General features: G+C 55.0%; 83 protein-coding genes and 2 pseudogenes (1 of these 85 running past the window's edge). 46 read left to right on the forward strand and 39 right to left on the reverse strand.

Translation table 11 applies throughout. The features are described 5' to 3' along the window. Both EDC27_RS13110 and EDC27_RS13115 read left to right on the forward strand, forming a co-directional pair. Positions 1–1,014: the 3' portion of an SPL family radical SAM protein gene (locus EDC27_RS13110; RefSeq protein WP_123291082.1), read on the forward strand. It extends 111 nt beyond the left edge of the window; the window shows 1,014 of its 1,125 coding nt (coding positions 112–1,125); its start codon lies beyond the left edge, outside the window; its stop codon occupies positions 1,012–1,014. Continuing rightward, the gene (locus tag EDC27_RS13115; RefSeq protein ID WP_123291083.1) at positions 1,001–2,032 is read left to right on the forward strand and encodes a thioredoxin domain-containing protein; all 1,032 of its coding nucleotides are present in this window, start codon (positions 1,001–1,003) and stop codon (positions 2,030–2,032) included. Before EDC27_RS13110 ends, EDC27_RS13115 begins: the two co-directional genes overlap by 14 nt. A gap of 105 nt (positions 2,033–2,137) precedes the next feature. Here EDC27_RS13115 and EDC27_RS13120 read toward each other — a convergent pair whose 3' ends face one another. The 11 genes from EDC27_RS13120 to EDC27_RS13170 all read right to left on the reverse strand — a co-directional run bounded on the left by EDC27_RS13120 (position 2,138) and on the right by EDC27_RS13170 (position 13,554). Continuing rightward, positions 2,138–2,338, reverse strand: a complete 201-nt coding sequence (locus EDC27_RS13120; RefSeq protein ID WP_123291084.1) for a (Fe-S)-binding protein — start codon at positions 2,336–2,338, stop codon at positions 2,138–2,140. 279 nt (positions 2,339–2,617) lie between these two features. Then, on the reverse strand, positions 2,618–4,069 hold the full coding sequence (locus EDC27_RS13125) for a sigma-54-dependent transcriptional regulator (RefSeq protein WP_245994571.1): 1,452 nt from the start codon (positions 4,067–4,069) through the stop codon (positions 2,618–2,620). Continuing rightward, positions 4,059–5,597 (reverse strand): two-component system sensor histidine kinase NtrB, encoded by a 1,539-nt coding sequence (locus EDC27_RS13130; RefSeq protein WP_123291086.1) that lies wholly within the window; start codon positions 5,595–5,597, stop codon positions 4,059–4,061. The genes EDC27_RS13125 and EDC27_RS13130 overlap by 11 nt, the downstream gene beginning before the upstream one ends. Continuing rightward, the gene (locus tag EDC27_RS13135; RefSeq protein ID WP_148045766.1) at positions 5,594–6,061 is read right to left on the reverse strand and encodes a hypothetical protein; all 468 of its coding nucleotides are present in this window, start codon (positions 6,059–6,061) and stop codon (positions 5,594–5,596) included. Before EDC27_RS13135 ends, EDC27_RS13130 begins: the two co-directional genes overlap by 4 nt. 571 nt (positions 6,062–6,632) lie before the next feature. Continuing rightward, positions 6,633–7,415 (reverse strand): 2Fe-2S iron-sulfur cluster-binding protein, encoded by a 783-nt coding sequence (locus tag EDC27_RS13140; RefSeq protein WP_211334902.1) that lies wholly within the window; start codon positions 7,413–7,415, stop codon positions 6,633–6,635. Beyond that, positions 7,408–7,857 carry a CBS domain-containing protein gene (locus EDC27_RS13145; protein WP_123291088.1) on the reverse strand — a complete coding sequence of 150 codons (450 nt, stop codon included), beginning with the start codon at positions 7,855–7,857 and terminating at the stop codon, positions 7,408–7,410. Before EDC27_RS13145 ends, EDC27_RS13140 begins: the two co-directional genes overlap by 8 nt. A 62-nt stretch (positions 7,858–7,919) precedes the next feature. Next, entirely contained in the window at positions 7,920–8,132 is a 213-nt protein-coding gene (locus EDC27_RS13150; protein WP_123291089.1) for a hypothetical protein, read from the reverse strand. Between the two features lie 49 nt (positions 8,133–8,181). Continuing rightward, positions 8,182–10,353, reverse strand: a complete 2,172-nt coding sequence (locus EDC27_RS13155; protein WP_123291090.1) for an NAD(P)-binding protein — start codon at positions 10,351–10,353, stop codon at positions 8,182–8,184. A gap of 171 nt (positions 10,354–10,524) precedes the next feature. After that, positions 10,525–11,028: a 4Fe-4S dicluster domain-containing protein gene (locus EDC27_RS13160; protein ID WP_123291091.1), complete on the reverse strand. Its 504-nt coding sequence runs from the start codon at positions 11,026–11,028 to the stop codon at positions 10,525–10,527. A 31-nt stretch (positions 11,029–11,059) separates the two neighbouring features. Continuing rightward, positions 11,060–13,153, reverse strand: a complete 2,094-nt coding sequence (locus tag EDC27_RS13165; RefSeq protein WP_123291171.1) for a molybdopterin-dependent oxidoreductase — start codon at positions 13,151–13,153, stop codon at positions 11,060–11,062. A gap of 26 nt (positions 13,154–13,179) precedes the next feature. Continuing rightward, positions 13,180–13,554: a response regulator gene (locus EDC27_RS13170; protein ID WP_123291092.1), complete on the reverse strand. Its 375-nt coding sequence runs from the start codon at positions 13,552–13,554 to the stop codon at positions 13,180–13,182. 716 nt (positions 13,555–14,270) lie between these two features. Between EDC27_RS13170 and EDC27_RS13175 the strand changes: the two genes are divergently transcribed. Next, on the forward strand, positions 14,271–15,521 hold the full coding sequence (locus tag EDC27_RS13175) for a sulfite exporter TauE/SafE family protein (RefSeq protein WP_245994573.1): 1,251 nt from the start codon (positions 14,271–14,273) through the stop codon (positions 15,519–15,521). A 114-nt stretch (positions 15,522–15,635) separates the two neighbouring features. After that, a complete protein-coding gene (locus tag EDC27_RS13180; protein WP_123291093.1) occupies positions 15,636–16,169 on the forward strand; it encodes a hypothetical protein in 534 nt (177 codons plus the stop codon). Here EDC27_RS13180 and EDC27_RS13185 read toward each other — a convergent pair. Continuing rightward, positions 16,136–17,797 carry an acyl-CoA dehydrogenase family protein gene (locus tag EDC27_RS13185; RefSeq protein WP_148045767.1) on the reverse strand — a complete coding sequence of 554 codons (1,662 nt, stop codon included), beginning with the start codon at positions 17,795–17,797 and terminating at the stop codon, positions 16,136–16,138. The genes EDC27_RS13180 and EDC27_RS13185 overlap by 34 nt on opposite strands. 12 nt (positions 17,798–17,809) lie before the next feature. Then, the gene (locus tag EDC27_RS13190) at positions 17,810–19,051 is read right to left on the reverse strand and encodes a J domain-containing protein (RefSeq protein ID WP_123291095.1); all 1,242 of its coding nucleotides are present in this window, start codon (positions 19,049–19,051) and stop codon (positions 17,810–17,812) included. Between the two features lie 151 nt (positions 19,052–19,202). Between EDC27_RS13190 and EDC27_RS13195 the strand changes: the two genes are divergently transcribed. The 4 genes from EDC27_RS13195 (at position 19,203) to fliW (ending at position 22,323) form a co-directional block, all read left to right on the forward strand. Continuing rightward, positions 19,203–20,087, forward strand: a complete 885-nt coding sequence (locus tag EDC27_RS13195; RefSeq protein ID WP_123291096.1) for an HDOD domain-containing protein — start codon at positions 19,203–19,205, stop codon at positions 20,085–20,087. Positions 20,088–20,633: 546 nt separating this feature from the next. Further along, positions 20,634–20,870, forward strand: a complete 237-nt coding sequence (gene csrA, locus EDC27_RS13200; RefSeq protein ID WP_123291173.1) for a carbon storage regulator CsrA — start codon at positions 20,634–20,636, stop codon at positions 20,868–20,870. A 562-nt stretch (positions 20,871–21,432) separates the two neighbouring features. Then, positions 21,433–21,867 (forward strand): HEPN domain-containing protein, encoded by a 435-nt coding sequence (locus EDC27_RS13210; RefSeq protein ID WP_123291098.1) that lies wholly within the window; start codon positions 21,433–21,435, stop codon positions 21,865–21,867. Between the two features lie 18 nt (positions 21,868–21,885). Next, entirely contained in the window at positions 21,886–22,323 is a 438-nt protein-coding gene (fliW, locus tag EDC27_RS13215; protein ID WP_123291099.1) for a flagellar assembly protein FliW, read from the forward strand. Positions 22,324–22,411: 88 nt separating this feature from the next. On the opposite strand, the gene EDC27_RS13220 is transcribed toward fliW, so the two are convergent. From EDC27_RS13220 to EDC27_RS13270, 11 genes and pseudogenes are all read right to left on the reverse strand, one after another. Further along, complete coding sequence (locus tag EDC27_RS13220) at positions 22,412–22,777, reverse strand: hypothetical protein (RefSeq protein WP_123291100.1); 366 nt, start codon at positions 22,775–22,777, stop codon at positions 22,412–22,414. 371 nt (positions 22,778–23,148) lie between these two features. Further along, positions 23,149–23,589: a flagellar export chaperone FliS gene (gene fliS, locus EDC27_RS13225; protein WP_123291101.1), complete on the reverse strand. Its 441-nt coding sequence runs from the start codon at positions 23,587–23,589 to the stop codon at positions 23,149–23,151. A gap of 42 nt (positions 23,590–23,631) precedes the next feature. Beyond that, positions 23,632–24,003 (reverse strand): flagellar export chaperone FliS, encoded by a 372-nt coding sequence (locus tag EDC27_RS13230; RefSeq protein WP_123291102.1) that lies wholly within the window; start codon positions 24,001–24,003, stop codon positions 23,632–23,634. Between the two features lie 29 nt (positions 24,004–24,032). After that, a complete protein-coding gene (gene fliD, locus EDC27_RS13235) occupies positions 24,033–25,346 on the reverse strand; it encodes a flagellar filament capping protein FliD (protein ID WP_123291103.1) in 1,314 nt (437 codons plus the stop codon). Between the two features lie 422 nt (positions 25,347–25,768). Further along, positions 25,769–26,605, reverse strand: coding sequence for a flagellin N-terminal helical domain-containing protein (locus EDC27_RS13240; protein ID WP_123291104.1), 837 nt, complete (start codon positions 26,603–26,605; stop codon positions 25,769–25,771). Positions 26,606–26,711: 106 nt separating this feature from the next. Further along, a complete protein-coding gene (locus EDC27_RS13245; protein ID WP_123291105.1) occupies positions 26,712–27,692 on the reverse strand; it encodes a glycosyltransferase in 981 nt (326 codons plus the stop codon). 347 nt (positions 27,693–28,039) lie between these two features. Next, entirely contained in the window at positions 28,040–28,369 is a 330-nt protein-coding gene (locus EDC27_RS13255) for a hypothetical protein (protein WP_123291107.1), read from the reverse strand. Beyond that, positions 28,369–29,343 (reverse strand): tetratricopeptide repeat protein, encoded by a 975-nt coding sequence (locus tag EDC27_RS16585; RefSeq protein ID WP_245994574.1) that lies wholly within the window; start codon positions 29,341–29,343, stop codon positions 28,369–28,371. Before EDC27_RS16585 ends, EDC27_RS13255 begins: the two co-directional genes overlap by 1 nt. Positions 29,344–29,820: 477 nt before the next feature. Then, a pseudogene (locus EDC27_RS17095) lies at positions 29,821–30,033 on the reverse strand (glycosyltransferase); the annotation flags it as partial. A gap of 78 nt (positions 30,034–30,111) precedes the next feature. Beyond that, positions 30,112–31,749 (reverse strand): tetratricopeptide repeat-containing glycosyltransferase family 2 protein, encoded by a 1,638-nt coding sequence (locus tag EDC27_RS13265; RefSeq protein ID WP_148045768.1) that lies wholly within the window; start codon positions 31,747–31,749, stop codon positions 30,112–30,114. An 18-nt stretch (positions 31,750–31,767) separates the two neighbouring features. Next, complete coding sequence (locus EDC27_RS13270) at positions 31,768–32,856, reverse strand: tetratricopeptide repeat protein (RefSeq protein ID WP_170161813.1); 1,089 nt, start codon at positions 32,854–32,856, stop codon at positions 31,768–31,770. Positions 32,857–34,424: 1,568 nt separating this feature from the next. On the opposite strand from EDC27_RS13270, the gene EDC27_RS13275 reads away from it, so the two are divergent. From EDC27_RS13275 to EDC27_RS13285, 3 genes are read left to right on the forward strand one after another with little or no spacing between them, the layout of a single operon-like run. Next, positions 34,425–36,098, forward strand: a complete 1,674-nt coding sequence (locus tag EDC27_RS13275) for a glycosyltransferase family 2 protein (RefSeq protein ID WP_123291111.1) — start codon at positions 34,425–34,427, stop codon at positions 36,096–36,098. Beyond that, positions 36,064–37,440: a protoporphyrinogen/coproporphyrinogen oxidase gene (locus EDC27_RS13280; RefSeq protein WP_123291112.1), complete on the forward strand. Its 1,377-nt coding sequence runs from the start codon at positions 36,064–36,066 to the stop codon at positions 37,438–37,440. Before EDC27_RS13275 ends, EDC27_RS13280 begins: the two co-directional genes overlap by 35 nt. Further along, positions 37,427–39,121 (forward strand): glycosyltransferase, encoded by a 1,695-nt coding sequence (locus EDC27_RS13285; RefSeq protein ID WP_123291113.1) that lies wholly within the window; start codon positions 37,427–37,429, stop codon positions 39,119–39,121. Before EDC27_RS13280 ends, EDC27_RS13285 begins: the two co-directional genes overlap by 14 nt. Before the next feature lie 10 nt (positions 39,122–39,131). Here the strand turns inward: EDC27_RS13285 and EDC27_RS13290 are convergent, their stop codons facing one another. Beyond that, positions 39,132–41,129, reverse strand: coding sequence for a glycosyltransferase family 2 protein (locus EDC27_RS13290; protein WP_170161814.1), 1,998 nt, complete (start codon positions 41,127–41,129; stop codon positions 39,132–39,134). 618 nt (positions 41,130–41,747) lie between these two features. Then, a complete protein-coding gene (locus EDC27_RS13295; protein WP_148045769.1) occupies positions 41,748–42,383 on the reverse strand; it encodes a transposase family protein in 636 nt (211 codons plus the stop codon). Positions 42,384–42,673: 290 nt separating this feature from the next. Between EDC27_RS13295 and EDC27_RS13300 the strand changes: the two genes are divergently transcribed. From EDC27_RS13300 to EDC27_RS13355, 12 genes and pseudogenes are all read left to right on the forward strand, one after another. Further along, positions 42,674–45,157, forward strand: coding sequence for an ArnT family glycosyltransferase (locus EDC27_RS13300; RefSeq protein ID WP_123291116.1), 2,484 nt, complete (start codon positions 42,674–42,676; stop codon positions 45,155–45,157). Between the two features lie 117 nt (positions 45,158–45,274). Further along, positions 45,275–45,400, forward strand: a pseudogene (locus EDC27_RS16595) (IS3 family transposase); the annotation flags it as partial. A gap of 512 nt (positions 45,401–45,912) precedes the next feature. Then, a complete protein-coding gene (locus tag EDC27_RS13305; protein WP_123291117.1) occupies positions 45,913–47,535 on the forward strand; it encodes a glycosyltransferase in 1,623 nt (540 codons plus the stop codon). 396 nt (positions 47,536–47,931) lie between these two features. Next, positions 47,932–48,831, forward strand: a complete 900-nt coding sequence (locus EDC27_RS13310) for a CDP-glycerol glycerophosphotransferase family protein (RefSeq protein ID WP_170161815.1) — start codon at positions 47,932–47,934, stop codon at positions 48,829–48,831. Positions 48,832–48,844: 13 nt separating this feature from the next. Then, positions 48,845–49,177 (forward strand): transposase, encoded by a 333-nt coding sequence (locus tag EDC27_RS13315; RefSeq protein ID WP_123291119.1) that lies wholly within the window; start codon positions 48,845–48,847, stop codon positions 49,175–49,177. A 56-nt stretch (positions 49,178–49,233) separates the two neighbouring features. After that, the gene (locus EDC27_RS13320) at positions 49,234–50,007 is read left to right on the forward strand and encodes an IS3 family transposase (protein WP_123291120.1); all 774 of its coding nucleotides are present in this window, start codon (positions 49,234–49,236) and stop codon (positions 50,005–50,007) included. A 566-nt stretch (positions 50,008–50,573) separates the two neighbouring features. Beyond that, entirely contained in the window at positions 50,574–51,575 is a 1,002-nt protein-coding gene (locus EDC27_RS13325; RefSeq protein WP_123291121.1) for a hypothetical protein, read from the forward strand. Positions 51,576–51,768: 193 nt separating this feature from the next. Continuing rightward, complete coding sequence (locus EDC27_RS13330; protein ID WP_281273157.1) at positions 51,769–52,071, forward strand: transposase; 303 nt, start codon at positions 51,769–51,771, stop codon at positions 52,069–52,071. A 316-nt stretch (positions 52,072–52,387) separates the two neighbouring features. After that, on the forward strand, positions 52,388–52,900 hold the full coding sequence (locus tag EDC27_RS13340; protein WP_123291124.1) for an IS3 family transposase: 513 nt from the start codon (positions 52,388–52,390) through the stop codon (positions 52,898–52,900). Between the two features lie 399 nt (positions 52,901–53,299). After that, a complete protein-coding gene (locus EDC27_RS13345) occupies positions 53,300–54,601 on the forward strand; it encodes a glycosyltransferase family 4 protein (RefSeq protein ID WP_123291125.1) in 1,302 nt (433 codons plus the stop codon). Between the two features lie 217 nt (positions 54,602–54,818). Further along, entirely contained in the window at positions 54,819–55,580 is a 762-nt protein-coding gene (locus EDC27_RS13350; protein ID WP_123291126.1) for a class I SAM-dependent methyltransferase, read from the forward strand. After that, a complete protein-coding gene (locus EDC27_RS13355) occupies positions 55,577–56,611 on the forward strand; it encodes a glycosyltransferase family 4 protein (protein WP_211334903.1) in 1,035 nt (344 codons plus the stop codon). Before EDC27_RS13350 ends, EDC27_RS13355 begins: the two co-directional genes overlap by 4 nt. Here the strand turns inward: EDC27_RS13355 and EDC27_RS13360 are convergent. The 6 genes from EDC27_RS13360 to EDC27_RS13380 form a co-directional block, all read right to left on the reverse strand. Beyond that, complete coding sequence (locus tag EDC27_RS13360) at positions 56,604–57,632, reverse strand: glycosyltransferase family 2 protein (RefSeq protein WP_170161817.1); 1,029 nt, start codon at positions 57,630–57,632, stop codon at positions 56,604–56,606. The two genes, EDC27_RS13355 and EDC27_RS13360, sit on opposite strands and share 8 nt — an antisense overlap. Continuing rightward, a complete protein-coding gene (locus EDC27_RS13365) occupies positions 57,623–58,753 on the reverse strand; it encodes a glycosyltransferase (RefSeq protein WP_123291129.1) in 1,131 nt (376 codons plus the stop codon). The genes EDC27_RS13360 and EDC27_RS13365 overlap by 10 nt, the downstream gene beginning before the upstream one ends. 109 nt (positions 58,754–58,862) lie before the next feature. Beyond that, a complete protein-coding gene (locus EDC27_RS15820) occupies positions 58,863–59,150 on the reverse strand; it encodes a class I SAM-dependent methyltransferase (RefSeq protein WP_342778661.1) in 288 nt (95 codons plus the stop codon). Beyond that, positions 59,104–59,508, reverse strand: coding sequence for a class I SAM-dependent methyltransferase (locus EDC27_RS13370; RefSeq protein WP_170161818.1), 405 nt, complete (start codon positions 59,506–59,508; stop codon positions 59,104–59,106). Before EDC27_RS13370 ends, EDC27_RS15820 begins: the two co-directional genes overlap by 47 nt. Positions 59,509–59,542: 34 nt before the next feature. Continuing rightward, positions 59,543–60,835 carry an oligosaccharide flippase family protein gene (locus EDC27_RS13375; protein ID WP_170161819.1) on the reverse strand — a complete coding sequence of 431 codons (1,293 nt, stop codon included), beginning with the start codon at positions 60,833–60,835 and terminating at the stop codon, positions 59,543–59,545. 639 nt (positions 60,836–61,474) lie between these two features. Then, positions 61,475–62,347 carry a glycosyltransferase family 2 protein gene (locus tag EDC27_RS13380; protein WP_245994578.1) on the reverse strand — a complete coding sequence of 291 codons (873 nt, stop codon included), beginning with the start codon at positions 62,345–62,347 and terminating at the stop codon, positions 61,475–61,477. 521 nt (positions 62,348–62,868) lie between these two features. Here EDC27_RS13380 and EDC27_RS13385 point away from each other — a divergent pair. The 15 genes from EDC27_RS13385 to EDC27_RS13460 all read left to right on the forward strand — a co-directional run bounded on the left by EDC27_RS13385 (position 62,869) and on the right by EDC27_RS13460 (position 78,456). Then, positions 62,869–63,819 carry a DMT family transporter gene (locus tag EDC27_RS13385; RefSeq protein ID WP_123291132.1) on the forward strand — a complete coding sequence of 317 codons (951 nt, stop codon included), beginning with the start codon at positions 62,869–62,871 and terminating at the stop codon, positions 63,817–63,819. A gap of 274 nt (positions 63,820–64,093) precedes the next feature. After that, entirely contained in the window at positions 64,094–64,882 is a 789-nt protein-coding gene (locus EDC27_RS13390; protein ID WP_123291133.1) for an SAM hydrolase/SAM-dependent halogenase family protein, read from the forward strand. 190 nt (positions 64,883–65,072) lie between these two features. After that, complete coding sequence (locus EDC27_RS13395) at positions 65,073–65,642, forward strand: type 1 glutamine amidotransferase domain-containing protein (RefSeq protein WP_123291134.1); 570 nt, start codon at positions 65,073–65,075, stop codon at positions 65,640–65,642. A gap of 345 nt (positions 65,643–65,987) precedes the next feature. Next, positions 65,988–66,230 (forward strand): hypothetical protein, encoded by a 243-nt coding sequence (locus EDC27_RS13400; protein ID WP_123291135.1) that lies wholly within the window; start codon positions 65,988–65,990, stop codon positions 66,228–66,230. A 235-nt stretch (positions 66,231–66,465) separates the two neighbouring features. After that, positions 66,466–67,296, forward strand: coding sequence for an undecaprenyl-diphosphate phosphatase (locus EDC27_RS13405; protein WP_123291136.1), 831 nt, complete (start codon positions 66,466–66,468; stop codon positions 67,294–67,296). A 3-nt stretch (positions 67,297–67,299) separates the two neighbouring features. Continuing rightward, the gene (locus EDC27_RS13410; RefSeq protein WP_123291137.1) at positions 67,300–67,932 is read left to right on the forward strand and encodes a YqaA family protein; all 633 of its coding nucleotides are present in this window, start codon (positions 67,300–67,302) and stop codon (positions 67,930–67,932) included. 24 nt (positions 67,933–67,956) lie between these two features. Next, a complete protein-coding gene (locus EDC27_RS13415; RefSeq protein ID WP_123291138.1) occupies positions 67,957–69,555 on the forward strand; it encodes a peptide-binding protein in 1,599 nt (532 codons plus the stop codon). Positions 69,556–69,602: 47 nt separating this feature from the next. Beyond that, positions 69,603–70,601 carry an ABC transporter permease gene (locus EDC27_RS13420; protein ID WP_123291139.1) on the forward strand — a complete coding sequence of 333 codons (999 nt, stop codon included), beginning with the start codon at positions 69,603–69,605 and terminating at the stop codon, positions 70,599–70,601. 4 nt (positions 70,602–70,605) lie between these two features. Next, positions 70,606–71,613, forward strand: coding sequence for an ABC transporter permease (locus EDC27_RS13425; protein ID WP_123291140.1), 1,008 nt, complete (start codon positions 70,606–70,608; stop codon positions 71,611–71,613). A gap of 473 nt (positions 71,614–72,086) precedes the next feature. Continuing rightward, positions 72,087–73,490, forward strand: coding sequence for an exodeoxyribonuclease VII large subunit (gene xseA / locus EDC27_RS13435; protein WP_123291142.1), 1,404 nt, complete (start codon positions 72,087–72,089; stop codon positions 73,488–73,490). A 32-nt stretch (positions 73,491–73,522) separates the two neighbouring features. Next, positions 73,523–73,801 carry an exodeoxyribonuclease VII small subunit gene (gene xseB / locus EDC27_RS13440; protein WP_123291143.1) on the forward strand — a complete coding sequence of 93 codons (279 nt, stop codon included), beginning with the start codon at positions 73,523–73,525 and terminating at the stop codon, positions 73,799–73,801. A gap of 402 nt (positions 73,802–74,203) precedes the next feature. Continuing rightward, positions 74,204–75,082 (forward strand): farnesyl diphosphate synthase, encoded by an 879-nt coding sequence (locus EDC27_RS13445; RefSeq protein WP_123291175.1) that lies wholly within the window; start codon positions 74,204–74,206, stop codon positions 75,080–75,082. A 236-nt stretch (positions 75,083–75,318) separates the two neighbouring features. After that, positions 75,319–77,223 (forward strand): 1-deoxy-D-xylulose-5-phosphate synthase, encoded by a 1,905-nt coding sequence (dxs, locus tag EDC27_RS13450; protein WP_170161822.1) that lies wholly within the window; start codon positions 75,319–75,321, stop codon positions 77,221–77,223. After that, a complete protein-coding gene (locus EDC27_RS13455; RefSeq protein ID WP_123291144.1) occupies positions 77,195–77,989 on the forward strand; it encodes a TlyA family RNA methyltransferase in 795 nt (264 codons plus the stop codon). The genes dxs and EDC27_RS13455 overlap by 29 nt, the downstream gene beginning before the upstream one ends. Next, complete coding sequence (locus tag EDC27_RS13460) at positions 77,986–78,456, forward strand: 23S rRNA (pseudouridine(1915)-N(3))-methyltransferase RlmH (protein WP_123291145.1); 471 nt, start codon at positions 77,986–77,988, stop codon at positions 78,454–78,456. The genes EDC27_RS13455 and EDC27_RS13460 overlap by 4 nt, the downstream gene beginning before the upstream one ends. Before the next feature lie 90 nt (positions 78,457–78,546). On the opposite strand, the gene EDC27_RS13465 is transcribed toward EDC27_RS13460, so the two are convergent. Continuing rightward, positions 78,547–78,765 (reverse strand): NifU family protein, encoded by a 219-nt coding sequence (locus tag EDC27_RS13465; RefSeq protein WP_123291146.1) that lies wholly within the window; start codon positions 78,763–78,765, stop codon positions 78,547–78,549. A 217-nt stretch (positions 78,766–78,982) separates the two neighbouring features. On the opposite strand from EDC27_RS13465, the gene hpt reads away from it, so the two are divergent. From hpt to EDC27_RS13485, 4 genes are read left to right on the forward strand one after another with little or no spacing between them, the layout of a single operon-like run. Beyond that, positions 78,983–79,537, forward strand: coding sequence for a hypoxanthine phosphoribosyltransferase (hpt, locus tag EDC27_RS13470; protein ID WP_123291147.1), 555 nt, complete (start codon positions 78,983–78,985; stop codon positions 79,535–79,537). Beyond that, positions 79,527–80,345, forward strand: coding sequence for a zinc-ribbon domain-containing protein (locus EDC27_RS13475; RefSeq protein ID WP_123291177.1), 819 nt, complete (start codon positions 79,527–79,529; stop codon positions 80,343–80,345). The genes hpt and EDC27_RS13475 overlap by 11 nt, the downstream gene beginning before the upstream one ends. A 21-nt stretch (positions 80,346–80,366) precedes the next feature. Continuing rightward, entirely contained in the window at positions 80,367–81,647 is a 1,281-nt protein-coding gene (gene serS, locus EDC27_RS13480; protein WP_123291148.1) for a serine--tRNA ligase, read from the forward strand. Between the two features lie 34 nt (positions 81,648–81,681). Then, positions 81,682–81,960: an HU family DNA-binding protein gene (locus tag EDC27_RS13485; RefSeq protein WP_123291149.1), complete on the forward strand. Its 279-nt coding sequence runs from the start codon at positions 81,682–81,684 to the stop codon at positions 81,958–81,960. 130 nt (positions 81,961–82,090) lie between these two features. Here the strand turns inward: EDC27_RS13485 and EDC27_RS13490 are convergent, their stop codons facing one another. Further along, positions 82,091–83,077: a glycosyltransferase family 9 protein gene (locus EDC27_RS13490; protein WP_170161820.1), complete on the reverse strand. Its 987-nt coding sequence runs from the start codon at positions 83,075–83,077 to the stop codon at positions 82,091–82,093. Positions 83,078–83,214: 137 nt separating this feature from the next. Between EDC27_RS13490 and EDC27_RS13495 the strand changes: the two genes are divergently transcribed. Beyond that, complete coding sequence (locus EDC27_RS13495) at positions 83,215–84,594, forward strand: ThiF family adenylyltransferase (protein ID WP_170161821.1); 1,380 nt, start codon at positions 83,215–83,217, stop codon at positions 84,592–84,594. A gap of 190 nt (positions 84,595–84,784) precedes the next feature. On the opposite strand, the gene EDC27_RS13500 is transcribed toward EDC27_RS13495, so the two are convergent. From EDC27_RS13500 to EDC27_RS13515, 4 genes are all read right to left on the reverse strand, one after another. After that, positions 84,785–86,830, reverse strand: a complete 2,046-nt coding sequence (locus EDC27_RS13500; protein ID WP_123291152.1) for a 3-hydroxyacyl-CoA dehydrogenase NAD-binding domain-containing protein — start codon at positions 86,828–86,830, stop codon at positions 84,785–84,787. 12 nt (positions 86,831–86,842) lie between these two features. After that, positions 86,843–88,039, reverse strand: a complete 1,197-nt coding sequence (locus tag EDC27_RS13505) for a thiolase family protein (RefSeq protein ID WP_123291153.1) — start codon at positions 88,037–88,039, stop codon at positions 86,843–86,845. 18 nt (positions 88,040–88,057) lie between these two features. Beyond that, positions 88,058–89,917 carry an acyl-CoA dehydrogenase gene (locus EDC27_RS13510; RefSeq protein ID WP_123291154.1) on the reverse strand — a complete coding sequence of 620 codons (1,860 nt, stop codon included), beginning with the start codon at positions 89,915–89,917 and terminating at the stop codon, positions 88,058–88,060. Between the two features lie 88 nt (positions 89,918–90,005). Continuing rightward, positions 90,006–90,641 carry a TetR/AcrR family transcriptional regulator gene (locus tag EDC27_RS13515; protein ID WP_123291155.1) on the reverse strand — a complete coding sequence of 212 codons (636 nt, stop codon included), beginning with the start codon at positions 90,639–90,641 and terminating at the stop codon, positions 90,006–90,008. A gap of 375 nt (positions 90,642–91,016) precedes the next feature. Between EDC27_RS13515 and EDC27_RS13520 the strand changes: the two genes are divergently transcribed. The 3 genes from EDC27_RS13520 to EDC27_RS13530 are packed head-to-tail and all read left to right on the forward strand — an operon-like array spanning position 91,017 to position 93,852. Next, the gene (locus tag EDC27_RS13520; RefSeq protein WP_123291156.1) at positions 91,017–91,430 is read left to right on the forward strand and encodes a hypothetical protein; all 414 of its coding nucleotides are present in this window, start codon (positions 91,017–91,019) and stop codon (positions 91,428–91,430) included. After that, complete coding sequence (locus EDC27_RS13525; protein WP_123291157.1) at positions 91,424–92,224, forward strand: histone deacetylase family protein; 801 nt, start codon at positions 91,424–91,426, stop codon at positions 92,222–92,224. The genes EDC27_RS13520 and EDC27_RS13525 overlap by 7 nt, the downstream gene beginning before the upstream one ends. Next, a complete protein-coding gene (locus tag EDC27_RS13530) occupies positions 92,221–93,852 on the forward strand; it encodes a SidJ-related pseudokinase (protein WP_123291158.1) in 1,632 nt (543 codons plus the stop codon). The genes EDC27_RS13525 and EDC27_RS13530 overlap by 4 nt, the downstream gene beginning before the upstream one ends. On the opposite strand, the gene EDC27_RS13535 is transcribed toward EDC27_RS13530, so the two are convergent. Further along, complete coding sequence (locus EDC27_RS13535) at positions 93,849–94,034, reverse strand: hypothetical protein (protein WP_123291159.1); 186 nt, start codon at positions 94,032–94,034, stop codon at positions 93,849–93,851. The genes EDC27_RS13530 and EDC27_RS13535 overlap by 4 nt on opposite strands. Positions 94,035–94,349 lie beyond the last annotated feature (315 nt).

Raw genomic sequence — 94,349 nt, forward strand, 5'->3', positions numbered from 1 at the left:
TACGTGGACAAGATTCCGGAATCCCATGAAAGAACTCCAGGTCTTTTGGAGGTGGTTCATTACAAGGGACGGTTCTGGCGATCGTGCCCGGGAACAAAAATCTATGAGTGCTGCGGCTATCAGATTGTGCACATCGGCACCCAGTGCAACCTGGACTGCACCTATTGCATTTTGCAGGCCTATTTTGAAAGCCCAAACCTTAGAATTTTCGGCAATCTGGATGACCTTCTGGCAGAAGTGCAGGCGGTTCCGACTTTGGCACCGCATCGGTTGTTTCGAGCTGGAACCGGAGAATTCACCGATTCTCTTCTCCTGGACCCATGGACGGGATTGTCGCAACACCTGGTACCCCTTTTTGGTCGCCTGCCCAACGCGGTGTTGGAACTGAAAACCAAGACAGACCACGTGGCCCCGTTGAAGGATCTGGACCATCGAGGCCACACGCTGGTGTCGTGGTCGTTGAATGCCGAAGAAATCATTCGAACCCAAGAACCGCGATCGGCTCCGTTAAAGGCGCGGCTGCGCGCCGCGCAACGATGCGCGCAATGGGGCTATTTCTTGGGCTTTCACTTCGATCCCATGATCGAGTATCCAGGTTGGCGCGAAGGGTACCGCCGCACGCTGCAGGCTCTCTTTCACGCCGTCGATCCTGCCAGAGTGGTGTGGATCAGCGTGGGCGCCTTTCGGTTCATGCCTGAACTCAAAAGAACGATTCACCGAAATCACCCCAGAAGCCGTATCACCACGGGAGAATTCATTCGAGGGTTGGACGGCAAGATGCGGTATTTTCGAGACATTCGCCTTGATTTGTATCGGTGGATGGTCGAAGAACTTGACCGCTGGGACCCCACTTTGTGCGTCTACCTGTGCATGGAAGGGCCTTGGATTTGGAAACGCGTATTCGGCCTGGAACCTGCGCAAAAAGGAGGACTTTCCGCCATGTTGGACAAGGCCGTTAAGGACCGCATGGGCATTGAACCACAAAGGCAAGGAGCCGATGATGCCGCTGAATGAGCACGACCGCAGGGCACTTTTTGCCTGGAATGCCCACGTGACCGGCCGCGTTCCCTTGGTGCTTCAAACGACGCGGGACTCTCGCACGGCAACGCTTCAAATCTTTGCGGAAGAACTCACCGCCCTCTCGCCACAGATCACGCTGCACACGGCCTTTGAGGATAGGGACGAGCTTCCGGGCTTTTTCATCGGGGACGGCTGGATATGGCACGCCGCACCGTCCGGAGCCGAACTAAGGCCGTTCCTGGAGACTCTGGCCCTCTTTCACGAAACGTCGGCGTCACCTCAACGCCTATGGGAACATGAGCCGACGGCGGCTCTGCGTCGCCGTCGGCCCGATCTTTGGCAAAGGCTCGTTGACCGGCGAAACCGGCGGGAACTCTTGGTCTTTACGGCCGTTCAATGTCCCCATTGCGCGCACCTGCTTTTTGAACTGGCTCCTCTGCCTTTCGTGGCGCCGTCTTTGACGGTGCGCGTGATGGATGCCTCGCTTTGTCAGGAAAAGGCGCAGGCAGCCGGGATTCGATCTGTGCCCACAATTCTTTTGGGCGCGGATTTTCGGTGGACAGGGCGCGTGGATGTGATCCATGTGCTAGAAGTGCTCTACCGTGATCAAAACACCGAACTTTCCGCCGCCGCGGCCATTCGATTGCTCAAAGAGGGAAAAGCCCACGAATTGAGCCACCTCATGCTCTCGTCGGCCACCTCGTGGGCGGATTTTCCGTCCATCCTCACCCATGCCGAATGGTCCGTGCGTCTGGGCGCGCTGGTGGTCCTTGAAGAACTGGCAGATAAGGACCCCGCCAAGGCCCAAGCCTATCTTCCCATGCTTTGGAAAAACATGGCCGATCTTCCGGCTGCCGTGCAGGGGGACGTGGTCTACGCCACAGGAATCGTGGGCGACTCGACGTGGACCGAACAGGTTCTTCGGTGGACCGAAAAACAGGCCGAGGATTCGGAACTTCGAGAAGTGGGCGAAGAAACTCTGAAGACGTTGGCCTTGGCGAAGACAACTTGACGGCGGGCTGTTTTGAGGACGGCCGGGGTCGGACCTCCCATCGAGACAACCCCGGCACCCAACGATGGACTCGGTCTTGGAAGCGGGCGCCTCCTAGTGGCGGGACTAGGCCGCCTTGCCCATGAGCACGTTTTCCAGAATTTCTCTCTTGGCCGCAAATTCCTCCGTGAACATGGGCGGACAGTCTTTCAGCTCCACTTCCTTTTTGGCCAGCTTGGCGGCAAACGCCATGCACGTAGCCTCTCCACATTCCTTGCAATTGGTCTTCGGCAAATGCTTTAAGATTTCCACGACGTTGAGCTTCATGCTTCCACCTCCTTCCCCTTGGCATTCAGGGAGTTGCTTTTCGGGCAGCGCCTTCGTGGCGCCGCTTGCACCCAGTCAAAAGCGGAGGTCTTGGTCATGGAACACGCGAGAAGACCGCATGGAGGAATCCGATACAGAAAACCGAAAAGCGACTCAACGTGCGGTGCGGTTATGAATTATTTAACCTAAGACGCTTAGGGTCGTCAACCAGGGGCCAATGGGGTCAAATCTTGCGTTATGCTATTGGCCTTGGCATTGCATGCTCTCGAGCACGCTCTTCTAGGGCGCCGTCTCGCTGGGCTTTCGGAACTTTTCAGCACTGATGCCAAAGCGACGCATCACCTGCTGCAACGCCTGCCGCTCCAGACCGCATTGCCTGGCCGCATGGGTTACGTTCCCACCGCACCGAGCCAAAAGGTTCTCCAGGTACTGGCGGTGAAAGCGCCGAAGGACTTCCTCTTTGGCTTGTTTATAAGGTAGCTGCTGAAAGGAGGCGTCATCAAAAATATGGTCCGACCGGCGTTTCGACATGAGTCCCACATGTTCCGGTCGAATTTCATCGCCTGGGGCAAACAGGATGCCGCGCATAATCGTGTTTTCCAATTCTCGCACATTACCGTCCCATTCTCGAGCCAGAAAAATTTCCATGAGCTCAGGGGAGATCGTCTTGTGGGGCCGGCGAAGCTCTGCACCGTGTTTCTTCAAAAAGTGGTCACACAGCAACGGGATATCTTCCCGGCGTTGGCGAAGAGGTGGCATTTCGATGGGCACCACGTTCAAGCGGTAGTAGAGGTCTTCACGAAATGTGCCGGAACGAATCTTTTCCTGCAGGTTGCGGTTAGTAGAAGCCACCACGCGCACGTCCACCTTGATCATTTTGGTGTCTCCAAGAGGCTTGATGGCCTTGTCCTGAAGCACTCTAAGAAGTTTCGTTTGAATGGCGGGGGAAATGTCCCCGATTTCATCCAGAAAAAGGGTTCCTCGATGGGCTTCCTGAAAGAGGCCAATCTTATTGTGGGTGGCGTGGGTAAAGGCCCCTTTCTTGTACCCGAAAAGTTCGCTTTCCAGAATGTTTTCCGGCACCGTAGGGCAATTGACGGCCACAAAGGGTCCCCGGCTTCGCTCGCTAAGATCGTGAATCGCTCGGGCCACCAGGTCTTTGCCCGTCCCGGATTCCCCCGTGATCAAAACCGTCAGATCCGATGCAGCCACCATTTGCACGGTCTCGAAAACACGGCGCATGGCCGGGCTTCGTCCCACAATGTTCTGAAAGGCGCTCTGCCCCTGGTACCACCTCTGCAACCGCATGTTTTCGCGAAGCAGCCGATGGCGTTCCAAAGCCTTTTGCAGCGTAAACACCAAGGTTTCGTGATCAAAAGGCTTAGTGATAAAATCATAGGCCCCCTGGCGCATGGCCTGAACGGCCAGTTCCACGCAACCATAGGCCGTCATCATGACGGCCGTCACCCAAGGATGCCTCGTGCGCATCTCTTCCAGGACTTCCAGACCGTCCATGCCGGGCATTTTCATATCCACCAGGGCCACGTCCACAGGCTCTTCATCGAGCATTTGTAACGCGGCTTCACCCGAAGACGCCGTCAAGACCTCGCAATCCAAGTCTTTAACCAAACTGCGTTTTAAAAGGCGCAGAAAATCCAGCTCGTCATCCACCACAAGGATGCGGTCTTTAGGAACTTTTGGCGCCCCGGACATATTCACCTCAGACTTCACAAGCCATCCACTCCAACTTTTCCGAAGGGACTGGAAGCCGAACCGTAAAGACGGATCCTTTGCCCAGTTCACTGGCCACGAGGATTTCTCCGCCGTGATCCTTGACAATGCCATAGCTCACGGAGAGCCCCAGACCCGTGCCCTCGCCGGTGCTCTTGGTCGTAAAGAACGGATCAAAGATGCGTGGCAAGTGCTTAGGATCGATGCCCGTTCCCGTATCCGAAACCGCGATCTCCGCCATGTGGCCGTTTTCCGCAAGGGAGGTGCAAATCTCGATGCGGCCATCGCTGCCGATGGCCTGCTGCGCGTTCATGATGAGGTTCATGAAAACCTGACGCATCTTGTTCCGGTCCACGACCACCTCCGGCACGGACGCCTCAAAGTGGGTGATCACCTGAATGTGTTTCAACTCCAGGTTATGCCGCACGACACCCAAGACTTCCTGGACCAAATCTTGCACCAATACCGGTTCCTTTCGTGTGTGGGCACTGCGCGCAAAACTTAACAAATCTTCAACGATGGCCTTGCAGGTGCGCGCATGCTTTTCAATAGTCTTTAAGTCCTCATAGCGTTCCGTGCCCTGGTGTTCTTCTCGCATCAAAAGTTGCGTGTACCCTAAAATGATGCCCAAGGGATTGTTGATTTCATGGGCCACACCGGCCGCGAGTTGTCCGATAGAAGCCAATTTGTCCGCCTGAAGCAGTTGCTGTTGGATCACCTTGCGCTGGGTAATGTCCTTGGCCACCAAATAGATCAGTTCGGCCCTTTCCTGAAGGTCACATTGGGAAGCGGCACTGAGCAGCGCACTGATTTCTCGGCCGTCTCGACTGATCAACTCCACTTCCGCATCTGTCACGTAAGATTCTCGGCTGACTCGTTCCTTAAGGGTATTCCAATCCTGGGGTCGCAAGAAAAATGTTCTAAAAGACAAACTGGGAGTTTCCATTTCGGGGGCGCCACCGATATCGTCGATACCCAGCATTTGACGGCCTGCAGGATTCATGTCCAACACGGTGCCGTTCTCCGCCACCACGGCAATCATGTCCCGAGAGGCCTCAAAGATGCGTCGAAACTTTTGCTCGGAACGCCCCAATTCCGCAGTCCGCTCGGACACCAGCTGCTGGAGGCGCTGGTTGAGCCACACCAGCCTCTCGTGAGCCTTCTGCAAAGCCTGTCGGTCCCGAAGGATCTGCTGATGCACCTTCCAGATTCTTTCAAAAAAGAGCGTCACCGCTCCCACGACACAGAAACTGATTGTGTTCAATGACCCACTGTACGGCCTGAGAGCCTCCCAGATGGGCCGGTGTCCTCCTAGAAGAAGCAATTGCTTGGCGATATGGCCTATGCTTCGAGAAAAGGCAAAAACGGCCAAAGCGTGCGACACCATGAGTAGATAGAGATAGAGAACGTTTTCCCGGTCCTGAACATAGAGCCTATAAGACAGGCGCACACAGGCCACGGCGAAAAACACCATGCACGCCGATCCCACCAGATCCACAAAAAGGATGGGAAAAAACGGAATGGTCATGACCCTGTATCATCCTGCGGCGAAAACCGAAAGGGAGATCGCTGCACTTCCCTTAAAGCCAAATAAAGAAAGATGATGGCGGGAACACAGAGCAGGTGATCCAGCTTGACCAAAAAGAAAATCCATGTGAGCCACTCACGGCCGGCATAGGGCTGAAGGTAGGCATGAAGCGTCCCTTCGGAAAATTTCTGGAAGATATCATTCTGATTTTCCAGGTGATGCACCAAAGCGGCATCCGCATTCCACAGAATGAAGAGAAGGGCAGAATATTGCAAATAACGCCATCCTTTATGCCGTATGAGGCGGCGGCCTCGAAGCCAGTAGATGAAAACGCCCATAGAGATAATAAAAAAAAGGTGCCCCAATTGATGGGCGTAGAGACCTTCAGGTTCCGAGTGCACCTGAGTGGCGTATAGCTTCTGGGGAAAGAAGCCGACGGCCAGCGCCGCCAGAAGAGCGGTCATACCAAAGCCCAATAAGGGCCTTACTCTAGAAAGGGAAAGGGGGACGAAAAAAAAATTTTGCAAAGCCATGGAAGCCAACCTTTCCTGCCCCATGGGGATCTGGGCATCGCCGCAAAGGGAAAGTCAATGTCCGTTTGTGCTTGCGTTTCTTTGCGGCAGCCTTATTTCGTTTACCCCACGACGTCCAAATGGTCAACAGGCGCATGAAAACGCCATGGACGGCCATACGCACTCCCATTGACCATACCTTGAACGTAAAAGTGGCACGGCTCGCAAAGCCTATTCCCAGAACATGGCTGTTTTTTGAGACAACGCTCTAGATATTTTTTAAAACCCTCTGTCGATCAGGGTACTCGCGGCGCCGATGGGCACGGGTCTGTGGATCCATCAAAAAATAAGGACCGGCAGAAGCCGGTCCTTGCAAGGCTCTTAAGCGGGGCTTTATTCCACGGAACGCCCTTACCCATCTTATGGGGAAGCCTCAGCAGGCGGTCCCTTCAAGGGAATCGGCACCATAACTTGAAAAAATTGATGCTTAGCTGGCACCAAGGAAGAGCGCTTTTCATGGAGATTATCGCTGCTTTTGTCGCAGCGCCAGTTTCACGCGATCGGCCAGCATCTTAGCACAGGTGGGACAATACCGGTGGTGTTCCTTCAACTCCGGGTGTGGCTGAGCATGCTGCTCTGCGTATTCTACGAATTTACGAGTGGCAAAGGGGCGCCCGCACGCCTGACACCGTTCCATGGCATGAATACCGATGACTTCGTCACGAATACAGACGGTGCGAGTGTTTTCACTGTCGCGCACCGTAATGGCGCCTGTGGGACAAATATTGGCGCACGTGCCACAGCCGATGCACGCCCCTTCCACAGGAACCACAAAGGAGATACCCTCTCGCTTTTCCATCCGTAAGGCCCCCGAGCCGATAATTTCCTTGCACACGCGGATGCACAGGCGGCAGCGTACACAGCCATCCGGTGGAGGTCCCAAATCCACACCGTACTGCCGGGCTAAGTCCCGAATTCTTTGACTTTGAGGAGCCATTTGCACAAGGTTACGAAAGGCTTTGGTGCGCGCCGCATCCACCACCTCGCCATTCGTTTTGATACGCAAACCCTCCTTGACCGGCATAACGCACGACAACATCGCCAAGGACCGCGCCGACTTACCGACCACTTCCACGGCACACAGTCGACAACTGCCCGAAGGTTTCAAAGCGGGATGAAAGCATAGGGTCGGCACCACGATGCCATGACGGCGCATAACCTGTAAGACCGTCTGACCCTCTTCCGCCTGGTAGTCCTGTCCATCGATGGTGATCGTGACCATGGAAGGCACCTTCCTTTCAGTCATGCTGCGCCTCTTCCAGCCGGCCGATATAATCCTGGAGGTAGTTGAGCTCCGCCTTCAGAGATCCCACATAATGACGGATGATATCGCGCATGGACAAAACGCCAACGATGCGACCTTCAAGCATTACCGGCATGTGTCGAATATCCGCCTGGATCATGGCTGACATAACCCCATGAAGATCATCGTCCGGGCGGGCCACGATAAGTTTTTCCGTCATGCTATCCCGAACCCTGACGGCCGTGAAGGGTTTGTCACGAAACTTCAGGTGCGTTTTGACAACATCCCTTTCTGTGAAAATACCCACGGGGCGGCCTCCTTCCATGACAATCAAAGCACTGATGTGGAATGCCGCCATCTCGTCAATGGCCTCTGCCACGGTCTTCTCGGGTTCGATGCTGTGGATTTCGTGCTCTTTGCATTCCATTAATTCCTGAACTTTCATGAACACTCCCTCTTCGGCAGCGCCAAGAATACCTTTGGCTTCCGCCTAAAGGCCATGTTCCCTCAATCATCAATAACCCGAAGACAATCCTGAGGGAAACGGTGCGTGCCCTTGTCGTCTAAGGAGACTTCCACGAGGGCAGTGGGGTCGTTCTTGCTGGTGTCTGGATCCGTGATCACGCCGCGAGCGCCCACGTACTCATCCATGTATGGCTCCCAGCACTCGTCCGTGGACCTTCTGTAAACTTCCACTCTTTGTCCTCGACGAAACGCCATTGGGCCCTCCTTTGTCGTGCCGCCTACCGGGAAAGGGTATTGCCACCTTTCACGTTTCCTTTATGGAGGGAAGTGTTACCTCCGCATGGCTATTTGCAGCTTTTTTGCGGGCGCATTCTAGACACAGGCGATGCCCTCCAATCACCAATGCCAAATGCTTCATGCGCTTCATGATGAAGTCATGATACCTTTCCGGACCCAGCACCCTCCCGCATTCTTCACAATATTCCAATTTGAGCCGGTTGAGAACCGTCCCGCAAATGGAAAGAACCCGTGAACCGTCCTGATCCTCGATTTGCATGGCATCGTTTGGACAATTCGTGGCGCAGGCTCCGCAAGCGATGCACTTTTCCGCCGTCACGCGAAAATCCGTCTCTGCCCTGTGTTCCTGGTCCAGATACCCGAACTTCAAAGCGTCAATCTGCATCTTATCCCGGCAGATTTCCACGCACAGGCCACAGCGTCGGCACACGTCGCAGCGCAGGCATCGCAGCGCTTCCTCCCTGGCTTCCTGTTCCGAGAGCCCCAGTTCTACCTGCTGAAAAGTAATTCGACGCCGGTCCACGTTGAGCTCAGCCATTCGCGGCCTTTCCAGCCGCATCTTCATGGATGCAGAGACGTTGAGGAACGGCAAGCGGCGGCGGCGCACGGGTACCGGAGGCATCTTGGGTTGAGGGAGCCCCTGAAGGTATCGATCAATGGCGTCGGCAGCCACCTTGCCCATGCCGATGGCTTCAATGACCGTCGCCGGGCCCGTCACCACGTCTCCGGCCGCAAAGACCCCCTCTTGGGTGGTCTCCATGGTCACCGTGTTCGTTTTCAAGGTTCCCCGCTTGGACCAAGACAAGCCGTCCAACTGCTCCAACCCTTTGGGATCGATAACCTGGCCAATAGCTGCAATAACGCAATCCACACCAAACTCATGATCGCTGCCTTCCACGGGAATCGGCCGCCGTCGCCCGCTCGAGTCAGGTTCCCCTAGTGCGGCTCGAAGGCATCGCAGAGCCGTCACTTTTCCGTTCGATCCCTTAATTTCCACAGGAACCGTAAGAAACTGAAACTGCACCCCCTCTTCTTCCGCTTGTCGCACCTCCACTTCATAGGCCGGCATTTCCGAGCGCGTTCGCCGATACAGAAGCGTAACCGATTCGCAGCCCAGTCGAATACAGGTTCGCGCGGCATCAATAGCCACATTGCCGCCTCCGATGACGGCCACTCTTTTCCCCGGAGCATGTCGTTCACCTAAGGCGACCTGGCGCAGAAAATCGACGGCGCTAAGCACCTGAGGATATGTATCTTCCCCGGGTATCATGAGTTTGTAAGAACCGTGGGCTCCGATGGCAATCAGGAACGCTTCATAGCCTTCCTTGCGCAACTGGTCGATGGTGACGTCTTGACCAAACCGCGTGTTGAGCCGAATCTCCACCCCTAGGTCCTCGATCAAGGCCACTTCCCGATCGATCACTTCCCGTGGCAGGCGATACCGTGGAATCCCCACCATCATCATGCCTCCCGCCACCGGCAAGGCCTCAATGACGGTTACCTGGTATCCTTTGAGCCGCAGGAAATAGGCGGCAGTCAAACCGGCCGGGCCGGCACCCACAATGCACACTTTGCGGCCGTTGAGGGGCGGCGGCGGCGGGTTAACATATTCCATCCGGGAAATGGCGCGTTCGGCCGCATAGCCTTTCAGGTCCCTGATGCTGATGGGTTTGTCCACACGTCCTCGCACGCACATGAGTTCGCACGGATGCGTGCACACCAGGCCGCAGACCCACGGAAATGGATTATCCTCACGAATAATCCTGATGGCTTCTGCCTCACGGCCCATACCAATCAACGTCACATAGCTGGGAACGTCCAATCCCGCAGGACACGCCATCTGGCACGGAGAAGGCGCCAGCTTGACGCAATCGCCCGTGGCACAATTGTGGGTTTCAATGTGGCTGACGAACACTTCCTGGTATTCATTCAAGGTGTCTAGAAGAAAGCGGCCCGCCTCCACCGTAGGGAGATCTGGACCACGAGCCCTCAGGGTTTCCCCAAGCTCTTGCAGGGCATTGAGATGATCTCGGCCGCCCCGGCCCCAGGCAATATCCTCCAGGAGCAGGAGAATTTCCTCCACCACGTGGCGAAAGCGCGGCGTGGTGATCGCCGACGCGGCAACAAGTTCTTGAAAATGCCGAAGGCTACCATTGACCGGACATGAGGAAAGCATCATGGGTGATGACCTCAAAGATTTGTGCAGTGAAATGAATTCCCCGCCGATGCCCGCACGCTAGAATCTTGTCCGAATTTCCTGGCGTTGCTGCAATGTGCTGAAATCCTGCGAAGCGCGATACGGTTCCGCGCCTCGCACGGCTTCCACAAGTTGGCGTCTCTATCGAGTGACCTAGTCCAGTGGCGAGAGGGCCCTGGCGTGGCGTTCCCGCCGCTTGTCGCGCACCTCTTCGGGTTTTCCGAAGTGAAGGCAGTGGGTGGTACACACGGTCACACACGCGGGTTTCAATCCCTGATCCACACGATCCATGCAATAATCGCACTTCACCACCTTGCCCGCCTCCACATTCCATTGGGGAGCCCCCCACGGGCATGCGGACATGCAGGTCTTGCACCCCACACAGAGCTCCTCGTCGACGAAGACGATGCCGTCCTTGGCCCGTTTTTGCATGGCGCCCGTCGGGCACGCCGCCACGCACCACGGATTTTCACAGTGAAAACACGGCATGAAAATGTAAGAGGCCCGCGGCAGGGACCCCACAAACTTGGGCCCCACCTCCACCACCTGGCACACTTTCGGGCCCAGGGGTAATCCCTTGTTGGCCTTGCACTGGACTTCGCAGGTATGACACCCGATGCACTTCTTCGCATCCTGAAACAGATAATATTGACTCATGAGCCACTCCTTCGCCGTCGTTTCATCGTCTTCACTGAACTCGCTTAACCGTCACCGTCGTATGGTCCAGGGCTGGACTTCCACCGATGCAATCTGAAATGTTTTCCTGGAGAACCGCGTCGGCGAGCCCTCGATTGAAACTACGGGCCGCCAATCGCGCTTCATGCCCAAAGCCATGCAGCATGAAGACCGCTTCCGGGTGAATCATGCTGGTGACGTAAGCGCGAATTTGCCCGGATCCAACCTTGGATGACACCTCCACCCAATCGCCGTCCTTGATGCCCAGACGCTGCGCTTCCTTGGTGTGAATCCAAAGACGGTTTTCGGGCACCAGTTCGTTGAGGTACGGGTTATTCTGCGTGGAAACGTGGGTGTGTTGCGCACAGCGGCCGACCATTAGGCGATAGTGACCTTCGGGAGGCGCTTGAACCGGCTCATAGGCCGGAAAGGATGGGTATCCCGCGTTTTCTAGCAAAGAAGACACCAGTTCAATCTTGCCCGACGGCGTCTTGAACTTGAGGCCGTCGTCCCGATCCCAAAAGATCTGCTTGTCCGTGTAGGCCACAAAACCTTTCTTGTCGAAATCTTCCAAGTAAAACCCCGTTCCTTCCAGCTGCCAGCGGACGAGATCTTCCATGGTCTCGTACGGGAAGTACTGCCCCAGACCAAGGCGGTCCGCCAATTGCTTTAAAATAATGGCGCCGGGGCGCGTGTCGTAACGAGGACTCACCGCCTGCTGGCGAAGAAACATTTGCGGCTTTAACCCGTTGGCCTGTTGAGGGCAATCAAGCCGCTCCAAATACATGGACTCGGGCAAAATCACATCCGAATACCACGCGATATCGCTATAGTTGATATCGATGCTAACGACCAGGTCCAGTTTCTCCAGAGCCCGCTTGTTCTGATTAAGGTCGGGGATGGACAGAAGCGGTTCAAAGCGGTAGGCAATAAGGGCTTTCAACGGGTACGGGTCTTCGTTCAGGATGGCCAACGGCAACATCTGGCCTACGCCATGGTTCTTGTCCGGCAAAGGAAAGTCAGGGGTTCCCACCTTGTCAAAGCGCACCACGTTGACCGATGGAAGACCTTCCTGTTCCGTCAGTTTTCGAGCCGGTTTGCCTCCCACCTCGCCAGGACCCTTTTTGAAAAAGAGCCCCCCCTTGGCTTCCACGCTGCCCATCAGAACATTGAGGATCATGATGGAACGACGGAGATAGATTTCGTTGGGATGACTGGCTCCGCGATAACCAAAGTGGAAAATAACCGATGGCTTCTTCTTGGCCATCTCCCTGGCCAAAGTCACGATGCGGTGGGCTTCAATGCCCGTTTCCCGTTCCGCCCATTCGGGGCTGTAGGGCTGCACAAAGTCCTGTAGCACCGCAAGCCCATCCACCCAGCGCTGCACGTAGCGGGCGTCGTAGAGCTTTTCGTTGATGATCACGTGCATCAAAGCATAGTTGAGGGCCAAGTCGGTGCCCGGACGAATCATGAAGTAGTCATGAGCCTTCGTGGCGGTCACCGTGACTCGAGGGTCAATGTAAGTGATCTTAGCACCGTTTTCGACGGCCTCCATCAAACTGTTGACAGCCTTGACCTCAACGGCCTCAAAAAAGTTGCGGCCGTATAAAACAATGTGCTTGGTGTTCTTGTAGTCAAAGCTCATTTGGGCGTCCGTATAGCCGAATAGGGATCGAGCGGCGGTGTTGACGGAGCCCTTGCAAATGGCATCGTGGGTGAAATGATTGGGAGACCCGATGGCTCGCATGAAGGTTTTGCTCACATGGGTGGCCAGTTGGGTTCTTTCACCTAAGACTACGCTTTGGGGTCCATGCTGGGCGATGATTTCCTTGAGCTTTTCGGCCACGTAATTCAAGGCCTCGTCCCAGGAAACCTTTTTCCATTTGCCGCTGCCTCGTGGGCCGCTGCGAATGAGCGGAGATTGCACGCGCTGAGTGTCGTTCAAAAGAGCGATGCCCGCCGCACCTCGAGGGCACAGGCTCCCTTCCATGCCCGGTACGTGCGGGTTCCCCTCGATCCACTTGACCTGGCCGTTTTCCACAGTCACCTTGATGGGACAGCGAACGGAACACATAAAGCACAAACTGTACACTTCTTTTTTCTTCATGCGATGTTCCTTTCCTTTTTTGACCTTCATGCAACCAACATACGCTTTTCCAAAACCATCTTCACTCGATGTTCCAACTCCTCGAGCTCCACAGGCTTGACTAAATAGTCATCAATGCCCATTTGGCTCGCCTCCTTCGCCGTTTCCGCGGAGGGAAATCCCGTGATGATAATCACCCCCACCTCAGGCCGTTGTGCCCGGAGAAGCCGAAGGATGGACAAGCCATCGTCGTCCTTTAGCTTCATGTCCAGCAAAACCAGGTCCGGCTCATGGTCCTCCAGCCATCGGCGGGCGGAGTTCGCCTGGGAAAAAGCCTCCACTTCATGCCCCAGCCTGGCCAAAACCCTCTGCATTAAACGACACGCATCCATTTCATCATCTAAAACCATGATGAGCGCCATGAAAAGACCCCTTGAGCCTTCGATCCAGCGCCCGCAAAGCGGCTGGAGGGCAGCCCCTTTTTGGAAAAACAAGAGCCTCAAGCTTCACCACGAGCCCCCGTGAGCTTAGATTTCACCGGGCTTGTGGCAATGTTCATGCCACGGTGGACTTGAATTTAGCCTCACGGAACCGTGCCAAGTGGCCACCAGCAGCTGTCCCATTCCCATGCCGGCCGGAGTCATGTCCGAACACCTGAAGCCGCAGCACAGGTTATCTAGATGGCCGCATGATGGCGCTCGTCTCGCTTGGCCATCGAGCGGGCCCATCACCTCTTCGCTTTCGAACACCTCGCACAATTGACGAAGCCGCCGCGTCAGGCTCCGTGCCGAACATGTTGTAGCGGTGGCACGAAAGTGGGAAGAGGTGCATCATTTTATTTGCACCGCAAGTTTTTTATGGCGCCTTTCCCGGGTTTTTGGATGACGATGTGGCAAAGAAAATCCTCTATACGGCTACGTCGGCTGAACCCTAACGCCTGATGCGGCACGTTCCATAGGCTTCACAAGCCATTTTCCGGCCCTTAGTCCCTCGGCTTAAATGTTCATCGCACTTGGCACAGAAGCTGCCTAAAGAGCAAGGGTCCGCGTGACACGCGGAAGGTGTGAACGCCGAGGTTCGGCGGAAATTTTTGACGGCGTTTTTTAATGACCATTTGCTTTAGAAGGAGGGTGTGGACATGAGAAAGAGTTTTCGGTGGTCTCTGGTATGGTTGGTTTTCGTCACTGCACTCTTGATGTGCGGAATGATGGCGGGACCGGCTCTGAGCCAACAACAGGACACGCAGCATCAAGAAACGGCTTCCACCCAAGCGATGCAGCCGACTTCCGCCCCCGAAGTGAAACGGGTTGGTGATACGTTGGGAGTGCCGGGAAAGATCGGTGAGGCAGTGGCCAAGGCCCCGATCGGCAAGGAAAAGGGCTTCATCGATCCGGAGGCTCCACGGGGAGCTTTTGGCATTCCGGGGGCACCCCGCATGAACTATGTGGTGGCCATCCTCTGGGCCGTGTGGGTGGGCTGGATTTTTTCGACAGTCGGTGCTTTCGGCGGCATCATGGCCGGTGTGGGCCACATGACGGTGTTGGGCCTCGGCCCCTACGCCAAAACTTTTACCCAAACGGTACCATCACTCAACAAGGCGATAACCGACAGCGTGCGCACTTCCAACCAATTCCTCGTTGGCTTGTCAGCTCTCATCAGCACCATCAACTATCTGAAAGCCCGCACCTTGGCATGGCCCGTCGGTGTCGCTCTAGCGTTGGGATCCATCGCCGGTGCCATCTTCATCCCGTGGCTTACGGGGGGCAAGATCACCTTTAAGCAGTATCAAGGCTGGTTCGGCCTCTTTGTGTTTGTCGTCGGGGCTTTTCTCTTCTACGACACCACACCGGCAGGCCAACAAAAGAAAAAGGCGGCCAAGGAAGCAGCCCAAGCCTTCAAAAAGGCCATGGCGGAAAAGAAAGGTGCGGAAACGGAAGGCATCCAATTCAAATCTTTTTCATTAGCCAGAAGTACCTTTACATTCTTCGGTACAGAATTTCATTTCAATCCGCTTGTCATTTTCTGCGGCGGCCTGCTGATCGCAGCCATCTCGTCTTTTCTTGGTGTCGGAGGTGGTTTCCTTTACGTGCCGTTTCTGACCACGTTCGTCAAAGCTCCCATGTACGTGGTGGCCGGGACGTCGGCCATGGCCGTGCTCTTGAGCATGATCACCAGCATCACCAGCTACATCACGGTGGCCAAGGCCGGTATGGACTGGACCCTCATCGGTTTGGAACTCATCGGAATTTTCGTGGGATCCATGATCGGACCGCGAACGCAAAAGTACATTCCAGATATTTGGCTTAAGAGGCTTTTCGTGGTGCTTGCCATTTACGTGGGACTTCGCTACTTCAGTTTGGGATTTTTTGGTAAGAGCTGGCTACCGTAAGAACGGCCTTTTTTCGGCTCTTGTGTGGGGTGACTCCATCGTGCCCCGGCGCAACAAAGACTCGTCGGCGCCGCTTTTCGGGCGCCGACGTCCTTCTGTTTCAAAGGACACGCCATGTCATTGTTCTCTTGGACGGGTTTTACCGACTTTGGTCCCATCGGCACCTATCTGTTAGACCAGGCCTTCATGGCGATCTTGGCCACCATCGTGGGGGAGCTTACCCTTGCCTTGGGGTATCGCATCAACCATAGGCACCTCAAGAAACTCACCCAAGACCTCGCTCAGTATCAGAAGCTTTCCGACAATGCCGAAAAGATGGGTGATCATGCCGCCTTTGAGGCCATTAATAGGGAAGGTAACGACGTATGGGGCCGACTTTTCTTTTTTAAGATCGCTCTGTCGGCCGCGGCCTTGTGGCCTATTTTCTTTGCTTTGTCATGGCTGCAAAGCCGATACACCGACCTGGATCTTCGTGTGCCCGGCACCGCCTTCGGCCTCAATTACGTGGTGGTCTTTCTGGTCTTTTACGTGGTCTCGCGCCTCGTGTTTTCTCGGGTTTCACGAAAACTGCCCTTTTTTCGAACGGTGCTCGGCATGGTCGAAGCCGATGCAGCTCATTCGGATGCCGCCCCACGCACCCAACGGTAAATTTCCCCGGTCAGACGTTCTTTTCGAGTATTCCATAACCTTAGGCATTGCCTTCGGCAGGCTTTCATCTCCTCCACCATATAGGCAAGCAGCAGTCGACTCTCATCCGTCAAAAGCCCCCGGTCCAAATCCTTTTGCATGCGGGCTACCATGGCCAAGATGGCATAGGTATAAAGGCTCAGCGTGGTCAAGCGGCGCAACACGTATTCCTTGGTGCTAACCTTCTTGCCGTAGCGCACCAGAAGCCACCACAGGGCGTAGCGCAGGTAGCGGGCGTTTTTTTGAGCTTGCCGAGCGGCACGGCGCAGGTCTTTGTCCGTCACCGGAAGGGTCCAGGCCATGGGGCGGCTGAGTTCCCTCCACAGGGCTCGAACTTTTGCCCACCATCCTCCGGAAAGTTCGGCCATTCCCTTGGCCATGCGTCGCATGGCAAAAAGGGGTGGATAAATGGAGTGGATTTCCGTGGTGCCTTCAAAAATGGTCGTTACACGAAAGTCCCGCAGGCGTTTTTCGTAGGGTTGCGTGGTGAGGTAGCCAGATCCGCCGGCGGTCTGAAGCGCTTCGTACAGCACGTGCCAGGCGCGAGTGGTTCCGAAAAGCTTCACATGGCTCGTTTCCATGGCCGTGTTGCGGTACGGGTCCGCTTCCAGAAAGGAGGCCGTGAGCGTCGTCATGGCATCACACGCAAAGGCATCGGCGCGGCCTTTGACGATCTTTTCCTGAATGAGCTCAAACTGCTCAATGGGCATCCCGAATTGCACCCGCGTGCGGGCACGATGGACCATGTCTTCCACGGACTGCTCCATGAGGCCCGTGGAGGCGGCGCCGAGCCCCAAGCGGCCGTAGTTCAGAATGGTCATGGCGATCTTGAATCCGTCTCCGGGTTTTCCTAGAAGATTTTCCCGGGGAACTCTGACGTCCTTGAAATGAATGGCCGCCGTGGAACTGGCCTTGAGGCCCATCTTGGGCATGTCGGCGCCGATTTTCACGCCGTCCCAGTGGGTTTCCACAATAAAGGCGCCCATGTGCCCGGGATGCTCTGGGTCGAGCTGCGCAAAGACGGTGAGGCCTCCCGCATAGTTGGCGTTGGTGATGTACGTTTTGTGGCCGTTCAAAACATAGCACCCATCCGTTTCCGAAAAAACGGCGGTGGTCTGAATATGCTTGGCGTCGGATCCCACAAGGGGTTCGGTGAGGGCGTAGGAAAAGATCATGTCTCCGGATGCCGCGGCCGGAAGATATTTTTCCTTTTGTTCTTCGGTGCCGAAAAGCTGGATGCCCTTGATGCCGATGGACAGGTGCGCGATGGACACCAAGGCGACGGAAAGATCTCGCCGGGCCATTTCTCGAATCACTTCCAGATACTCCCAAAGATTCAAGCCCAGCCCTCCGTATTGTTTGGCCACCGAGAAGCCGAAAAGGCCCGCTTGAGCCATGCGCCGCAGCATTTCGTCGGGCACTCGCCCGAGGCTTTCAATATCTTGGACGGGAAAGTCCTTAAGAATCGCCTCATAGGCCCCCACCAAAGCCTCCACCTTGGTGCGGTCCACATGAATGGGAAACCTTTCGAAAATGGAAGCATCCAAGACACCCCGGTACGCCGACTCCAAGAATCCCCTTTGTTCCATGATCACTCTCCCTCATTGGCGTTCTGGCATGGCCCTTTGGGCAAGGGCCTCCTTTTCCACAAAACGCAGCCTGTTCTGGGGATCGCTCACCCATCCCACGCGTCCGTTTCGAAACAACACATTGGCAAAATCGTAAAACCACATGTTGCCGCGCACGCTTGTGGGCGTCCCCTGGACCGCCAAAACCTCATCGGTCGAAGAGCCGATGGTGAAAAAGGACGGAGGCACGCCCTGCATTTTATCCAGGTATTGGTGAGACGGCAGCAGGCGCACTTTGAGGTTGCCAAAGGCATTGTCGTAGGCCGCCACGCGATCTTCCACGAACCGAACCGAGCTGAATCCGTAATGCCAAACGGATCCGCGAACCGCCGTGGGCGTTCCTTGAACGCGCAGGACCTCATCCCGGCTGGAACCCAGCGTGAAAAACCCGGTGGCTTCCACCTGCTCGGGTGCTCTGGTGGGCTTAACAAGCACGCGAAGCCTGCCGTCGAAATTGTCATAGCCCACGACACGTCCATCCTGAAAACGCACTTCGGAAAGCCCGTAGGTCCAGCGGCCGGCACTGCGCCGGTCCGGAGGACCCTGGGCGCGAAGGACGTCGCGTTCCGTACTGCCCAGGCCAAAGGTGGCTTCGGTTTGGAGTGGGACTTTGGCATGAGGGGGCCATGGTTCGTCAAGATTCACATCCGGTACGGGCGCCTTAGACGGTGACGAAAGCAGGTGCTGAGGCCTCGAGGGGAACTGGAGCGGCATAGGTTTCGCGGCTTCCTGGTTCTGAATCATGGGGGCTTTAGGCTTTTTCGCGCTGCGCCTCTCCCAAGGGATAGGGCCTTCCAGCCGCAAGGCCCATACGGCCCACAGGGCAATCATGGCCACCACGGCGCCAAAGCCGGCCCATCTCCCAAGGGTATTGAGCGAAGACCTTGAAAAAGCGCCTATAGGCTTCGATGAACGCGTCCCAGGACCAGGACTTGAGGCCTGTTTGAATCCCCCAGACTGCCTTGCACTGGTCGCCTCGCTGGATCCGGGCCCAGAGGGTAAGGGCCCTCTAACGATTCGTTGGTAGGCTTCTTGAAGATCTTTGAACTTTTCTTCGGCGCGAAGCCGAGCCCACGGGGGCGCGTCGCTGTAGCGGTCGGGATGCCATTTTTTGGCCATTTCCCGGTAAGCGCGCTTCACGTCGTCAATGGACGCTCCAGGCTGTAATCCCAGGAGTTGATAATCCTTGGATGTGGCCTGTTCCGGTACCGCCATGAGCGTTGATCCTTTAACCCACGGGTTTTTTCAAAGTGCAACGAGCATAGCTTTTTGACTTTTTGGGTTCAAGACTTTGTGCGAGTTCTCCGATAAGGTAAGAGAGAAACCAGGGAGAACGGGTAGGCCTTTACGGTGAGGAGAAGGTTACATGGAACGTGCCACAACACTTCAAGACAAGCCGTTGGACGAAATCCTTCGTGTTGCGGAAAACCTGCCGCCTTTCCCCGATGTGGTCCAAAAGGTCATGCCGTTGCTGCAGCGCATGGCGCCGGTGGAAGACATCGAAACTGTTATTCAATACGATCAGGCCATCGCCGCCAAGGTTCTCGCCTTGGCCCGCTCACCCCATTTCAGGCGCACACAACAGGTGCGCTCCCTAAAAGAGGCCATCATTTCCCTTGGCCAAAAAGCTCTGGTGGAAGTCATCTTGGCGGCCTGTTCGGCCCGCTTTCAAGACGACGCCGTCAAGGGCTACGACCTTCGAGAGGGTGAATTGTGGGAGCACGCCGTGGGCACGGCCATCATGGCAGACCGAATCGCTGAAAGAGTGGGCAGCGCGGAGCGCTTGACCGCCTACACCGCCGGGCTTTTGCACGACATCGGCAAAACGGTCCTTAACCAGTACGTCGAGCATTACCTCGGAGGTGACGGACCCCGCAATCCCATCGTTGATATCATCAAAACCCGAAGGCAATCGTTTCTGGAAGCGGAACGAAATATCTTGGGCATTGATCATCAGGAACTGGGTGGACTTATCGCGCGACGTTGGAATTTCCCGCCCGCCGTGGTGGCTGGCATCACGTACCACCATAACCCTCAAGATGCCGAAGAAAGCCACCAGGTCGCTGCCATCGTCTATGCCGCCAACCGAATGGTGGGGGCCATGGGCATTGGAACCGGCGTCGATGGGTTCCTCAACCCCAACCAAGACCATGTGTTTGAAGCCCTGAAACTGGACGCCCGCACCATCGAACGACTTATGGCGGACGTCTTTGTCGCCCTGGACGAAACAAAAAAATTCTTAACCGCATGATCCACACGGCCTATCGAGGAGACAAAGGGGCAAGGCTTTCGGAAGCCTCTGCCAGAAGCCGTCTAACAAGGGCAGCGTTTCCCTTAAACGCACGGGCCTTCGACCCGCTCGCCAAGCGGGTGGGGCGCCCAGGTTTCCTGAAAAAGACATTATCCGCTAGATTCCTTAAATGCGTGCCAGAAAATTGCTCTTTTGGGAGCGGCTCAAGATGCCCTGGCCTAACCGGTGCCGTGAAGCGGGTGTTGCGCATCACGGGCTACGCCGTCCTTTTGGCTGTGCATTCAGGCTGGCTGCGGGCACATAGACAACGAATACCAGAGCGTTTTCACTGGAAAACGCAAGTCCGGAACGGTTGCTGTGGGAGCCGAAGGTTTCAAGGTAGCTTGCAACGAGTTTTTCTGATAGGGTGTCTAGGAAAGGCGGGTGTTTGGGCCGGGGCCACACTTTAGCACTCGGCGCGAAGCTCATGGGAAAACCATAACGTTTTTGCGGTGAATGTTTCCTTGCACCATACGGGCACGCACGACCGCCGTAACGGGGGACACCATGCTCATTCTGACCCGCAAGGTGGGAGAAGCCATCCGCATCGGGGATGACATTCAAGTGGTCATCACCGCCGTGGACCAAAACAAGGTCAAGGTAGGAATTCAAAGCCCGCGGCACGTGCCCATCTTCCGTGAGGAACTTTACCAAAAGATTCGGGAAGAAAACCTGCGGGCCGCCTCACTGCAAGCCGACGACGTGGAGGCCCTTTTCAAGACGTTTTCGTCAAAAACTTCGTGAACGATATCGAACAGTCGTGAAACTCTGCAGAAAGCCGTCATGAACATAAAAGCCACCGCCGAGCAACTCCGGACCTTTTCGCCACGGCATCGGGCCTACATTCAAGCTGTTTTGCAGGAAACCATCTCCCACTATGGCCCAAGGCTCTTGGCTTGCATCCTCTTCGGGTCCTTTGCTCGCCGGGAAAGCAGACGAAACCCCGAATTGGATCTTCTCATCATTTTCGACGACACAAAGGGATTCAGAGCGCATCGACGAGTCTGTGCGAGAAATCGAAATGAAGCTCAAAGCTTTTGGCTCAAAGTTTTACGAAAAACACCGTATTTACTGAGAGTTGTTGCCGTACATTCTCATGAAAGACGAAGCTTCCATCATGCGCCCAATCTATGACGATCTTGCGGAGACTTATCAAATCATCTATGAGCCCTTTGGCCTTGCGGCACGCTTGTTTGCGAGGCTTAGAATATCTTGTCAAGGCACATGTCAAAAAGGAATCCATGGTGGAGGGTTGGCTTTGGACAACCCCCAATCCCAACCTTTCCCAAAAGTGAGAAATTTTTGGATGAAAGCCGACACACTCGCTCACGGTAATTTAGATAAGGCCAGAGTGGGCTTGGAGGCGCTCCAATTTTACCAGGACAGACAGGCCTTTTTTGAGGTGGTTCGTGAGGTCCAAGAACTCGTAGAACCTTTGCTTAAGGCCATCTTGCGAGCCCTGGGCGAGGAGGTGCCCACGATTCACGGCGTAGGGCGAGTTCTGGTAAAATTCAAAGGACATTTGCCTCGACATTTTGCCAACAATCTTCATGAAATTCGAAAAATTTCCAAGAGTCTTCAAAAAGAGCGTGAACTCAGTTTATACGGAGCGGAAGGTTTTATTCCCACTGAAGAATACGGAGCCGAAGAAGTCACTGAAGCCATTCGAGAGGCTTCGTTTGTTTATGATCTCGTTTCCGGGTCATTTCAGACCCCTGACATTCCGGTATCATTCCCCTGACGAGAAAGAGTACGCGGCATGAAGATTTCAACTACACGATTTGGCACCCTTGAGCTGGACGAAGCTACCTTCATTCATTTTCCATGGGGCATTCCTGGCTTTGAAAACCTCAAGCGCTACGTGCTCGTGGAACTCCGGCAAGGTCCCTTTAAGTGGCTTCAAGCCGTGGATCACCCCGATGTGGCCTTTGTGGTCAGCCCCCCAGATGTCTTTGGGCTTCAGTACACAGTTCCCGCCATGCGCGCTTCCCTTATCGACCTCCAGGACTCCAAGGATCTCGCCATTCTCGTATTGATTTCCTTTGATAGAACAACGCGCACCGTGCGCCCCCACGTGCGCACGCCCCTGCTCTTGAACGCTTCCAACCGCCAAGCCTACCAATGGGTCATTGAAGCGGGCGAAGAACAAAGCGTTGTGCACATTGTGAAAGATACCAAGAAGGAAGAAACCCCGTGAGCCCCCGCACGCTAGGAAAGGGAGCCGGGAAATTCCTTGGGGGATAGCCCGGGGAAAGACGAGGAGTCGTGAAAGACTCGCAAGGGATTCAGACCAGATGAGCGATTTTTTGGTACTGGCGAGATGCGGATTCGATCTTTTGCATGCCGGCGAGTTCTTGGGCGGTGCGCGCTGAGGCGGTAGCGAGCGTCTTCATGCAGGTCTGGTAGTCTTTCCACAGTTCTGTAAAAAGAGCGTGGGCATGTTTTTTTTGTTCCTCATCATTTTCCCACACAGTAGAGAAAGAATTTCCCACATTTTGCAACAGTGCCACCGTCTCGGAACACCGTGACACAACCTCATCGATGACGTCGGCCTCCGCGTCTTGAGCAACCGCCTTCAATAGCGCCCGAAGATGGCCTCGAAGCTCTTTCACCAAGTGGATCAGCAAATCCATGGAGGGAGGTACATCCACGCGATTCCTCCTGGTCTTCATAGCCATGTAGGTAGCGGCATTGGGGCGCCCGACCGGCCCCGCAGTGTCCTTCTCCTTAACGGCGTGTGCAAAAACTGGCGTGATTGGGCCTTCCGAATGAATCGCAAAACGTTGGCCTCCATGCTCTCAAAGGAACGGCTCCAGAGCGTTTCGAAAACATGGCCTCTGGCAAGTGCGACTGCGCGGATCGCGGGGACGCGCTCCCCCCATGGAACACACCAACCTGGACTTTTCCTCATGAAAAACTGAGATCGAACAGGTCACTGAGAGCTTACATAGGCGAAGAGAAACCCTCACGCCCGCGCAAACGGGAGTCCATATCATCCAGCAACATTTAGACGTTCGCGCGCTTATGCCGTGATGGATCGAGCCCAGTTTTCCGCGCCTTCCAAGCCACCCAGGTCCAACTCTCCGCGATCGTATTTTCTCTTGACCTCCTGCCACGCCTCGCGAAGTTCTTCCAAGATGGTTATCAGGCCGTTGTAAATTTCAGGCGACTTCATGGAATTGATACCGATGAGCTCTCGAAGCAAGTAGTTGTAAACGCGCGAAAGGTTGATGGCAATTTCCCCGCCGCGTTCGAAATCCAGGCTCACCAGCAGTTCCGTGATAACGTCCTGGCTATGGCGAATGCGATTATAGGCCTCATCCATCCGACGGGACGCATGGTATTCCTTAGCTTGCTGTAAATTTCGAATCGTGGCGTCATAACACATCAGGACAAGACTGGCTGTGTCCGCAGTTTCCACGTTGGTTTTTCGGTAAGCATTCTGCGCTCTGTTCATGACCATCGATCGAACCTCCACATCCTTCGTCTTCCGAGGCCGAAAAGTTTAGGCGGCTTCGGCCACGCGCACCCACGCTTCTCGAAGCTGCCCCGTCATGGCGATCATACGGTCCAGGGTCTGCTGGGCTTGGGCTCCATGCCAAGCGATGAGTTCCCGAAGCATGTAATTGTAAATGCGGCCAAGGTTGACGGCGATCTCACCACCGCGTTCGTAGTCCAAACCGACAAGCAGTTCGGTAAGGAGCTCTTGAGCATGGCGAAGAGTATCCATCACGAGATCCTCGCGACCGTCGGCGCAGGCCTGCTTCGCATTGTGAAAGTCCCGAAGCAGCGCATCGTAGCACTTAACGATAAGAGGCAATAGATCGCTTTGAGATGTGTCACATGGCTGGGCTGCCGGCATGGTACAAGCGGTCATTTTTTCCTCCTGAGTGCAGATTCTTCCTCCTAGGAAGTGCTGGTAAACAAATTGGAAAAGAGCTGGGAAAGGCCTGACATCTGGTTGTTCATCGTGTTCATGGCGTTTTCCATGGCGATAAATTGCGCTTTCAGCCGTTCCATTCGCGCGTCAATACGCTCGTCGAGAGTTTCCATGCGATTGCCCAATTTCTCGATCTTTTCCTGAACGCTTCTCTTTTGCGTCGTCACGGTCCCTTCTACGGAATCCGTGAGCGTCTCCAGAACCGATTGCAAGCTCTGGGCCATGTCGTTGAACTGGGAAACCGTACCGGAAAAATCCTGAGACAAAGCTTCCTGCAGCTTGTCGGTATCCAGTTCCAGCGTGCCGTCACGGGAAAAGGTGATGCCAACACTGAAAAGTCCCTGGTCCATGAGAGAGGTCTGCAGACGGTTCTTAATTGATCGAAGCGCGGCATCGCCAGAGAGCATGCCGTTCGCTTTTTTGGAGACGGCATCGTAACTGAATTGCGAGTTGATGTATTTCGCAAGGCCGTTGTAGGCATCCACTAACGACTGGATCTTGTCGGCGACAGCTTCGTTATCCCGGTCGATGTTTAGCGTTACAGTGGTGCTGGCATCTTCGCCACGCAACCGGAGGGTGACCCCAGCAATGGCATCGGTGATCGTGTTGGAAGAACGGGTCATGGAGATGCCGTCGATGCTAAAGGACGCGTCCTCTCCCGCCTGCAATGTGGAAAAATAGTCCCCCGCCGCATCGGTGAATTGAAACCCGGCGGCTCCCTCCTCTTCGCTCGTCAGAATAAGCCGATAGTCGCCATCGGCAACCTTGAGCACGCCGGCCATGACGCCTGTGGCATCGGAACCCGTGTTGAGGGCATTGATCTCATCGCGAAGCTCGTTGAGGCTCTTGCCATCGAGGGTCACCTCCCGGCCTTCGATGGTGATCGTTCCCGTCCACCCCGCCGGATCGGCCGCTGATGCCACGGAGATGGACTGAAGCTTTTCGGCCTTAGCCAGGTTGGTCACCTGAATGTCAAACCGGCTTTTGGGTGCACCCGAGCCCACGGTCACCGACAGAAGGCTTTCCGGATCCACAGTACTCGATGAGGTGAGCGAGGAGGTAAACACATCGAAGTCTCCCGAACTCTTTATCCCTTGCACGGCGGAGAGAAGATCGGACAGCTTTTGGGAGACTGTGTTCCACGCAGAAAGGATCTCTTCCTGCTTCTTTTTTTGCTGTTCTAAAGGATTGATGAATTGGTTCTGCTCTACCTTGCGCAGCTGTTCCAACATGCTCTGCCAGTCAAAACCGCTTCCGACTCCACTAAGGCTAAATCCCATGGTTCACCTCCTGTATCTCGGCTTTCCCTTGCTGGAGTGCTCCCAAAAGGAAAAAGCCTTCCGCACTGTGTTTGAAAAACCGGCACGCAAGACCCAGCTCATCTATTGTGAAGCCACTGCGCCAGGTCCCATGATGTCCCGCCTGCACCGTTTCCCCAGAGCGTGTTGACGGGCATGCTGACGAAACCTTATCGAGGCCTTCTCGCTCCGGATCTTTTCGAACAAGTCTATCCTTTCTATTGTTATTTCGGCACACAGACATAAAACCTTGAACTTTTTTCGAGGCAGTCTGTTGGCACGGATTCCATGAGTTCTATTTCATCCGATGCATATCCTTGTGACTTATACAGAAAAAAGGGGCGGTTTCTAAGGAAACCACCCCCTTTTTCGGACTGGTAGAGTGTTATCGTGGAACGACGAAATCAGCCTAGAAGCTGGAGAATTTGCTGCGGCGCAGCGTTGGCTTGGGCCAACATAGCCATGCCTGATTGCTGCAGAATCTGATTCTTGGTAAACTGGGTCACTTCAAAGGCCATGTCGGCATCGCGAATGGCCGATTCACTGGCTGAATAGTTTTCGATCATGATGTTCAGGTTGTCCATGGTGTGTTGCAGCCGATTTTGGTACGCGCCCAGCTTTGACATGTAAGTATTGATGCTCTTCAGAGCGCCGTCAATGGCGGTCATGGCCTCTTGAGCACTGGCCAAGGTCCCAATGTGGGAAGTGTCGACACCCAAAGCGGCCGTGGAAACCGCGTTGATACTTACCTCCAATTGGTCATGAGCAACGTTTTCTGCACCGATTTGGAATGTAAAGTTGGTTGTGTCGGTTGTATTCTCGCCGTAAATAAGGGTTACACCGTTGTACTTAGACGTCTTAGCAATGCGATCCAGTTCCCCTTGCAGCTCAGCAAATTCCGTCTGGAGCAAATTCCGCTCGTCATTCGTGATCTGATCGCCTGCGGCCTGCGTTGCCAATTCTTTCATACGCACGAGAATGTTTTCAATCTCATGGAAAGCGCCATCGGCCACCTGCAGCATGGAATTGGATTCTGTGGCGTTTTGATAGGCCACCCTCAAGGAAGCAATTTTTGCCTTGAAAGTGTTGGCCACGGCAAAACCCGCCGCATCGTCGGCAGACCTATTGATCCGATAGCCCGTGGACAATCGTTCCAGCGATCTGGAGAGATTTCGGTTAGTAATGGTGAGGTTCCTTTGCACATTGATCGACGTGACGTTGGTGTTAATTCGAAGAGCCATGGTTCTTCCTCCTTGAATGTGGTGTCTTTGACATCCCTGCCGTGATTTTTTTCTACCAGTCCTTTTCTGCCTTCACCTTTCTTATCGGCACGACGATGGAAGGGCATTAACATTTTTTATGTTCCAGGATCCCATGCTTCATGAGCCAGTCGAGATGAAGCATCACGACGTGGCGATCCATCCCAAAAATCTTGCTCACCCAAAGAGTTAGCTCCTTGACCGATACCTCCCTGCGCGACACATGGCGCGTCATGGCCCAAAGACACTTTTCCTTTACGAGCATTTTCATCTCGGCATCGCTAACGGGGCGGTACTCTTGGGCCAGGAAAGCGCTTCCCATGGGGCCCATGACGAGCACGGAGTCGTCTGCCAAAACACGGGTGGGATAATGAGAAAATAATTTGCTGACGGACGGGGTGATGAGGGGGCGATAGTCCCTCACATAGTCTTTGCCAACATCGCGGCGAGCCATTGACACCAGCTCCTTCCACAGTTCACCATAGGCGCCGATTACTTTAGCCCAGTGGAATGCCTGAGCCCGACGCTTCGCCTGCTGGGAAAATTTTCGGCGTACGTCCATCTGGCAAATCAAGGTGTGAAGCGCGTGAATCATTGCCGACATGTCCACGGCCACCTTTTGGGCCCGAAAGAATCGAAGCACGGAGGGGTCCAGCAAACCTGCCACGGCATCCCATGGCTCTTGGACGTTGCTGGCGCAGGTGGGGATGAGAAAACCTGTCTGTCCGTGAGACACCAAGTCCCGGTACCCGCTAAAATCCGATGCCACCACGGGAAGCCCAGCCACCATCGCCTTCATAACTGTCAGACCAAAGGTTTCTTGGTAGTTGTCCACAAGGGAACAAAAAACATCGGCGGAGGCATACAAGGTGGCCTTCAGCTCTTCCGCCACATTCGGCATCACTCGCACCACGTCCTGAAGCCCCAACGCCTGGACCATTTCCCAGATCAACCGCACATCGTCCTTTCTTCCGGCCCCCACCAAAACCACGATAACTTGAGGACCTCCACCGTGAACCAGGGCCTGGCGGAGCCATGAAAAACCTTCCAAAAAGGGGCTTAAGTCCATTTTCGTTCTGGGAGAAAAACACCCAAGGCTCAATTAGAATGACATGGTCCTGGGGAAGCCCGAGCGCCTGGCGGGCGGCCTCGCGAGATGGCCGAGGACTGGTCTGGTGCTGAATGCCGAGCGGTATTTGAACCAGTCGAGGAGGCTCAGGAAGCGTTGCGCCGAAATGCTCCCGAAAACCCTCACGAATTTCCTGAAACGCCCGACGCAACATGTCCACAGCGCAACGACTCGTGCACACAATGGCATCGTAAGGTTTGTGGCAGCAGCAGGGAAATGAACTTGCCATAAAGGGCCACAGTGTCCAGGGAATGGGTAACACCGGTAATGGGAAAGCGCATGGGCGTCTACAGACGATTTCTCCATTCCATCAAGTAGGGGGTAGAATAGGTAAAATCGCCGTTGTGAAAAATATCCGCGGTCCGCTTCCGCAACGCCAAAGGCAAAACGCTCTGAAGCTCTACGCGGATGCGCTGGGCAACGACGGCCGAGCAACCCTGAAAGAAACGGGACAACCGCTCCACGGGGTCCAAGTCTCCGACAAAGAACCGATAGGACGAACAGTCGCCATACTGAAGGAGCGCCTCAAGAAACTGCTTGTTGGCTGCGGGCATGCCCATCCTGTGCTGCCAGAAAGGGTCGTTGAGGATAAAAGGGTCGAGCGTGGCCCAATGCATCAGGAAGCCCTCGATGGCGCCGCCGTTTGACGGGAGATTGGCTTTGACGTTTCCCGCAGGGCCAGTCGTTGAGCTATTTTAGCTAAATGGATTTTCTGTTCTCGTTCCAAGACGTGGGCCAGCTTGCCGAAGATTCCTTCCCGAAGTGTGAGGTCGTGATGGGGCGAAGCCGTGTTATTTTGCAGCCACACTTCTAAAGCCTCTCTGACCCGACCCAAAGCCGACTCATGACCCCTTTCGGCGGCCAGGATCGCGAAAGCCAGTAGCACGGGCACCTTTTGGCAACCATTGTCCACAAGGCTCTTGAACATTTCATAGGCTTCCGCAGTTCTCCCAACATCCCATAGCATGTTGGCAAGATGAATGCGGGCGCTTTCCAGATCAGAATCCAAGAGAAGCGCCTTTCGCCAACACACTTCGGCCTTGTGCCGCTTCCCCGCTCTCTTCCACGCGACGCCCCACTGATCCCAAGCCTTCGCCGTCAATTCACCAAACCTCAGAGCCCGGCCGAAAGCTTCGTGAACCAGCGCATCATGGCCGCGATCCCCCGCCAAAAGCCCTACGGCCTGCCAGACGTCCTTTTGCAAGGTCTGATCGGGTAAGGATTCAATGCAGTGCAGCGCCTCCTCACGAAGGCCAAGAACCAAAAGGCTGAAGGCCGTGCGGGAAACGACGTGCGTTGTGGTTAGCGGCGGGGTGGGGAAAAAACTCGATGCGCGCTTTTGCGGGTCCACACGGGCAAGAAGCCTCAGGGCCTCCCGATGCTCCCCCAAATCCTGATAAAGATCGGCCAACCGAAAAAGGCTTGGGGAATCCTGGAGTTCGGCACATCTGAGCTTGACCACGCATCGCAAAGCCTCTCGCTTTTTACCCTCCGTGATCATGCTCTTGGCCAGATAAAGAAGGGCGTCCACCCAAAAATCACTCAGTTTCTCGCTGCGCGGGGCTCCGGCACTGAATCTCTCCCTTTCCATCCGATTAATCGCTCTGGCCATGTGCTCTGCTGCGGCTCGAGAAATTCCCAGATGATCATAAGAAAGGGCCAAATAGTAATGCAAAGTCGCATCGTCTCGACCCGCCTGTTGTTCCATGTGAAGAAGGCGAAGGTTTCGGGCGGCTTTCTTCGCGACAAGGGCCGGGTCATCATAACCATGGTGTCTGATCGCGATATCCACGTGCACCACCTTGATGGCCTCGCGGATCGCATCCCAATCAATACTCTCATGAACCCGACCTCGAAATCGCACATCTTTTCGGTTCGGGATACAACGGACCTGCAACAACGACCGGAAAAGGGAACCATTTCTAAAGTCCTGCAGTTCAAAAGCGAAGGCCTTCAGACCGTCAAAGTGCTTTTTCAGAGCATTGATTTTGGCGCCGTTCACAGCATCGATCCGATCATCGGCATCGAGCCACAGGCAGTAGGAGCCTCGTGCTTTATCCAGCGAAAAATTGCGGGCCGCCGCAAAGTCATCATGCCACGGATAGGTATAGATACATCGGGTATACCGCCTTGCCAAATCGGCCGTGTTGTCGGTCGAGCCGGTATCCACCACCACGATTTCATCGGCAAAAGTCCGGATCGACTCTAACATGCCACAGAGATTTGACGCCTCGTTTTTGACAATCATGCATACGGACAAAGGGGGGCTAGGAGACGTCATGTCTCGGAACCTCAGGAAAGATGACGGCTAAGAAGAAAGACCAAGAATTCCCACGAAGCAGGCACCAGGGGCCAGGCTTTACCAAGCGGCCCATCGTTCGAAAGGCTTCGACACCGACAGCGAAGGGCCGGGTGCGGTGAACCTCGCAGCGTCCATTGACTTGAGAAGATGCGCTGCCCGAGTTTTCTCACCCAGTCGGGCATAAAGGGCGGCCAGCCGCCTTATAATTTCAGGGCGTCTCGGGTCGCGGTGCCGCATCTTTTCCAGCGCCGACACCGCGTCTTTGTAACGCTGCTGCTTGATCAGGCTCAGGGCCAAAGCGTCCAGGACTTCCACGGGAACGGCATCGAGTTGGGCCAGGCGGGTAAGGGTTTCCGTGAGTTCCGAGAGGCAGCCGCGTTCCCAATGGCGGTCCACAAACAAAGCGAAAATTTTTGCGCTGTCTTTATTTTCGAAAAACGCTAGACCCGCATTTTCCAAAAGAGACCGGGCTTCGTCCAATTGTTCCAGCTGAAGCAAAGCGTACATCCACGGCGCGCCAATCCATGTCCAGCTCGCCCCCACGCTCCGGGCCTTGATAAAACCGGCTGAGGCTTCATGAAAGGCCCCTAATGCCAAAGCGCACAGGGCCTGCAACACCAAAACGGGTCCATCCCCGGTGGCGACCTTCTCTAGCCTTCGAGCAAACTGATAGGCCAAAGGGAAGTTTCCCACTTCGTAGGCGCTTCGAGCCACAGCCCAAAGCAGCTCGTTTTCGCCGTAGGAGTGCTCAATACTGAGGTCGCTTCGCCGTGATTCTAAGGGCAGCCTTTGGAACTGATAGGCCTCGCGAAGGAAAGGAAGCGCCTCACGGAATTTTTGTTGGTTGTAAAGGGCAATCCCCAGAAAAACCTTAGCGGTATGTTGGAGGGGCGTGATGGCCAGGGATTGGCGCGCCAAGTCCTCAGCCTTGATATATTCCTTTCGGTGAAGATGGTAAAAAGCCAGCATGTTGAGCACGAGGCTTTGCATGTTGGGGGTAGTCGGACCCAGTTCATGGGCTTTCACCAAGTGACGGTATGCCCTTTCATGATCCCCCATTCCAATAAGACTCATGCCGATGTAATAGTGGGCATAGGAATCGTTGGGGTTTTTTTCCACCTGGGCCACAAGAAGTTCTAGATTACGTTGAATCTTTTCTTGCAATCTGTCTTCTGGGATGGCATAGCCCCAATGGCGAATGACCACCGGAGCTCTCTCCACGCGCGCTCCGTGGCGCAGCAGCCAATCCCCCACACTTTCGTGCGCTTTGCCTTCAAAGCGTATGCCTTCTAATTTCTTAAAAAACCGAATCGCAAAATGCCCAGTAAAACTTCCATCCATTTTCATGTTTTGGATCGGCACCAAATAGGCATCCACCTTGAGGGAAGCCGCCATCTGGCGTAAAGACACGCCCTGGGGAAACGCCACCAGCTCCTCATCCGCATCCAAATACAACACCCAGTCTCCCGTGGCATGTTCCAGCGACCTATTTCGGGCAGCAGCAAAGTCATTGTTCCACGGATAGGTGAAAACTTTGGCCCCATAGCGCGCGGCCACTCGAGGGGTGGCGTCCGTGGATCCTGTATCGACCAGGATGATTTCATCCACCTGCCCCCGCACACTTTCCAGGCATTGTGGAAGATGCCGCTCCTCGTCCTTGACGATCATACATAACGAAATGACCGGTTTATCCACGAAAGTCGCCCTTCCTGATCACGTCCCAGGAGATTTCACCCCGAATGCGGACGAAGCGTCGATCTGTTGGCGCACCTGCTCCAACGCCTCCGCCACTTCGCCATTCTCATCCGCCAGGGAATTCGCGTGCTCCAGCATCTCCAGAGCCTCCTGGAGCTGCCCCAATTGCATGTGCAGCAGCCCCAGCCGGTGGTAGGGTTCCTGGTTGTTTGGGTCGATACGGGCCGCCCGAGCGAAGGCTTCGGCAGCACCCTGAATGTCTTCCACCTCCGCAAGCCGTCGACCCATGTCTAAATAGATCTGCGCCACGTTCACATCGAGGTTTTCGGGACTCCAAGATTGAGCGCTCTTGCGGACCAGTTCCCTGTAGTCTTTCCATGCCTCCGTCTGCGTTGGATGCGCCGTGAGGTAGATCTCCAGAAGTTGGGCGGCCATTTCGTACTCGCCGGCAGCTTCCAGGACCTTTGTTGCGTTCAGGAGAATCTCTCCGTCGTGAGATGCCAAATCCAAGGCTTTTTCAAAACAACTGAGCGCTTCTTTTAAGTCCCCTTGATGCCATGCCAAAACGCCCATGTTATTGTAAGCCTTGGCGTTGGTCGGGTTCTTTTCCAACGCCATTTCAAAACAGACACGCGCTCGGTCCGTGTTTCCCTTGGCAAACTCTTCTTCCCCCAAGCCCACCAGGACGTCGGCCGTCGCGGTGCCGTTGTCATTCCTTTGACGTGGTGGTGATTTCTCCGGAGTCTGATGCAACATCGCCTCGATGGATTCCTTGATCTCCCAGTCCCAGGGATTGCGCTGAACATAGCTTTCAAGAATCTGCCGCGCATCGTCGACGCGCCCAGCCTCCAGAAAAACGTGCATGCAATCTTTGATAACTTCCCCGTCATCGGGATCTAATTGCAAAGCCTTTTCGATGGTCGCCGCACCCTCCTTCCGTTCTCCTTTCTTCCACAACGCAAAGCCCAGTTTACTGATGGCACGGCAGTCAAACGGCCGTGCGTCCACCATGGCGCGCAATAAAACGATCGCCTGGTCCCACTGACAGGCCTCCATGAGTTGAAGAGCCTGTCCAAGATCTGCGTTGATTTCGCCAAACTCTGTCATAGGAAACTCCTTTTGCGATGGATGTGGCTTATTGGCGCACCTCCTCTTTCTTATTCGGCCTGCAGGTAGCAAGATAAGTACCAGGTGTTTGGATCCCGCTGCCTCGTCGAGCAGGTGGAAACATGATCTTTTCATTGAATGGCCCACGGGCCTATCTTTTCAATGGGCCTGAAACCTGACGCAGGCTTCCGCACCAGGGCCCGTGCCCTCCCTGCAGCCTGCTCGCTCATTGTCTCCCACGGGTCACGCCCATGAAGGCCTCCAACGATTCAACCATGAATGATAGGATTTTTCGCGGCAAGGGGGCACTAACTCAGGAAATGGTGAATCGCCAGGCAGCAACGAGGCGTCGCACAATCGGCCAGATTTGCATTGAAGGGAAGTGAGCGGGCAACTCGCCTTTGGCTCGGAACAGAAATGGTCCCAAAGGGCAGGCCTTTTACAGACGCGCATCGTGCCGTTGCATAGGCTGCCATTGCCCCGTTGTGCCCATGTAAAGCCTGGTTTCGCTGGGGTCTTCGCCATTACATGCCTTGTCTGTGCCCATGACATGATGTGACATATCATTTGACCACCGCGAACCGGCACCTTCCCCTTTGGCCCGTCAAAGACGTGTTTCACCAAATCGTCAAAATACCGACGATGCAAAGAACCATCACTCACATCCGCTGAAGATCTTTTGTTCTCTCAAAGGAAAAAAGAGACGATTTTGCCGCCCGGCTTTGCGCTTTCTTTCTTTAAGGTGACATTCTCATGCCGACACCATGACCTCCAGTTTCTCTTTGCCCATAGGAAACTGAAGCCGAAAGCTGTCGGTCGGGATTCGGCACATGCTTGAAAGGCTTTCGTCGATACCGAGGGATCCCCGTGCTGAGTTTCGGTTTGATCGGCGTTCGGCTCCAACACCCCTAACGAACTTTACACAACTCTTTCACAGCAAAAGTCCGAAGGCAACACAGACGGGCCTGGATCTTGCAACTGATCAACACGACCTGTGTCAAAAGGTATCGTTGATAATCAAGGAAAACCTAGAAACACCACCGGATCAGGTTGACGTGCCTTTTGACGCTCATGGCCCGCCCCTGCCTTCCAGCGGCGGGCACGTGCTTATTCATTTCTCGACGGAGGGTCACCCGTTGCCGTCTTATGGGTTCCACCCGGGATGAGGGGCATTCGCCGGCACGCAACAAGACTCGAAAGGTCACGGGCGCCCATGGCACAGAACGCTTGCCCTGCGTCGTTCAAGCCCCACCCGTCACTGTCGAGAAAGCGGCTATTCACCCGTGACAGGAAGTTGTGAACCCCAGGTTGCCCGGAAGTGGCGATGTGAGGCGTTTGCCGACAAGCTACCAGGGGGCTCCGCAGAAGGCGCTCCCATGGGTCGTGAAAGATGTAGGAAAACTCATACGCAGAGAAACTCACTGGATCTTGCCACCAGGTCCTTGATTGATTCGTTAAGACACGCTGTGTCACGCTCGATAATATGTTTGCTCGTGCGGTTTATATGACTTTAAATTGACCATAATATTTACCATAAATACTTTGCACTCATACATATAGGTGTTGCCATGGTTAGAAGCCTTCTACATTTCTGGAAAAACCTTCCGGCCTCCGTTCGTCATCTTTTGCTTGTCGGGGCTTCGGGTCGTTATCACCTGTCGCGCATTGCTGCAGAGGCTGTCAGAAAGCTTACAGAAGAGGGCGAGCCACAACGGATTCGGATCCTTATTTCTTTGTGTTCCCAGATTTTGTTAGCCGTTTGGGAAGAAGATCCTCTTGATGTGACGGCTGCAAAGCAGCTGTGGCGATGGCATTCTCGATTCCCCTTCCTGACAGAGGATACAGCCGCCTTGGTGGACGCCGTATGCAAAGAATCGGCATCGGCAGTGCGGCATCGAGACAACCACATTTCCAGCACGGAACAGGATGCAATAGCTCAGAGCCACAAGTTTCCACAACCCGGCACACCGTTCTCATGTCGCACCTTTTATTGGAAGGCCATGGTCGAGGGGAAATACGAAGAAGCCAGAACGGTTCTGGAAAGCGCCTGTTGGCCGCAGCCATTGGATCGTCTTCGGCAGCGATACCTCGCTTTCATTGACTTGGCTCAGGGAGGCCAGGATCGTTGGGAAAAGATCCATGCCAGGCCAGGGGCATGGCTTAGCGATGCGGATCGCTGCCTTCAGCTCGGGAATTTGGCGCTCGCCAGAGGGGACCGCCGAAAGGCTCTGGCCTTATGGCGTAACTGTCTAAACCTTCGACCATGGCTTACCCATGTCATCTTGAGAAGTTACGATACGGTAAACAACTTAGACCGCGTTCAGCGTCCCTTGAAGGGGCGGGTCTCCATCTGCCTCTATACGTTCAACAAGGCAAGGGACTTGAACGAGTGCTTGGCGGCTCTAGCCGAAAGCCATCTGGGTGAAGCAAAAATCTTTGTACTGATCAACGGATCCACTGACGCGACGCGCCACATTGTCCAGACGTGGCAAGACCGCCTGGGCACGGATCGATTAAAAAAGATCGACCTTCCCATAAATGTCGGAGCTCCGGCAGCGCGCAATTGGCTCATGCATGACCAGCATGTTCGTGAGGCCGACTGGATTGCTTACCTTGACGACGACGCGCTGGTTCCAGCCGACTGGATGGAAGCTCTGGAAAGCGCCGTGGAACGTTATCCCGGCGGTGGTGTGTGGGGTTGCCGTGTCATGGACGCGTGGGCTGCGAGCACCATACAAGCCGTAGATTACCACTTGTTACCCCCTTTTCAGGCCGTTGCGGCGCAAAATACCGCACCCTTTTTTATTTCCATGCTCCATTACGAAACTTTTGATCAGGAACAGTTCAACTACATGCGCCCCTGTGTTCATGTCACGGGGTGTTGTCATCTTTTTTCCACAAAAACCTTGCTGTCATCCGGTGATTTCGACCTGAGGTTTTCTCCATCCCAATTCGACGATTTGGAGCATGACTTTCGGCTGGCCTTTCACAACAAGCCGGCCATTTATCAAGGTCATTTGGCCGTTCGACACATGAACCGAACCGCCAAGCGCACTCGCATCCACACAGGAGAAAGGGGCAGCGCTGGTGCAAATCTTTACAAACTTCATCATAAATATTCTAAGAACGAATATCGCAAACTCATCGCATGGAACATGGATCTAATCGAACAGGATATCTTCCAAAAGCTGGAGGAGATGGAGCACGATGGAATGGGTCAGACCAGACGTGGAACACTATAAATATGTTATTGTGGGAGCAGGTCCTACAGGCCTTGGGGCAGCTCACCGTTTGGCTGAACTTGGGGAGCGCGATTTCCTGGTTCTTGAGCAAAACCCTTATCCAGGGGGACTCAGTGCAAGTTTTAAGGATTCCAAAGGATTTACATGGGACTTAGGGGGGCATGTCATCTTTTCCCACTATCCCTATTTTGATAGACTTATTGAGGATCTGCTTCAAGGTGAATATCTCACCCATCAACGCAAAGCTTTCATCAGGATTGCCGACACTTGGGTCCCATACCCATTCCAGAACAACATTCGATACCTGCCACCAATCCTACGATGGGAGTGCATTGTTGGGCTACTGCATCTTTCCCGTGCAGACGCCGAGCCTCAAGATTTTCGAGAATGGATTCACGGCACCTTTGGCGACGGCATCGCGCGCCATTTTATGATTCCTTACAACTTCAAGGTATGGGCCTTCCCACCGCAATGCATGGACTGGCGATGGATCGGCGAACGGGTGAGTGTCGTTGATCTTGAAAGGGTCTTGAAAAATGTCGTCCTTGAGCAGGACGATGTCTCATGGGGCCCAAACAACACCTTTCGTTTTCCCTTACGGGGCGGCACGGGCGAAATCTTTCGCCGCCTGGCAGCTCGTGTCTCCGATCATATTGCTTACTCATCTCGGCTTGTGTCGATGGAACCCCATAGCCGGCTGCTTCAAACCGACACGGGGCGACGGATTACGTACCACCGGCTGCTCAACACCAGTCCCCTTGACCGCCTCATTCTCGAAACCATGGAAAATGCCCCTCAGTCTGTGCGTTCGGCTGCCGAAAAGCTCATTCATAACGGCGTCCATGTCGTGGGCATCGGCATCGATCAGCCCGGCAACGACGACAAATGCTGGATGTATTTTCCCGAACCTAACTGCCCTTTTTACCGCGTTACCAACTTCCATAATTACTCGCCCTACAACACACCAAAAAAACGCACCCAAAAAGCACTTATGGGAGAAATCTCCTTTTCAACCCATAAACCTCAGCGAGAAGACACCGTCGTCGACGAAACCATCGCCGGACTGGTCGACACACGAGTTGTGACCAACGGCGAGGCCAAAGCCATCGTATCCCGCTGGCAGGCAAAGCTCGATTACGCCTATCCCGTTCCCAACAAAGAACGGGACACGGCCCTTCGAATCATTCACCCATGGCTGGAAAGTCTTGGCATCTACTCGAGGGGGCGTTTCGGGGGATGGAAATATGAAGTCGGTAACATGGACCATAGTGTGATTCAGGGCGTGGAGTGGGCGGACCGAATGGTCATGGGCAAAGAGGAAAGTGTTTATGTTCCCTGTTGATGGACACCGGTCTTCCGGGGCCGATCCGGTGTACGACGTATGGTACCGCTGGCTGCGGTTGGCCGGCTATATGCTGCCACCTCAGGTCTACACGGCCGCCGAAGCTCTTTTTGCCGCATCGTACTTGAATTCCAAAAGGCCAAGGTCATTAACGGCTCATGAGTTCCTGGCCACATCCCTCCTGCGTCAAGCTTTGGTGTTTTATCCGTTGGACCATAGACTCTTGGGATATGTCCAACGCCTGCATTCCTTGGTACCCGCCAGTTCGGGATTTGACGTTTGGCTTCGAGGCCTTCGGCGTTTACACCGAAGCCGGCCAGACTATTTCATGCATTCCGTGGAGATTTCCGCGCCCATGCGGTGGAAAAAACCTCAAGTGGTCACAGAAGATTATCTGAAAGACGAAAATCCGGGAGCTATGGCCACCGCCTGCTATGAATTCTGGTCCTTGGGGCATTGGGAGACGGTACGGCAAATCTTTCTTCGAATGATGGCGATGCCGGTGGCTCCATATCTGGCTCCGATCGCCGCATGGAGTGCCTGGAACGCGGGAGACAGGGACCTGGCCGCACGTTGGTTGCACGCCTCGATGCCGCCATCTTTTCTTACCTTCAACCTGCTCGCGGAAATGGCCATGGAAGCCGGGGACAAGGAACAGGCGCGCCGCTATTGGAAACAATCCCTGCGATGGGAACCTTACCAACCTCATTTGTTTCACCGCTATTGGGAATCCCAAGATTCCAGGTCGGCAACCACCGCCAGTTCCGTAGGAAAGGTTCATATCGTCCTTTACACATACAACAAATTGGAAACGACCTTAGCGACCCTTCAAAAGCTCCTGGTATCGGGAATCGAAGCATGCCCGGTCACTCTTTTAAACAACGGATCGACCAGCTTTTCAAAACAGGACCTGGAACAGGGGGTCAGGACCGTGGCCCAAGGCAGAGTTGTGGACATCATCCACCTGCCCGTGAATATCGGGGCCCCGGCAGCCAGGAATTGGCTATGGCACCTGCCCCAGGTGAAAAACTGCGATTACGTGGCCTTTCTGGATGATGACGTGCTGGTCCCTCCTAACTGGCTGAGTCATTACCTGGAAAGCCTCGATCTCTTTCCCAGTGCCGTTGTGGTGGGTCCAAGAGGGCTCAACCCCGGCACGTTGCCGACTATTCAGTATGTCCATCGATTTTTCCATCAGATCGATGACCACAAGATCCTTTTCACGCCAGCAGCTCCGATGTTTGAGGATTTCGGCCAGTTTTCCTATCGACATCCGTGCCTGTCGGTCATGGGGTGCTGCCATCTTTTTCATCGACGTCGGTGGGAGAGTTTAGGAATTCCCGATTTTGACATTAGCTTTGCGCCATCTCAGGTTGACGACCTTGAGCACGACCTCCAGATCTGGAAAAAGGGTGGCCAGGTGCTTTTCGACGGGCGAGTTGCCGTGATCCATTTGCAGGATGCGGGACGAGCTGCTCCCAGGTCGCGCGCCGCATGGGGCCACGTCTGGGGAAACCACATGAAGATGGAAAGCAAGTTTACGGGAGCCGAGTTGATGGATATGAAACGGCGGGTCGAAGAAGCCGACGACAGCTTTCATGAACGGATCCGGAACGAAATAGAGGCGGAGGTGTTTGGAGAAACCAAGGCAGTACAGATCCTGGGCAAAACACTTCGGTGAGGGAGTAAGGCTAACGAGTGCCGGCCTCACGGGACAGCAGGGCAGCCAAATTCCGCGAGCCCGATGGAGCTGAAAAAATTCCACTGAGCGATGAGCCGTTCGTTTCAATGGATTTTCTGTAAGCCGCGAGGGCTATGTCCAAAAGAGTTTCTAGAGCCTGCTGACCATTCGAATTCCGCGTCAGCACATCTTCAAACCGCCGCAGAACGCTCAAGGGAATCCCCTGTCGGGACGATGCTTTTTCCAACATCCAGTCTTCCAGAATCGTCTCGAGGGCCATTTTGCCGAATCGACCCGATACAAAATCAGACACTCCCTTGAGAAAGGCTCGAATGCTGCGCTTATCCTTGCGCATAGGGCCCCATATTTGGGTTCGCAGCATTTGAAACGCGTGCGCGTCCACCAACCGGTGTTTGGCTTGGAATAGAAGAAAATTTCTTGTGGCATAATAGATGCTCAATGGAGAGCCAATCCAGTCCCCTATAGAAGCCCCACCCTTATGATAAACGATGGACCTGGGATGAAAGGCCACGCGCCATCCGGCATTATTCAACCTTAGACATAGGTCGTTGTCTTCGAAATAGAGAAAAAACGCCTCGTCGAACGCACCGCACTCTTCCAAAGCCTTTCTGGCCAATAACATGCTCGCGCCAGAAACGTAAGTCTTGAATCCGATCTTCTCAGCTTCCGAGCCTCGCGGCCCCTGGATGCCCTCGTAGCAAACCCTATCGCCATCGAACTGCACTCGCTCCGGATGGTGATAGTCAAGAAGTTTGGATCCCACAGCCCCAACACGCATACCGGACCGACACGCATGGAGGAAAAACGCCACGCTGTTCCACAAGGCAAGAGGATCAACAACGGTGTCATTGTTGAGAATCCAGACATAATCAGCTCCGGAGGACAAGGCGTGCACGGTCCCGGCGTTGCATCCTCCGGAAAAGCCAAGGTTTTCTGAGGACTCTAAGAGAACGATCTCTTGACGAAACGGGGTTGATCCCCTTTTATTCATCCCTAGGCTCGCTATTTGGTGCGGCAAACCGCTTGCCACAAGCCATGCCTTAAGGGCTTCCAACGCCTTTGAATCCGATCCGTTATCGACGACAATGGTCTGAAAAGGCTTATAATAGAGGCCGTTTTCAGGACGAGCACCCGCCGTTTCGTCATATCCATAAAGGGATTGGAGACACTCGATGGTGTCCCGCGTCCCGTTGTAGTTGAGCACGACGATGGACACTCTTGGTAGCCTAAGATGATAGTCAGGCGTAATCTCACCGGCCCACCGGCGGTTAAGCAAAATGAGATTCTCACCTGAATGGTCGAACTTTCCGGCGCTGACCGACTCAAAGTGCACCAAAACACTTTTCGGCGTGTAGACGACGCGCCATCCCATGCGCCTAGCTTTGAAACATAAGTCCACGTCCTCACAGCCGTTCACATACGTCTCGTCGAAGCCTTCGACTTGTTGAAATACACCTTTTCGAACGAGCATGCAGGCTCCGGTCACGGCCTGGAAATCTCTTTGCATATTGGCCGGGGGAAAATCTTTTGGGCGCCCCCGATACACGTGTGCTGGATAAAGCGGCGCCGGGGCGTCCGCGATCACGATACCGGCATGCTGAATGGTCTCGTCAGGATAAAGGAGCATGGGCCCGACCACGCCGACCCGTAAATCCTCTCTCAACACGTCCACCATGGGCTCCAGCCATCCCGGACGGGCAAGCACATCGTTTTTGAGAAAGAGCAGTAACGACCCTTGCGCTACAGCGCCACCCTGATTGCACGCCTTGGCAAAACCCAAATTTCGATCATTTCGAATCACTCGAATGCCATATCGGCTTTGTGCCCAATTGAGAAAGACAGGAGTCTCGTCAGTTGAATGGTTATCAACTACGATGACTTCGAAATGAGAGTAGGAAACATTTGCGAACAAGGACTGAATACACTGTCTTGTAAAGTCGCACTGATTGAAAACGGGAATAATGATGCTGACAAAATCAACGTCCACTTTCTTGCACCTCCTGCCGCCGGCGTCGTCTAAGGTCCTTGGGGGACGAAAATGGAGATACCCGGAGCAAAGCCTTACACTCGTTGGTGCGCCTCCGGCCAGAACCGCCCTTGTGAAAGCCTGGAGGAGCACACCTTCTGCCTGTCGAGCCCCTCATTTTGACATTCACGAGCAATAAAGGTGCCATATAGATGGTTCTTGGTCGCTCGTTCAGCCCACGAGCGCTGAAGAGCTTCCCTCTGGGGCCCTTTCCGCATCAAACCGGTGGTCATTCCATGGGAATGACTTTGTGTCAGATCTTGAAAACTCATGAACCGATTTCAGAAAAAGTTCAGGACCCTTCTGCCAGTTTTTGAGTGTCTGAATCGGGTTCTATGACCGATATTTTTCCACGGATGCGGTGATAATGGAGCCGGCGAGTAAGTCAAGGGTTCTTTGGGTTGAGCTGCCGTATGGAAGCTGCTTTGCGACAGCCCCTCTTTGATTCGGCCGTTGAATTGTTCCACCATTCCGTTGGTTTGAGGGTGGTTGAGTTTCATGAGGCGGTGCCCGATGTTGTCTTGAGCACAAACTTGGTTCAAAAAGATGAATATCCGTGAGCTTGCGCGAGCCGGTAAGTCAAAAGTGGTCGGTGAACTCTTTGCCGTTATCCGTGAGTTCGGTGGCCATCTTGAAAGGCGCTTTTTTCACGAGGTTTTTGAGCAAGGAACTGGCCGAGGCGGCGCATTTATCGGCCTTGATTTCAAAGAAGATCTGGCGGCTGGCTCGATCCATGGCAATGAAGAGGTATTTGTGGGCGGTCTCATCGGGCACATGAGACAGGTATGTGACCTGGTCATGGATATAGCCGGGCTCGTCATCTTTGAACGATTTAATAACGGCCCTGTGAGCACCTTGTTCCTGCAGGGCAAGGTCGTTGAGGTTGGTCTCTCCGTGTCGGCGAAGGCAGCCATGGAGTCCGAAACGCCAGACCTTTAGGTAGATCTTTTCACGGGTAACGGCCGGCAGGTCATCAAGTTGAAGGAACAATGTAGTTCGCAACTCGACCGCCACACGTTCTTCGATCGGCGACAGCGTGGCACGCAAAATCCTGGGCATTGTGGGGCAGTGATCATAACTGTTCCGGTTTTCTATTGACGCATGATGGATCTGGTGATCCCATACCGGATGGCTAAAAACGTGCCGCGATAGGGGGACTTCGCATCTTCTTGCGGATGGCCGGATTGGTTCGAGCTCTTTAGTGAAGTCCTGCAAGCACGATGACCTCCATACTGCGTTTGGAACCACGATGCTCAGCCCCTCGCGGGCTCGAAACAACGGATAGCTTCTTCGTGGAACACGGTAACACGGCACATGACAATGCAGGGGGTTCGTATTTTCGAGGTCACGGTAAGCCATCAACCCCCTTTGAAGGGCAGGGGTAAGTACGCTGTTGAAAACCAATTCGGGTCACAACGTTGGACATCTTCGGGGTGCTCTGGGTGAAAAGTAGGCCGTTCTTTTTGCAATGCGCACCGAGCTAAGTGAAGAAGGTCGAATTCGACATGATGCAAAAGAACTTTCTCTTCGAGACAATACCCCAGGGTTGGACCTGGGATCGACTGCGGGGTCACCTGAAGGATATGAGGTTTGTCCTCATTTTGGCGGGCGTGTTCCTGCTCCTAGCTGGTGCGGTCTATCCCCAGGACCACGAGATCATGGAGTGGCTTCGATCCGGTTCACTCATGGAAAAGCACAAACCTCTCAGTCAATGGGTGAAACTTATCAAGCCCTTTGGGAAAGGAGACGTCCTTGCCTGTCTCGCACTGGTAATGGGGGTGTGCGGCTTGAGAAGACGGGCTGTGGCCATCCTGATGTCGTTGATTGTGGTGTTTGTTCTCGTCTGGCCTTTGAAGATCATTGTGGCGCGGGAGCGCCCACGCGAGGCCAGCCACGTCTCCTTTCCCAGCGGGGATGCAGCCTCGGCAGCCGCGTTTGCGGTGCCCGTGGTGGTTGAGGCTCCCGCACTGCTTCCGGTGGCCGCCGGAGTCGTGGGTGCTGTCGGTGCGGCGCGGGTCCTCGAAGACGCGCATTACACGAGTGATGTCCTTGCCGGAATCTCCCTTGGCCTGGTTGCAGGGATGGCAGGGCTCTTTTTCGTAAAGGGAATGAGGGTGCGGCTTAGGCGGCATCAGTTTGCCGTCGGCGCCTTGATCCTTGTCGTCGAGGGGTTGCTCCCGGTTCTCATGGGAAAAAGGGGCAAGGAATTCATGACCTTTGCCATGTTCTACGGTCCGGCTGTCCTCTTGGCTGCCGCCGCCCACTATCTGAGGATTGAAAGCAGAAGGCAGTTCCTCGTCTCCGCTCTGACTGAACGTCTGGGTGAGCGGAAGTTGGTGGCCCTTACATCGGCTGTTTTCATTATGCTCATCGTGGCTTTGTTCCTTTTTACCACATCTCGATCAACTCTCTGGGACCGCGATGAACCCCGATTCGCCAGGGCGACCATGGAAATGGTGGAAAGCGGGAACTACCTAATCCCTACATTCAACGGTGCTTTGCGTCCCGACAAACCCATTCTCATCTACTGGCTCATGTCCCTGTCCGTCAGACTGTTCGGACCCACATCGGTTGCCTGTCGATTTTTCTCCCCTCTTGGAACCGCCTTGACGTGCCTCATGACACTGCTGATCGGGAGGCGGTTTTTCGACTCCAAGACAGGGCTTCTTGCTGCAATGGTGGTGGCAACGACGCCGCTCGTGCTTATGACCGGAACCGCGGCCACGACCGATGCGGTGCTCGTCGGTTTCATGATGGTTGCTCTCGCCGCCTTTGCCCGAGCACTTGAAACGGAGCCGCGCTGGAGATGGATTCTCGTCATGGCGGCGGCTCTGGCGGCTGCTCAATTGACCAAAGGACCCGTGGGGCTTGCAGTACCCCTTGTTTCCATGATCACAGTGTTGGTGTTGTCCCGGAGGGAAACGGCTCGCCTAAGACAATTTGTCGGGCCCCTGCTCTTGGTCGTCGGCGTCAGCACGGCCGTCTTTTTGCTCTGGGCCTTGCCCGCCAATAAGGCGACAAACGGGGAATTCCTGCGCCTGGGTATCGGTCATCACGTGGTTGAACGCTCGATTAACCCTCTCGAGCACCACGGAGGCCGATTCTTGTTTGCTCTGCCTTTCTACCTGCCCGTGGTGGTGCTTGGCTTTTTTCCATGGACTCTCTTTCTTCCTCAAGCGCTTTCGAAGCTTATGCGAGGCCAACTGGGAGGCACAAAGGTAAGAGCTTTTCTGGTGGGTTGCATTTTCCCTACCTTTGTGCTTATGAGCCTGGTTGCCACCAAGCTCCCCCATTACGTATTACCTATCTGGCCGGCCTTGGCTCTTGTGGTTGCGGCGACACTTGCCAAAGGGAAAAGGGCGCTGCAGGACCCTAATTACAAAGTATACCAACTGTGTGGTCGTCTGGTTTTCTCGATCCTGGGTCTGGCACTGGGAGCGACTCTCATGATTGCTCCCTGGTTTGTGCCTTTGCAGGACGCCCGGGGAAGCATCTTTTCTCTCGGACTGCTTTTCCTCGTGATGACCATTCTCACCGTTCGCGAACATCGCTATCATAGATACGGAACCGCTGCGTCGATCCTGGTTTTAGGCATGCTCCTTTTTCAAACCTCTTTGTCGGTGTACCTGCTTCCTTCCTTGGAATCCATGAAAGTTTCACCGCCCATTGCCCATGCTATCAATGAACACACGCCGCGAGACGTCCAGGTGGCCACCTACAAATACGGGGAGCCCAGTTTGAACTTTTACCTGGATCGGTACATCCTCCCCCTCAAGACTGGAACGGAACTGGTATCCTGGGCGCAGCAGCCCGTCCCCGGTGTGTTGGTTATTCCTCGAAAGGAGCTTGAAAAAATCGAAAATCAATATGGTGGCCTGGGACTGACACCGTTTGCCGTGGCCAAAGGGTACAACTATTCAAAGGGAAAGTGGGTCGAACTCCTTGCCCTGAAAAGGAGTGCGCGCCCCCTTCCACTTTCGGAGATGTGAGCCAATGGAGAAAGGCTTGCACCAATTGGGTTTTTTGTCTGAGGACTCTTTTCCGCGGGTTTCCTGATGCAGTAAGAGTGCAATAAGGGGCCCGTCCAAATGTGGCACCCGTCGCCCATGAACGTCGATTTCTGCGTGGCGGCCCTGGAAGAAGCCCTGAAGCAGCCTGGTCGTCTCGAGATCTTCAACACCGATCGGCGCAGCCAATTCGCCAGTGACGATTTCACCAACGCTCTCAAGGATGCCGGTATGGCGAGAATGGAGAGACCCAGATCAAGGCCTCACACTCCTTCCTTGCGCTTCCGCCCAGCGCCGCACTTTTGCGAACCTGGTGGAGTATGTCGATGGTGGAAGCGGTGCCGGCCTGAAACCCTTATGGCGCCGTGCGTGTCGACTCTCCTCCATCCACGCAAAAGTCAATACATGCGGCCGTTCGCTGGTGGTTCTTGGCAGCTCATCCGGTTTACAAGCACCGAAATGCACACACCATGGGGCAGTCCCCGCGTCAAAGACTTGGCCATTCCAACGTCAATTCTTTGGTGAGATCCTGATCGATGGACTCGCACGTGCGCCGCTTTGGCCATTGGCATCCTTCCGTACCACGATTTTTCAGCCATTGGCTATTTGTGCGCACCCCATCGGAGCAGATATGCCAAGCAAATCAAGAAGCTGGCATTCTTTATGCTTAGGGACTGTTCTTAGACGGGCCAGCTCGACGCATATGGATTCGCGACCCCGCTAGGAGGGAAAAGGTCATGGGTTTTGCATACCGAATTTATTCCGGTGGCCTCTCGGCAGAACTAGCCGTCCTGCAGCTCAGTGAGGTCGTCGATCACTTACGCAATCACCTGGGCAACTTCCTTCTGGATCCCACAATATGCTCTGTGTACTTACAACGCTTGCTTAAGACCAATCAGGAAAAGGCTACCTCAAACGTCCGTTTATGGACACTTTACCTAATCCGACGAATGGTTGAAATGAGCCCTTTTAATCCCTATGCGGCACGCCTTGCCGAACAGGTTGGGCTCTCGATCCCCCATCTAAAAGATCTTCTGAAATGTACTCTTCCACCCAACGCAGCGCCGAAGCTCGCATCCCTTCTGTCAACCCCGAATCTGAACGCGGCCCGCAGCGGGCTTTTGGATCTAATAAGACGCTATCCATACGCTGTCGAACTGATCGAACCTCTGCTGCGTATGGAAGTGGACCTGGAGGTCCCGGTAGGCTCTGAATGGGCGGAAATGATCAGATTGCCCAACGGCCTGAAGCCCCTGCTGCGACAATCCTTGTTTCTTCATGCCTTAATGCAGCGTGACATAAATCGAGCTGATGCATTTTTCCGCACGCTGAACCTCTCTCAATCGGGGCCATATGTGCTCAATCATGTCGCCGAGTTCTTTGCGGCTCAAGGACTCACTCAGGAAGCTCTCAGAACCTATGAGCGCTCCAATCGGCTGGATCCTGTCCAAGTTCCCGTCACATTTCGTATGGAAGCTCTGGCCAACGGCTTGCAAAGCCCCAAGGGAGACATTCGCAGCCCTAACGCCGTCTGCCTTTACAGTTACAACAAGGAAGATTTGCTGGAAAGGACCCTTCAATCTCTCGCCAAAAGCAATCTGGGCAACGCCCGAATCCTCGTCCTTCTCAATGGGTGCACTGATAACTCTCAGAGGAGGGTTGAAGCTCTTAAGGAACGACTTTTCAGATCTCGAATGAGCGTGATTTCTCTGCCCGTCAACATCGGAGCTCCCGCCGCACGCAATTGGCTTTTAGCTCTGCCCGAGGTCAAAAACGCGCAATACGTAGCTTTCCTGGACGACGATGTGGAAGTGCCTCCCAACTGGCTCGAATCGCTGGTGGGTGTCTTGGAAAGACACCCACAGGCCGGGGTTGTGGGCGTTAAAGTGTTGACCCCTGGACACCCGCCGCGTCTCCAGTACCTTTATCGTAATGTGGCGGTGGCCCGATCCGATCTTATTCGAATTAGCTTAGACGTTCCAAATTGGAACTACGATGTCGGCTTTTACGATGTCACACGCTCAACGGTTAACGTCATGGGCTGTTGTCATGTCTTTCGACGGGAAGCTGTGGATGCCGTCCAGCAATTTGACATCCGCTTCTCACCGTCCCAGATGGACGACATCGCTCACGACCTAGAAATGACTCTTGCAGGCTACCAAGTCTTCTACCATGGACTGGTTGGATGTATTCACCACCAGATGTCGGGAATCGGTAAGTCAAGGCAACAGATAGATCCAAAAAAGATCGGGAATGTCCTTGGTAATGATGTTAAATTTTCTTACCTTTTTTCCGATCGGTTAGATCTCTTAAAGAACCTTAACAACACGCATATAGTACCTTATATTCCTTTACACTGAGACATACTTCCAGGTTAATGTAGAAGGAGTTGTCCTAGTGCCTTTGATAGACTCACAATCTATATATCTGGATAAAGTGGCTGAATACGCTCATGGAGCTTTTTGGGGACCATTGGTCCGCGACGTTGCAAGAAAGCAAAAAAGAAAACATATCATCGTCGTCATGGCTGAAAGTGTCAGGTCGTCATTGTCGTCATGGCTGAAAGTGTCAGGTCGTCATTGAGCTGGTTTCGAGGGAACACCAAATACGCTTTCCTCTCGCTCTGGCGCCATCTTAAGGAATATGATTCTAGTGTTGAACTCTTTTATGTTGGAAACGACAATGAAACTCGCCTATTGCGATCGGCCGGCCTCCCGGCACTGTCGTGTGAGAGCGGATGGCAAGAAACCGCACTAGTGATGCTCAATGCCCAGATCGCGCTCTATGGCAGCAACGATTTCGTGGATGCAGATCGCTGGTTTTGGCAATCCTGCCTTGATGGGGCGATTCGAATTCAGATGTGGCACGGCATTCTAGTGAAAGACGCTTGTGCCATGTTTTTACCGAGGACAAGGAACTTTTCTTATTTTACCGGTTTATTGTATGACTGCTATATGATCCACTTCTCCATCGCTGAGAATATCGTCTTTCAGGATGTATATCAATCTAATTTTCCAAACTCACAAGTCTTACCCTTTGGGTCCGTGCGAAATGACATCCTGGTTCGCAAAGATGTGGTATCCTCGTTGTGGCGTTTAGGTCTTGACCGTGGTGTTTTTAATGCTATCGAGGAAGCTAAAGTCAGCGGCAAAAAAATTGTCTTATGTTGCCCAACATTCCGTCAAGAATATGATACCTCGGATTCCTACATCAAATCCTGGGCCCCAGCAATCCTTTCCCTTTCAGCCCAGCCCGATATTCGCATCGCTTTTAAAATGCATCCCATCGTCAAGCACTTTTCCCATCTCAAAAGAATGATGCATATATCCAAGACCGCAGGCGCTTATTGTATTCCCGCATCTCAGGACATTCACCCATATTATAACCTAGCTGACTGTTTGATCACGGATTATTCCTGGGTATGGGCAGATTTCATTCTATGCGAGCGTCCTATTATATTTTACCGACCTGATCTTCATACCTACACCCAAACACGAGATGTCATATCTTATCCATTTTTTGACATCACAGATGTTGGGCCTATGTGTACTAACACGCACGATATCATCAAGCACACCTTATCGCAGCTGGAGCAGCCGTCTATACTGACCCCGCACTGGACTGGACCAGCAATAAGCAGTAGATTTGGTCAGTAGGAGGGGGTGCGAGATGGAAGAAAGAGTAGCTAAGCCGGTTCGAGTGCAGAGATGGACGGCCAATCGTAAGAGGGAGATCGTGCTGGACATTCTCAAGGGCCACAAAACCATCGTGGATGTGGCACGCGAGCACGATGTCAAACAGAGCGAGATCCAGCAGTGGATCGATACCTTCATTGCCGTCGGGACGCAGGCCCTGAAGGTCCATCCGAGATCCGCGGAAGCGGTTGAGCAGAAGGAACTGACGCGGCACCGTGAAAAGATTGGTGAACTGGTGCTTCAGATCGAGGTTTTAAAAAAAGCCGAGGCTATTCTCAGCGAGGAAGAGAGCTCGTTTTACGATTGAAAACGGAGCTAGAAGCCCAGGGGCATAAAGTGAGTTTGCGCAAGGTCGCTGAGTGAATGGGAGTTTGTTGGTCGACGGTTCACTGCAAGCCTCGAAGGCGCAAACGGGCGGGGGTTGATCGGCAGGTGGAACAAGCCATCTATCAGCTTATCCAGCGTTATCCCCGCTATGGCTTTGGAAGGATCACCGTCATGCTTCGTCGGCTTACGGGCTTGAATGTCAACAAGAAAAAGACCCAGCGAATCATGCAGCGCAACGGTTGGACCTTGTCTCAACGTCGTCGAGGCATGCGGCCTCGTGTTCAAAAGAAACCCTCGGTGGCAGAAGGTCCCCATGAGCGGTGGGCAACGGATATGACCCACTTTTTCTGCTCGGATTCCGGGTGGTGTCATGTGGTTGCGGTGATCGACTGTTGGAACCGGGAGATTGTGGGTTATCGCATCAGCCGGCGACAAAACGCCAAGGTGGCGGAAGGGCTTTTGAAAGATGCGCTCATTTGCCGGTTTGGACACAATAAAGCCGCCTCCCAGGGGCTTGCCCTCAGAAGTGACAACGGGCTCGTCTTCACGTCGAAACGTTATCTCAAACTGCTGCGTGCTTGGGGTCTGCGCCCTGAATACATCACTCCCTACAGTCCCCAGAAAAACGGAATGATCGAGCGGTTCATGAGAACGCCCAAAGAGGAGTGTATCTGGCTTAACCTGTTTTCGTCCTTTGATGAGGCCAAGGCGATCATCGAGGGCTGGATCCGAGAAGACAACACCGAGAGGCCGCACCAAGAGTTGGGATACATGAGCCCGGTTGAGTATCGTCACAAACTTGCCGCTTAGCCGGCGAGACGAACGCGGTGCGTCTATCGCTTTTTCCTTAGGGAACCGCCCCAGTGAAGGCATCGGCCGGAGCGCAACCGCCTTGACAACCCGAAGGGCTTGCCGGCTTTGGGCCTGGTATACTGGGAAAAGGACGAAGGCTAAATCCCAACGCCTTTTCCTCAGTGCAACTGCCAAAACCGCCTTCCACGCTTCAGGCCCAAAGCCGGTTGTCAAAGCCTGAAGCGAAGGCTGAAGGGTCACCTCTCATTGCTCTTGATGCGAACCAAACAAGCCGAGAGCACCGCGTTGGCAATAACGCAAATTTTGGTCTTGATTCCTAGGGGTCATTACAAATTTGTTGTTTATGAATGGACAGGGTGGTAACAGCAAGCACATGTTTTTCGGTATCGAGTTGGGCAATGCAGCTTCAGACACACCGGTATATGAGAACGCCGACCTGGATTTTCTACCTAGTATGAAAAACGCGGTGTGCAGAAACGTGATAAAAGGATTTCATTTTGAGGACATCTATGAAGCAGCAACTTGGCGAGGAAAAAACTTGATAAAATAGGGGGCTTCCATCAATGCAAATTCTTATCCATATAGGTACGCATAAAACAGCGACAACATTTATTCAAAATATTCTGTGGTTAGAGCGCGAAGCGCTTTACCATTTTGGTATTTTATATCCTGAAGCTGGGTATTTTAATGGTGCTCACCACAAACTTGGTGATAGCCTAATTAATGATATGGACTGCAACGTGATGAAAAAAGTTGTCAATCCAATATTTAATACAATCGCTGATATCCCTTGGTGGCAGGAATTTGTTCAAGAATTGCATGAAAAGCGCCCAGCTAAGGTTTTGATAAGTAGCGAAGAGTTCGAATGGTATTCGCGTCCCTCCGATCTCGCCAAATTCCTGGCCTCGGCTTTGCCTGGCTATCAAATCAAGATTGCTGTTTGCTTACGGCCCCAAGAGGAGTACGTTGAGTCGTTGTATCAGGAATTCGTTCGATATTTCAAAGTTCGAGAAACTCGCTCATTGCAGGCGGCATTGGGGGATATGCGCTTTGCTGACTACGATATTTTACTTGAACGCTGGGCCGCGGCCTTTGGTTGGAGGTCGCTTAAAGTTACGCGATTTGATGACTTGAAAGCTTCTGGACTTATTGCAGGCTACGTGGATTTTCTGGAACTACCTGTCAGTCTTATACCGCTGTTTGAGAAAAAGCAAAAACAGGCGGTTGATGTCACCAAGAAGTCGCTCCCAGCGGTCTGCATTGAGTTCCTGCGTTTATGCAACATGATTCCTTTGCCGCCCAATCGCCATAATCGCATAGTGAAGGCACTCTATGACGTATCCGAAAGTCTTGTTAAGAAATATGGCCCTAACTGTAAGCGTATTTTGTCCCCGAAGGCTCGCCTGGAGATACGTACTCGTTTTTATGAAAGCAATGAACGCGTGCGAAGCCGCTTTTTTCCTAAGGAAGAAAGCCTATTTCCTAGGCAGGATGAGGCTCCACTCACATCCACCGCGTCTATGCAGGACCTCATCCCGTTGCTTGTGCGGCAAGGCTTGATTTGACTATTTGACGCTTCGGAAACGTCGTTGCTGTATATAACACTGTATAAGTTTGAACGCAACAAGTTAGTCGATTTATGAGTGCACTGCTTGACTATATATTGACCCCGCACTGGACTGGACCAGCAATAAGCAGTAGATTTGGTCAGCAAGAGGGGGGTGCGAGAAGGAAGAAAGTGTGGTTAAGACGGTTCGAGTGCAAAGATGGACGGCCAATCGTAAGAGGGAGATCGTGCTGGACATTCTCAAGGGCCACAAAACCATCGTGGATGTGGCACGCGAGCACGATGTCAAACAGAGCGAGATCCAGCAGTGGATCGATACCTTCATTGCCTTCGGGACGCAGGCCCTGAAGGTCAATCCGAAATCCGCGGAAGCGGTTGAGCAGAAGGAGCTGAAGCGGCACCGTGAAAAGATTGGTGAACTGGTGCTTCAGATCGAGGTTTTAAAAAAAGCCGAGACTATCCTCAACGAGGAAGAGAGCTCGTTTTACGATTGAGAACGGAGCTAGAAGCCCAGAGGCATAAAGTGAGTTTGCGTAAGGTTGCTGAGTGGGTGGGTTTTTTGGGTCAACGGGTAACGACAAACCTCGAAAGCGCAAGCCGGCGGGGGTTGCTCGGGGTGTGGAACAAGCCATCTATCAACTTATCCAGCGTTATCCCCGTTATGGCTTTGGAAAGATCGCCGTCAAGCGTGGTCGGCTTATGGGCTCGATTGTCAACCAGAAAAAGGCCCGTCAAAGCATGCAGCACAAAGCTTGGACCTTGTCTCAACGTCGTCGAGGCATGCGGCCTCGTGTTTAAAAGAAACCCTCGGTGGCAGAAGGTCCCCATGAGCGGTGGGCAACGGATATGACCCACTTTTTCTGCTCGGATTCCGGGTGGTGTCATGTGGTTGCCGTGATCGACTGTTGGAACCGGGAGATTGTGGGTTATCGAATCAGCCGGCGACAAAACGCCAAGGTGGCGGAAGGGGCTTTGGAAGATGCGCTCATTCGCCGATTTGGACACAATAAAGCCGCCTCCCAGGGGCTTGCCCTCAGAAGTGACAACGGGCTCGTCTTCACGTCGAAACGTTATCTCAAACTGCTGCGTGCGTGGGGTCTGCGCCCCGAATACATCACCCCCTACACTCCTCAGCAAAACGGAATGATCGAGCGGTTCATGAGAACGCTCAAAGAGGAGTGTATCTGGCTCAACCTGTTTTCGTCCTTTGATGAGGCCAAGGCGATCATCGAGGGCTGGATCCGAGAATACAACACCGAGAGGCCGCACCAAGAGTTGGGATACATGAGCCCGGTTGAGTATCGTCATAAACTCGCCGCTTAGCCGGCGAAACGAACGCGATGGCTCTATCGCTTTTTCCTTAGGGAACCGCCCCAGTAAAGGCATTGCCGGAGCGCAACGGCCTTGACAACCCGAAGGGCTTGCCGGCTTTGGGCCTGGTATACTGGAAAAAGGACACAGGCTAAATCCCAACGCCTTTTCCTCAGTGCAACCGCCAAAACCGCCTTCCACGCTTCAGGCCCAAAGCCGGTTGTCAAGGCCTGGAGCGAAGGCCAAAGGGTCACCTCTCATTGCTCTTGATGCGAACCAAACAAGCCGAGAGCACCGCGTTGGCAATAACGCAAATTTTGGTCTTGATTCCTAGGGGTCATTACAGGACAAACATCGAGCTCTGAAGGGGCTCCACAGGGTTTCATACCAAAAGAGAGTCAAAGGCATACCATGAACACACCGCGCCTTCTGGTCCTCACCTCCACGTTTCCTCGATGGCAGCAAGACTGGGAGCCTCGCTTCGTCTATGATCTTTGCCGGCGCCTTGCCGAAACCTTCGAGGTGCATGTGGTCGCACCCCACGCCCGTGGGGCCAGGCGGCATGAGCGCATGGACGGCATGGAGGTCCATAGGTTTTGTTACTTTCCGGAGAGACTTCAGGACCTCGCCTACCAGGGTGGGATGCTGGAAAAGATAAAGAAGAAGCCCTGGATACTTATGCAGGTGCCTTTCTTTTTTGCAGCACAGATCTCCCTCGTCCGCCGGCTGACGCGAGACATGCCATTTCACGTCCTGCACGCCCATTGGATTCTCCCGCAAGGGCTCTGTGCCGTGCTTGCCCAGATGGGCCGGCGTCGTCAGGTGCCCATTTTGTGCACGAGTCACGGCGGCGACCTCTTCGGTTTGCGAGGCCGTCTTTTTGATGCTGTTCGTCGCTGGGTTTTGGATCGCTCGGCTGCGGTCACCGTGGTTAGCCGCGCCATGGCGGAAAGGATCCGAGCGTCCGGACTCACAACCCCATGCCACGTGATTCCCATGGGAACGGATCTCACCACGCTTTTTTCCCCGGATCCAAACACACCGCGGCGAAAGGCCGTCATCCTTTTTGTGGGAAGGCTTGTGGAAAAGAAGGGGGTGCGCTACCTTCTCGACGCCTTTGGCCATGTCCGACAGGAAATTCCCGATGCCGAGCTCTGGATTGTGGGTTCCGGTCCCGAGGAAGCGTTCTTGAAAAGCTACGCGGCTTCCATCGCTCCGGTGCGTTCCTCGGATTCCCGCAATCGACCCATGAACCTTTTGGATTTTCCGGCAACCCCTGGCCATATCACCTTTTTCGGACCGGTGCCCCACCGGGATCTTCCGGCATTTTACCGTACGGCCACTCTGACGGTGGTTCCTTCCGTGGTAGCCCGAAGCGGCGACCAGGAGGGCTTGGGGCTCGTCCTGGTGGAAGCCATGGGCTGCGGCTGTCCTGTCATCGCCTCAGATCTTCCCGCCATCCGCGACGTCATCCGCCCCGGCGAAACGGGTCTGCTCGTTTCACCTGGAAACACACTCGCCCTGGCCGAGGCCATCTCTAACTTTCTTAACAACCCCGAATTAATGAAAGCGCTCTCTACCAAGGGGCGTCATCGGGCGTCTGCCCATTTTGACTGGAATCATGTAAAGGAACAGTACACTCGGCTATTCACGGAAGTCATTGGAGAATTTTCTATCATTTCATGGGAAAATTCAGAGAACCGGGGGCGATAAGTCTTTTCTTGGAAAAGCGCCAGCCGCGACATTTGATCGCGCCTCGCGGCTCTGCTCCAGACCCAAATGGAAAGCGCCTTGTCCGAAAGGACCTTTGGCAAAGCTCACTAATGGAGAAGACATCTTTGGTAAGGCTCTAAAGTCAACGAATCGAACCGAAAAACTTCCAGAAAGACCTTCATCGCAAAGAGTTTTAAGTTGTTTGTATGAGGAATCCATGAACGACGAGAGGCAACGAAAACCCCACGCCGTGCTGGACCTTTCAAGCCACCATAAAAAAGCTGAGAAAATAGAGCGTCTTTTAGGGCTCGAACATGGCCACAAGAACCTGCGACTTCTGGAAATCGGCACCGGATCGGGGGGGATCGCGCACTATTTCGCCCATCACCCGAGCCGGTGCTTCCAGGTCGTCGCCGTGGACGTTGTGGATCAGCGTCGAGTGCACGATGGATACATTTTCCAGCGCGTCTCCGGCACGGATCTACCTTATCCAGACAGCAGTTTCGATATTGTTCTCAGCAATCACGTGATTGAGCACGTGGGGGACACTTCTGCACAGCTTGCCCATTTGCAAGAGATGCATCGAGTGATGAAGCCGACTGGTGTTGGGTACCTGGCAACTCCCAACCGTTGGATGATGATAGAGCCACATTACCGTTTGGCCTTCTTGAGCTGGCTCCCAAAACGACTCAGAAGCCCCTACCTGCGCCTCTGGCAGCGAGGAGACAATTATGACTGCGAGCCCCTTTCCGTGTCCGCATTGGAAAATCTTCTGAGACAAGCCCAATTTACGTGGGAACATCTGGAGGTACCCGCTCTTCGCGCGCTGGCAACCCTCGAGCAGCCGTCGCCAATACTGCGCTTTCTATCACGCCTGCCCGATTGGTTGCTATGTTGGTTACAGCCGCTGAGCCCCACATTGATTTGTCGGTTGGCAAAGCCCCAAAAAGGAATCGGAATGATGGAGGTGTTTCCGTGAGTCGGCAACCTGCCGTGTGGTTCCCAACCATCCGCTGCGGTACCGGTACCGACGTTTTCACTGTCCGTCTTGCCGAGGGTTTGAGAAAGCTTGGTCTTCGAGCCGAGATAAGCTGGCTGCCCCATCGGGCCGAATACGCCCCATGGACGGTGCGTATACCCAAACCGCCGTCCTGGGCCAACCTCGTTCATATCAATTCCTGGCTGCATCCACGCTTTGTGCCCAAAAGGCTTCCCCTCATCGTAACGGTCCATCACAGTATCCATGACCCTGCGCAAAGGCCGTATAAAAACTTCCCACGGCACGTGTATCACCGCCACTGGATAAGACCCATTGAAGGTGCGAACATGGCGAGGGCGGAGGCCGTTGTCGCGGTCAGTCACTTTGTGGCCGGGCAGATTCGAGTCCTTTTTGGCCTTCGGAACGTGATGGTCATTCATAACGGCATCGACACCGACCATGTGTTCACCCCATACCTACGCCGCCCAAAACCCCATCGGCCCTTTCGGCTTCTATACGTCGGGAACTGGAAAACGCACAAGGGTGTCGACCTCCTAAAGCCGATCATGGAAACTTTGGGATCAGACTTTGAGCTGCGCTACACCGCAGACCGCGCCGGTGCTCATGTGCGTTATCGGCTGCCCGCAAACACGCGCTGCCTTGGCCGACTCGAGCCGCCGGCGCTGGCCCAAGCCTACCGAGATGCCGACGCCCTGCTTTTCCCCTCCCGCTCGGAAGGACTGGGCCTTGCGGTGATCGAAGCCATGGCCTGCGGCCTACCCGTCATCGCCTCTTCTCTGCCCCCCGTTATGGAAATCATCACCCATGAACGGCATGGTTTGCTCTGCCAGGGACAGGACGTAGCAGCGTTTTGTCAGGCAGCGCGGCGGCTGCGCAAAGATGTCGAGCTTTGGAAGGCCCTACGGTTCGCTGCGCGCCAAACAGCGGAAAAGCATTTTTCGCTGGAAAAACAGGTGGCCGCCTATTGTGCCCTTTATGACCGGGTTCTCGAATCTTCCCCTTTCAGGTGATGGGTGCGAAAGGTTCCAGGAAACGATAAAGCGTGCCGCGGTAGCGGAGTCGCGCGTGACAGAGTGATGTGAGCACGAACCGGTCTTTGGCTGAAACCCCATCGGCAAACGCGGAGCGGGCAAAGCGCCGTGCCACCCAGGGGCCCAGGCCGGCAGCCCGCACGCACGCCAAGAGCCATTGTCGAGCCAAGACCACATAAGCCTCGGGCATCAACTGCTGAGCCAGCGTCCACAGCCATGCCTCGATGGCATCCAGGACGTCTGGACTATGGATTGGTTCCGGATCGCGCAAATGGATGTGGGTAGTTCGCTCTTCTGGTGAGCATACGATCCCCAGTTGACGCAAGTAAGCGTCTCGTACGCGCCTTGCCGACTCCACTTGAACACCCTTGTATTGTCGTGAGACCTGGCGGGCCGAAAGGGTATATTCAAACAAGACTTCGGGTACATTGCCAAAACGCGCCACGGGCGCCAGCTTGACCCACAGCGCATAATCCTCTGCATGCGGAGCATCCGGCGGGTAGCCGCCGACGCGTTCCACCACGTCGCGCCGCATCATGACCGAGGGATGAAGCATGGGCGGCTGAAACAGGAGTTCCATGCGTATTCTTGAATCCTCGCAAGGCGGCCTGGCAACCGATCGGCCCAATGCGCTTCTCCTCCGGTACCACGTTCCGGCCACGTCAACTTTCTGCGCCCTCATCCACGCCAGCTGCCGTGCCAGCCGCTGCGGATGGCTCCAATCATCGTCATCCATTCGCGCGAGCCATCGCCCGCGGCTGCTGGCAATCAGCGTGTTGAGTGCATCCGCCAGTCCCTTGGAAACTTCCCTTCTCTGCCATCGAATCCGTCGATCCTCGCTGCTCAGGCGTTCTAGTAGCCTCGGCGTCTCATCCTGCGACCCGTCGTCCAGGACAAGAATTTCCAGTTCTCGCCAGGTTTGCGCTTGAATGCTGGCCATAGCGCGGCCGAGCATTCGGGCTCGGTTTCGCGTCGGCAACATCACCGAAATCAGCCCCACCGAATACCCTCCTTGATCACCTGCCGCAATAAACTCTCCCATTGTGGCAGTATGCGCTCCTCTGTATAGTAGCTTGCCCGAAGACGTGCTTTAGCGGAAAGATCCCAACGTAGGTTAGCATCGCCAAACAGCCGGGCCAGCGCCGCCTGAAAGGCGCCCTCATCCTCGGCGGGTGTGAGCAGGCCGAACGCCCCGTTCTGCAAAACTTCCCTAAGGCCGCCCGGGCAATCCATGGCCACGCATGGTAAACCGGCTTTCATGGCTTCCATCAAAGCCAGAGGAAGACCCTCGTAGCGTGAACACAAGGCAAAGATCTGTGCATGACAAAGCCATGGCCAAGGGTTGGCGACGTGTCCGGGAAGGAATGCGCTTGATTCAACGCCTAAGTCTAGAATCAATTCCTGCAGCTTGACGCGCTCAGGACCTTCACCCACAATGACCAAATGGTGATCAATGCCCTGCCCACGAAGTGCTGCATGAGCCCGGATCAGGCGGTGGAACGCTTTTTGTCCACACAACCGTCCAACGCCGATGAGCACCGGTTTGCTGTACATCTGCGAGTCAGGTGGACCTTCGGTTGGAGGTGGTGGGGGTTTTTCGAGGAAATTTTCGATCACATGCCAACGCGCGCCCGAAGGCCGGACACCCAAAGCCTGCTGCAGGGAATCCAGCGCACCATAGGACGGGAAGACAACATCACGCGTTCGGCGATAGACCCACCGACTGATGAGACGATCCAACGGACCGGCCGCGTATTGATGGGGTCCAAAAGCGATGTGCGTCCAACTGATGAACGGGCGTCGGGCAAGTCGGGCAGCAAGATAGCCATAATTTGTCGCCGCATATTCCATTCCTGCGATCACCAGATCGGCCCGGCGCGCCAGAGCCGCCAGCCGCAAGGGCAAAAACGCCTTGTCCAAAAGATCCTTAGCGCGGAGAAAACGCCAGGGAACTCCAACGCGATACGACTCCTTGATAAGCGGCACATTCGGCCTTTCAAATAGAACCGCCGCCTCAACAGGCCACCCACGGCGAGCCAGAGCACGCAACACCCGCGGATTCATGAATTGAGCCCCACCGACGCTGAGGTCGGGAAGAACGAACAGGAGATGTGGATTCATTTCTGCGCCACCACGATGAGGTTGGGATCAAAAACCTGCGGCCTGGCAAAGTCGGCAAGCAGATAAATCACTCGATGGAAAAAGTTATTGAGACGCCAGCGAAGGCGATTCAATACTCGAAAAAGTGCGCGATGCCGTGTGCGCATCGACCAAAACAGGCGGGGGCCTGACACTGGAAAACCATGCGCTCGGGGGCAAAGCCGGCGGCTTCGAGCAGCTGCATGAAGGAAAATTCCGTAAACGGGGTGATGTGGGTAAAATCCAAGGCCATATGGTAAGCGCCGATAGCAGCTGCCAAATTGGGAACCCTTAAGCTGACGCGCCCCTCTTGGGCGAGCACGCGATGAATTTCACGTAGCACTTCCAAAACACAGTCGCGGGGCAGGTGTTCCAGCACATCGTGGCAAAAAAATTACGGTATAAGTCTCGTTCGGAACTTCCTTCAGCCAGACGCGAAGATCGGCCTCAATGAGGCGCACGGTTTCGGGTAGCCTTTGCTGCGCCACGGCAAGAAGCTCAGAGGACACGTCCACGCCGGTCAGCTTCGTATAGCCCACCCGGCGCAGCGCTTCCAATAAATGACCTTGAGCGCAGCCCAGATCAAGAATACTAGCTTCTTTGGGAATTTCGGAAAAGCAGGAGGGCAGCCGGTCACGCCTGAGTTTTTCCGGATCATCGGGCAAACGCTCCCGAAAGGCCATGCGATCGTCATGACGGGCATATCGGGCGAATAGCTCAAATGTGAAATCACTCATTCTGGATCCCCAGGCCGTATATTCTTCTTTTTTATCATCTGTCATTTTGGATTGAAGAGTGTCTGCTTATCCCATAAGTTTTACCTAGCAAGAAAGCAGCTAGCATCAAGGTCATGAACAGTTCTGATGCATACGTCGCCGCCGCTGCCCCTCGCCAACTCCACAAGGGTATCCACCAAATGGTCAAAGCCACGTTCACCAGAGCGCCGGCCCCCGCTGTCATCATGCCCAAACGCTGGGCGTCTCCGGCGATCACGGTGTAGTTAAGGAGCTGACGCGGCAACCCTGCCAAGGGCAGCCAGGCAAGCCATTGCGTCGCTGGAACGGCGCCGGCATAGTCCGAGCCCAAGAAATGAGGAATCAAAGGAGCGGCCAAAGAGATCGCGGCTCCAACGGTCAAAGCATAGGCGAAGGACGGCCAAAGCAGCGGCACGATTGCCCGCAAAGCGGAACGCATGCTTTCCGCGCCGGCCTTAAAAAGCCGGGGAGCGGCGGCATCCAGCAAGGCATGGAGGGGCAAGAGAGCCAAGTCCACAAAGCGATAGCCTGCAGAATAGGTTCCTGTGACCTCAAGAGATGCCATCCTGGCCAAGAGGAACTTGTCCGCATCGATGTAAAGCTTGTTCGCTCCGCCCCAAAAGGAAAACGGGAGGCCGTTGGAGATATACGGCAACAGAGCCCGGCGGCCCGGCCATGAAGGCGGGCCCAGATCCCGGGTCACGCGGTACGCGGCATAAACCGCCGCCGACAGCGAACCTGCCGCATAAAGCCATCCCCACAGGATCAGGCGGTCGGTTAAGGGATTCCACAAGACGACGAGTCCCAACACGACCGCCGCCGCCAAACGGGCCACCACCGGCGCCACAAACAGCCGGGCCGAGCGCCCCATTCGCTCAAAGCCTCGATAGGCAAAGGAGGCGGCGTTAGCCAATGGCCAGAAGAGCAGCTCTCCAAGGCCCAGGCTCACCACCAGCACGGAAGGAACCTTTGACAACAGCAACCGTGCGCTCACGCCGTAAAATAGGATGACGGGCACGATGCCCACAGCCAGTGCCGCTAGGGTCAAGCCCCAGCTTGAAGAAAAAATGCTTGAGTCACGGGCCACATCCCGAACGAGGAGGACGTGCCCGCCTAAACCGCAAAAATTAACCCACACCCCCGCCACGGCCAACGCCGCGCTGAAGGCGCCATAGCCTTCGCTGCCCAGAGTGCGGACGACAATCAAGAACACGAATGCCTGAGCGAGCCCGCGCAACGCCATGCCCGTTCCCAGGACCATCGTATTTTTGGCCAGCCGCCCCGGTCGCCAACGCTTCGCAGAAATCATTGCCATCATTCCCAAGGCAAGCCATCTCGGCTTGCCATGGTATCTTTAATGACCTTGTCACATTTCATGGCTTCGTTGCTTTCTACCCCCCACATGAAGCCCGAGCCCGCTCGAACATCACTCAAGCCTAAAAGGCCACGGAATTTTCGAGGCAAAGATCACGCCGACCCTGCACAAAACCCTTTGGAGCTTGTCCGTGAATCCGTCTCATCGGATCAAGAAGTCTGTCCCGAAATTGCTTATGTTGGAGCGGAGCACGGCGTGATGAGGGTGTCCGCCAAGCCACCGAGCCCGATTTCATCCAAAAAGAACCGAGCCTTGCAGCGCACCGACGGAACCGAGCCGAAAACGCATTCCCGAACAAGCTCCTCAGGCCTAAGGACGCCTTTTCCGCTACAACTGGACCTTCCTAATCAACGAATTAGACCCGGGGTCGAAAACCTTCTTTTCCAGTTCACGCAATCCCTGCGGTCCATGCCCCTGCACGAGTATCCATCGCGTGCCCACTCCTTCGACACTCACCCAACATGCCCATGAAGAAGGGACGCGGCTGCACACCCTCATCGTTTCTTCCAGTGCTCTCAAAAAGTGAAACGTAAAAGTCTGTTCTGAGCCATGCTTGCACCCCATGCCGCCAGATCAGCCGCCGTCGCTGATGCGATCGTAGCGGAGTTGGGTGATTTGTTCGCTGATAAGGCCCATCATAAACAGGAGAATGGCGGCGATGAGCAGAAGGGCCGACATGTTGGTGAAGCGATGGCTCGTTATGTAGGTGTAGGCGTAGTTGGCTAGGCCTAGCAGGAAGAAGGAGCCGCTTACGGGAAGAAAGATGCGCAAGGGAGAGAAGAGCGTGGAAATCTTTAGAATGATCAGAAAGAAGCGCACGCCGTCTCGAAGGGGCTTGATTTTGCTTCTCCCTTGTCGTTTTTGGGCCTGGATAGGCACGTAGCACACCGAACGACCGCTTCTTAGATAGGCCATGGTGAGGGTGGTCGGATAGGAAAAGGTGTTGGGCAAAAGGTAGAGGTAGCGGAGGACCGTTTCCCGGTCCACCACGCGGTACCCAGATGTCAGATCCTTGACGGGGAATTTGGTGGTGTAGCGGGCCAGCATATTGTAAGCGGTATTGGCCAGACGGCGAAAGGTATTGGCATGGCTTCTGGGATCGCGGGCCCCCACGACCATATCGTATTTTTGCGCTGCTTCCAGAAGCCGGGGAAGGTCTGCCGGATCGTGCTGTCCGTCGCCGTCCATGAGTACGACTTTGTCGCGAGACGCGATGCGAATGCCGGTTTTGACAGCCGCACCGTTCCCGATGTTGTAGGGATGTGACCACACGTAGGCTCCCGCACGCTTGGCCTCTTCGGCCGTGCGGTCCCGAGACCCATCGTCCACCACGATCACTTCCGCCTCGGGAAGTACCTCCAGAATCCTGGAGATGGTTCGGGCAATGGCCCCTTCTTCGTGATAGGCCGGAATGACCACCGAGACATCCGCCCCTTTTGCCACCACGATGACTCCCTTTTGCTGAATTCTGCGTCACCGGTTCTCAAAGCAACAGATGGGCCAAAATCCACCCAGCCGAGCGCCGTCCCCCTCCGCAGGTTTGCAATACCCTTGGCTCCTTTGTCTTGGGAGTCAAGCACGGAACGACGTCGCCCATCATTTCCGCGAAGCTTGTCTCCAGATCGAATGGGGGCGGGCGGTTATCGCCGGCCGAATATCATAAATCCCCGCGCCCCGCCCACGCAGGGAAAGGCCCTGCGAGAGTGGCGAACGGAAATTGATGGAAAACGAAATAGCCAGGTGAGGTAAAGCTCCCGAAAAGGGAAGTTTTCGAAGGAGCCCCTCTTAAATGCGGCCCTTTTCTCTATCGCACACAATGCGGGAGGACGCCCGCGCTCCCAGGAAAAACACTTTTGGGGAACCCTTCCGGAAGTCATCCTTTCTTTTGACTCTTGTTCAAACCCTGTGCTAGTCACAGGGGCGCTTGAACGGCACAAAAGCTGAAACGGAGAAAACGGAGTCGCTCCATGAACGCCCCACCCGCCTCCACGCCCATACCCCGCAAAGGCTACCTCTTGGTCATTTTGGCGGCCGTGCTGTGGGCCGTTTCCGGATCCGCCGGAAAGTATTTGTTTAACCACGGGGTCACCCCCTACCAGGTGGTGCAGATGCGCGTCACCCTAGCAGCCGTTCTTCTTTTCCTGTGGCTGGCCGCGCGGGACCGCCGAAAGCTTCGCATTGCGCCGCGCGATATCTTCTATTTCATGATTCTTGGCATCACCGGCCTTGCCATGGTGCAGTTTACCTACTTTTACACCATCAGCAAGATCAAGGTGGCCGCGGCCATCCTCCTCGAGTACCTGGCTCCGATTCTCATCGCCATGTATTCCGTAATCGTCGCTCGGGAAAAGCTCACCTGGCCCACGGCGGTGGCCGTAACTGCCGCAACTCTGGGCTGTTACCTGGTGGTGGGCGGCTACAACTTGGATCTTTTCAACATGAACAAGGCAGGCCTTCTGAGCGGCCTGGCGTCCGCGGTCAGCTTCGCCTGGTACTCGGTGCACGGCGAACATGGCATGCGCCGCTACAGCCCTTGGACTGTGCTTTTTTACGCGTTCCTTTTTGCGGCCCTTTTCTGGAACAGCGCCCACCCACCCCTGGAAGCCTTTCGCCACGCTTACGCCCCCATGGAATGGGTCTGGATTCTCTACATCGCCATTCTGGGAACGCTCGTGCCCTTTGGCCTGTATCTATATGGCATCAATCTCATACGATCCACCCGCGCCAGCATCACTGCCACTCTGGAACCCATTACGGCCGGTTTTGTCTCCTACCTCTTCCTGGGGGAAACCCTGGAAGGACTTCAAATAGCCGGCGGATTGTTGGTCATTGGGGCCGTCATTTTGTTGCAAGTGCGTCGGGAGTTTGACGATGCCACGCCGGAGCTTCTGCGGACGCGGCAGCAGCAGGCATCCTGAACCGTGATGCGGCGTCAGCCGGCCAGCGAGGGCCTTGGTCTCGCCACGACGCGAAAACCAGTTTGAATGTTTTAAAAGGCTTTCTGCAGGGAGCACGGGAAGCCCGGTCGTGGCTTTCGCCACTCCTACAGATTCAAAAAGATTCTTTTCCTGCACGCTGAGACATGCTGGCAAGCGGTGGCGCTCTTACAGATGGGGAAAGCCGGAGAGGTGAGAGAGCCCGGAACTTGGCTGGTTACGGGGTCGAACCTGATGAAAAAGGTTACAGACGCATATGGCGCCTCTGATTACTTTCTTGACGGATTTTGGAATTCAGGACGGCTACGTGGCTGCCATGAAGGGCGTGGTGTTGGGGATTGTGCCTGAGGCCCGCCTTGTGGACGTCACGCATCTCATTCCTCCTCAGGACATTCGCTGGGGATCGTACATCCTGAAAAGCTGCTATGCGGAATTTCCCCCAGGGACCATTCATCTGGTGGTGGTGGATCCGGGTGTGGGAACGGACCGGCGGGCCATTGCCGTGCGCACCCCTCGCTATGTTTTGGTCGGCCCGGACAACGGCCTCTTTTCCTATGTCCTCACAGAAGAGCCCTCCGCGGAAGCACGTCTTTTGGAAAACGCCTTTCTTTTTCGGCACACCATCAGTTCTACCTTTCACGGCCGGGACATCTTCGCCCCTGTGGCGGCCCACCTGGCCGCCGGCACACCTTTTGACACCCTGGGCCCCATCGTAAATCCCGTGGTGAGTCCATGGGTACGGCCCACCTTCGCCGCAACTAATCTGGATGGCGAAGTTTTGGGAATCGACCATTTCGGAAATATCGTCACCAACATTCAACGAAAACACCTGGCCGATTGGGCTCAACAAAGCGATTTTGAAATCTTTTTGGAAAACCAAAAAATTCCCGTTTTTGCCTCCACTTATGCTGATGTCCCTACAGGGTACCCTCTTGCCCTTTGGGGCAGCTCGAACCATCTGGAAATTTCCGTCAATCAGGGAAATGCCGCCGCCTTTTACGGGACTCGACCTGGACGAAGAGTTCGCCTAATGCGGCGGGTGTAAGTTCTCTGAAGTCTTCTCAAACCATATTGTTTTTGCCGAGGCTTTTGGTATGGGTAATCGCCACTGGCCAAGACACGGATCGACATGATTTTGCAAGAGACTCCAGGGCTGGCGGGTGAAGCGGGAAGAGTGCGTGAGAATGCGTCAGAAAAGGAAGTTGTTCCTCTCTAAAAGATGCTTAGTTTGATCCATGTGTCATCTTAGTCTAGGACATCAGGTCATTGGATTTTCGAGAAGAAGGAGGAATAGAGTGGAACAGAAAAAGGGACTCGTGTTGGTGGAAGACCTCTATCAGGAGCTGGAGGTTTGGTATCCCCTCCTGAGGCTGCGTGAGGCGGGAGTGCAGGTGGCCACCGTGGCGCCGGAGAAGGGAAAAACGTACAAGAGCAAGCTCGGTTACCCCGTGACGTCCGATTTGGCCGCTGACCAGGTATTCGCTGCCGAGTGGGACGCGGTGATTATTCCGGGTGGCTATGCTCCGGACCTCATGCGCCGTCATGCTCCCATGGTGCGATTGGTCCGTGAGGCCTTTGAAGCCGGCAAGGTGGTCGCCGCCATTTGCCATGGAGGTTGGATGCTGGCTTCGGCCAATATCCTCAAAGGGAGAAAAGCCACCTGTTTTTTTGCGATCCGTGATGACCTGGTGCACGCAGGCGCCGAGTACCTGGATCAGGAGGTAGTCGTTGATGAAAACCTCATCACTTCACGCACTCCCGACGACTTGCCGGCGTTCATGAAGGCGGTGCTGGAAAGGATCTAATCTGCGGGCTTCCCCATAACGGGTTGCATTCACAGATACTGTCGATCCTAAGAAAAGTCAAAACGCCTGGGGTGTCACAGGGGACCAGGGCAACAGTTTCATGTGTCCACATTTAGCGACCAGCCGAAAAGCTCTTGTTGTCCTCGCCACACGGTGAGAAATGCGCGGGCCGTCCAGCAAGAAAAATTCAAGTTCCTGATCGAGAACGCCGACGAGGAAAGCGAAGGGGTCAACGAAAGACGCGGGCGTGGGGACGTGAAAGCGGCTTGCACTCCTACCTCTTTACGACGCCTCCGACCGTGCTTAAGATATCGTTGCGTACAAAACAACCCCAAGGAGGCGGACATGAATAAAAACAACGCTCCCGAGACGCAGCTCGATTTGCTCAAAGGAACCGAGATTGCCAAAGAGGGGCTTCAGGCTCATGAGGTTGTCGAATCGGCCAAGGCGCCCACTCCGTCCGTGGACAAGGACGCGACGGCCCATGCGGAAAGTGATGTGCAGGACAAGAAACTGCAGGAACGAATCGAACGTAGCATGGACGCCATCAAGCAATTCATTCGGAACATCGACATCAACAGTCTGTGATTCGCCTTTCCGCGGACGAGCCAAGCTCCTCGGCCATCATTGGTGCGAGGGGCTTTTTTCGTGCTTCCCGCACCGATGATCCTTGTTGCCGCACAGCCCTTTGTGATAGAAGCCCGAGGCGATGGGCTTGGCGTCCATAACGCGCCACATTGAGGAATCCACGAGATACGGCGCGCTTGGTTCGATCATTGCCAGCTTCTTCCTATGGCCGTGAGGGTAACAACAAGGATAGCCAATGGACATCTTTTCCGCCATCGCCCTAGGAATCCTCCAGGGCATCACCGAATTCCTTCCCGTGAGCAGCTCCGGGCATCTCGTCATCGGGCAGCACCTTTTGGGATGGCGGGAACCCAATGTATTTTTTGATGTGTGCCTTCACGTGGGCACCCTTATCGCCGTGGCTCTGGTGTTTCACCAGGACATCGCGATGCTTGTTCGAGGCGGCCTGAATTGGCTGCGACACCCCTTGAGCGACCATCGTGACGAACGCCAGGAAGCCCGGCGCATCTTTGTCTTGGTGCTCTGGGGTACGATTCCCACTGTGATCATCGGGTTTGCCTGCAAGGACCTCTTTGAGCGCCTGTTTGCCTCGGTCACCGCCGTGGGCTTGAGCTTTCTTGTGACCGGAACCCTTTTGTGGCTGACCCACCGCAGGACATTTTTCTGGGGCATGGGTCCCTTTGACATGCGCTTTCGTCATGCCGTTCTCGTCGGCTTGGTTCAGGGACTGGCCATTACTCCCGGCATTTCCCGTTCAGGAACGACCATAGCCGTGGGGCTTCTTTTAGGATTTCAAAGGGAATGGGCCGGTCGGTATTCGTTTTTGCTTTTCGTGCCGGCGATCTTGGGCGCTGTCACTCTGGGATCTTTGCACTTGAAGGCTATTCCCAATCCCGTCCACCCTGTGTTGTGGGGCACCGTCGCGGCCGCGCTCACAGGCTATTTGGCGTTGCGCTTTCTATTGGCCTTGGTGCGGCGGGGTCGCGTACACCTCTTTGCCCCCTATTGCTGGACGTTGGGACTGGTTTGCCTCGGGCTGAAGCTTCTTGAGCGTGGAAATCCATAGGGTATGACAACACTTTTTCATAATCTGGCCGCGTGGGTGGTGGCCTGGGCTCACACCCCTTACGCTTCGGTGGCTCTGGCCCTCTTGGCCTTTGCGGAATCCAGCTTCTTTCCCATCCCTCCCGATGTGCTTCTCATCTCCTTAGCTCTCATTCAGCCGCGTCACTCCTTTGCCTATGCCATCGTCTGCACGGCCTTTTCCGTGCTGGGCGGCATGGTCGGCTATGCCATTGGCCGCTATGGAGGCCGGCCTCTATTGGAGCGGTTCATGAGCTCGGCCAAGATTCATGCCGTGGAAAGCTATTACCGTCGCTACGATGTGTGGGCTGTGGGCCTCGCCGGCTTCACCCCCATTCCCTACAAGGTGTTCACCATCAGTGCCGGCACGTTTCTCTTGGATTTCAAACGATTCATTCTGGCTTCCTTCGTGGGCCGAGGCGGGCGCTTTTTTCTGGTCGCAGCATTGTTTTATTTCTTTGGCGAGCCCATTGCTGATTTCGTCAACAAATCTTTGAACATGCTCTCGGTCGCCTTTGCCGCGCTCCTTGTAGGAGGATTTGCCTTGATACACCGGTTGTCCAAGCGCTATGGGCAAGGCTCGGCGCGGCCACACTCCGAGCGCATCAGAGAACCCTAAGACCGCAGGAAACTTGTAAGGATAATGGGAGTCAATGCGTTATTTTTGGGTCTCATCGTGGCGGCCATTGGAACGGCTTGGGCTGGGCCCTTGCCTGCCGCACAACCCGCAGACGGCGATTGGCTCATTGTGCACCTCGGCGCCGAACCTGGCACACTGAATCCCATCACGGCCACCGACGCCTATGCGGCCCGGGTGAACGACCTCATCTATGAATCCCTTCTTCGTCGGGATCCTCGCACTCTGGAATTGGTTCCCGTTCTGGCAGAATCGTGGACCATTTCCGAAGACCGCCTGACCTACACGTTTCATCTGCGCAAGGATGTGCGCTGGCAGGACGGCACACCGTTTACAGCCCGAGATGTTTTGTATTCCTTTGAAAGAATTAACGACCCGGCCGTGGACGCTGCGCATCTGCGCAACTACTATCGGGACATCGAAAAACTGGAAATCCTGGACGATCACACGATTCGCTACCGTTACCGCATGCCATATTTTCGTGCTCTAGAGTTCTGCGGCGGTCTTCCCATTGTGCCGTCGCACCTCTTTAAGGAAGGCGACGACTTCAACCAACATCCCATCGGCCGCCATCCTTTGGGAACCGGTCCCTATCGGTTTGTGCGCTGGGAGACGGGCAAGGAAATCGTTTTGGAGCGCCACGAAGGTTACTGGGGCACCAAACCCCACCTCGCTCGCGTGGTCTTCAAGATCATCACGGACAACACCGTGGCCCTGCAAGTGCTCAAAAAGGGCGGACTGGATTTCATGAGCCTTCGACCCATTCAATGGATGAAGCAGACCGGAAGCCCTCGATTTCAGGAACGGTTTCAAAAGTTTAAGTACTATCTTCCGAGCTACACATACATCGGCTGGAATCAGAGGAAACCTTATTTCGAGGATCGGCGCGTGCGCCAGGCCATGACCCTGCTCTTGGACCGCGAAATGATTCTGCAGCGCCTGCTCTTTGGGCTGGGCACCGTGGTGAGCGGCCCTTTTTACGTCCACAGCCCCGAATACAATAAAGCCATCGCGCCGTATCCCTACGACCCTGAGCGGGCTCGAAGGCTGCTCAAGGAAGCCGGCTGGGAAGATCACGACGGGGACGGCCTATTGGACCGCAACGGCACGCCCTTTCGGTTTGAATTCCTCATCTCCGCCGGATCCCTTTTTGCCGAACAATTGGCCACCATTGTGCAGCAGAATCTAAAAAACGTCGGCATTGCCGTGACCATTCGAAAGCTGGAATGGCCTGTTTTCATTCAAAAAATTCAATCTCATGAATTTGATGCCTGCACGTTGGGCTGGAGTCTGGGCTGGGAGACGGACCCGTACCAGCTGTGGCATTCCTCCCAGGCGGACAAGGGATCCAACTTCGTCGGGTTTCGAAACGAGGAAGCGGATCGCCTCATTGAAGAAGCACGCCGGGAATTCGATCCCTTGAAACGGCAAGCCATGTACCACCGTTTCCACGAAATCCTGCATGAAGAACAGCCTTACACGTTTCTGTTCACCACGGAAGCTCTGGTGGCCGTGGACCGGCGTTTTGAAAACGTGAACGTCTATCCCATGGGCCTGGAATTCAGAGAATGGTGGGTGCCGAAGGAAAAACAACGATACCAATAAAGGGTGCGCGTCGGCACCAACCTTTGTTTTTGTAGGAGCGGGAGAGCATGCGGGCGTATCTGGTTAAGAGGTTGTTGCAGATGATTCCGACGCTTTTGGGGATCACCTTTATCACCTTCTGCATCATCCAGCTGGCCCCGGGAAACCCCGCCATGCTCAAACTGCAAATGGCCACTCAGGGCGAAATGGCCGATACCGCTTACGCGAAACAGGTCATCGAACAGACGAAAAAACTTTACGGTTTGGATAAACCCCTGCCCGTTCAGTACCTGCTCTGGGTCAAGCGGGTCTTTACCCTGGACTTCGGCACATCATTTAAGGACCATCGACGAGTCATGGACAAGATCGCCGAGCGGCTTCCCGTGACCATACAGATCAACCTCATTTCCATCTTTCTCGTCTACCTTATCGCCATTCCCTTTGGCGTCTATTCCGCCACCCATCCGGACACCCTTCCGGACAAGGTCCTCACGCTGTTCTTTTTCTTCCTCTATTCCTTGCCCAACTTCTGGGTGGCCATGCTCTTGATCATGCTTTTCGGCGGTGGCGACTTTTGGGACATTTTTCCCATCTATGGCATTTCATCCATTGGCGCGGAAAACTGGCCTCTGTGGCGTCAGATACTGGATCGCCTTGAACACCTTGTGCTTCCCGTGGCTTGCTTGACCTACGGTGGGTTTGCCTACCTTTCGCGCCTGACGCGAGCGGAACTTTTGGAAGTGATTCGAGAAGACTACGTGCGCACGGCTCGAGCCAAAGGGTTGAGCGAGCGGGTGGTCGTTATGAAGCATGCCTTTCGCAATGCGCTCCTGCCCATCATCACTCTGTTGGCTTTCTTGCTTCCGGCCATGTTTGGTGGCAGTGTCATCATCGAAAGCATCTTTTCCATTCCCGGTATGGGGCAACTGGGTTTCGAGGCGGTGTTGTCCCGAGACTATCCGGTCATAATGGCCATCACGACCATTTCCGCGCTGCTCACTCTGATTGGGCTGCTGCTTTCAGACATTTTGTACGCCGTGTTGGATCCTCGCATCCAGTTGGACTGAAGAAATGTCGTACTGGAAAGTGGTCTGGCAACACTTCAGGAAAAAGCGCCGAGCCATGGCAGGCCTGTGGGTTTCCGTATTTATGGCAGTGGTGGCCCTCTTGGCCCCTATGCTGGCCAATGATCGGCCTATCGTGGCGTTCTGGCAAGGGCGCTTGGTTTTTCCCGTCTTTAACGAAAAACTTCGACCGAAAACGGGCCAATGGAAGGATTTATGGAATCCTGAGGTTTTTGTCTTTCAGAAACCTTTCGGCGACCCGCCATCCTGGGCTCTGTGGCCCCCGGTGCCTTACTCCCCATCGGAATACGATCTGCTGGAAAACCTGTCAGCCCCATCGCGCAAACACTGGTTCGGAACCGACGATCGAGGGCGCGACGTGCTGAGTCGCATGATTCATGGGGCCCGAATATCCTTGTCCGTAGGCTTTGTGGCCGTGAGCATCGCTTTGGTGATCGGCATCACCCTTGGGGGCCTCGCTGGCTACTTCGGCGGCTGGGTCGATGCGCTGATCAGCCGCCTCATCGAAATACTTTTAACCATTCCGACCTTTTTTCTCATCATCGCCATCATCGCCTTTTTGCCGCCAAGCATTTACAACATCATGGTGGTCATCGGACTGACGGGCTGGACGGGAGTGGCTCGGTTCGTGCGCGCCGAATTTTTTAAACTGAAGCGACTGGACTTTATTCAAGCCTCGGTGGCCTTGGGCGCGTCGCACCTGAGGATCATTTTCCTGCACATGCTCCCTAACGCCATGGCTCCTGTGCTGGTTTCCGCGGTCTTTGGCATTGCGGGAGCCATTTTGACGGAATCCAGTCTGAGTTTTCTCGGCTTCGGTGTGCCGCCTCCCACGCCCAGCTGGGGGGATATACTCAGCCAGAGCCGCGATTACATCGAATTTGCTTGGTGGCTGACCACGTTTCCGGGCGTGGCCATCTTTCTGGGCATCACGGCCTACAACCTGGTAGGGGAAGGCCTCAGAGACGCCATGGATCCCAAGCTCTTTGAATGACGGTGCCCAAGTGCCTTTGGGAAGGTGTCGAAGGAAAGGCACGATGAAGGGCTCAGCGGTTAATGAAAGAGTCCAAGCTTTGGACTTTCAAGGGAGAGGGCTTTGGCTAGGCGATAGATGCCCGAGCTTCAAGGACATCGCCCGTCTCATAAGGTCGAGCCAAGGCGTCCTCGGCAATGCTGTTAGAAGGTTATCCGCGAAGGCAACGTTTAGGGACGGCGCACGTTACAATGAGGGTATTCGGGAATCCAAAGGGGTGCGACCTCTCACTGGCCATGGCGCCATGCGCCGCTCCTAAAGAGTCAACCCGTAAGGTCAGCGTCGCGCGAGCTGCAAGGGGCGCTCCAAGACAGACTGCAGCCTGTGAGTCGTTCAACTTTGAAGGCGCGGTGCACGTTGGGAGAATGGAGCGATGCTTGCCACGCTCCCACAGAGTCAACACGTGAGGTCATCGTGCAAAGGAACTTGTTGCTATGCCTATAACGTCCCCTTTTGCGACTGTGGAAACGTCGGTCATCATGACGGTCAGCCAGCTGAACGCCCGCATCAAGGGTCTGCTGGAAGCCAACTTTCCCTACGTGTGGGTTCGCGGGGAAATCTCCAACCTGAAAATTCCCGCATCCGGGCACGCCTATTTCACGCTGAAAGACAAAAACAGCCAGATTCGAACGGTCATGTTTCGAACCCAGTACACACGGTTAAAGTTTCGCCCGGAAGACGGCATGGCGGTGCTGTGTCAGGGTCGGCTCAGCGTGTATGAACCCCGCGGGGAATACCAGATCATTGCCGACATTTTGGAACCTGAGGGTCTCGGAGCGCTGCAACTCGCCTTTGAGCAACTCAAGGAAAAGCTACTCAAAGAGGGGCTGTTTGATTCCGAGAGGAAACGTCCCTTACCGATGCGACCACAACGGATCGCCGTGATCACATCGTCCACGGGCGCAGCTGTGCGGGATATTTTGAAGGTCTTTCAACGCTGCCCTTATCCACTGACGGTAACTCTGCTGCCTGTGCGCGTGCAGGGAGAAGAAGCCGCGCCGGAAATCGCTCGAGCTCTGCAAGCGGTCTCAGCCTTGAAGGACACTTTTGGCTGGGACGTGGTGCTGCTGGGTCGAGGCGGTGGCAGCTTGGAAGATCTTTGGCCTTTCAATGAAGAAATGACAGCGCGGGCCATTGCCGCATGCACCGTTCCCGTGATTTCTGCTGTGGGCCATGAAATCGATGTGACCATTTCGGATATGGTGGCCGATTGGCGTGCGCCAACGCCCACGGCTGCCGCCCAGTGGGTGGTGAGTCGCCTAGAAGAGGTGGAACGGCGCTTGATGGATCAGGCCAAACGTTTGCATGCGGCCTGGACGGCTCGTGTGGACCGCCTGCGAACCGGCCTTGCCCACCTCGAAATCCGCCTGACCGATCCGCGCCGTCGCCTCGTGGACTGGCGCCTGGCCGTGGACGATCGGCTGGACCGCCTGGTTCGCGCCATGACTCATCGGCTGCATCTCTGGCGCATGCGCTCGAACCACGCAACGCAAAGACTGCAGCAGGTCCATCCCCAAAAACGGTTGGCCGACCTGTGTACTCGACTGGATCTTCTATCCCGGCGCCTGGTGGCGGAACATTTTCGGGCCATGGATCGGTGGCGTCTTCAGCTTCAGGGCGTAGCAGCTCGGTTGGAATCTTTGAGTCCCCTAGGGATCCTCGCCCGAGGATATTCGTTGACGTTCAAGTTGCCGGAAAAAATCCTGGTGCGCCGCGCGTCCCAAGTGCACTTTGGAGACATGGTGCGCATTCAACTGGCCGAAGGGCAGGTGAAAGCCCAGGTTGTGGAAATCAGCGAGAAGCCTTTGGTGGGGCAGGACGGGTCCAAGTCTTTGTAAAACTGCGCATCGTCACTGAGAAAGGATTTTCTATGGTGGGTGCTGAAGCTCAGAGCAGGACCAAAAGAAAAAAAACCGAAAATTTTGAAGAAGCCATGAAACGGCTGGAACAAATCGTGGAAAAGCTTGAGAAGGGAGATATGCCTCTGGAACAGGCGATAGAAGCCTTTACCGAAGGTGTGGGTCTTGTGCGTCTGTGCCACGAAAAACTGGAAGAAGCCGAAAAGAAAGTCCAAAAGCTGGTTCAGGGGGAAGACGGGCGGTGGATCACTACGCCCTTGGACAAGCCGCTGCAAAACAACGAATCCTAGGGGCGACTGCCCGGACCGTATCTTTTCGAGGCGACACGCAGGTCCTGATCAACCTGAAGGGCTCCCCGCTGACCGGCGCCTGAACACCTTGCAGAGAGTAGCTCTGCCGGTCCTTGCTTCCCGATGCAGGGGCTGTTCTAGGGTTTTGCTTTGCGGACTGGCAGAAGCGCCCCTGGGTTTTAAGAAAATTCGCCCCTGCCCAAAAAGGGCGCGCGCTTCAGTATCGGGAAAGAGCGCCGGGGCATGATCCCTTACCGGGCCTACTCTCACATCACCGCTTGTGATCGGTGCCGCGGAAAACAGATTTCCCACTGGCACGAAGGTCCCGTTCGTGATACAAGGAAGCCCAAACTTGAATAAAGAGGTTCTTTTTCCGTGGAATCCTTTGACCTTAAAGCTTACATGTTAGAAAAGTGCCAAGCAGTTGACGAAGCCCTGGAGCGTTTCTTTCCGGCGTCATCGGGCCTTGAAAAAACCGTGGTTGAGGCGGCCCGCTACAGTCTTTTTGCCGGAGGTAAAAGGATTCGGCCTATCTTGTGTTTGGCAGCCGCCGAAGTGGTAGAAGGATCGGCGAATGCCGTGATGCCGGCCGCATGTGCTTTAGAAATGGTGCACACCTATTCCTTGATTCATGACGATCTTCCGGTTATGGACAATGACGATTTTCGGCGAGGGCGGCCAACGAATCATCGGGTTTATGGGGAAGCCGTAGCGATTCTGGCCGGAGACCTGTTGCTTACAGAAGCCTTTGGCCTTCTCGCAGCGCCATCGGCCTTCGAAGCTGTCCCCGTTCCTGCCGAAAGACGCCTTCAGGCTGTAGCCATTCTGGCACGGGCTGCCGGAGTCCAGGGCATGATCGCTGGCCAGATCATCGATCTGGAATCTGAAACCCGTGAGGTGGACCTGACCACGGTGGAATACATGCACATCCGTAAAACGGGAGCGCTCATTAGCGCATCCTTGGAAATTGGGGCCGTACTTTCTGGAGCTTCGGCCGAGGCGTTGGAGGCCCTGAGCCGATACGGAAGGCATGTGGGTTTGGCTTTTCAGATTACGGACGATCTTCTGGATGTGGAAGGCGACCCCAAGGTCATGGGAAAATCCGCAGGATCCGATGCGGCAAAAAACAAAAAAACGTACCCGGCCCTCGTGGGCGTGGCTCTAACAAAAGAAATCGCTCAAAACCATGTTGAACGGGCCATAAAAGCGCTGGACGGCTTTGGACACCAAGCCGATCCCTTACGGGCTTTGGCACGCCATCTTTTGGTGCGAAAAGCCTGAGGCTCAATACCAGGAGACGGATCTTGGGAGCTTGTGAGAGGCCCCTGCCGCGTTGTTTCTGTAAGCGACAATAGATGGGAGGCAGGTATCGCAGCCTGGGCCGCTCCCCCGGTCTCTATCCCCGGGCAAGCTTCTCGCACAGCGCACCATGACATTATTGGGGATTGAAGGAGAATCCATTCGACGTGGAACGAAATTTTGACCCCAAACAAGTGTCCATTAAGATCGATACCCCTTTGCTGCAAACCATAGACTCGCCGGCGGACCTCAAGCGGCTGTCTATCAAGGAACTGGAAACCCTTGCCGAAGAAATTCGCCGGGTGATCATTCAGACCACCGCGTGCACCGGAGGCCACGTGGCCCCGAACCTCGGTGTGGTGGAACTGACCTTGGCCCTTCACTATGTGTTTGATGCGCCCACCGATCGCATCGTCTGGGATGTTGGGCATCAATGCTACACGCACAAGCTTGTCACGGGCCGGCGCGACCGCTTTCACACCCTACGCCAGTGGCAGGGCATCAGTGGATTTCCAAAGCGCGACGAGAGCCACTACGACGCCTTTGGAGCGGGCCACGCCAGCACGTCTATTTCCGCCGCTTTGGGTATGGCCAGCGCTAAGCACCTCAAAGGATGCCCGAGCCGCATCATCGCCGTCATCGGAGACGGCAGCATGACGGGGGGCATGGCCTTTGAGGCGCTCAATCACGCGGGGGACTTAGGCCGAGATCTTATCGTTGTGCTCAACGACAACGAAATGTCCATTTCTCCGAACGTGGGCGCTCTGTCTTCCTTCCTAAGCCGCAAGCTGTCCAGCCGCACGGTGATGAGCCTCAAACGGGAGGTGGAAAACACCCTCAAGGCCATTCCCGGCGTAGGATCCAATATCGTTCAGCTGCTCAAAAAAAGCGAAGAATCCTTCCTGTCGTTTTTCACGCCCGGCATGCTCTTTCAAGCGTTGCGTTTTCAATACATTGGCCCCATCAAGGGCCATCGGCTGGACCGGCTCATCGAAACCTTTAAAACCGCAAAATCCCTCAAGGGTCCCGTGCTCATTCACGTGGGGACCGTCAAAGGCAAAGGATATGAACCTGCGGAACGTGACCCGGCTCGGTTTCACGGCATCGGGTGTTTTGACCCCAAGACGGGGGAAACCAGGAAAGAAAACGTACCGTCCTACACGGCCGTCTTTGGCCGATGCCTTACAGAACTGGCCGAAAAGGATCCGCGCATCGTGGCCATCACTGCGGCCATGCCGCAAGGCACCGGGTTGGACGTTTTCGCGCAGGTCTATCCCAAGCGCTTCTTTGATGTGGGAATCGCCGAACAGCACGCCGTGACCTTTGCCGCCGGGCTCGCCGCCGAAGGGTATCGCCCGGTGGTGGCCGTGTATTCCACCTTTTTGCAGCGTGCCTACGACCAGATCGTTCATGACGTGTGCTTGCAAAAGCTTCCGGTCATTTTTGCCATGGATCGAGGCGGCCTTGTGGGCGAAGACGGCCCGACCCATCACGGCGTATTCGATATGGCCTACCTTCGACACATTCCTAACATGGTGGTCATGGCACCCAAGGATGAAAACGAGCTACGCCACATGCTCAAGACGGCCGTGCTGCAGCAGGGCCCCATTGCGCTCCGGTACCCTCGAGGCCAAGGTGTGGGCGTGCCATTGGATCCCGAACCGCATGCTCTTCCCATTGGAGTGGCGGAACTGCTTCGAGAGGGCGACCACGTGACACTTGTGGCCGTGGGAGCGATGGTCATGGAAGCCGTGGCGGCGGCCGAAATCCTTGCCCGTGAGGGCATCGAGGCGACGGTGATCAACGCGCGGTTCGTCAAGCCTCTGGACGTGCACCTTATCGGCCAATGGGCATCCAAGACGCCCTTGCTGGTCACGGTGGAAGAAAACGTGCGCCAGGGTGGTTTCGGAAGCGCCGTCTTGGAAGCGCTCAGCGAGGAAGGCCTGCTGCCTCGGCGCGTGCTTCGCCTTGGTATTCCCGATACCTTTATTCCGCATGGCCATTTGAAAAAGCTGCGCCGAGAATTAGGATTGGACGCAGAAGGCATCGCTCACAGCGTTCGACACGCCTTGGTTGCCACACTACCCGCGATCCATGAAGCCCCGGTACGAGCGATTAGATAAAATTTTGGTGCAACGGGGCCTGGTTCCCAGCCGAGAAAAGGCTCGAGGGCTTATTCTGGCTGGGTGTGTGCGGGTGGATGGCCACACCGTCACTCAATGCGGGCGAAAGATTCCAGAAAACGCCGACGTTCAGGTTCATGGGCAGGACCATCCTTACGTGAGCCGAGGCGGTATCAAGTTGGCCCATGCGTTGGATCATTTCAACCTGAATGTGGCCGGTTTAGTGGTCATGGACGTGGGTGCTTCCACAGGAGGCTTTACGGACTGTCTGCTGCAACGGGGTGCCCTCAAGGTGTACGCCGTGGATGTGGGCTACGGCCAGTTGGCCTGGAAGCTGCGCCAGGATCCTCGAGTCGTCGTTTTGGAACGCTGCAACATCCGGCATCTGAACCCATCCGCCATACCGGAACCGCTGGATGGCGCCGTCGTTGATGTGTCTTTTATTTCACTGAAGCAGGTTCTTCCCAAAGTCGTGACGTTTTTGAAACCCGAATCATTTCTCGTGGCCCTCGTCAAACCTCAATTTGAAGCGGGTCGTGAACACGTGAACAAAGGCGGTGTGGTCAAGGACGCAACGGTCCATCAAGCCGTGTGCCAAGCGGTGGCTAACACCGTTGAATCCTTGGCATTCCAAATCCTCGGGATCATTCCTTCTCCGATTTTGGGGCCTAAAGGAAATCGAGAGTTTCTTCTGGCCGCAATACATTCGCCCCCAGCTCAGAGCCCTGTCGACCACACAGGCCAATTCACTGCAGATGGGCCATGAAAATTCATTTCGTCTTTGTGGGAAAAACCGTTTTTCCGGAAATGCAACGGGGTATCGACCGGTACCTGAAAAGGCTCGATCATTACGTGCGAGTGGAAGTGCATGTGGTGAGGGCCGAACGGGTCGGCCCCAAGGCCGACGAAAAGATGGTGCTGGAAAAAGAAGGGCGCCGCATCGTCAATCTGGTTTCAGGGCGCGGCGTCCTCATCGTCTGGGACGAAAAGGGCACGGCCTTGACTTCCCAAGAATACGCCCATGTCCTTCAGCGCCTGCACCATGGTGGACACGATGTGTGGATGATTCTGGGAGGGCCCTTGGGGCTATCCCATGAGGTCAAGCGAACGGCCCATCACGTGTTTTCTCTATCCGCCATGACCTTTCCTCACGACCTGGCGCGACTCATGGTGGCTGAACAAACCTATCGAGCCCTAACCATTCTTCGCGGTGAACCCTACCATAAATCGTGAAGCATCATAAGGCGCCGCAGGTCGTCCATTCAAAAACGTGCGAGCCGAAACGCCGAGGGAAACCGTCGGTTCGGCCCGCAAGGATGAATTTCAAACGGCAATGACTTCCGTCACAGACGGCACTTCCTGCCTGATGATTCTTTCCACGCCCGCCTTGAGCGTCATCTGGCTCATGGGGCACCCGTGGCAAGCTCCCGTGAGCCGAACCTTCACCACCGACCCTTCCACATCCACAAGCTCCACGTTGCCGCCGTCTCTTTGCAACATCGGGCGAATTTTGGCCAAAGCCTTTTCAACCTGATCGCGCATAAGATCTCCTTCCTTTTTTCAAGATGAGCTTCATGCCATTATTAAGACTTCCGTGCGAACAACGCAAACTCAAAAAGGGTTTAACGCCGTTTTTTGTATTGTGAATGGTTTTAAAGAGTTAGGAAAACACAGCGATTGACCTTTGTTTTTTTTTCCGCTAGGTTAAAAGACGTACGATGTCAAGGACGCCTACGAAGGTTCTCGGGAAAGGACGCGCATGAATGCTCACAGGCTGGTGCTCAAGATTTCTAAGGATGAGATACAGAACCGAGTCCGTGCCCTGGCCGCTCAAATCGCCAGCGACTATCAAGGCAAAGACCTTGTGATGGTGGGCGTCCTTAAGGGGGCTTTTATCTTCCTCGCGGATCTGATCCGCTCCCTGGATATGCCCGTGGAAGTGGATTTTATTCGCATCGCCAGCTATGGTACGTCCACGGAATCTTCCGGCGGGATCACTTTGTCCAAAGATTTGGAATGTTCCATCGACGGCCGTGACGTGCTCGTGGTGGAAGACATTGTGGATACGGGCCTGACCATGCGATGGCTCATGGGGCACCTGCAACGTCGCAACCCTCGCACGGTCAAAATCTGTGCCCTGATTGACAAGTATGAAAGGCGTGCCGTGGAAATGCCCGTGCACTACGCAGGCTTTCGCATTCCATCGGGTTTCGTCGTGGGCTACGGTTTGGATTTCGCCGAAAAATACCGGGGACTTCAAGGCATCTACGAGGTGGCGTTTGACGCCATGGTCGAGGGCAGTCATGCTGGTTAGCTGTGAATTGTGCGGAACCAAGTACCGTGTGGATCCCAAGAGGCTTCACAAGGACAAGGTTAAAGCTCGCTGTAGCCGTTGCGGACACACTTTTGTGGTTCGGCGCCCCGAAGAGCCCGAACCGGATGATTTTGACCCGTCGCTCATGGCTGAAGAGGAAACAAGGCCTTCGGAACATGAGGACGAGGAGCAGCACGACGCCGATGCGGCCATCCCTGTGACTCGGCCCGCACCACAAGTTCTTCGGCCTTTCACGCCCCGGGAACGCTCTGCGTCCAAACGCGGCATCCTCTTTGCCGTTCTCACCATTGTTCTGCTGGCCGTGGCCGCGGCGACCTATTACTTGTATTCGAAGGGTTTGATCCTTCAAGAAAAGGACAAGGTCGAACCGAGCGCCGTGACGTCGACGGGAATGCCTCAGGTCACCATTGATCCGGACATTCGCGCCTATTTTCTGGAAAACATGTCGGCAGGCCAAATCTTCGTGGTGGAAGGCAAAGCGGTCAATGAATCGGGAGGCCCGGTGAGTTTTGTCCTCGTGGAGGGCAAGCTTTACACCACGGAAAAACAACCGGCTCAAATCCAGAAAGCCTATTGCGGCAACATCATGTCCCGGGAAGAACTCATGCGCCTGGACATGACACAGATTCAAAATGTCATGATGAATCGAGAAGGCAAAGATTTAAGCAACGTTCATATTCCGTCCATGGGCAAGGTGCCTTTCATGATTGTTTTTTATAACTTGCCCGAATTGAGCCTCCTGTCAGACTACAGCGTCGAAGTGACTAACGCTCTGGCGGAAAAATAATCGAAAGGTGGAAGGACAAACATGCTGGATCTTAAGTTCGTGCGGGACAACATGGAACGGGTCGCCCAGATGCTTCAGGAGCGGCACATGGACATGGATTTGGAGTCGTTTCGAAAGCTGGATGAGAAGCGACGAGCCCTGCTTAAGGAAGTGGAACAACTCAAGCACGAACGCAACCGAGCTTCCGAGGAGATCGCGCGCCGAAAGCGCGAAGGAGCCGCAGCGGAAGATCTTTTGCACGCCATGAAAGGCGTGTCCCAGCGCATCAAGGAATTGGAATCTGAGCTGGGCGGCATCGAGGAGCGGTTTCGAGAAATTCTCATGTTCATTCCCAACATGCCTCATGAGTCCGTGCCCGTTGGGGCGGACGACAGTGCCAATCCCGTGGTCAAGACGTGGGGGGAACCGCCTCGGTTTGATTTTGAACCCAAAGCCCATTGGGACTTAGGCGAAGCCTTGGGCATCCTGGACTTCGAACGCGCCGCTCGCATGACGGGAGCTCGTTTCACGCTGTATTGGGGGGCCGGGGCCGCTTTGGAACGTGCCCTCATCAGCTTCATGCTCGATGTGCACACAACCCGTCATGGCTATACGGAAGTGCTGCCGCCTTTCATGGTCAACCGCACCGCCATGACCGGCACGGGTCAATTGCCCAAATTTGAAAAGGATCTCTTCAAGCTGGAGGGGTGGGATTATTTTCTCGTACCGACGGCCGAAGTACCCGTGACCAACATTCACATGGATGAAACCCTGGAAGAAGACGACCTGCCCAAATACTATACGGCCTACACGCCGTGTTTTCGATCGGAAGCGGGATCCTACGGCAAAGACACGCGGGGGCTCATTCGGCAGCATCAGTTCAATAAGGTGGAACTGGTCAAACTGGTCAAACCGGAAACGTCTTACGAAGAACTGGAAACCCTGCTGGATAATGCGGAAACCATCCTTCGAGAACTGGGGCTCCATTACCGCGTGGTGGTGCTGTGCACAGGGGATCTGGGATTTTCCGCCGCCAAAACCTATGACATCGAAGTGTGGCTTCCCGGGCAGAATGCGTACCGGGAAATTTCTTCATGTAGCAATTTCGAAGACTTTCAGGCTCGACGCGCCAACATTCGTTTCCGCCGCAAAGGCAAAAAGAAAACCGAATTGGTGCACACTCTCAACGGATCCGGTCTGGCCGTAGGCCGCACGCTCGTGGCAATTCTGGAAAACTATCAGCAGGCCGACGGAACGGTACGGATCCCAGAGGTCTTGCGTCCCTATATGAATGGTCTGGAACGCATCACATCTCGGCGTTAACGCATAAAGAAATTTCACCTAAGGAGCCACAGCGATGACCAAGAGTCAACTCATCGAAGCCCTGGCCAGGGCCGAAGGCATCACATTGAAAGCGGCCGAAGTGGCCGTCAATGTCACGTTCGAAAGCATGGAAAAGGCCCTCATTCAAGGAGATCGCGTAGAAATTCGAGGTTTTGGCAGTTTCAAGGTCAAAAACTACGACGGCTACAAGGGCCGAAACCCCAAGACAGGGGAACTCATCGAAGTGCGCCCCAAGCGGCTTCCGTTTTTCAAAGTCGGCAAGGAACTGAAAGAAAGAGTGGACAAACGATAACCTCCTGAGCATCTCTTGAAACCATTGATGATCCCCGCGGTCCACGCAATGGCTTTCCCCCAACTGCACTAAGCCGTTGCTGAAGGAGGCAAATAGAGCGCCCGCATCAAGCGGGTGCCGATTTTTTCGCCTAGATGCCCATGACCATTTGAAGGCACCGCAGCACGTCGGCGCCCACTTTGCCTTCGGGGTCTTTTTCGTCGCGGAAGACCTCCTGAGGAGTCCAAGAGTCCTGGTAAATCCACACGTGATTTCCCTGTGGCGCCCACACTGCGGGGTTGGTCGGGCCAAAGATCACCAGAGAGGGCACGTCCATGGCCGCGGCCACATGAGAAACGCCGGAATCAACGCCCACAAAAAAGCGCGCTCCACGCAGCAAAGCCGTCAACTTCCTTAAGTCACGGCTGCGATACACGGGCCATCCCCAGGTTCTGGAAAACGCGTCCACGCAAGGCATGAGCCTTTCATCGGCCGGACCCATCAACAAAACCATGGGCGCGCCGAAAAAGCCCGAGCTGACTTCTATTAAGCTTCGCCAGCGGGATATGGGCCAGACTTTTCGAAGCCCACCACTTCCCATGTGCACCACGCCGTAGCCCTTGCACGGAACATTCTTCTGACCGAGCCACGCCGCCACATCCTTCGTCGCCTCAGGATCGGCAGCCAGCTTTGGCCGCCGTTTCGGCAGCGCCAGCCCTAAAGCGGTCATCTGCTGCACCATAAATTCCGTGACCGGCAAAGTGGGCGACGAGTCGGGAAAGGATTGCAGCCAATAAACGGGGCAGGTTAGGCGTTCCTTCAATCGATCCACGATGGGCAGCGCCCCCTTTTGTCCCACCCAAAAAAAGGCCTGACATCGGCGCAAGGCTTCCGGAACCGGAACGGATGCCCAGGCGTCGTCAACAAAAAGAGCTTGCCAAAAGGGCCCGTCACAGGAGGCCAGAGCGCTACAATACGGCTTGCCATACAGAAGGTCTTTGTAGGCCGGCACCGTCCAGAGAAACAGGGGCACGCGAGGAAACACTTCCTGAAAGGCATCCAAGACGGGGGTAAATAGCACAAAATCTCCCAGAGCCCCCTGATGCCAAAATCCCACTGGCAAAGATTCTCGAACCATTTGCATTTCCTTGGGTATGGACCTTTTTCGCGACCTATTTTAGGCTTCATCGCATCAAGGTAAACGAGGACGGCAGAAAAAAACCCGCTCTGAAGCCGGATTTGGCCCGTTTTTCTGTGCCCATGGATCGGGGTATCATGAGTCTGTCAAAAGGTCTGCCACCGCACATGCGACACCATCGCCAACAGTTGATTCCCGGCTGGCGACAAGACCGCATCAGCCACGCCCGGCTGGGAATCGTCGGAGACGGGCCCTACCCGGCGTCATTTTTTCTTGCCGCGGCGTCGGCTCTCGGGGCGAGGCGCTTTCTCATCATCTGCCCGGAACTTCACGAGCCCTTTGTGACCTTGGCTCAAACCTTGGAACCCGCCGTGGAATGGATTCACCTTCGGGGGTGGCTCACCCACCCCGCCCCGGCCGCCTTGTTGACCCCATGTTCGGCACTTGTGGACTTTTCCCAACTGGGACTCACCAACAAGATTCTTTTCAATACCGCTCGGCAACACTGCATTCCGCTCATCACCGTGCGATTCTTGAACGCCCCATGCAAGAGCGGCTTTCGCTTTTGGAGCTACAGCCCCGGCAACGAAACGGCCTTGATCCATGCCATGGTTTCGGAGCGCTCCCTTTCGGCAAAAGCTTGGCAGGATGCGGCCACGGCCATGGCTGCCGCGGGCTTGGCCCTGGAAGAAATCAAACGGGTGCTTTTCGGGCAACCCCACACTACTGTACCCGTAGACTATGTGCGACCGAATCCTCGAACTTCCTTTGACAATTTTCGAGTCGCCGTGGTGGGGGCCGGAGCCCTGGGAAATTTCGCTGCAGCCACCCTGGCCCTGTGCGGATGCCGACATCTCACCCTATTTGATGCCGATCGGGTGGATGTCACCAATTTGAATCGTCAAATCTTTTTCGCTCGCGACGTCGGATCCCCAAAGGCTCCCGCCTTGGCCCATCGGCTGAACACCTTCTTTGCCGTACAGGCTCAAGGCATTCCGCAGGCCGTGGACGACTATACGGATCTTTCGCCCTTTGATGCCATCCTGGATTGCGTGGACAACTTCGAGACGCGAAGGCTTTTGAGTCTGAGGGCTCAGCAAGAAGGCAAAATCCTCATCTCCGGTGGAACCGGCCCGGACAGGGGCCAGGTGGTGGCTTACCATCCTCACCACAGCCGGCACACACCGGCACAGCTTCTGGGTCTGGATAGAATTCTTTCTAGACGGCAAAGAGAAGGGGGAAAAGCGACGTCCCATAAAAGGCTTGTCAAGGAGCGCGCCGTCCACCATGACACGCGGTGGAAGCCCCCTTTGGAAAACACTGCGAAAGAAGGCGCCTCCTGCCTCCTTCAAGCGGATCCATCGGTGGTCATGAGCAACCAGATCATGGGAGCCTTGATGGCCGATGCGTTGCGTCGCATCCTTTCCGGAGAACCCCCAGGGCTCATCTTTTACGAATCCATGGAACTCCACGGCGTTCGGCTCATGAGCGTCACCGACACGGAAGCGCAACTATGAACAATGCCCTGTGGTTCCATCGGATGCCGTGTTGGCCTCAAGTTGGTCCGGCAGAGGCTGGCCCATACACAATCCGCTCAATTTTATGACTTGGGGGCGGCCCCCCTCGGAACCACCCCCATGAACACCCTCTCCCAGCCCCTCCTGCCGGATCGGGTCAAAATCTCATTAAAACATGAGACAATAATTTTTAGAAACTAAAGAACACCTTCTGGAGCACTTTGGGCGTCACGCCCGTCATGTCCAAGTACATCGTGATGCCGCCCATGAAGAAGGGCCAGCCGGCGCCCATGATCATGGCTAGGTCCACATCCCGGGAACTGTCCACAACCTTTTCCCTTAAGATGAGGTCAATTTCCTTAGCCAGGTTGCCCAACACGCGATCGCGGATCTCATCGGGATGGAATTCCTTCTGGCCTTTTTTGACCCAAAGCTTTTCCACTTCGGGATCCACCTTCTTGGTCTTGGCCCCCGGCACGTAGATGCTCTTCTTGCCGGCATCCACGAGCTTCTTGAAATTAGCGTTGAGCGGAAAGCGTTCCGCACCGAAGGCTTGATTGAGGGTTTCCGCCACGTGGTACGCCACGGGAAAGCCCACCAGGGCCAACAGGTCAAAGGGAGCCATGGGCAAGCCCAGACCCAGCAGCGCTTCGTCGACCTGAGCGAAATCGGCGCCTTCGTCCACCATGGTGAGGCAGTCGACAAGCATCTTGGTCAGAAGGCGATTGACCAGGAAAGCCGGGGCGTCTTTGACGAGCACGCCCGTTTTCTTGAGCTTTTTGGCCATGTCGAAGGCGGTGGCTAGAGTCAGGTCATTGGTCTGGGGTGTTTTTATGATCTCCACCAAAGGCAGCACGGCCACAGGGTTGAAAAAGTGAAAACCCACAACTCGTTCCGGATGTTTGAGATCCGCGCCCATTTCGGTGACGCTCAGAGACGAGGTGTTTGTGGCGAGAATACATTCAGGTCCCACAACGGCCTCCACTTCCGCAAACACCTGCTTCTTGATGTCCATGCGTTCAAAGACGGCTTCGATGACGAAATCGCAGTCGGCAAAATCGTCATAGTTCAGCGTGCCGCGCAGCAGGCTGGACAGGTACCGGGCACGGGCTTCGGGCATGCGGCCCTTTTCCACCATCTTTTGAAATTCCTGGTGCACGTAGGCGCAGCCCTTGTCCACAAATTCCTGCTTGATGTCTTTCATGACCACCGGCACACCCAACCGATAGATGAATAGCTGGGCCAGCTGGGACGCCATGAGGCCGGCGCCGATGATGCCCACCTTTTTCACAGGCTTGGGCTTGGCTTCAGGAACACCTTTGACTTTCTTGGCGTAACGGTTCACCAGATCAAAGGCATAGATGGAACACTTGCACTGGCGGCTCTTGATGAGGTCTCCCAAAGCTTTGTTTTCCTCTTCAAAGCCCTCCTCCACACTCCATTTCGTGGCGCCTTCGATGAGTTCTATGGCGCGGTAGGGTGCCGGAGCCGCCCCGTGGACTTTTGCGTCCACGAATTCCTTGGCTTTGGTGATGGTCGCCTTCAGGTTGGTGGTCTTAGGAGCATGACGCTCCACCTTTTCGGTCCCGTCGATAATGCCCATAAGGAATCGCAGGGAATCGTCAAAAAATTCCGCTCCGTCATAGAGTCGGTCCGCTAGACCCATTTCGTAGGCCTTGACACCATTTATCATGCGGTTCTGATTGAGCGCGTTGAAGATGATGAGTTCCAGAGCCTTTTCCGGACCTAAAAGCTTGGTGGCCAGAGTGCAGCCGCCCCAGCCCGGAACCAGGCCGATGAAACATTCCGGAAAGCCCATGGCCGGGACACTTCGAGCCACGGTGCGATACTGGCAGTAAAGTCCAATTTCCAGGCCGCCACCCAGGGCCACGCCGTTGTAGGCCGCCACGGTGGGAAAGGGAAGGTCCATGAGGCGCTTCATGATGGTGTGGCCGGCCTTGCCAATCTGGTAACCTTGTTCGAAGGTGGTCACAAAGGGCACCTGGGTCAGGTCCGCTCCGGCCGCAAAGATGTACGGCTTTCCTGTGAGCATGAGCCCCTTGACGTCCCCTTGGGCCAGCACGGTGTCAATGGCCTCGTTGAGAGACATGAGGGCGGCTTCACTGAAAACGTTGGGTTTCTTGTAATCATGCCCGTTGTCCATGGTCACGATAGCCAGTTTGCCAACGGGAGAGTTCCAGAAGTTTACGAGAAACTTGGTCACCGGTTCGCCCATGACAATCCCCCTTTATTCGGACTTCGCGGTTTGAAGGTTTTCCCAAATGACCGATCCGCCTTGGCCCAACCCAACGCACATGGCCGCCAGACCGTAACGGGCTTCCGGATGGGCTTCGAAGTAGTGCATGAGGTGGATCATGAGCCGCGGGCCGGAGGAGGCCAAGGGATGGCCAAAGGCGATGGCACCTCCGTAGGGGTTCAGGCGCTTGTCATCGGGAAACTTCATGCCGAATTCCTTCATGAACACCACGGCTTGCACCGCAAAGGCTTCGTTGAGTTCAATGACGTCCAGGTCGTCAAATTTTAATCCCGTACGGGCCAAGACCTTGTGGGTGGACGGCACGGGCCCGTAACCCATGATTTCCGGCTGGACACCCGCAAAGGCATACCCCACCAGGCGCATCTTGGGCTTGAGCCCCAGTTCCTTTGCCTTGTCGGCGGACATGAGCAGCACGCCGCAGGCGCCGTCATTCAACCCGGACGCATTGCCCGGTGTTACCTTGCCCTGCACGCGAAACGGTGTTTTCAGGTTGGCCAGGCCTTCCATCGTCGTTTCCGGGCGGGGCTGTTCGTCCCGGTCCGCCACCACCCAGCCGTTCTTGGTGTAAACCGTCATGGGCACGATCATTTTCTGAATGATACCGTCTTGGTACGCCTTGTAGGCCTTTCTCTGACACAAACACGCGTATTCATCGGCCATTTCCTTCGTGATCTCGGGAAACCGGTCATGAAGATTTTCCGCCGTTTTTCCCATGACCAGCGCGTCTTCGGAAACTATGCGCTCCGCAATGAAGCGCGGATTGGGATCTGCGGTGGCTCCCATGGGATGATGCCCCATGTGTTCCACGCCTCCAGCAATGGCCACGTCCACGGAACCCAGAGCGATCTCCGAAGCGGCGCACGTCACCGCCGTCATGCCTCCAGCACACATGCGATCCACGGAAAAGCCAGCCGTCGAAACAGGAAGTCCAGCCAAAATGGCCGTCGTGCGTCCCATGGTCAGACCCTGATCGCCTTCCTGGGTGGTGGCTCCCCAGACGTTTTCTTCGACCATTTCGGGTTTCACCTGTGGATTGCGGCGCAGAAGTTCTCGAATGACCTTGACGACCATGTCGTCAGCCCGCGTCATCCAAAAAATACCTTTTTCTCCGGCCTTGCCGAAGGCCGTGCGAATCCCGTCCACCAAAACCACGTCCCTTGCCTTCATTGAATGTCCTCCTTGGTGTTAAACAAGAGCGAAACCTTCCTCGGGAATTTCCAAAGGCGACTTGTCGCTGGTCATGATCGCTCGAGCCTTTCCGGCCGCCTGGGTAAGCACCTGGAACATCCAGAATTTGGCTGAAGCGATCTTGCCGGCGTAAAAGGCCGCACTGCGATTGGACGCCACCACCGCCTGGCGCGCCTTGTCATCCTTGGCCCCATGGTCGGCGTAAATCTCATACAGCTTGCGGTCAGCAATGTAGGCCTGCCACAGAAGCAGAAGTCCCAGAGTGACATCGCCGAAGAGATCCAGGTAAGGTTTGGCGTAGAGAATGGGCACGTGAAATTCGTCGGTCATACCCTTGAGTCCGAAGAACTTGGTGACTTGAATGAGACTTTCAGCAGCTTCATCGTAAATTTCAAGCATTTCCCTCATGCGATAGTTCTTGCGGAACTTGGCCGTCAATTCGGTGCTGAACTTGACGGCATTCTTGAACAAAAGGCCACGCTTCATGGCGATCTTTCGACCCACCAAATCCAAGGCCTGAATGCCGTTGGTGCCTTCGTAAATGGAGGCAATCTTACAATCCCTGAGGAACTGATCCACCGGGTATTCCGACGTGTAGCCATAGCCGCCGTACACCTGCACCGCGGTCTCGCAGACGCGAAAGCCAAGGTCACTACCCATGGACTTGCAGATGGGTATCAGAAGATCCACATAACCCTGGTAAAGGTCCCGTTCTTCGTCAGTTTCGGCCACCTGCACCCGATCCAGGCAATAGGCAGCAAGGTGCATCAGAGCCCGCAGACCTTCCGTGCTGGATTTCATGAACATGAGCATACGGCGCACGTCCGGATGATTGATGATGGCCACACGTTCGGCACCCGGATCCTTCATCTTTTCCACCGGCGTTCCCTGCACGCGCTCCCTGGCGTACTGCAGCGCATGGAGATACGCCGCGCTGGCATGGGCTAAGCCCTGCATGCCCACGAAAAGGCGCGCCTCATTCATCATGTCGAACATGATGCGCATGCCCTTGTTGGGTTCGCCCATGAGGTAGCCCAGACACTTGCCGTTTTCTCCAAAATTGAGGACGCAGGTCGCGGATCCGTGAATGCCCATCTTATGTTCGATGCCGCCACAGTTGACGTCGTTGTCCACCAAATTGCCGTTATCATCCACAAGAAAGCGGGGCACGAGAAAGATGGAAATGCCCTTGGTACCCTTGGGCGCACCTTCGATGCGGGCAAGCACCATGTGCACGATGTTTTCCGTCAAATCGTGCATGCCAGATGAAATGAAAATCTTTTGGCCTTCGATCTTGTAGGTGCCATCGCCCTGAGGCACAGCGCGCGTGCGCAGATTGCCCACATCACTGCCCGCGCCGGCTTCCGTGAGGCACATGGTGCCGCCCCATTCCCCGGAAAACATCTTATACATGTACTTTTCCTGAAGCTCCGGCGTGCCGTACTTTTTTAAGAGGCGAGCCGCGCCATGGGTCAGGCCGGGATACATGAGCAAGGCCCAGTTGGCGGCGGCAAAAAATTCCACACAGGCATTGGAAATTATGAACGGAAAGCCTTGGCCGCCCACTTCGGGATCGTCGGCCATGGCCAGCCAGCCACCTTCACAGTACAATCGATACGGTCGATGAAAGGATTCGGGCACCTTTACAAGACCGTTTTCAAAACGGCACCCTTCTTTGTCTCCCTTTTTGTTGGTGGGGTAGAATTCCTGCTCCGCAAGCTTTTCCGCCTGTTCCAAGGCCATATCAAACATTTCCTTGGAATACTCGGAAAAAAGAGGATACTTGCACAGGTCTTCCACGTTCAGTTGTTCGTAGAGAACAAACTTGAGATCCCTCACGTCCACAAGCAGCTTCATGAGTTTTTCCTCCTTGAGCCTTGTCTCGAACCCGAAACATTCTGTGTCATGCGTCGCGGCGCATCCGCGCCGAGGCAGCCCACACGGATCACGCGTTCATGCCGGCCAGGCGGGCCTTGACTTCAGGCACCCCAAGCCCGTTGACGAAAAGATCCATCAAGGGTTCCGTCAGGGTCTCAAGATCATAGGGACGCCCTGCCAACACCCACGTGGACACCACCTCATCCAATGTGCCGAAAATAAAGCGCTTTACCAAACTCAACGGCAGATCCTGCCGAAACACTCCCTGCTGCTGGCCATCACGAACCACCTCACCCACGAGGTCCAGATAGTTCTTGAGTTCCACCTTTTTGTATTCGCGCATGAAACGACTGCTCTGGCGCAGCTCCACCTGAAGCACCGCCGCCAGTTCCGGATAGGCCTGAAACCCCGCCAGATGCATGGCAATGAGGCAGCGAAAGCGGGCGAGAGCGTCCTTTTCACAAGCCAAAGCGTCGCGGAACTTCACGTTGATTTCCTTCATCTTTTCCTCAAAGATGGAAATCAAAAGGTCATCCTTATTTTTGAAATAAAGATAGATGGTGCCGTCGGCCACACCGGCCAGGCGAGCGATATCGGACACGCGGGCCTGAAAGAAGCCCTTTTCCGCAAACACCGAAACCGCGGCGTCTAAAATACGCCGCCTCTTGTCGGAATTCCTATGATTTCCGCGCCCTTCCGCCATACTTTGTCGCTCCCACTTGATCCTGAATGAATCGTCATTCACAATCTCATTAAACTTTTCTCGCTTTAACTGTCAAGAAAAAAACGCGGCAGGCGCTCAGAACGGCTTGGCCACAGAAAACCTTTGAAACCATGAGAGTCCAGCCTTGGGGAAGGGTTTTTTGTCAGACGTCCGTTTCCCAACAAAACGGATGGAATCCGGCATTCAGGTGCGTTGGTTTTCTGCCTGCGTTTGGGAAGGCGCTTTTTAGAGGAGGCTTGGTAGGAGGGAAAAGATTCGTTAAAATACCTTTGTTTTCGAAGATGGCTATCCTCTTTTCAAGGATCGGCTATGGTGTGCGCAGAGGAGAGCCCCAGGAGGCCTGGAAAACGCTTTATGCTCTACATGCTTCATTGCGGGCTTGATGGAAAGCTCCTCGAGAAAATCTGCGCCCGCCACGGCTTGGACTTGGAAGTCCGTCAATTCCCTAGGGAAGAGGCTTTTGCCTACTACATGCATCCTCAGCTGCCGACACCGGATCTCATCCTCATTCGCGGCCATTTCATCGAGCTTGTCCATGCGTGCGATCGGGAGCGCCATATTCCTTATGTGGTGGTTTCATCCAAGCTCAAGTACGGCACGGGCCAACCGGTGTTCATTCATGCGGACAAGGGGTACGGAACTCAGGAAACGCTGGCCATTTACCACGCCATTGCAGAAAAACTGAAAGAAATCATCTGTTCTCGCCGGCCAGCTCCATCTGGAGAACTTCATAGCTCTGAGGAGCCCACGGAGCGGGCCCCATGCTGACAGTGGTGTTTCACAAAGCCTACCTGACCCCCTATTCCACCGGGGCCGTGGAAACGCCCGCTCGAGTGCGTTCCATCATGGGAAAGCTGCAAGGATGCTACGAGGTGGTGGCGCCGCGCGCCGCTTCCAAGGACGATCTTTTGCGGGCGCACACGCCGGACCATCTGACTCAGGTCCAGCTGGAAGGGAAGGCCGTGTGGGAAACGGCCGTCCTGGCTGCGGGAGGTGCCATCTGCGCGGCGCGGCTCACCGCCCAAACACAACAGCCCGTCTTTGCCGCCGTGAGGCCGCCCGGGCATCATGCAGGCCGAAATCGCTACGGCGGTTTTTGTTTTTTTAACAACATGGCCGTCTCCCTTTTGGCCCTGCTTCACGACGGCACTGTGAAGCGAGCGGCTGTGATCGATTTCGATATGCATCGAGGGGACGGCACCGCGGAAATTTTTCAGGAAGATGCTCGGTGCCTTTTCCTTGACGTCTCATCGGCCGAAAAAGAACATTTTGTCGAGACCATCGCCTACTTTCTGGACGCCTTGCCCTCGGTGGACATCATCGGCGTCTCCGCAGGCTTTGACATGCACCTCAAAGACTGGGGTGGATGCCTGTGCAACCGCGATTATCATTATATCGGCCGATTAGTGGGAGAGACGGCACGCCGGAAAGCCTCCGGGCGAGTTTTTGCCGTGCTGGAAGGAGGCTACTTGCCCCATGAATTGGGCAAAGCCGTGTATGCCTTTTGTCGAGGCTTGGAAGGCAAAGAGTTAAGCGATGTGATACCCTCAGCGAGGCCATGAGAGCAGCCCATCGAGAACTGGAAAAGCTCAAGCGCGAGCTGAGCGGCCCTCCGTCAGATTTCACTGGCGCATTTCTCAAAACCCAGAATCTACGCCGTCTCATTCACCAGTCTCCGGCCGTGGTGGATGAGGGCACGGTGCGCCTTCTAGGGAAAATTCTCACCCATCCACCGTACCAGGCCCAAAAGCAGGCTTACTTTTTTAGTCGGGAAACGGCCTTGGGACTTCGGGACCTTCTGGAAACCTCCCCACACCCGAACGTGGTGCATCAGGCACGAAGGCTTCTGGAGCGGCTGTGCCTGGAACCCCACGGAGCCTGTCAGCGCGCAGCGTGCGAAGCTCTGGGGGCGCTGCCCGTGCCCATGGGGTCTCCACCCCCTTCCTTCCACGTCGACCCGTGGTGTGTGCCCGTCCTTTCCTGGCAGCACGTCTTAAGTTCGTCGCAAATCTCAGAGCCAGAAGGCTATTGGAAAAGATGCGGTCGAAGCTTTTGGAAACCAAGCTCAAAAACAGGACGTCTTGTCGTCTTTAAAACCGCCAAGGACCCGGAAAGCGCTGAAGCCCTGTTTCGAGAAATCCAATGGATGCGTTTTCTCAACGAAAACCCGCTCCTGTGCCCCGAGGACACGGCCCAACTTCCCGCACCCTTAACACCAAATGGCCCCTGGCTATGTCGCGTGGAATCCTTTCCAAAGGCCTGCTCGCCCTTAGACCATGGGCATCGAGACAAACTTTGGGCCATTGTCTTTACAGCACCCTTAAATTACTTCGACTACCCCAACCAGCCAAAGGAAGGCCGCATGTTGCCCAAAGCGGCGTTCCTTGCCGCCATGGTGCGCAGTGCCCGCGAGCTGGCACGCCTGGCGACTCAAGGGATCCTGCACACGGCGCCCATTCCTCTGTTCCATAACCGTGTGCAAGCGCATCGCCGAGAAGACGCTGGCTTGTACCGGTGGCCTCGAGCCGGTAGGCTCGATCGGTGGCTGGCTTCGTGCGATTATCCCAATTTTGGAGCCTCGGGCGTGCGGGATTTGGAACATTTGGAACCGGCGGGGGCCAACGGCGTGCCCATATACGAACAAATCGGCGCTCATTTGCTCAGTCTCTTTTTGGTCTGCGGGAGTTATTTTCGGAATCGAGATCGGCGGCTTCGAGGCCTTCAGGCAGACGGAACACCTGTGGACGTGCGAAATTGGTTTGACAAGGCTTTTTTCATCAAACTCATGGAATCGATCTTTCGCGCCTACTATGAGGCTTTTGCCGGTCAGGAGGCCCCGATGACCATTCCGGGGCAGGTGGAACGCTTGGTGGAACGCATGATCGAGGAAATGGGCGTGGACCGGCACATGGAAGAAATTCTTCGAGTAGCAGACCAAAACAGCATGACTGACGAAGAGTTTTGGACGTTTCTTGAGGAGCGAGGGTATTCAAGGATTGAGGCACGCCGCCTTGTTCGTGGCAAAGACGATGTGGTGCTCCTCACAGGACCTCATCTGGGCGCTTTCAATGACCGCATCTCTCTGCCCGAACTGATTCAGTTCGTGGGGGCTGCGGCGGCCCTGTGCATCAGCGGCCGTTATTTTTGTGAACGCCAAGGCCCTCGAAACCTTGCCTCGCGGCCCAGCTAGTCACCGTCCAGGGCTTTTAAAGCCTCTCCGACGGATTGAATGAGGGCATCCAAGGTTTCGGAACGGTAGGGGTCGACCCCGCCGCAGCCGGCATCCCCCATCTTATCGAAAACAAACTCTTTTTCCATATAATCCATCAGATCCCTGGTGGCCCGAATCAAGCGTTGTACGGCTTCGTTCATCCTTCTCACTCCTTTTTCCAATACCGCATAAGGCGCATGGGGTCACATCTTGTTTTATGCCACAGGGGTGAGTGCGACGTTCTTAAAGGAGCTGGAAATTGTTTGTCCGAGAACCCTTTTTGAGCTGGTTTCGGTAGGGGAGCTCTGAGCCCCAAAACCGTATCGCGCTGTGGTCCGTGCCCACCGGTGGAAGCAACGCGCCCATTTTTGGATAAGCTCTTAGGTGTTGGGTCCCATGTTATAGTATTCCACGAAGAAGCTATCCGCTGTTTCGTGCCCGCGAGAGGCTGCGCGTCATGGTTTCAAACGCAACAT

Source organism: Desulfosoma caldarium (assembly GCF_003751385.1).
Lineage (GTDB): Bacteria > Desulfobacterota > Syntrophobacteria > Syntrophobacterales > DSM-9756 > Desulfosoma > Desulfosoma caldarium.

Excerpts from the sequence above, each read along its gene's own strand:
- EDC27_RS13115 (WP_123291083.1), top strand. The coding sequence starts at position 1,001 with ATGCCGCTGAATGAGCACGACCGCAGGGCACTTTTTGCCTGGAATGCC.
- EDC27_RS13120 (WP_123291084.1), bottom strand. The coding sequence starts at position 2,338 with ATGAAGCTCAACGTCGTGGAAATCTTAAAGCATTTGCCGAAGACCAAT.
- EDC27_RS13130 (WP_123291086.1), bottom strand. The coding sequence starts at position 5,597 with ATGACCATTCCGTTTTTTCCCATCCTTTTTGTGGATCTGGTGGGATCG.
- EDC27_RS13135 (WP_148045766.1), bottom strand. The coding sequence starts at position 6,061 with ATGACCGCTCTTCTGGCGGCGCTGGCCGTCGGCTTCTTTCCCCAGAAG.
- EDC27_RS13140 (WP_211334902.1), bottom strand. The coding sequence starts at position 7,415 with ATGACTGAAAGGAAGGTGCCTTCCATGGTCACGATCACCATCGATGGA.
- EDC27_RS13145 (WP_123291088.1), bottom strand. The coding sequence starts at position 7,857 with ATGAAAGTTCAGGAATTAATGGAATGCAAAGAGCACGAAATCCACAGC.
- EDC27_RS13150 (WP_123291089.1), bottom strand. The coding sequence starts at position 8,132 with ATGGCGTTTCGTCGAGGACAAAGAGTGGAAGTTTACAGAAGGTCCACG.
- EDC27_RS13155 (WP_123291090.1), bottom strand. The coding sequence starts at position 10,353 with ATGATGCTTTCCTCATGTCCGGTCAATGGTAGCCTTCGGCATTTTCAA.
- EDC27_RS13160 (WP_123291091.1), bottom strand. The coding sequence starts at position 11,028 with ATGAGTCAATATTATCTGTTTCAGGATGCGAAGAAGTGCATCGGGTGT.
- EDC27_RS13165 (WP_123291171.1), bottom strand. The coding sequence starts at position 13,153 with ATGAAGAAAAAAGAAGTGTACAGTTTGTGCTTTATGTGTTCCGTTCGC.
- EDC27_RS13170 (WP_123291092.1), bottom strand. The coding sequence starts at position 13,554 with ATGGCGCTCATCATGGTTTTAGATGATGAAATGGATGCGTGTCGTTTA.
- EDC27_RS13175 (WP_245994573.1), top strand. The coding sequence starts at position 14,271 with ATGAGAAAGAGTTTTCGGTGGTCTCTGGTATGGTTGGTTTTCGTCACT.
- EDC27_RS13180 (WP_123291093.1), top strand. The coding sequence starts at position 15,636 with ATGTCATTGTTCTCTTGGACGGGTTTTACCGACTTTGGTCCCATCGGC.
- EDC27_RS13185 (WP_148045767.1), bottom strand. The coding sequence starts at position 17,797 with ATGGAACAAAGGGGATTCTTGGAGTCGGCGTACCGGGGTGTCTTGGAT.
- EDC27_RS13190 (WP_123291095.1), bottom strand. The coding sequence starts at position 19,051 with ATGGCGGTACCGGAACAGGCCACATCCAAGGATTATCAACTCCTGGGA.
- EDC27_RS13195 (WP_123291096.1), top strand. The coding sequence starts at position 19,203 with ATGGAACGTGCCACAACACTTCAAGACAAGCCGTTGGACGAAATCCTT.
- csrA (WP_123291173.1), top strand. The coding sequence starts at position 20,634 with ATGCTCATTCTGACCCGCAAGGTGGGAGAAGCCATCCGCATCGGGGAT.
- EDC27_RS13210 (WP_123291098.1), top strand. The coding sequence starts at position 21,433 with ATGAAAGCCGACACACTCGCTCACGGTAATTTAGATAAGGCCAGAGTG.
- fliW (WP_123291099.1), top strand. The coding sequence starts at position 21,886 with ATGAAGATTTCAACTACACGATTTGGCACCCTTGAGCTGGACGAAGCT.
- fliS (WP_123291101.1), bottom strand. The coding sequence starts at position 23,589 with ATGGTCATGAACAGAGCGCAGAATGCTTACCGAAAAACCAACGTGGAA.
- EDC27_RS13230 (WP_123291102.1), bottom strand. The coding sequence starts at position 24,003 with ATGACCGCTTGTACCATGCCGGCAGCCCAGCCATGTGACACATCTCAA.
- fliD (WP_123291103.1), bottom strand. The coding sequence starts at position 25,346 with ATGGGATTTAGCCTTAGTGGAGTCGGAAGCGGTTTTGACTGGCAGAGC.
- EDC27_RS13240 (WP_123291104.1), bottom strand. The coding sequence starts at position 26,605 with ATGGCTCTTCGAATTAACACCAACGTCACGTCGATCAATGTGCAAAGG.
- EDC27_RS13245 (WP_123291105.1), bottom strand. The coding sequence starts at position 27,692 with ATGGACTTAAGCCCCTTTTTGGAAGGTTTTTCATGGCTCCGCCAGGCC.
- EDC27_RS13255 (WP_123291107.1), bottom strand. The coding sequence starts at position 28,369 with ATGCATTGGGCCACGCTCGACCCTTTTATCCTCAACGACCCTTTCTGG.
- EDC27_RS16585 (WP_245994574.1), bottom strand. The coding sequence starts at position 29,343 with ATGGAAAGGGAGAGATTCAGTGCCGGAGCCCCGCGCAGCGAGAAACTG.
- EDC27_RS13270 (WP_170161813.1), bottom strand. The coding sequence starts at position 32,856 with ATGACAGAGTTTGGCGAAATCAACGCAGATCTTGGACAGGCTCTTCAA.
- EDC27_RS13275 (WP_123291111.1), top strand. The coding sequence starts at position 34,425 with ATGGTTAGAAGCCTTCTACATTTCTGGAAAAACCTTCCGGCCTCCGTT.
- EDC27_RS13280 (WP_123291112.1), top strand. The coding sequence starts at position 36,064 with ATGGAATGGGTCAGACCAGACGTGGAACACTATAAATATGTTATTGTG.
- EDC27_RS13285 (WP_123291113.1), top strand. The coding sequence starts at position 37,427 with ATGTTCCCTGTTGATGGACACCGGTCTTCCGGGGCCGATCCGGTGTAC.
- EDC27_RS13300 (WP_123291116.1), top strand. The coding sequence starts at position 42,674 with ATGATGCAAAAGAACTTTCTCTTCGAGACAATACCCCAGGGTTGGACC.
- EDC27_RS13305 (WP_123291117.1), top strand. The coding sequence starts at position 45,913 with ATGGGTTTTGCATACCGAATTTATTCCGGTGGCCTCTCGGCAGAACTA.
- EDC27_RS13315 (WP_123291119.1), top strand. The coding sequence starts at position 48,845 with ATGGAAGAAAGAGTAGCTAAGCCGGTTCGAGTGCAGAGATGGACGGCC.
- EDC27_RS13320 (WP_123291120.1), top strand. The coding sequence starts at position 49,234 with ATGGGAGTTTGTTGGTCGACGGTTCACTGCAAGCCTCGAAGGCGCAAA.
- EDC27_RS13325 (WP_123291121.1), top strand. The coding sequence starts at position 50,574 with ATGCAAATTCTTATCCATATAGGTACGCATAAAACAGCGACAACATTT.
- EDC27_RS13345 (WP_123291125.1), top strand. The coding sequence starts at position 53,300 with ATGAACACACCGCGCCTTCTGGTCCTCACCTCCACGTTTCCTCGATGG.
- EDC27_RS13350 (WP_123291126.1), top strand. The coding sequence starts at position 54,819 with ATGAACGACGAGAGGCAACGAAAACCCCACGCCGTGCTGGACCTTTCA.
- EDC27_RS13365 (WP_123291129.1), bottom strand. The coding sequence starts at position 58,753 with ATGAATCCACATCTCCTGTTCGTTCTTCCCGACCTCAGCGTCGGTGGG.
- EDC27_RS13370 (WP_170161818.1), bottom strand. The coding sequence starts at position 59,508 with ATGAGTGATTTCACATTTGAGCTATTCGCCCGATATGCCCGTCATGAC.
- EDC27_RS13375 (WP_170161819.1), bottom strand. The coding sequence starts at position 60,835 with ATGATTTCTGCGAAGCGTTGGCGACCGGGGCGGCTGGCCAAAAATACG.
- EDC27_RS13385 (WP_123291132.1), top strand. The coding sequence starts at position 62,869 with ATGAACGCCCCACCCGCCTCCACGCCCATACCCCGCAAAGGCTACCTC.
- EDC27_RS13390 (WP_123291133.1), top strand. The coding sequence starts at position 64,094 with ATGGCGCCTCTGATTACTTTCTTGACGGATTTTGGAATTCAGGACGGC.
- EDC27_RS13395 (WP_123291134.1), top strand. The coding sequence starts at position 65,073 with ATGTGTCATCTTAGTCTAGGACATCAGGTCATTGGATTTTCGAGAAGA.
- EDC27_RS13400 (WP_123291135.1), top strand. The coding sequence starts at position 65,988 with ATGAATAAAAACAACGCTCCCGAGACGCAGCTCGATTTGCTCAAAGGA.
- EDC27_RS13405 (WP_123291136.1), top strand. The coding sequence starts at position 66,466 with ATGGACATCTTTTCCGCCATCGCCCTAGGAATCCTCCAGGGCATCACC.
- EDC27_RS13410 (WP_123291137.1), top strand. The coding sequence starts at position 67,300 with ATGACAACACTTTTTCATAATCTGGCCGCGTGGGTGGTGGCCTGGGCT.
- EDC27_RS13415 (WP_123291138.1), top strand. The coding sequence starts at position 67,957 with ATGGGAGTCAATGCGTTATTTTTGGGTCTCATCGTGGCGGCCATTGGA.
- EDC27_RS13420 (WP_123291139.1), top strand. The coding sequence starts at position 69,603 with ATGCGGGCGTATCTGGTTAAGAGGTTGTTGCAGATGATTCCGACGCTT.
- EDC27_RS13425 (WP_123291140.1), top strand. The coding sequence starts at position 70,606 with ATGTCGTACTGGAAAGTGGTCTGGCAACACTTCAGGAAAAAGCGCCGA.
- xseA (WP_123291142.1), top strand. The coding sequence starts at position 72,087 with ATGCCTATAACGTCCCCTTTTGCGACTGTGGAAACGTCGGTCATCATG.
- xseB (WP_123291143.1), top strand. The coding sequence starts at position 73,523 with ATGGTGGGTGCTGAAGCTCAGAGCAGGACCAAAAGAAAAAAAACCGAA.
- EDC27_RS13445 (WP_123291175.1), top strand. The coding sequence starts at position 74,204 with ATGTTAGAAAAGTGCCAAGCAGTTGACGAAGCCCTGGAGCGTTTCTTT.
- EDC27_RS13455 (WP_123291144.1), top strand. The coding sequence starts at position 77,195 with ATGAAGCCCCGGTACGAGCGATTAGATAAAATTTTGGTGCAACGGGGC.
- EDC27_RS13460 (WP_123291145.1), top strand. The coding sequence starts at position 77,986 with ATGAAAATTCATTTCGTCTTTGTGGGAAAAACCGTTTTTCCGGAAATG.
- EDC27_RS13465 (WP_123291146.1), bottom strand. The coding sequence starts at position 78,765 with ATGCGCGATCAGGTTGAAAAGGCTTTGGCCAAAATTCGCCCGATGTTG.
- hpt (WP_123291147.1), top strand. The coding sequence starts at position 78,983 with ATGAATGCTCACAGGCTGGTGCTCAAGATTTCTAAGGATGAGATACAG.
- EDC27_RS13475 (WP_123291177.1), top strand. The coding sequence starts at position 79,527 with ATGCTGGTTAGCTGTGAATTGTGCGGAACCAAGTACCGTGTGGATCCC.
- serS (WP_123291148.1), top strand. The coding sequence starts at position 80,367 with ATGCTGGATCTTAAGTTCGTGCGGGACAACATGGAACGGGTCGCCCAG.
- EDC27_RS13485 (WP_123291149.1), top strand. The coding sequence starts at position 81,682 with ATGACCAAGAGTCAACTCATCGAAGCCCTGGCCAGGGCCGAAGGCATC.
- EDC27_RS13490 (WP_170161820.1), bottom strand. The coding sequence starts at position 83,077 with ATGGTTCGAGAATCTTTGCCAGTGGGATTTTGGCATCAGGGGGCTCTG.
- EDC27_RS13495 (WP_170161821.1), top strand. The coding sequence starts at position 83,215 with ATGAGTCTGTCAAAAGGTCTGCCACCGCACATGCGACACCATCGCCAA.
- EDC27_RS13500 (WP_123291152.1), bottom strand. The coding sequence starts at position 86,830 with ATGGGCGAACCGGTGACCAAGTTTCTCGTAAACTTCTGGAACTCTCCC.
- EDC27_RS13505 (WP_123291153.1), bottom strand. The coding sequence starts at position 88,039 with ATGAAGGCAAGGGACGTGGTTTTGGTGGACGGGATTCGCACGGCCTTC.
- EDC27_RS13510 (WP_123291154.1), bottom strand. The coding sequence starts at position 89,917 with ATGAAGCTGCTTGTGGACGTGAGGGATCTCAAGTTTGTTCTCTACGAA.
- EDC27_RS13515 (WP_123291155.1), bottom strand. The coding sequence starts at position 90,641 with ATGGCGGAAGGGCGCGGAAATCATAGGAATTCCGACAAGAGGCGGCGT.
- EDC27_RS13520 (WP_123291156.1), top strand. The coding sequence starts at position 91,017 with ATGCTCTACATGCTTCATTGCGGGCTTGATGGAAAGCTCCTCGAGAAA.
- EDC27_RS13525 (WP_123291157.1), top strand. The coding sequence starts at position 91,424 with ATGCTGACAGTGGTGTTTCACAAAGCCTACCTGACCCCCTATTCCACC.
- EDC27_RS13530 (WP_123291158.1), top strand. The coding sequence starts at position 92,221 with ATGAGAGCAGCCCATCGAGAACTGGAAAAGCTCAAGCGCGAGCTGAGC.
- EDC27_RS13535 (WP_123291159.1), bottom strand. The coding sequence starts at position 94,034 with ATGAACGAAGCCGTACAACGCTTGATTCGGGCCACCAGGGATCTGATG.